Annotated in this window: 98 protein-coding genes (2 of these 98 cut by a window edge); 51 read left to right on the top strand and 47 right to left on the bottom strand. The window is 49.6% G+C overall.

Features of this window, described 5'->3' with window-relative positions; all coding sequences use genetic code 11:
- A protein-coding gene (locus tag B0475_RS05555; RefSeq protein WP_198538139.1) for a TonB-dependent receptor crosses the window boundary here: on the bottom strand, window positions 1–2116 show its 5' portion. 941 nt of this gene lie to the left of the window's left edge; the window shows 2116 of its 3057 coding nt (coding positions 1–2116); it begins with the start codon at window positions 2114–2116; the stop codon falls past the left edge of the window.
- 202 nt (window positions 2117–2318) lie between these two features.
- Between B0475_RS05555 and B0475_RS05550 the strand changes: the two genes are divergently transcribed.
- A complete protein-coding gene (locus B0475_RS05550) occupies window positions 2319–3659 on the top strand; it encodes an alkaline phosphatase D family protein (protein WP_077410773.1) in 1341 nt (446 codons plus the stop codon).
- Window positions 3660–3666: 7 nt separating this feature from the next.
- On the top strand, window positions 3667–5193 hold the full coding sequence (locus B0475_RS05545) for a histidine kinase dimerization/phospho-acceptor domain-containing protein (RefSeq protein WP_077410772.1): 1527 nt from the start codon (window positions 3667–3669) through the stop codon (window positions 5191–5193).
- 170 nt (window positions 5194–5363) lie between these two features.
- Here B0475_RS05545 and B0475_RS05540 read toward each other — a convergent pair whose 3' ends face one another.
- The 3 genes from B0475_RS05540 to B0475_RS05530 are packed head-to-tail and all read right to left on the bottom strand — an operon-like array spanning window position 5364 to window position 8238.
- The gene (locus tag B0475_RS05540; protein ID WP_077410771.1) at window positions 5364–6797 is read right to left on the bottom strand and encodes an NAD(P)(+) transhydrogenase (Re/Si-specific) subunit beta; all 1434 of its coding nucleotides are present in this window, start codon (window positions 6795–6797) and stop codon (window positions 5364–5366) included.
- Window positions 6794–7105, bottom strand: coding sequence for an NAD(P) transhydrogenase subunit alpha (locus B0475_RS05535; protein WP_077410770.1), 312 nt, complete (start codon window positions 7103–7105; stop codon window positions 6794–6796). The genes B0475_RS05540 and B0475_RS05535 overlap by 4 nt, the downstream gene beginning before the upstream one ends.
- Window positions 7102–8238: a Re/Si-specific NAD(P)(+) transhydrogenase subunit alpha gene (locus B0475_RS05530; RefSeq protein ID WP_077410930.1), complete on the bottom strand. Its 1137-nt coding sequence runs from the start codon at window positions 8236–8238 to the stop codon at window positions 7102–7104. Before B0475_RS05530 ends, B0475_RS05535 begins: the two co-directional genes overlap by 4 nt.
- 249 nt (window positions 8239–8487) lie before the next feature.
- Between B0475_RS05530 and B0475_RS05525 the strand changes: the two genes are divergently transcribed.
- The 4 genes from B0475_RS05525 to B0475_RS05510 all read left to right on the top strand — a co-directional run bounded on the left by B0475_RS05525 (window position 8488) and on the right by B0475_RS05510 (window position 14529).
- Window positions 8488–9561, top strand: a complete 1074-nt coding sequence (locus B0475_RS05525) for an efflux RND transporter periplasmic adaptor subunit (protein ID WP_077410769.1) — start codon at window positions 8488–8490, stop codon at window positions 9559–9561.
- 3 nt (window positions 9562–9564) lie between these two features.
- Window positions 9565–12663, top strand: coding sequence for an efflux RND transporter permease subunit (locus B0475_RS05520; RefSeq protein ID WP_077410768.1), 3099 nt, complete (start codon window positions 9565–9567; stop codon window positions 12661–12663).
- A gap of 163 nt (window positions 12664–12826) precedes the next feature.
- The gene (locus B0475_RS05515; protein ID WP_077410767.1) at window positions 12827–14017 is read left to right on the top strand and encodes a hypothetical protein; all 1191 of its coding nucleotides are present in this window, start codon (window positions 12827–12829) and stop codon (window positions 14015–14017) included.
- A 41-nt stretch (window positions 14018–14058) separates the two neighbouring features.
- The gene (locus B0475_RS05510) at window positions 14059–14529 is read left to right on the top strand and encodes a nucleoside deaminase (RefSeq protein WP_077410766.1); all 471 of its coding nucleotides are present in this window, start codon (window positions 14059–14061) and stop codon (window positions 14527–14529) included.
- 10 nt (window positions 14530–14539) lie between these two features.
- Here the strand turns inward: B0475_RS05510 and B0475_RS05505 are convergent, their stop codons facing one another.
- The 3 genes from B0475_RS05505 to B0475_RS05495 all read right to left on the bottom strand — a co-directional run bounded on the left by B0475_RS05505 (window position 14540) and on the right by B0475_RS05495 (window position 17362).
- Window positions 14540–16294, bottom strand: coding sequence for a DUF4253 domain-containing protein (locus tag B0475_RS05505; RefSeq protein WP_077410765.1), 1755 nt, complete (start codon window positions 16292–16294; stop codon window positions 14540–14542).
- 79 nt (window positions 16295–16373) lie between these two features.
- Entirely contained in the window at window positions 16374–16838 is a 465-nt protein-coding gene (locus B0475_RS05500; protein WP_157892729.1) for a DUF4124 domain-containing protein, read from the bottom strand.
- 74 nt (window positions 16839–16912) lie between these two features.
- Window positions 16913–17362, bottom strand: coding sequence for a GFA family protein (locus B0475_RS05495; RefSeq protein WP_077410763.1), 450 nt, complete (start codon window positions 17360–17362; stop codon window positions 16913–16915).
- A 156-nt stretch (window positions 17363–17518) separates the two neighbouring features.
- On the opposite strand from B0475_RS05495, the gene B0475_RS05490 reads away from it, so the two are divergent.
- From B0475_RS05490 to tsaD, 3 genes are all read left to right on the top strand, one after another.
- The gene (locus tag B0475_RS05490; protein WP_157892728.1) at window positions 17519–18187 is read left to right on the top strand and encodes a hypothetical protein; all 669 of its coding nucleotides are present in this window, start codon (window positions 17519–17521) and stop codon (window positions 18185–18187) included.
- A 72-nt stretch (window positions 18188–18259) separates the two neighbouring features.
- On the top strand, window positions 18260–18835 hold the full coding sequence (locus tag B0475_RS05485; protein ID WP_077410761.1) for a nitroreductase family protein: 576 nt from the start codon (window positions 18260–18262) through the stop codon (window positions 18833–18835).
- A complete protein-coding gene (gene tsaD / locus B0475_RS05480) occupies window positions 18832–19851 on the top strand; it encodes a tRNA (adenosine(37)-N6)-threonylcarbamoyltransferase complex transferase subunit TsaD (RefSeq protein ID WP_077410760.1) in 1020 nt (339 codons plus the stop codon). Before B0475_RS05485 ends, tsaD begins: the two co-directional genes overlap by 4 nt.
- Before the next feature lie 42 nt (window positions 19852–19893).
- Here tsaD and B0475_RS05475 read toward each other — a convergent pair whose 3' ends face one another.
- The 3 genes from B0475_RS05475 to B0475_RS05465 all read right to left on the bottom strand — a co-directional run bounded on the left by B0475_RS05475 (window position 19894) and on the right by B0475_RS05465 (window position 24891).
- On the bottom strand, window positions 19894–20658 hold the full coding sequence (locus B0475_RS05475) for a 3-hydroxybutyrate dehydrogenase (protein WP_077410759.1): 765 nt from the start codon (window positions 20656–20658) through the stop codon (window positions 19894–19896).
- Window positions 20655–22583 carry a 3-hydroxybutyrate oligomer hydrolase family protein gene (locus B0475_RS05470; RefSeq protein ID WP_077410758.1) on the bottom strand — a complete coding sequence of 643 codons (1929 nt, stop codon included), beginning with the start codon at window positions 22581–22583 and terminating at the stop codon, window positions 20655–20657. The genes B0475_RS05475 and B0475_RS05470 overlap by 4 nt, the downstream gene beginning before the upstream one ends.
- 85 nt (window positions 22584–22668) lie before the next feature.
- The gene (locus tag B0475_RS05465; protein WP_198538138.1) at window positions 22669–24891 is read right to left on the bottom strand and encodes a TonB-dependent receptor; all 2223 of its coding nucleotides are present in this window, start codon (window positions 24889–24891) and stop codon (window positions 22669–22671) included.
- Between the two features lie 151 nt (window positions 24892–25042).
- Here B0475_RS05465 and B0475_RS05460 point away from each other — a divergent pair, with 151 nt between their 5' ends.
- Both B0475_RS05460 and B0475_RS05455 read left to right on the top strand, forming a co-directional pair.
- Window positions 25043–25684: a TetR/AcrR family transcriptional regulator gene (locus tag B0475_RS05460; protein ID WP_077410756.1), complete on the top strand. Its 642-nt coding sequence runs from the start codon at window positions 25043–25045 to the stop codon at window positions 25682–25684.
- Window positions 25681–26184 carry a cupin domain-containing protein gene (locus tag B0475_RS05455; protein WP_198538137.1) on the top strand — a complete coding sequence of 168 codons (504 nt, stop codon included), beginning with the start codon at window positions 25681–25683 and terminating at the stop codon, window positions 26182–26184. The genes B0475_RS05460 and B0475_RS05455 overlap by 4 nt, the downstream gene beginning before the upstream one ends.
- Before the next feature lie 54 nt (window positions 26185–26238).
- Here B0475_RS05455 and B0475_RS05450 read toward each other — a convergent pair whose 3' ends face one another.
- From B0475_RS05450 to B0475_RS05440, 3 genes are all read right to left on the bottom strand, one after another.
- On the bottom strand, window positions 26239–27402 hold the full coding sequence (locus B0475_RS05450) for a M56 family metallopeptidase (protein WP_077410754.1): 1164 nt from the start codon (window positions 27400–27402) through the stop codon (window positions 26239–26241).
- Complete coding sequence (locus tag B0475_RS05445) at window positions 27399–27770, bottom strand: BlaI/MecI/CopY family transcriptional regulator (protein WP_077410753.1); 372 nt, start codon at window positions 27768–27770, stop codon at window positions 27399–27401. The genes B0475_RS05450 and B0475_RS05445 overlap by 4 nt, the downstream gene beginning before the upstream one ends.
- 131 nt (window positions 27771–27901) lie before the next feature.
- Complete coding sequence (locus B0475_RS05440) at window positions 27902–29986, bottom strand: CSLREA domain-containing protein (RefSeq protein WP_109862349.1); 2085 nt, start codon at window positions 29984–29986, stop codon at window positions 27902–27904.
- A gap of 201 nt (window positions 29987–30187) precedes the next feature.
- Here B0475_RS05440 and B0475_RS05435 point away from each other — a divergent pair, with 201 nt between their 5' ends.
- From B0475_RS05435 to B0475_RS05420, 4 genes are all read left to right on the top strand, one after another.
- A complete protein-coding gene (locus B0475_RS05435) occupies window positions 30188–30559 on the top strand; it encodes a PadR family transcriptional regulator (protein WP_198538136.1) in 372 nt (123 codons plus the stop codon).
- Window positions 30560–30566: 7 nt separating this feature from the next.
- Window positions 30567–31124: an HAAS signaling domain-containing protein gene (locus tag B0475_RS05430; RefSeq protein WP_077410750.1), complete on the top strand. Its 558-nt coding sequence runs from the start codon at window positions 30567–30569 to the stop codon at window positions 31122–31124.
- A gap of 75 nt (window positions 31125–31199) precedes the next feature.
- Window positions 31200–32369: a metallophosphoesterase gene (locus B0475_RS05425; RefSeq protein WP_077410749.1), complete on the top strand. Its 1170-nt coding sequence runs from the start codon at window positions 31200–31202 to the stop codon at window positions 32367–32369.
- 127 nt (window positions 32370–32496) lie between these two features.
- Window positions 32497–33225, top strand: coding sequence for a CPBP family intramembrane glutamic endopeptidase (locus B0475_RS05420; protein WP_077410748.1), 729 nt, complete (start codon window positions 32497–32499; stop codon window positions 33223–33225).
- A gap of 234 nt (window positions 33226–33459) precedes the next feature.
- On the opposite strand, the gene B0475_RS05415 is transcribed toward B0475_RS05420, so the two are convergent.
- Window positions 33460–33660 (bottom strand): hypothetical protein, encoded by a 201-nt coding sequence (locus B0475_RS05415; RefSeq protein WP_077410747.1) that lies wholly within the window; start codon window positions 33658–33660, stop codon window positions 33460–33462.
- 213 nt (window positions 33661–33873) lie between these two features.
- Here B0475_RS05415 and B0475_RS05410 point away from each other — a divergent pair, with 213 nt between their 5' ends.
- Window positions 33874–35460: a flavin-containing monooxygenase gene (locus B0475_RS05410; RefSeq protein ID WP_077410746.1), complete on the top strand. Its 1587-nt coding sequence runs from the start codon at window positions 33874–33876 to the stop codon at window positions 35458–35460.
- Between the two features lie 14 nt (window positions 35461–35474).
- Here B0475_RS05410 and B0475_RS05405 read toward each other — a convergent pair whose 3' ends face one another.
- Together B0475_RS05405 and B0475_RS05400 are read right to left on the bottom strand one after the other, a co-directional pair.
- The gene (locus B0475_RS05405) at window positions 35475–35825 is read right to left on the bottom strand and encodes a VOC family protein (protein ID WP_077410745.1); all 351 of its coding nucleotides are present in this window, start codon (window positions 35823–35825) and stop codon (window positions 35475–35477) included.
- A gap of 20 nt (window positions 35826–35845) precedes the next feature.
- Window positions 35846–36118, bottom strand: a complete 273-nt coding sequence (locus B0475_RS05400; protein WP_232781844.1) for a 1-deoxy-D-xylulose-5-phosphate synthase — start codon at window positions 36116–36118, stop codon at window positions 35846–35848.
- 160 nt (window positions 36119–36278) lie between these two features.
- On the opposite strand from B0475_RS05400, the gene B0475_RS05395 reads away from it, so the two are divergent.
- Window positions 36279–37952: a hypothetical protein gene (locus tag B0475_RS05395; protein ID WP_198538135.1), complete on the top strand. Its 1674-nt coding sequence runs from the start codon at window positions 36279–36281 to the stop codon at window positions 37950–37952.
- 83 nt (window positions 37953–38035) lie between these two features.
- On the opposite strand, the gene B0475_RS05390 is transcribed toward B0475_RS05395, so the two are convergent.
- From B0475_RS05390 to B0475_RS05380, 3 genes are all read right to left on the bottom strand, one after another.
- Window positions 38036–38965 (bottom strand): hypothetical protein, encoded by a 930-nt coding sequence (locus B0475_RS05390; protein WP_077410743.1) that lies wholly within the window; start codon window positions 38963–38965, stop codon window positions 38036–38038.
- A 345-nt stretch (window positions 38966–39310) separates the two neighbouring features.
- Window positions 39311–40390, bottom strand: coding sequence for an alpha/beta fold hydrolase (locus tag B0475_RS05385; protein WP_077410742.1), 1080 nt, complete (start codon window positions 40388–40390; stop codon window positions 39311–39313).
- 195 nt (window positions 40391–40585) lie between these two features.
- The gene (locus tag B0475_RS05380) at window positions 40586–40999 is read right to left on the bottom strand and encodes a hypothetical protein (protein WP_157892727.1); all 414 of its coding nucleotides are present in this window, start codon (window positions 40997–40999) and stop codon (window positions 40586–40588) included.
- Between the two features lie 138 nt (window positions 41000–41137).
- Between B0475_RS05380 and deoC the strand changes: the two genes are divergently transcribed.
- From deoC to B0475_RS05365, 3 genes are read left to right on the top strand one after another with little or no spacing between them, the layout of a single operon-like run.
- The gene (gene deoC / locus B0475_RS05375) at window positions 41138–42091 is read left to right on the top strand and encodes a deoxyribose-phosphate aldolase (protein ID WP_198538134.1); all 954 of its coding nucleotides are present in this window, start codon (window positions 41138–41140) and stop codon (window positions 42089–42091) included.
- 17 nt (window positions 42092–42108) lie between these two features.
- The gene (locus tag B0475_RS05370; RefSeq protein WP_077410739.1) at window positions 42109–44460 is read left to right on the top strand and encodes an aldehyde dehydrogenase family protein; all 2352 of its coding nucleotides are present in this window, start codon (window positions 42109–42111) and stop codon (window positions 44458–44460) included.
- Complete coding sequence (locus tag B0475_RS05365; RefSeq protein WP_198538133.1) at window positions 44450–45310, top strand: purine-nucleoside phosphorylase; 861 nt, start codon at window positions 44450–44452, stop codon at window positions 45308–45310. Before B0475_RS05370 ends, B0475_RS05365 begins: the two co-directional genes overlap by 11 nt.
- A 141-nt stretch (window positions 45311–45451) precedes the next feature.
- Here the strand turns inward: B0475_RS05365 and B0475_RS05360 are convergent, their stop codons facing one another.
- Window positions 45452–46255 (bottom strand): hypothetical protein, encoded by an 804-nt coding sequence (locus B0475_RS05360; RefSeq protein ID WP_077410738.1) that lies wholly within the window; start codon window positions 46253–46255, stop codon window positions 45452–45454.
- A gap of 223 nt (window positions 46256–46478) precedes the next feature.
- Between B0475_RS05360 and B0475_RS05355 the strand changes: the two genes are divergently transcribed.
- The 7 genes from B0475_RS05355 to eno all read left to right on the top strand — a co-directional run bounded on the left by B0475_RS05355 (window position 46479) and on the right by eno (window position 55075).
- Window positions 46479–47813, top strand: coding sequence for a HEAT repeat domain-containing protein (locus tag B0475_RS05355; RefSeq protein ID WP_077410737.1), 1335 nt, complete (start codon window positions 46479–46481; stop codon window positions 47811–47813).
- Window positions 47814–48123: 310 nt separating this feature from the next.
- On the top strand, window positions 48124–49434 hold the full coding sequence (gene deoA, locus B0475_RS05350; protein WP_077410736.1) for a thymidine phosphorylase: 1311 nt from the start codon (window positions 48124–48126) through the stop codon (window positions 49432–49434).
- Window positions 49435–49447: 13 nt separating this feature from the next.
- Window positions 49448–49756 (top strand): hypothetical protein, encoded by a 309-nt coding sequence (locus B0475_RS05345; RefSeq protein WP_077410735.1) that lies wholly within the window; start codon window positions 49448–49450, stop codon window positions 49754–49756.
- 109 nt (window positions 49757–49865) lie between these two features.
- A complete protein-coding gene (locus B0475_RS05340) occupies window positions 49866–51122 on the top strand; it encodes a cation:proton antiporter (RefSeq protein WP_077410734.1) in 1257 nt (418 codons plus the stop codon).
- A gap of 148 nt (window positions 51123–51270) precedes the next feature.
- On the top strand, window positions 51271–52914 hold the full coding sequence (locus B0475_RS05335) for a CTP synthase (RefSeq protein ID WP_077410733.1): 1644 nt from the start codon (window positions 51271–51273) through the stop codon (window positions 52912–52914).
- 42 nt (window positions 52915–52956) lie between these two features.
- Complete coding sequence (gene kdsA, locus B0475_RS05330; RefSeq protein ID WP_077410732.1) at window positions 52957–53799, top strand: 3-deoxy-8-phosphooctulonate synthase; 843 nt, start codon at window positions 52957–52959, stop codon at window positions 53797–53799.
- On the top strand, window positions 53786–55075 hold the full coding sequence (eno, locus tag B0475_RS05325; RefSeq protein ID WP_077410731.1) for a phosphopyruvate hydratase: 1290 nt from the start codon (window positions 53786–53788) through the stop codon (window positions 55073–55075). Before kdsA ends, eno begins: the two co-directional genes overlap by 14 nt.
- A 46-nt stretch (window positions 55076–55121) precedes the next feature.
- Here eno and B0475_RS05320 read toward each other — a convergent pair whose 3' ends face one another.
- The 5 genes from B0475_RS05320 to B0475_RS05300 all read right to left on the bottom strand — a co-directional run bounded on the left by B0475_RS05320 (window position 55122) and on the right by B0475_RS05300 (window position 61611).
- Window positions 55122–57695 carry an alpha/beta hydrolase family protein gene (locus B0475_RS05320; RefSeq protein WP_077410730.1) on the bottom strand — a complete coding sequence of 858 codons (2574 nt, stop codon included), beginning with the start codon at window positions 57693–57695 and terminating at the stop codon, window positions 55122–55124.
- A 76-nt stretch (window positions 57696–57771) separates the two neighbouring features.
- Window positions 57772–58851: a molybdenum ABC transporter ATP-binding protein gene (modC, locus tag B0475_RS05315; RefSeq protein WP_077410729.1), complete on the bottom strand. Its 1080-nt coding sequence runs from the start codon at window positions 58849–58851 to the stop codon at window positions 57772–57774.
- Window positions 58844–59503 carry a molybdate ABC transporter permease subunit gene (modB, locus tag B0475_RS05310; RefSeq protein WP_232781843.1) on the bottom strand — a complete coding sequence of 220 codons (660 nt, stop codon included), beginning with the start codon at window positions 59501–59503 and terminating at the stop codon, window positions 58844–58846. Before modB ends, modC begins: the two co-directional genes overlap by 8 nt.
- 10 nt (window positions 59504–59513) lie before the next feature.
- Complete coding sequence (gene modA, locus B0475_RS05305; RefSeq protein ID WP_077410727.1) at window positions 59514–60263, bottom strand: molybdate ABC transporter substrate-binding protein; 750 nt, start codon at window positions 60261–60263, stop codon at window positions 59514–59516.
- Window positions 60256–61611, bottom strand: a complete 1356-nt coding sequence (locus B0475_RS05300; protein WP_077410726.1) for a mechanosensitive ion channel family protein — start codon at window positions 61609–61611, stop codon at window positions 60256–60258. The genes modA and B0475_RS05300 overlap by 8 nt, the downstream gene beginning before the upstream one ends.
- Before the next feature lie 198 nt (window positions 61612–61809).
- Between B0475_RS05300 and glnA the strand changes: the two genes are divergently transcribed.
- From glnA to B0475_RS05275, 4 genes are all read left to right on the top strand, one after another.
- Window positions 61810–63213, top strand: coding sequence for a type I glutamate--ammonia ligase (glnA, locus tag B0475_RS05290; protein ID WP_077410724.1), 1404 nt, complete (start codon window positions 61810–61812; stop codon window positions 63211–63213).
- Between the two features lie 138 nt (window positions 63214–63351).
- Window positions 63352–63759: a large-conductance mechanosensitive channel protein MscL gene (gene mscL / locus B0475_RS05285; protein ID WP_077410723.1), complete on the top strand. Its 408-nt coding sequence runs from the start codon at window positions 63352–63354 to the stop codon at window positions 63757–63759.
- 140 nt (window positions 63760–63899) lie between these two features.
- The gene (locus tag B0475_RS05280) at window positions 63900–64355 is read left to right on the top strand and encodes a GAF domain-containing protein (protein WP_077410722.1); all 456 of its coding nucleotides are present in this window, start codon (window positions 63900–63902) and stop codon (window positions 64353–64355) included.
- A 339-nt stretch (window positions 64356–64694) separates the two neighbouring features.
- A complete protein-coding gene (locus B0475_RS05275; protein ID WP_077410721.1) occupies window positions 64695–65129 on the top strand; it encodes a hypothetical protein in 435 nt (144 codons plus the stop codon).
- On the opposite strand, the gene B0475_RS05270 is transcribed toward B0475_RS05275, so the two are convergent.
- On the bottom strand, window positions 65108–69436 hold the full coding sequence (locus B0475_RS05270; protein WP_198538132.1) for an ATP-binding protein: 4329 nt from the start codon (window positions 69434–69436) through the stop codon (window positions 65108–65110). The two genes, B0475_RS05275 and B0475_RS05270, sit on opposite strands and share 22 nt — an antisense overlap.
- A 189-nt stretch (window positions 69437–69625) precedes the next feature.
- Between B0475_RS05270 and B0475_RS05265 the strand changes: the two genes are divergently transcribed.
- From B0475_RS05265 to B0475_RS05255, 3 genes are read left to right on the top strand one after another with little or no spacing between them, the layout of a single operon-like run.
- Window positions 69626–70111 carry a DUF4442 domain-containing protein gene (locus tag B0475_RS05265; RefSeq protein WP_157892726.1) on the top strand — a complete coding sequence of 162 codons (486 nt, stop codon included), beginning with the start codon at window positions 69626–69628 and terminating at the stop codon, window positions 70109–70111.
- Window positions 70112–70127: 16 nt separating this feature from the next.
- The gene (paaZ, locus tag B0475_RS05260; RefSeq protein ID WP_077410718.1) at window positions 70128–72176 is read left to right on the top strand and encodes a phenylacetic acid degradation bifunctional protein PaaZ; all 2049 of its coding nucleotides are present in this window, start codon (window positions 70128–70130) and stop codon (window positions 72174–72176) included.
- A gap of 2 nt (window positions 72177–72178) precedes the next feature.
- Window positions 72179–72733, top strand: a complete 555-nt coding sequence (locus B0475_RS05255; RefSeq protein WP_077410717.1) for a lysophospholipid acyltransferase family protein — start codon at window positions 72179–72181, stop codon at window positions 72731–72733.
- Between the two features lie 43 nt (window positions 72734–72776).
- On the opposite strand, the gene B0475_RS05250 is transcribed toward B0475_RS05255, so the two are convergent.
- On the bottom strand, window positions 72777–73994 hold the full coding sequence (locus B0475_RS05250) for a DUF4785 domain-containing protein (protein WP_157892725.1): 1218 nt from the start codon (window positions 73992–73994) through the stop codon (window positions 72777–72779).
- 14 nt (window positions 73995–74008) lie between these two features.
- Window positions 74009–74863: a hypothetical protein gene (locus B0475_RS05245; protein WP_077410715.1), complete on the bottom strand. Its 855-nt coding sequence runs from the start codon at window positions 74861–74863 to the stop codon at window positions 74009–74011.
- Between the two features lie 289 nt (window positions 74864–75152).
- Here B0475_RS05245 and pal point away from each other — a divergent pair, with 289 nt between their 5' ends.
- From pal to B0475_RS05220, 5 genes are all read left to right on the top strand, one after another.
- Window positions 75153–75683: a peptidoglycan-associated lipoprotein Pal gene (gene pal, locus B0475_RS05240; protein WP_077410714.1), complete on the top strand. Its 531-nt coding sequence runs from the start codon at window positions 75153–75155 to the stop codon at window positions 75681–75683.
- An 85-nt stretch (window positions 75684–75768) separates the two neighbouring features.
- Window positions 75769–76635, top strand: a complete 867-nt coding sequence (gene ybgF / locus B0475_RS05235) for a tol-pal system protein YbgF (protein WP_077410713.1) — start codon at window positions 75769–75771, stop codon at window positions 76633–76635.
- Window positions 76632–77288, top strand: coding sequence for a 7-carboxy-7-deazaguanine synthase QueE (gene queE / locus B0475_RS05230; RefSeq protein ID WP_077410712.1), 657 nt, complete (start codon window positions 76632–76634; stop codon window positions 77286–77288). The genes ybgF and queE overlap by 4 nt, the downstream gene beginning before the upstream one ends.
- A 13-nt stretch (window positions 77289–77301) precedes the next feature.
- Entirely contained in the window at window positions 77302–77982 is a 681-nt protein-coding gene (gene queC / locus B0475_RS05225; protein ID WP_077410711.1) for a 7-cyano-7-deazaguanine synthase QueC, read from the top strand.
- A complete protein-coding gene (locus B0475_RS05220; protein ID WP_198538131.1) occupies window positions 77972–78778 on the top strand; it encodes an MOSC domain-containing protein in 807 nt (268 codons plus the stop codon). Before queC ends, B0475_RS05220 begins: the two co-directional genes overlap by 11 nt.
- On the opposite strand, the gene B0475_RS05215 is transcribed toward B0475_RS05220, so the two are convergent.
- Window positions 78758–79756, bottom strand: coding sequence for a YeiH family protein (locus B0475_RS05215; RefSeq protein WP_157892724.1), 999 nt, complete (start codon window positions 79754–79756; stop codon window positions 78758–78760). The two genes, B0475_RS05220 and B0475_RS05215, sit on opposite strands and share 21 nt — an antisense overlap.
- A gap of 16 nt (window positions 79757–79772) precedes the next feature.
- Between B0475_RS05215 and B0475_RS05210 the strand changes: the two genes are divergently transcribed.
- Complete coding sequence (locus B0475_RS05210; protein ID WP_077410708.1) at window positions 79773–82280, top strand: serine/threonine-protein kinase; 2508 nt, start codon at window positions 79773–79775, stop codon at window positions 82278–82280.
- Between the two features lie 89 nt (window positions 82281–82369).
- Here B0475_RS05210 and B0475_RS05205 read toward each other — a convergent pair whose 3' ends face one another.
- Window positions 82370–84418: an FG-GAP repeat protein gene (locus B0475_RS05205; protein WP_077410707.1), complete on the bottom strand. Its 2049-nt coding sequence runs from the start codon at window positions 84416–84418 to the stop codon at window positions 82370–82372.
- 247 nt (window positions 84419–84665) lie between these two features.
- Between B0475_RS05205 and nhaB the strand changes: the two genes are divergently transcribed.
- A complete protein-coding gene (gene nhaB / locus B0475_RS05200) occupies window positions 84666–86138 on the top strand; it encodes a sodium/proton antiporter NhaB (protein ID WP_077410706.1) in 1473 nt (490 codons plus the stop codon).
- A 100-nt stretch (window positions 86139–86238) separates the two neighbouring features.
- Window positions 86239–90726, top strand: a complete 4488-nt coding sequence (locus B0475_RS05195; RefSeq protein WP_077410705.1) for a WD40/YVTN/BNR-like repeat-containing protein — start codon at window positions 86239–86241, stop codon at window positions 90724–90726.
- A gap of 67 nt (window positions 90727–90793) precedes the next feature.
- On the opposite strand, the gene B0475_RS05190 is transcribed toward B0475_RS05195, so the two are convergent.
- Window positions 90794–92152, bottom strand: a complete 1359-nt coding sequence (locus tag B0475_RS05190; RefSeq protein ID WP_077410704.1) for a glutamate--cysteine ligase — start codon at window positions 92150–92152, stop codon at window positions 90794–90796.
- A gap of 110 nt (window positions 92153–92262) precedes the next feature.
- Here B0475_RS05190 and B0475_RS05185 point away from each other — a divergent pair, with 110 nt between their 5' ends.
- Window positions 92263–93756, top strand: coding sequence for a peptide ABC transporter substrate-binding protein (locus B0475_RS05185; RefSeq protein WP_157892722.1), 1494 nt, complete (start codon window positions 92263–92265; stop codon window positions 93754–93756).
- Here the strand turns inward: B0475_RS05185 and B0475_RS05180 are convergent, their stop codons facing one another.
- The 7 genes from B0475_RS05180 to B0475_RS05150 all read right to left on the bottom strand — a co-directional run bounded on the left by B0475_RS05180 (window position 93757) and on the right by B0475_RS05150 (window position 98387).
- Window positions 93757–94308 carry a hypothetical protein gene (locus B0475_RS05180; protein WP_077410702.1) on the bottom strand — a complete coding sequence of 184 codons (552 nt, stop codon included), beginning with the start codon at window positions 94306–94308 and terminating at the stop codon, window positions 93757–93759.
- Between the two features lie 112 nt (window positions 94309–94420).
- Window positions 94421–95116, bottom strand: a complete 696-nt coding sequence (locus B0475_RS05175; RefSeq protein WP_198538130.1) for a class I SAM-dependent methyltransferase — start codon at window positions 95114–95116, stop codon at window positions 94421–94423.
- 7 nt (window positions 95117–95123) lie between these two features.
- A complete protein-coding gene (locus B0475_RS05170) occupies window positions 95124–96413 on the bottom strand; it encodes a citrate synthase (RefSeq protein WP_077410700.1) in 1290 nt (429 codons plus the stop codon).
- A gap of 241 nt (window positions 96414–96654) precedes the next feature.
- A complete protein-coding gene (locus B0475_RS05165) occupies window positions 96655–96900 on the bottom strand; it encodes a type B 50S ribosomal protein L31 (RefSeq protein ID WP_077410699.1) in 246 nt (81 codons plus the stop codon).
- Between the two features lie 118 nt (window positions 96901–97018).
- Entirely contained in the window at window positions 97019–97534 is a 516-nt protein-coding gene (locus B0475_RS05160) for a DUF4252 domain-containing protein (RefSeq protein ID WP_077410698.1), read from the bottom strand.
- Window positions 97535–97546: 12 nt separating this feature from the next.
- Window positions 97547–97903 carry a hypothetical protein gene (locus tag B0475_RS05155; protein WP_077410697.1) on the bottom strand — a complete coding sequence of 119 codons (357 nt, stop codon included), beginning with the start codon at window positions 97901–97903 and terminating at the stop codon, window positions 97547–97549.
- On the bottom strand, window positions 97896–98387 hold the full coding sequence (locus B0475_RS05150) for an RNA polymerase sigma factor (protein WP_077410696.1): 492 nt from the start codon (window positions 98385–98387) through the stop codon (window positions 97896–97898). Before B0475_RS05150 ends, B0475_RS05155 begins: the two co-directional genes overlap by 8 nt.
- A 127-nt stretch (window positions 98388–98514) precedes the next feature.
- Between B0475_RS05150 and B0475_RS05145 the strand changes: the two genes are divergently transcribed.
- Window positions 98515–99207, top strand: coding sequence for a hypothetical protein (locus tag B0475_RS05145; protein ID WP_077410695.1), 693 nt, complete (start codon window positions 98515–98517; stop codon window positions 99205–99207).
- A gap of 3 nt (window positions 99208–99210) precedes the next feature.
- Here B0475_RS05145 and B0475_RS05140 read toward each other — a convergent pair whose 3' ends face one another.
- The 7 genes from B0475_RS05140 to B0475_RS05110 all read right to left on the bottom strand — a co-directional run bounded on the left by B0475_RS05140 (window position 99211) and on the right by B0475_RS05110 (window position 107478).
- Window positions 99211–101190, bottom strand: coding sequence for an ATP-dependent helicase (locus B0475_RS05140; RefSeq protein ID WP_077410694.1), 1980 nt, complete (start codon window positions 101188–101190; stop codon window positions 99211–99213).
- 101 nt (window positions 101191–101291) lie between these two features.
- Window positions 101292–104033, bottom strand: coding sequence for a bifunctional diguanylate cyclase/phosphodiesterase (locus tag B0475_RS05135; RefSeq protein ID WP_198538129.1), 2742 nt, complete (start codon window positions 104031–104033; stop codon window positions 101292–101294).
- Between the two features lie 197 nt (window positions 104034–104230).
- A complete protein-coding gene (mutM, locus tag B0475_RS05130) occupies window positions 104231–105046 on the bottom strand; it encodes a bifunctional DNA-formamidopyrimidine glycosylase/DNA-(apurinic or apyrimidinic site) lyase (RefSeq protein ID WP_077410692.1) in 816 nt (271 codons plus the stop codon).
- Between the two features lie 10 nt (window positions 105047–105056).
- On the bottom strand, window positions 105057–105941 hold the full coding sequence (gene nudC, locus B0475_RS05125) for an NAD(+) diphosphatase (RefSeq protein ID WP_077410691.1): 885 nt from the start codon (window positions 105939–105941) through the stop codon (window positions 105057–105059).
- On the bottom strand, window positions 105938–106273 hold the full coding sequence (erpA, locus tag B0475_RS05120; protein WP_077410690.1) for an iron-sulfur cluster insertion protein ErpA: 336 nt from the start codon (window positions 106271–106273) through the stop codon (window positions 105938–105940). The genes nudC and erpA overlap by 4 nt, the downstream gene beginning before the upstream one ends.
- Complete coding sequence (locus B0475_RS05115) at window positions 106263–106706, bottom strand: bactofilin family protein (RefSeq protein ID WP_077410689.1); 444 nt, start codon at window positions 106704–106706, stop codon at window positions 106263–106265. Before B0475_RS05115 ends, erpA begins: the two co-directional genes overlap by 11 nt.
- Window positions 106707–106722: 16 nt before the next feature.
- Complete coding sequence (locus tag B0475_RS05110) at window positions 106723–107478, bottom strand: DUF6776 family protein (protein WP_157892719.1); 756 nt, start codon at window positions 107476–107478, stop codon at window positions 106723–106725.
- Window positions 107479–107586: 108 nt separating this feature from the next.
- Here B0475_RS05110 and B0475_RS05105 point away from each other — a divergent pair, with 108 nt between their 5' ends.
- The 7 genes from B0475_RS05105 (at window position 107587) to B0475_RS05075 (ending at window position 113345) form a co-directional block, all read left to right on the top strand.
- A complete protein-coding gene (locus tag B0475_RS05105) occupies window positions 107587–108018 on the top strand; it encodes a CopD family protein (protein WP_077410927.1) in 432 nt (143 codons plus the stop codon).
- A gap of 73 nt (window positions 108019–108091) precedes the next feature.
- On the top strand, window positions 108092–109345 hold the full coding sequence (gene glyA / locus B0475_RS05100; RefSeq protein WP_077410687.1) for a serine hydroxymethyltransferase: 1254 nt from the start codon (window positions 108092–108094) through the stop codon (window positions 109343–109345).
- 20 nt (window positions 109346–109365) lie between these two features.
- Window positions 109366–109839: a transcription antitermination factor NusB gene (nusB, locus tag B0475_RS05095; protein ID WP_077410686.1), complete on the top strand. Its 474-nt coding sequence runs from the start codon at window positions 109366–109368 to the stop codon at window positions 109837–109839.
- Between the two features lie 44 nt (window positions 109840–109883).
- Entirely contained in the window at window positions 109884–110726 is an 843-nt protein-coding gene (gene thiL, locus B0475_RS05090; protein ID WP_232781842.1) for a thiamine-phosphate kinase, read from the top strand.
- Entirely contained in the window at window positions 110719–111201 is a 483-nt protein-coding gene (locus B0475_RS05085) for a phosphatidylglycerophosphatase A family protein (RefSeq protein WP_077410684.1), read from the top strand. The genes thiL and B0475_RS05085 overlap by 8 nt, the downstream gene beginning before the upstream one ends.
- The gene (locus tag B0475_RS05080; RefSeq protein WP_077410683.1) at window positions 111202–112287 is read left to right on the top strand and encodes a saccharopine dehydrogenase family protein; all 1086 of its coding nucleotides are present in this window, start codon (window positions 111202–111204) and stop codon (window positions 112285–112287) included.
- Entirely contained in the window at window positions 112284–113345 is a 1062-nt protein-coding gene (locus B0475_RS05075) for a mechanosensitive ion channel family protein (RefSeq protein WP_077410682.1), read from the top strand. Before B0475_RS05080 ends, B0475_RS05075 begins: the two co-directional genes overlap by 4 nt.
- 36 nt (window positions 113346–113381) lie before the next feature.
- Here the strand turns inward: B0475_RS05075 and B0475_RS05070 are convergent, their stop codons facing one another.
- The gene (locus tag B0475_RS05070; RefSeq protein WP_198538128.1) at window positions 113382–114452 is read right to left on the bottom strand and encodes a tetratricopeptide repeat protein; all 1071 of its coding nucleotides are present in this window, start codon (window positions 114450–114452) and stop codon (window positions 113382–113384) included.
- On the bottom strand, window positions 114434–115343 hold the 3' portion of the coding sequence (locus tag B0475_RS05065) for a DUF1624 domain-containing protein (RefSeq protein WP_157892718.1). 260 nt of this gene lie beyond the right edge of the window; 910 of the gene's 1170 nt are visible here — the last part of the coding sequence; the start codon falls outside the window, past its right edge; its stop codon occupies window positions 114434–114436. Before B0475_RS05065 ends, B0475_RS05070 begins: the two co-directional genes overlap by 19 nt.

Raw genomic sequence — 115343 nt, 5'->3', positions numbered from 1 at the left:
TGATGTATTCCAGCTCAACAGAACCGATCAGACCAAACCAAGGCAGTTCTGCATCCACAGCAATGTTGGATTTCAGCACAGTTGGGATTTTAAAGTCTGGGTCCAGAACGTCTACGTCCTGAGTTGAAGAGCCAGTAAAGATCGGCTGATTGTCTGGATCCGGAGTGAAAATACCTGGGGTACCAAAGTCACGGTATACAGCCACATCTCCACCGGTGTTGGTGAATGAATTAGACAACCAGACGTTTGGTGTACCGCCGGTGAAGATTCCCACACCACCACGCAGTTGCATCATGCGCTCATCAGACATGTCATAGTTAAAGCCGATGCGTGGTTGAATGGTACCTTCTGAAACCACACCATTGTTGGCAAAACCATAGGCATCAAAGAAATCCTGATTGAAACGTGGCTTGTCACCAGTGTCAGGTTTATCAAAACGCAAACCGTATACCAGAGTCAGGCGATCATTAACGGTCCACTTGTCCTGAATGAACAGGCCCAGGTTTTCCCAGGACCAGTCAGCTGCAGGCAATGGGTTGGCAGGATCTGAACCGATGCGCAACTGATAGAAATCGTGGATGCCATTGGCATAATCATCGATGCTTTCAAATACGTATTCACCCAATGAAGCAAACACAAAAACGTTGTTGATGTCTTGCTCTCTCCAGTCAACACCGAAGGTCAGATCATGGTCACCCATGAAGTAGTTACCTTCCAGGTAGATGTTGTCAGTAGCCACATTCAACTCATTGGCATGACGGAATAATTCAGTTCCCAAAAAGACTGATTGTCCATTACCCACTTCAATTTCAACTTGTGGCAAACGGGCATTCAAGCCTGGTACTTTGTCAAACTCAGAGTTAGAAATGCGCAGCTCAGTCGAGAAGTTTGCTGTCCAGTCACTGTACAGGTTCAGGTTGTATGATTTGTTTTCAAAATCATTGGTGTACCAATGTGAGCTCAAAGAAGCTTCGCCACCGCCAATACCGGCAAAAATGGGTTGTGAATCTTCGTTGTTTTGGTATTTGAAAGAAGCCCGGTGATTTTCATTGATGTTCCAATCCAATTTAACCACGATAGACTCTTCTTCGGTCACGGCATCTCTTGGCGGATTGAAATCACCTGCATCAAAGCCCCAAACGTTTTGAGAAATGTCAGCGATTTGCTGTACCAAATCAGGATCTACATTGGTGGTTGGTGCCAGACGGGTTTGCTCTTCTTTTTCATAAGCGAGGAAGAAAAACAGTTTGTCTTTGATGATCGGACCACCAGCGCTCAGTGAGTAGACTTCACGGGTAAAGTCACTGGAATCATCACGTTGCAGGTCTTCACTTGAGTAATAAACCGCTGCACGACCTGAAAACTCGTTGGTACCGGATTTGGTGATCGCGTTGATGTTGGCGCCAGTGAAGTTAGACAAGGTTACATCATAAGGAGACAACTGTACGTTCAGCTCCTGAATGGTGTCCAATGAGAATGGTTGAGACAGACCAGGTGAACCACCGGCTTCCAGACCGAACGGGTCGCCGATACCCACACCATCAATCGAGATGTTGTTGAAACGGTTGTTCACACCAGAAACAGAGATGCCTTCACCGAAGCTGCGGATGTTAACCCGTGAATCCAGACGTACGTAATCCTGAATGTTACGGTCAACAGTTGGCAGGTTGGTGATCTGATCTTCAGAGATACTTGAACCAGTACCCATGTTGTCCGGATCAAACGTAGCAGAAACCGGTGCAACGCCCACAGCAGTCACGGTATCCAGACTGATGGCATCAGCCACCAATACGGCATCAATGGCTCTGTCTTCACCCAGTTTGATGAAAATATTGCCCTCTTCAGCATCTGAGTAGCCACCGTTTCTGACTTCAATTTTATAAGGGCCACCAACCCGCAAACCACGGGCAGAATATCGACCGGCGTCATTGGTGGTCAGGGTTTTAACCTGTCCGGTGGGCTCGTGGGTTACGATTACCGTGGCACCGGACAACACATTACCTGACGAATCAACGATGGTTCCGTTGATCGAGGCAGACGTTTCCTGAGCCAATGTAACACCCCATGGTAAAACTGCGATCATGAGGACCGCAACCATCCATTTTACTTGTTTCATATTTCTCATTGCAAAAACCTATTTAAATAAACATAATGACTTTATATAGACGCAAAACAAACCCTCGAATTGAAACGAACGTTTGATGAAATTGCCGCTAAATTTAAGCCTCTCTGAAAAAATCCACTTCGTATTTTCTCACATGAAGGCGTATGGTAAAAGTGTTTTGTGAAGATTCCGTTAAAAACTGTCATACAAAATCATGAAGAACACAATCATCTTGTCCCTAATGCTCTGCAGCCAGTTACTGCTGGCCAAAACCATTCCTGCCGGACCCATGCTGGGCCATGTGGGCCTGAAAGGTGCCAATATCTGGCTGGTTTCTCCCGAATCCGGGTCGGTCACCATCAGCTACTGGCCCAAAAACGATCCACAAGCGGTGCGCCAACGCACAGAATCAGTGGACAGTGATTATGGTAACACCCACACTTTCCGGCTTAATGATCTGGAACCAGGCACCACCTATGAATACCGTTTGGCCGTCAATGGGGTGGCAGAAACTGATCAACCCACCTATCAACTGACCACCCAACAATTGTGGCAATGGCGCTTTGACCCACCAGATTTTTCAGTTCTGGCCGGTTCCTGTAGTTTTGAAAATGAAAAAGTGTATGACCGTCCCGGCCGCCCATATGGCAGTGATCATGAGATTTTTCAGCAAATGGCCACAGAAGATGCCGATGTGATGCTGTGGATTGGTGACAACTGGTATTACCGTGAAGTTGATTACACCATGGAACAGAACCTGATCTACCGGGTGTTGCGTGACCGCAGTCGTCCCCACCAACAGGCTGTGCTGCACAAGTTTGCCAATTACGGCACTTGGGATGATCATGATTTCGGGCCCAACAATTCCGGCCGGGAGTTCATCTACAAACATCAGGCTTTGGAGATTTTCAAACGGTTCTGGGCCAACCCAAGTTATGGCATGCCTGAACAACAAGGGGTGTTCACCAAAGTCAGCCACAATGACATTGACTTCTTTTTGATGGACAATCGTTTCAACAAATCACATGAAAACATGATCGACGGGCCAGACAAGATTTACTATGGCCAGGCTCAGTTGGATTGGCTGAAAAACAGCCTGTTGGCTTCATATGCTCCATTCAAGATCATTGTGGGCGGCGGACAAATGCTCAATGACCATCATGCCTATGAAGGCTGGGACAAATACCGTCATGAACGCGATCCTTTTATACAGTGGCTGCATGAGCAAAAAATCACCGGGGTGATGTTTCTCAGCGGCGACAAACATCACACAGAGATGCTGCGTGCCAATCGTGAAGGGGCCTATCCACTTTATGAAATGACCTGCTCACCGCTGACCGCCGGCACCCATTCAAGTAAATCCGGTGGCGATCTGGACAATCCACGTCTGGTCAAGGGCTCGCTGGTTAATGAACACAATTATTGTCGCTTCAGCTTTTCAGGCCCGCGCACCGATCGGCGACTGAAGATCGATGTCATCGGCAAAGAGGGCCAACAATACTGGAGCACTCAAATAAAAAGCAGTGTACTGAGCTACAACCAGGTGAACGACTGAAGGGCCCATGATCCGCAACAACGACCAGGAACAATTGTATCAGCTGGAAAAACGCAACCTGCGCTACCTGAACCTGTTCCGGTTGTTCATCAGTCTGTTTTTCTTTCTGTTGATCAACACCCAACAATTGCAGGACATGTTTCAGCCAGAACGGCACCACCTGTACCTGACTTTTGTCATCAACCTGTATCTGGCAGGCTCCATCCTCATCATGGTGATGACCTACCTCAGCAAACAAGTACACGCCATCAGCGCCAGTAAACTGATTCTGTTCATTGATTTACTGGTGATGATCTATCTGGCATATGCCACCAACGGCTTCTCCCAGGGTCTGGCCACTCTGCCGATACTGGCCATCGGTTCAGCCGCTGTGTTGTTCAGAAAGCCATTGAACATCATGCTGGCACCCTTAACGGCTTCAGCACTGTTGTGGTTGATGCCGGTTTGGATTGATTTTGGACCCGCTGTCAATGTCACTCAATCCAGCAAACTGCTGCATTTACTGGGCTATTTTGTCATTGCCCTGATCGGTATCAGGCAATCCATCTCCTACACCAGCACCCTGAACATGTATAAGAATCAGCGGCAAACCATCAGCGGGCTGGAAAACATGAATCAGATCATCATCGAAAAACTGACCAATGGGGTGATCATCTATCAGCAAGACCACGTGATCCTGCATGCCAATCAATCAGCCAAAAAACTGCTGGATATGGAAGACATCATTTTCTTTCCCGAAGAGATCCTGGGTTTTTTACTGAGTAACAATGATGGGATGGTATACCATACTGATCATGGCATGGACCTGTATCTTCGCAAAGCATCGGTGACTGAAGAAAAAAGTTTTGGGGTGTTGTTTATAGAAGATTCCAGTTACCTGAAAAAAGCCGCGCAACAACTCAATCTGGCATCCCTTGGCAAAATGTCCAGCTCCATTGCCCACGAAATCAGAAACCCGCTGGCCGCCATCAAAACCGCCGCTGAACTGCTGGTTGAATCACCAGACCTGCAAGGCCAGGACAAAGACATCAGTGAAATCATTGTCAATCAAACCACCCGGGCCAACCACATCATCGAAGACATCCTGCAGATGTCACGGCGAAAAACCGCCAACCCCCAGGATCTGATGCTGATGGATCAACTGGCTGAAGCCAAACAACAACTGGTAGATGAACTCGGGGTTGACCCACAACGCGTACAGATCATAGTACCCAGAGACACAGTGATTAATTTTGATCCTGAACACTTCAAACAAATCGCCTGGAACCTCGCATCCAATGCCATCAAACATGGTGAATCTGCGGAACTGCAAATGGTGGTTCACGGACAGGTTTTGGACTTCAAAAACCAGGGTGACGCATTTGACGAGAAAAAAATCCGCAATTTGTTCGAACCCTTTTTCACCACCCACAACCGGGGGACGGGACTGGGATTACACATTTGTCGTCAACTGTGCCATGACAACCACGCCGAGCTGAATTACCACTACATCAATGGCCAGCACGTGTTTCGCATTGAATTTAATCTGGGCTAAAGCCATTCACATGGACTTCAATCAAAACCGTTGTAGTAAATCAAATCCGGTTCAATCCGATACAATCCGATAAAAATATACCGCAGATCACAACAGTGCTTTACCATTTTGCAAACAAAAACCCCGGTGCCATAGACATCCGGGGCAGAAACATCCAGTTATCGTGTGGCTTATAAAGCTTTCAAACCCTGAATCAGGCGGGCAATGGCATCCTGGGCATCGCCGTAGAGCATCTTGTTGTTCTCGGCGAAGAACAGGGCATTCTGGATACCGGCAAAACCGGTGCCTTTGCCCCGTTTGATAACGATGGAATTTTTTGCTTCATCCACATTCAGCACCGGCATGCCATAAATCGGACTTTGCGGATCAGTTTTAGCCACCGGATTGACCACGTCATTGGCGCCGATCACCAGCGCCACATCGGTTTGTGAAAATTGTGAATTGATGTCTTCCATGTCTTCAATCAAATCATAAGGCACACCGGCTTCTGCCAACAACACATTCATGTGTCCGGGCATCCTGCCGGCCACCGGATGAATGGCAAATTTCACATCCACGCCCCTGTCCAGCAGGATTTGCGTCATTTCCCATAGTTTATGCTGTGCCTGAGCGACTGCCAGGCCATAGCCGGGGATCACAATCACCCGGTCAGCAAAGGCCATTTGAATGGCTGCGTCCTGGGCTTCAATCTCTTTCATTTCACCGTCAATGGCCGAGCCACCTGAGCCACCCATTGAACCAAATAACACCGAGCCAAGAGAGCGGTTCATGGCCTTGGCCATATGCTGGGTGAGCATGGTACCGGCGGCACCCACCAACATACCAGCGATGATCATCGCCTCGTTTTGCAGCACAAAACCCTCGAATGAAACTGCCAAACCAGTGAACGCATTGTACAAAGAAATCACCACAGGCATATCGGCACCACCAATGGGTAAAGTCATCAACAAACCCAAAAGCAAGGACAAGCCAAAGAAAATCCAAATGTAATCAGGATTTAAGTCCTGGGTCAGGTACAGGCCCAAAGCCAAAGTACCTACTCCAACCAAACCATTGAAGAAATTCTGTCCAGGAAAGGTAAAGCGTTTATCAATCCAACCCTGTAATTTGCCAAAGGCGACCAACGAACCACTTAAGGAGATGGCACCAATGTAAACACCGACGATGGCGAATATCATACTGACACCAGACAGGCAATCATGTGTGGTCGGTGTATCAATGATGGTACCGGCCTGACAACCACCGAGGTGATCCACTGCATTGAACAGCGCCATGGCGCCAATGAAAGCGGCCGAGCCACCACCCATGCCATTGTACAAAGCCACCATTTGCGGCATGTCGGTCATGGCCACTTTTTTGCCACTGATCCAGGCCAGGACTGTGGATGAAACCAGTGCCGCCAGGATCAACACCATGTTATGCATATCAGGCAGCAGAAAGGTGGCGATGGTAGCGATCAACATACCAACACCAGCCCAGACTATACCACCACGGGCAGTACCCGGAGCACTCATGCGGCGCAGGCCAGTGATGAACAAAATGGCTGCCAGAAAATAGGAAGCCTTGATCAGCGTTGGCAAGTATTCCTGAATGAATTCCATCATGAGCCTTCTCCATCATTGTCTGTTTTTTTGGCCCGGGGCTTGAACATTTCCAACATCCGCTCAGTCACCACATAACCTCCGGCTGCATTACCTGCGCCCAAAAAGACCGCAATGAAACCAAACACTTTTTCCAGTGTGGTATCAGCGTGACCCAGCGCAATCATGGCGCCCACCAGCACAATACCATGAATAAAATTGGACCCAGACATCAATGGCGTGTGTAAAACCACAGGCACTTTTCTGATGATTTCAAATCCCAGAATTGCTGCCAGGGCAAAAATGTACAGTGCAATAAAACCGTCAATCATGATTTGTCTCCTGCTTGTTCACCAGTCACCGCAGGATGAACCACGGCACCGGCTTTGGTTACGGCACAACCGGCCAAAATATCGTCTTCCCAATTGATCGCAAACCGGCCTTCTTCATGCATCAGGTTCAACAGGTTCCAGACATTGCGAGAATACATTTCGCTGGCATGTAATGGCACCGTGGCCGAGAGGTTTTTCGGGCCAATTACTTTGACGTTGTTAACCAGCTTGGTGACCCCCGCTTCGGTGGGCTCACAGTTTCCACCACCTTCGGCCCCCAGATCCACAATCACACTGCCCGGCTTCATGTCATTCACCATCTGGGTGGTGATGATCCGCGGTGCCGGTCTGCCTGGTACGGCAGCTGTGGTGATCAGCACGTCCACTGAGGTCAGGTGTTTGGCCAGATTTTCCTGCTGGGTTTGTTTTTCTTCGTCGGTAAGGGCGCGGGCATAGCCACCCTCTCCCACCGCTTCAACCCCCAGATCAAGGAATTTGGCACCCAGTGATTTGACCTGTTCCACGGTTTCAGGCCGGACGTCATAACCGGTGACATTGGCGCCCAGGCGGCGGGCAGTAGCCATGGCCTGCAAACCAGCCACACCAGCGCCAATGACCAGCACCGATGCGGGCCTGATGGTACCAGCGGCAGTGGTCAGCATCGGGAAAAATCTGGGGGCTTCACTGGCCGCCATCAGTACCGCTTTGTAACCAGCCACTGAGGCCTGAGAGGACAACACATCCATGGCCTGAGCCCGGGTGGTACGGGGAATCAATTCCATGGAGAACACGGTGATGTTCTTACCGGCGGCTGTTTCAAAGCGTTGCTGTTGTTGATATGGTGAAACCATACCCACCACCACTGCATCATTTTTCAGCGCAGCCAAATCATCCTCATTGAGCGCATCAACTCCCACCAGAATGTCGGCAGCATGAAACACGTCTTCTCGTTTTTTCGCCATTTGACACATATCCGGGTATGCATCATTGGGAAAACCAGCTGCTTCACCGGCATCAGGCTCAAACAAAACCTGCCATCCCAATTTGAGAATTTTCTCTGCGGTTTCCGGCACCAGTGCCACCCGCGACTCACCGTCTTTACGCTCTTTTACAAAGCCCACCGTTGTTGTCATAGTGTCCCACTTGTTTTGATTGGACATCAGTATAGCAAAAAACAGTGATTGTTGAACTTCATTCTGCCAGTTGCACTGACAGCCCTGCGTGTCAATTGGTTAACCACCCATCGCAGGGTACCAGATGTGGTGCATTCGGTTTTTTGCATCAAGCTTATCGAAAATTTGCATACATAAAGTAACCGTAAATTCACACCTTATCGATCCATCAAAACTATAATTAAGTTTTTTCTAAATAAGCTGATCAATATGAAAGCCAGAATTCTCCTGATGACATTGCTGTTCAATGCCAACTGGACCAGCGCTCAAAGTGAAGCTGTGCCAGTGATTACCTCTACTGCCAATATCGAAAATCATGCCAGTGTGGTGGAAGCATTGGGGACACTGCGCGCCAATGAGAGTGTGACCATCACCTCTACAGTCACTGAATTGGTGACCGACATTCACTTCACTGATGGACAACGGGTCCGCCAGGGAGACTTGTTGATCACCATGGACACCTCAGACGAACTGGCCCTGTTGGCTGAAGAACAAGCCCGGTTGGCAGAGGCTCAACGGCAGGTCAAAAGATTACAACCACTGGCCAGACAAAACACCGCATCCAAGAGCGCGCTGGACACCCAACAATCCTTGGTCAGCGTTTCCGAAGCACGCATAGAAGGCATCAATTCACAAATCAACAAACGCCGGATCACGGCTCCATTTGATGGTGTGGTTGGATTAAAAAACATCAGTGTGGGCGCCCTGGCTCAGCCTGGCAATGAATTGGCCACACTGGATGATGACACCACCATGAAAATGGATTTTTCCGTGCCTGAAAAGCACCTGTCCTACCTCATGGCCGGTCTGGAAATCACCGCTCAATCCCAGGCCTTTCCCGGCAAAATGTTCAATGGCACCATCAGCAGCATTGACAGCCGCATCAACCCCAACACCCGCGCTGTCCAGGTACGCGCCCTGATTGATAATCCAGAACAGTTACTTAAACCCGGCATCCTGATGCGCATCAAATTGCTCACCCAACAACGTGAATCACTGTTGATACCCGAAGGAGCGGTGACCTCATCTGGCACCAATCAATCGGTGTTTGTGATCAACCCGACTGATTCAACCGCTCAACAGGTCAGCATCAAAACCGGCAGCCGCTATGATGGCAAACTGGAAATACTCAGCGGCCTAGATGCGGGCGACCAAGTGGTCATTCATGGCAATTTACGCATTCAGAATGGCAGCCAGGTTGAAGTCATTGCCATCAAGCGCGGTGAAGAAACATTGTCAGAACTGCTGGCCCAGCGGCAGAATAAAAACCAGCAGGAGACCTAACCCATGGTGCTTTCAGATGTCTCGGTCAAAAGGCCGGTTTTTGCCTCGGTCATCTCGCTTTTACTGATTGCCTTTGGACTGGTGGCCTTCGACCGCCTGTCGCTGAGGGAGTATCCGGACATTGATCCGCCAGTGGTTACCGTGGAGGTGAATTATCCGGGCGCTCCGGCCAATGTCGTGGAAACCCGCGTCACTGAAATCATCGAAGAACGCATCTCTGGCATTGAGGGCATCGAGTTCATCGAATCTTCTTCTTCAGACGGTGAGTCCAATGTCACCATTGAGTTTAACATCAACCGTGACATTGATTCGGCAGCCAATGACGTACGCGATCGCATCGCCGGGGTTCAGGACAACCTGCCTGAGGAAGCTGAGCCGCCTGAGGTTCAAAAAGCCGACAGCAGTAATGATGTGGTGATTTGGCAAAACCTGGCCTCCAGCGAACTGTCAGTTCCAGAAATCACTGACTATGCAGAACGTTATCTGGTGGATCAGTATTCCACCCTCGATGGCGTCGCACGGGTCCGGGTAGGCGGTGGTTTGCGTTACGCCATGCGCATCTGGGTGGATCGCATGTCACTGGCCGCCAGAAACCTGAGCGTGGCTGACATTGAACAGGCCCTGCGGGCGGAAAACATCGAATTACCGGCAGGCAGTCTGGAATCTGAACAACGTTTATTCAAAGCCAGGGTCTCGCGAAATTTCAATCAACCTGAAGACTTCGCCAAACTGGTGTTGGCCGAGGGCGAAAATGGCTACCTGGTTCGTTTGGGAGACGTCGCACGCGTTGAGATGGGGCTGGAAGAAGACCGCACCATTTTCCGCGGTAACGGCATACCCATGGTCGGCATTGGTGTGATAAAACAATCCAACGCCAACACCATTGACGTGGCCAGGGCGGTCAAAAAACTGACCAAAAAACTCAATCAGGATCTGCCCGAAGGCATGTCCATCGAACAAAGTTACGATGCTTCGGTATTCATTGAGGAAGCCATTAAAGAAGTGTATTTTACGTTGTTTGTGGCCATTGGCTTTGTGGTATTGGTGATCTTTTTATTCCTGGGTAATGTCCGGGCCATGCTGATACCGGCGGTCACAGTTCCGGTCTCGATCATTGCCACCTTCATTGTTGTCAATGCACTGGGGTTTTCCATCAACCTGCTTACCTTGCTGGCCCTGGTACTGGCCATCGGATTGGTGGTGGATGATGCCATTGTGATGCTGGAAAACATTGTCAGGCGCATGCAGGAAAAAGGCGAAACCCCATTGGTGGCAGCCTATCGTGGCGCCCGTCAGGTGGCTTTCGCAGTGGTCGCCACCACACTGGTGCTCATTGCCGTGTTTGTACCAATCACCTTCCTCGATGGTGACATCGGCCGTTTGTTCACTGAATTCTCCCTGACCATTGCCGCCGCCGTGTCATTTTCATCTCTGGTGGCCCTGACGCTATCCCCGATGCTGGCTTCCAAACTGTTGAAGCCAAATGAAAATCCAGGTCGTTTGTTGCGCACCACCAACCGCCTGATTGGTGGCGTTCGAAAACGCTACCTGATTTCATTGGGTTACACCATGCGCAAGCCGCTGATCACGGTGATTGGCTTCATCGCATTGCTGGCAGGCACTTTGTTCATTTATCCAAAAATCGACCAGGAATTCTCTCCGAAAGAAGACCGGGGTGCATTTTTTGTCAGCGTCAATGGACCGGAAGGCGCCACTTTTGAATACATGGAAGAGTACATGACTGAAATTGAACAACGGATGATGAAATACGTCGATAGCGGCGAACTTAAACGCCTGTTGGTGCGCTCTCCTCGTTCGTTTGGCAGCATCGAGTCATTCAACAGCGGTATCATCATCGCCCTGATGGACACCTGGGGTCAACGCCGGTCGGCATTCACAGTGATGGATGAGGTCAGAAAAGAATTGTCTGATCTGCCCGGTGTGCGCGCATTTCCAGTCATGCGCCAGGGACTGGGTGGCGGGACTGGCAAACCGATTCAGTTTGTTCTGGGTGGGGCCAGTTATGAGGAGCTCACTGAGTGGCGTGACATTCTGTTTGACCGCATCAACCAAAACAACCCGGGCTTCAATGGCCTGGACAGCGGTTTCAAAGAAACCCGCCCGCAAATCGATTTCATCATCGATTATGACGCCGCAGCAGACCTAGGAGTTCGGGTCAATGAGATTGGTCGTACCCTGCAAACCATGCTCTCCGGGCGGAATGTAACCACCTTCATCGAAAACGGTGAAGAATATGATGTGATTCTGGAAGGCGAGCGCAGTCAACAGATGAACTTCACTGACATTGAAAACATCTATGTTCGCTCACAACGTTCAGGCGAGCTCATACCGTTATCGAATTTCATCAGCATCAAAGAATATGGTGCAGCTGATAACCTGTCACGCTACAACCGGATCCGCTCCATTACGCTTGAAGCCAATCTCGCCGAAGGCTTTTCATTGGGCGAAGCACTCAGCCACCTGGAATTTTTGGTGGATGAACATTTACCTGACTATGCCATCACTGATTACAAAGGACAAAGCCGTGACTTCATGGAGTCAGGCAGTTCCATCATGTTCGTCTTCATCCTCGGCCTGATCGTGGTGTTCCTGGTGCTGGCTGCTCAGTTCGAGAGTTATGTTCACCCCTGGGTGATCATGCTGACCGTACCACTGGCCATGGGCGGCGGTTTATTCGGTCTGTGGCTGATGGGCGGCTCAATCAACATTTATTCCCAAATTGGCCTGATCATACTGATTGGTCTGGCCACCAAAAATGGTATCTTGATAGTTGAATTTGCCAACCAGTTGCGCGACATGGACTACCGCTTCACCCGTGCCACCATGACCGCGGCCAAAGTCAGGTTCAGGCCCATTGTGATGACTGGCCTGACCACCATAGCCGGGTCCATCCCTTTGTTGCTGGCCTCCGGTGCAGGTGCCGAAACTCGCATTGTGATTGGTACTGTGATCCTGTTTGGGGTGATTGCCGCCACCTTGTTTACCCTTTATGCACTGCCTGTGGCTTACAGCCTGATGGCGAGAAACACCGGTTCTCCACTGAAAGTGACCAAACAATTGCACCGCGAATCAACCGATTGAATGCGGGCAATCAAACCCCATCAGTATACATTGTATTCTGATGGGGTGGACTTTGGGTGGTTGCATCATCTGGAGGTTGGACACTGATCAAACAGCGCAAAGAAAGTCAATGAAGCACCAGGCCGGTTGATTTATAATCTGCTCACTGACCACCTGGGAAGAGATGTCGTCCGGATTGTATAAATTTTTGTTGTTGCTGATTGGTGCAGTCGCCTGTTTATGGCTGGCACTACCGGATTTCGCAGTGGTGGATGAACAGTTCCATTTGGAGCAGATCAAACGCCTGGCCAACGGCGACCCGACACACCTGCCCAACATCACCACATTCATCTACTTACATCAGCTGTACGCCTGGTTGGGCCAATGGCTGCCGATCAGTGACCTTCTTGACTATCGGCTGATCAGCGCGATGTTTGCTGGCTTATGGGTGCTGTTGCTGATTCGAGTGGTGTCTGCAGGCAACATCCTTTTTGATTGGAAACTGGCTGGACAACTGTTGTTTTTGCCGGTGATTTTTCCTTATTTACCTTTGGTTTATACCGACCTTCCCGCGTTGAGTTGTTTGTTGCTCTGTGCCTGGTTGATGTACCAGAAACGGTTCATTACAGGCGCACTGACGGGTGCGCTGGCCACCTGGGTCAGGCAGCCCAGTCTGATCTGGCTGGGGCTATTGACCCTGTGGGCTGGCTACCGTTGCTACACGCAGCAAACGGATGCCTTCAGGGCTGTAAAAGTGATGCTTCCTGGGGTGGTTGTGATGTTGTTATTTGCCGGTTTTTTTGTCTTCAATGACAGCGTGGCACTGGGCGATAAAAGCCATCACCGGGTGAGCCTGAACCTGACCAATGGATATTTCATGCTCTTGATGGCGGCCGTGATATTCATGCCGCTGGTGGTCCGGCAAAGCAACGAAACCTGGCGATTGTTCATTACCTCCCGGTGGTTGTGGCTGGTGTTTCTCGCCGGCATGCCCCTTTATCTGAATACCTTTGAGGTCAGTCACCCATTCAATGGAACGCAACTGAACATGTTCCTCAGAAATCTGACCCTCAATACCCTGGTGACACATTGGGGTTGGTTATTGATCAGTTATGTGCTGCTGTTTTTCTGTACCCTGGCACTGATCAGTTGCCCGATGCGCCGCCCGGAATTCAGAGCACTTTGGCTGGCATTGCCCATGTCGGTGGTGATGATGCCACTGGTTGAACAACGGTACTACATGATGGGCTTCGTTTTGTGGCTGCTGTGCAGGCAACGTTTTACTGACACAGTTGAAGGGGTGCTGTTGCTGTGGATGGCGCTCATTTCCACCTCGCTGTATTGGGGCATCAGCCAACGCTGGTTTTATTTTTAACAGCAGATTACAATGGGCAGCCATCGATAACTGAATTGACAATGACACATCAGGATTTCATGCAACGGGCCATTGACCTGGCCAAATCAGGAATGGACAGCGGCGCCGGCGGACCATTTGGTGCCATCGTGGTGAAAGACAATCAAATCATCGCCGAAGGATGGAATAAAGTCACCTCCACCAATGACCCAACCGCTCATGCGGAAGTCACTGCCATCCGCCTGGCCTGTGAAAAGCTCGGCAGCTTTCAGCTCGAAGGTTGTGTGATATACACCTCCTGCGAACCCTGCCCGATGTGTCTGGGCGCGATCTATTGGGCCCGTCCTGAAAAAGTGTATTACGGCTGCGACCGGCATGATGCGGCCGGGATCGCTTTTGATGATCAGTTTATCTACGATGAAATTGATGCGCCGATCCACAACCGCCAGATTCCTTTTGAACAGTTGGGCTCAGATGCAGCCATCGCGGTGTTTCAGGCCTGGGCAGCCAAAGCCGATAAAACCGAATATTGACCGGACAAAATCAACAGGGACTTTCCCACAGACACCAGCGCTTACGACCCAACAGACTCAAGGCGTATTGCCACACATCAATGCCGGGTTGACCCAGCATACTGGGCGCCAGGGCGTCATGCAAGATGGCCAGTTGCAAAGCCTCTTTGAGGGTTTTGGGCGGTTTGCCCACATGCCATTCTATGGTGCAATTGTCGATCCCGATGATGATCGCCTGATGCCGCTCCTGCCAATGTCTGGCCAGTGCACAAAATGCCGCTGAACCCATGGTTTCAACCACCTCACTGTGGATCAGCGCCGGGACCTGCCAGGCGTGTTTCACCGGCAACAACACAATGGCCATATCTCCAGCTGTTGATGCTGGAAACTTGTCAGGACTGGTGACCCGGTAATCTGTCGACAAATCAGTTTTGCTGAACCGCATGGCAGCTTCCCGGTGATGCTTCAACACCCAATTCAACACCCAACCTTGCCAGGCACCGCTGTGTTTGATCCGGCCATCATGAACCATGTTGCGACAGTTATCAGCATCCGGCGCATCACCCAACTCAGTGAGCAGCCCTTCCAGGGCGTAACCAATCTCCTCCTGAAGCTCTGCTTTGTCAAGCGTCAACTGTTCCCGCAGCAGCTTGTTGACAGCCTGCTGATGATCGACTTGCTCACTGGCGGCCAGTACCGCCTGGGGATCCGCAGTCATGAAGCCGCAGTCATCGCTCATCTCCATTTCTACTTCATAGTTGTACCGACTCAACAATTCCAGATTTGCTACCCGCTCAGCCAGGTCATCGCCCTGAACAAATAATGGCGTAATCACCGGGACATACCGGTCACGCAGGCTGCGGTGCAGCTGCTGCCAATCCTGCATCATCCGGTTGGCTGCGGATGCCAGCACCCAGGCGGGTTGAGGGTGTTGATCAATGACGGTCCGGATCACATCAGAATCACTCAATCCCAATTGACTGATCACCGAAGACAACGCAGAATCATTCACTGAAGTGGCTATGGTGGTGTGCTCCAAAGGAGTTTGAACAACCGCTTCATCGGGGCTGGAGACCGAGGTCTTCTCACTGTATAACTGTTTGGCAAAAGCCAAGGCCGCGGCCCTTTTGTCCGGATCATGTTGGATGCTTTTGGGCAACTGTTCGATGGCCAGAAAATGATTGTTATGCAGATGCCGTTTTTTTTGCAGGTCCATCAATGCCTGCATGCTGAACACATCTTCCAGGCTGTTGATCGGCTTGATCGCACGGTCTGACTGTCCACTCAGGTGCTCAGTGACGTGCAATCTGTGCAACTCATAAAGCTCCTCAAAAGATTTGGCCTTCACGGCATGGGTTATGATCTCAGGTGGATGAAAAAGATCTCCCTGATCCCTGGCTAGGGTGGTCACCACACAGGTGTCATCATTGAACAGGGTTTCGCACTCAGCCACCTTCAGTGGCCCCATGCGAAACAGCACACTGAGTAACCGGACATGCCATTTTGGTTTAAAATGCCAGATCGCACAGCTGTGTTCACGGTTGGCATCAATCAACACCCTGATCGCGGTGCGAACGCCCTCGCGGGCATTGATGGTGGGGGACTCGATGTCAACCAGCCACTGAAAATCCCAGGCGCTGGCCTGTTCGGTCCATTTTTGATAAAAATTATGATCCAGGTGATTGAACTGCTCAAATTCAGTCACCTGAAAGGTATCAGGCCCTGCTGACTTTCGCACCGCTTCCGTGCTGAGCTTGATGACTTCCTTTTCCCGATCTGACAACATTTTGACCTGTTCCTATTGTTTCAACAGGTTGTAATTATACACAGGTCTGATCGGCCTGAGCCAAACAACCAGATAATTGTCAGCGTTCGCACAACTCCACTGCTTTGGCCGTGGTGGCGTTTTGCTGACACAACCAGATGGCCGCTTTGGCAGGGTCCTGCACCTCACGGTTACATTCGGCAATGGTGTCAATGATGAACTTGGGATCTGTTAATACATCCACAAACGGATTGTTGTTTCCACTGGAGCTGGCTTTGAGCTCCTCAACCATCAGTTGAGAACTGTTTCTGACTGCCTTTTCACAATCAACATCGATGGTAGAGGGTGAGGTAGTCCCATAAGTCACGACATTGCTGTTTGCGTAGGAATCGCGGTCTTTTTCGGATTTCATTCCTTTGACCTTGATTTCCTGAGCATCTGCAGCAGGCTTGGTTTGTGAGTAATGGGTTACGCCGTGTTCATCGACCCATTTATATACCTGGGCGGAAGCCGAAGTGGCACTAAAAGCACTGATCACAATCATCAACAAAACTGAATTACGCATGACAAACCGGCAAAAAACCTGACATTTTAAGCCATCCCCACCATCAAACTGAAGCACTTTTGTGGCAATGCGTTTCAGTGACCAAACCAAAGGTATTTAAAAAACGCCAGTTGACTGCGCAGAAAACCTTGTTTTTTGGGGAGTTGATCATCGGCATCGGTCAGGCGTTTTTCATAGAACATGTGGGCACTGGGTTTGGGCAAAGACTGCTGCACTGCAAACATGGCCGCCGGAACCATGGTCAGTTTAGGCATCAATGGCATATCGAAGAACTCAATGACCGGTTGCTGACAGTGCTGGCACACACCCCGGTTGACATTGGGCGGTGGTTTATAGGTTTTGAAATCAATGGATGATTTGTCCGGCACACTGACCTGCGCAGTTTTGAAGACCACCACATCAGCAAAAGGTGCCTGATTGAATTGTTGGCAAATGGTGCAATGACAGAGCATCCTGAGTTTGGGTTGTCCACTCACAGTGAATTGGGTTTGACCACACTGACAGGTACAGGTTTGGCTTGTCATTGGCTTGCTGATTGGTTGCACAGAAGGTTTTCATGATAGCATAATCCATGATTCTGATCATCTTCAAATCTTGGATCTCGGCCATTATTCAGCTTATATTCAGCCAACTTTTCATAACATCATTGTGCTTTCCATCACAATTTCAAGGGCCGGTTCATGTCGAAACTACATATTCTTATTTTGATTCTGGGCATGAACGCTGCCCTGGCCGGCGAGTCGGTACAATTCAATTCCAGGGGTCAGGTGATCCCACCTGATGAGTTGCACCTGACCAGAGGCCTAGATCATGAACGGGATGGCTTTCCTGACGCGGCCATTAAAAGTTTCATCAAATCCTCTGAATTTGGCAATGAACATGCGCGGTTTTTCGTGGCACTCTTGCACATGCAACAGAACAATTACATAGATGCCCTCGCCTGGTTATACCTGGTTAATGCGGAAAAAATCAATCGCGAGGAAAAGGTTCAACAACTCAAAGCCGCTGCGATGAATCAATTAACCGATGATCAGCTACTGGTTGCTGAAGAATTGCTGATCTCGCTGGAAGCCAGACACAATCCGGCACAGGCAAGGCTGAAACGAACACTCTGGCGCAATGGACTCACATTCACTGGCACCCACCTCAGGGGACATGTCGATCCTTCAGTTAAGGTCTATGCCAATGCACAGGTGGTTATCGGCCCTGATGGTCAGATCGAACACATGACAGCCACCCGGGTCAGTGCTCATCAACTGAAACGCGACCTGGAAGATTTCGTCATAAATTACCGATATGACCTGCCTCAGGGAAACGTAGAATTGCACGACATCGAAACCGAAGAGTAAGCCACCTACTGACTACAGAATTCGCCGGGATTACTTTATAATGTGGCTTTATTCGATGAGCCTTCTTCTGTCATGAGCCCACATCCATCAGTCATTGATTTCATGCTTAACCGCCGTTCTGTGCTGGTTAAAAACCTACAGGAACCAGGACCTTCAACCACCGAACTCGAAACCATTCTCACCATTGCCACCCGCGTGCCTGACCACCGTAAACTGGAACCCTGGCGCTTTTTGGTGTTGCAAGGTGAAGCCCGGCGACAGTATGGCGAGTTGTTGGCTGAGGTAAAGGCCAGAAAAGAAACAATGATGGGCATTCAGGTTGAGATCGAAAAAGATTGCTTCATGAGGGCACCGCTGGTGATTGCGGTGATAGCTTCTCCAGTGGAGCACAAAACCCCCAAAGAAGAACAGCTGTTATCAGCTGGTGCCGTTTGTCAGCACATCAACATCGCAGCCGGTGCGCTTGGCTACGCCAGTCAATGGATCACCGGTTGGTCTTGTCTGGATGAAACTGCTTGCCAGGCCATTGGCTTAAGCGAAGATGAGTTCATAGCTGGTTATCTGTACATTGGTAGCAGTGATGAACAACCACTTGACCGCCAACGACCCGACCTGGAAAAGGTGGTCACTCACTGGCAGGTGCGATGAGAATTCTGGGCATCGAATCTTCCTGCGACGAAACCGGGATTGCCATTTATGACACCGAGCAAGGTTTGATTGCAGACCAGCTGTACAGCCAGATTGAGTTACATGCACAGTATGGCGGAGTGGTACCGGAACTGGCGTCACGTGATCATGTGCGTAAGATCGTTCCATTGATCAGGCAAACCTGCGAAGAAGCCGGCCTGAGTCTCAGCGACCTGGACGGCGTGGCCTATACCGCTGGTCCTGGCCTGGTTGGTGCTTTGCTGGTGGGTTCCTGTGTGGGTAAGTCACTGGCCTGGGCCCTGGACCTACCTGCGGTTGAGGTACACCACATGGAAGGGCACCTGATGGCGCCACTGCTGGAAGCCGATCAGCCGGCATTTCCTTTTTTGTGTCTCCTGGTTTCCGGTGGGCATACTTTACTGGTCGATGTGCAGGGACTCGGGGATTACACCATTCTTGGAGACACCCTGGATGATGCCGCTGGCGAGGCTTTTGATAAAACTGCCAAGTTATTGGGACTGCCTTATCCGGGTGGTCGATACATCGCTGAACTGGCTGAAAAAGGCGACGCCACACGCTTTCAATTTCCCCGCCCAATGATGAACCGGCCAGGACTGGCATTCAGTTTTTCAGGGTTAAAAACCCACACCCGGGTGACCTGGGAACAGCATCAGGATGATCCTGACCGCGATCAATTAAAAGCCGATATCGCGGCTTGTTTTCAACTGGCAGTGATCGACACCCTCAGTAAAAAATGCCTGCGGGGCATCAAGCAAACCGGCCATACTTCACTGGTGATTTCAGGTGGCGTGAGTGCCAACACATCCTTGCGCCAACAACTGAATGCCATGGGTCGGAAACATCACTTTAAAACTTATTTCCCTTCATTGAAATATTGCACCGATAACGGGGCAATGATTGCGGTTGCCGGAGCCATGCGCTTGCAGCACAAAGACCCCGAACAACACACCCTGATCCGGGCCTTTCCCCGCTGGTCACTGGAACAGCTCAGCTGACAGGCCTGGAAAACCCTGAGGACTGCACCACAAGACCCCAGACTATTGAGCCGTCCAGCCACCATCCAGGGTAATCGCCTGAGCGGTGATGCTTCTGGCATAAGGACCGATCAGAAAAGCCACCGTACCAGCCAGTTCCTCGATGCTGACAAACTGTTTTTTGGGCATGTTTTTCAGCATGATTTTCTCCACCACTTCGGTTTCAGGAATACCATGTACTTCGGCTTGTTGTTTGATTTGATTGCGCACCATATCAGTGTCCACATACCCCGGACAAACGGTATTGATCGTGATGTCAGATGAGGCCACCTCCAAGGCCACAGTTTTGGCCAGACCCAACAGGCCGTGTTTGGCCGAAACATAAGCGCTTTTATAGGCAGAAGCCACCAGGGAGTGAACCGATCCGACATTAATGATGCGCCCAAAATTTCTTTTTTTCATGGCCGGTAAAACCGCCCGGGTGGTCATCGCCGGACCCACCAGCATCACATCAATCAATTGCTGAAATTTTTCCGGAGGAAAATCCTCGATGGCCTGGACATGCTGTATCCCGGCATTGTTGATCAATACATCAACGCCACCCTCATCTGCCAGAACCCGCAAGTCAGCAAGGTGTCCTGCATCACAAACATCAAATAACTGTGTCTTAACGGCAAGCCCTTCGTTGGCCAACTCTGCCTGGGCAGCCATCAAAGGTGCTTTGGCACAATCAGAAATGGTCACCTCATACTGCTGACCGAGTAAACGGGCAATGCCCAGACCAATGCCGCTGCTGGCTCCGGTGATGAATACATGTTGTTTATTCATGGTTGATGAACCTCCAGACGGTTTTTCTTCACCACCAAAGGATGCTTTGGGGTATTGGTAATGGGCGGTATATGCTGCCTGCTCAATGGCGGCACATTGCCATCGCTTAAGCCCCGCTGTTCGCTCTGCACCAATTGGCTGGGTAACAACGGCCCTTCAGCCATCAGGTGATGGTGCATCATATCCAGGGCCTGTTCAAAATATGGATGCATTGGCAGGAAACGCTCTACAAAGCCAGGGTATGCCAAAAACGCATCAAAATGTTGTACCCGCTCAATTTCGTAATACCGCATCAATGGGTTAGCTCCGATGGCTTGTTGATTACGGTGGTAGTAAGCCCGGCTAGAATGACCCACTGCCACTGTGCCATCGTCCTGCCCATGCAACAACAAAGTGGGCAGTTGGTTGCGCTCTGGTTGGGCAATGACGGTTTTGACTGACTGTTGCAGCTGCTGTGAATTGAGCAATTGACTGAAACAATGCTGGACCTGAAAACCGTACCCAGGCGATGCACTTAAGCGACCGGTGACCTGCTGGTCATCATTGGTGATGGCCAGTTCAATGCCATTGCCAGGCGCGATGCCATTGGACAAAGCAAACATGGTCCGCAGTTCTGTCTCGCTCATTGACCTGGGCTGTCCCTGATTATCGAAGGCACTCATCGCTGAATGACACAGGTTATCTGCCGGAGATTGTCTGAGGTAACTGTTGGTGTAGGTGTGATTGATGGCGGCCCACATATTGGCCAGGGTATTGATCTGAGCCAATTGCAATGCGCTCGGTTCAATACCCAGTTTTTTGATCATTTGCAGAGCCTGGCTGGCCTGGATTGCGGTTTGCTCACCCTGAATGATCCCGGCATCAGCCAGCATCTGACAACGTTGTTGCAAGCCCGGGATGATCAGCGCGGTGTTGAATTTAAATGGCGCCTGATCCAGTTCTTTGTCCAGTGCGGCGCACGGTTCCAGCAAAGCCAGCTGCATGGACAACTCCAACAGTGGCCTGGCATTGATTGCCCGGCTGCCGGTTAGTCCCTGCCAGTTGAATGCATGTCGCATGTTCACCTGAGGTTCTGCAGCAATTACCGCATCAAGCAGGCCATACTGATCCATTTCAGCCGCCCGCAATACCGCTCCTCCCCCATTGGAGACACTGGCCGCCATGACCTTGACCTGATCACGTTTAAACTGATGCTTCATGGAAATCACCTGCAAGCCAAACTGCGCAGCATCCAGTACAAAATGCCCCCAATGCTGTTCCGGATGAGCTTGTGAATAGGCATGTTTCTGGATGATTTGCAGCGCTGTACCAGATGGCAATGAAGTGGCTGCCGCCATGGCATCAGTTTGATCTGCAATCACCCCATCTATGCGGTATTGTCTGCCATCTTTGAGCGCCACTTCGGTGCCTGTGCCTTTGTCTGTATAAGCCACAGCACAACCCTTGATCAGAGCCCAGGCTCCACTTGTACCGACTGCCCCAAATACATTCCGTGATCCACTTGACGGCGCCACCACCAAACAGGCCTGCTCACCATTAAAGTCATCCGGAATTTGTAATACCACGGTATGATGAGCACCATCGGCAACCGTTCGTTGTGTCCAGTACTCCCAGCCGGCAATCGCTGCTTGTTGATCATGAATGCCAAATAACCGTCCATATCCGCCTGCCTCACTGACATCATTCAGAGCCCTGAACTGTTGGTAGTAGCTCAGTCGGCGCAGCTGCTGTGCCGTGGGTGTTACATCTGTTTTTGGCGGTAAGCCGCGCAAACCGGACAAACCAAGACCGGCCGTCAGCAAATCGTCTTCAACGCCAGAATAATACACTGACTTGAGGATCACAGGCGACGGCTTATCGACGGTTCTCTGCTGTTGAGCACACGCTCCAAGCAACACCAGCGGCAACAATAAAATCAATCTCATGTATATCTCTAAAAAGGGCCCACGTCACCAGGCATGCGGTGACGTGAAACCAATCCTCTATAACTCAGAGGAGGACAATCATTGCTTAAAAACGATAATTCAATGCCGCATACCAGGTACGTGGATCACCATAGTAGGCTGTCTGGATGTTGCCCACACTGGAAAACTCCTGGGCATCGACCTTATACACTTCATCAGTCAGGTTTTTCCCGCCAATGGACAATGACCAGGCAGGGTTGGCAAAATCATAAACCGCATAGGCATTAAACACCCAGTAATCATCCTGAGTCAGCACAGCCTGATTATCTACTGACAGGTGCATATCATCGGTGTAGTTCCCATTCACACCAAAGCGTATCATGGCACCGCTGTCCAGGTAAAACACATGGTTCATACCGATGCGGAACGTCCACTCAGGTGAAAAAGGCGGAATGTCATCTGAACGGTCCTGATCAGGTTGTCTGAAATCAAAGAATTTTTTGTAATCCGAATTCAGGTAACCCAGCGATGAATAAACCGATGTGGATGCACTCAATAGCCAAGTCAACTCCAATTCCGCACCAGAAATATCAAGTTCTGCGGCGTTGATCACGGGAAAGCTGGAAATGTCTTCTGCAACCCGGGCCTGAAAATCTTCATAATCCGAAGTGAAAACGGCATAATTCAAGCGCATGCGGTTATCCAGAAACTGCGATTTACCACCGATTTCATAGGTCCAGACGGTCTCCGGTTTGAATGAACTGACATCCGCAGCGCCATTGGCCCGGCCATTGAAGCCACCAGACTTGAAGCCTTTGGCCACACTGGCATACAACATGCTGTCATCACTCAACTGATAATCCACTGACACCATTGGGGTGACACTGTCCCAACTGTCCGAATCTGCAAAGGCAAATGTGCCTTCCAGAAATGGTCCCAACTGAGAGAACGTGGAGGTGGTGCGTGCATAATCTTTGTCGTCTTTGCTGTAACGAATACCAGCGGTCACTCCCCAAACGTCATTGAGCTGCCAGTTACCTTGTGCAAACAGTGCATAACTGGTGGTTTCTAAATCATCATCAATCGTCCTGAGGAAATCCAATGGGATGCCATCAAAGCGTAAAAAATCATCAGCATAGGCTTCCTGATGAGAAGGCACATCTTCCTGCAGATAATATGCGCCAATCACGGCATTGAATCCTTCACCGTTATCAAACAACCATTGGAATTCCTGGCTGAATTGCTGCTGATCCACACCAACAAACACATCACCCAGTTCAAATGCCGAGGCATCAATGTCAATGAAAGAATCAGACTCCAGATCGCGGTGAGCGGTGATGGATTTGAATTGCCAATGATCATTGATGATGTAATCAATGGTAAAACTTGCACCCAGGTGTTTGAGTTCCTGGTTTTCATCGTTGCTGAATGAGCTGCGGCCGCGAAAATCATATTCACCTGTGGGTGGCAATCCCAGCAAAACCGGTGATGTGAGGTCAGCAAAATCCAGGGCAATCAATGGTGCTTCCTGCCGTCCCAGCGTCAGGGCATTTTCCTGGTCTGTATAGTCCAGTGAAAAGTCCCAGGACAAGCGGTCATTGATGTCTGAATGCAACAGGAACCTCACTGATGTATTGTCACGGTCATTGTAATGTTGTCCGGTCACACGATCGGTGACGAAGCCATTGTCCATGCGATACAACGCAGAGACACTGGCACTGGTGCGGTCAGTAATGGCCCCTTTGTAATAAAAATTGGTCGCCAGTTTGCCATAATCTCCTGCCAGCAACTGCACTTCTCCGGCAGATTCCCCGTCAGGTCTGCGGGTCACCACATTGACCGCCCCACCGATGGTGTTTTTTCCATACAAGGTTCCCTGCGGTCCCCGGAGCACTTCGATGCGTTCCACATCATGCAAACTCATCAGAGCCCCCTGAATTCTGGACAGGTAAACCCCATCCACATAAACCCCGACACCAGGATCAAACGTTTGCAAAGCATCCGGCTGGCCAATCCCACGGATGTAAATATTGGCACTGCTGGCTGAACCCCTGCCCTGAACAAGGTTCATATTGGGCACAGCTCCATTGAGTGAGTCAAGGTTATCAGCCTGAGCGTCCTGCAGGTCTTCACGACTGAAAGAGGTCACCGCGATGGGCACATCCTGTACTGATTCAACGGTTTTTCTGGCCGTCACTTTGACGTCATCCAAGGCCAGTGTGTCTTCCTCATTTTCTGCTTGCGCCAATGCCACAGGTACCACGCTGATACCCAGCACTGACAGCAGCCAGGAGCGACGCATGGCAGCGCATAATTTATTCGATTTCATTAAGGTGTCCCCATATATAATTAAATGTCCATTTGAAATAATACATTACATAAATAAATTATTTCAACAACTGTTTAATTTATTTCATTCAACCCTCAATACCAGACATGATAGAATGACCAACGGATTGAATGACCTCTGATCACATAAGATGGATAAAACTAAAAGCACCAAAGACCTGATTCTTGACGCAGCAGAAAAATTGTTCGCCATTCGTGGTTTTTATGGCGTATCCATCCGCCAGATCACCACTGAAGCCGGCGTGGATCCGGCATTGGCCAGTTATCATTTTGGTAAAAAACAAGACATTTTTAACGCCGTGATGCTGCGCCGGGCCGAGATCCTGAACCGCGAACGCATTCAAATGCTGGATGATTGTATCCGCCGTGCCAAACCCAATCCTGCCCCATTGCATGAAATCATTGATGCCTTTACCCACGCCCTGCTCAATCGCTCCAACAAAGGCGGCGAGGGTTGGAAAAGTTATTTTGCCATCATTGCCCAAATCAATAACCACCCTGAACTGGGAGGGGTGATCATGACCCAATACTTTGACCCATTGGCAAAAAAGTTCATTGCGGCCATCCAAGCCACCATGCCGGGCAGTCAGGCCGAAGACCTGTATTGGTGTTATCATTTTTTATCAGGGGCTCTGACTTTAACATTCTCAGGCACAGAGCGCATCAGCAACCTGTCAGGTGGATTGTGCCACGCCAAAAACCTTGATGCTGTTCATGAACGTCTGGTGCCATTCATCACAGCTGGGTTTGAAGCATTCAAGAATCCATCATGAACGCCAAAGGCTGGATTGAACAGCTGCGACTGGAAGCCCATCCGGAAGGTGGGTACTTCAGAGAAACATATCGCTGTCAGGACATCATTCGGGCTGACAACTTACCTGAACGATTCAGCCAAGCTCATTGTTTTTCCACTGCCATATATTACCTGTTGGAAGCACCCGACTTCTCCGCATTTCACCGCATCAAACAGGATGAACTTTGGCATTTTTACCAGGGCAGCGGTTTAACCATTCATGTGATCACTGCTGCTGGTGAATACCAAACCATCAAGCTGGGCAATGATCCGGCACAAGGACAATCTTTTCAGGCGGTGGTCCATGCCGGTGATTGGTTTGCTGCCACCGTGGATGACCCTGACGGCTTTGCCCTGGTTGGCTGCACTGTGGCTCCTGGGTTTGAGTTTGCTGATTTTGAACTGGCTGAATCCAGTGCTTTGATTGCGGCATATCCTGATCAGCAAGACCTGATTCAAAAATTCAGCCGTTCATCATGAAACATGCCAACCTGATATCAAGCTGGCATGTGCTTTATCGAATGATACGCCCAATTAATCCAGATTAAATTTCAAAGTTTGTTGGGCCTTTTTGGCTTGATTGATGGGTTCAAATGTCCATTGACTGACTGCAGCGATGGCTGCCTGGTTGAACACAGCTCCCTGTGTAGATTCAACAACTTCAACATCCTCCACCTGCCCTTGCTGATTGACCATGAAGCTGACCACCACTTCACCGGTGAGCTTTTGTTGGTAAGCTTTGAGTGGATATTTGGGTGCCACGGTGTGCACCGGCACCAGCTTAAGCGCATCATGACCCTGGCTCCTGATATCAGCCAATGCCGGCACTGAGCCTGTCAAGAGTACCAGCAGAATGAACGTGCCGATCATGGGCCAGTGAATATGTGCTTGGTTGGTTACGTTTAGTTTCATAATTCTGTCCTTTAAATTAAATGAAGAAGAACACACCAGACCGGAATGGTTGGTGTCTGACAAGTGACTTAAGCCGAGCAGCAATTTGGCATACCCTGCCTTGTCATTTGTTTTTTGTACGACCAGTTCATCACAGGCATATTCCTGGTCTTCAATCAATGCAGATCCCATCAGGGTCCTGATCGGCAGGAACCAATACCAGGCACTCAATACCGCCATCAACAACCGCCAGGCAGGGTCATACCGGTCACAGTGAATTTGCTCGTGTAACAGCACCAGTTGCCATTGTTGTTGGTTCAAGGTATCCGCCAGATGTTCAGGCAACACCACAACCGGTCTGAACAAACCCATGGCCATGGGTGTTATGGCCAGTGAGCATTGATAAATCCCAGGCGCCATGCGCACTGAGTGCCGCCGGATCCGGCCAGTTAATCGCCGGTAGCCAACCACCAGCCGAATGGTTTTCACCCCGGCAATGAGGAACCACAAACTGAAGATTAACCAAGGCCAGTTGAGTGAGTGTCCACCTGCTGACTGATCAGTCATGTCCAGCGACACATTCAAGGTCAAAGGAGCTTCAATCAACTGCTGACTGATCAATTGGGCACTGCACAGCATTAAACACATTCCAGCCGGAATCGACCACCACAAATTGAGCACAACGCATCGGCTTTGCTGCCGGGTGATCAGCCAGTGGCGAACGCCTCTGAGCAACACCAGCAAACCACAAATCAACAAGCCACTGATGATGAGCCACTCCAGCACAGCCAAAGACGAGGGCATCATGATGAATGCTCCATGTCATCGATGATGTTTTTCAATTCCTCGATTTCTTTGCTGGACAACCGCTCCTGTTGGGTAAATGCCGCCAGCATATCACTCAACCTGCCATCATATAAATCATTCAGAAATGATTCATTTTGTGCTTCCAGATAAGCAGACTTTTCAATGACAGGTTGATAATAATAAGTGCGTCCCTGCTGTTCATAACTGATAAATCCTTTTTTTAACAATCGGTTGATCAATGTTTTTACCGTCGCCATGCGCCAGTTCTGGTCCCTGATCTGCTCATTGATTTGCACCGCCGACAAAGGCGACTGTGCCCACAACATCTTCATGATAACGAGTTCTGCCTGGCTGATGGTATGTTCCATTGTTTCCGATTACAGTTGTAAACCAGGTCTTATGTTTACACTTGTAATCATTAAAGTCAACTGTTTTTTTACATTCACCAAAGATCACCCACAAGAATGTAATGAATGGGTATGATTCATCCAGGATTAACTCACTGACAAATCACCCCATCAAAACCGTCCACAAACAAGTAATCCTCATCGGTCAGTTGTTCGATGGTGATCACTTCCTGACGGGTGATGGTGCCACCCTGGGCATCAAAGCTGCCCACCACTTCATTGAGGTAGACGCCTGGTGTCGCGGCAGTGTGCATGATGTCCACATCGAATGGCATCACTGCCTGGGTCCAGGTAATTTCATCACTGGGTACAAACAGACAGCTGCTGTCCGGGTGGGTGCAACTGAGTCCCACTTCATCAGCCCAGCCATTGACCGCTTCGGCTTCACAACCCACTGTGCAACTCAGTGAAGGGCTGGTGGTGATGCGGGTGTTGGGACAGGCGATGGAAAAATCCGGCTGACCTGCGAGCACAAAACCCGGTGAAAATTCAGAGGTCCGGCCACCACCCTCGGTGGCAGTGACCACAATCACATCATTCTCTGCCACAGCTGCAGCCGCTGTCATGGTGCGGGTGATGGGGTTACCGGCCAGGTATTGAGACTCGGTAAAGGTGGTGCTGGCTAGCCAGGTCTGGCCTTCCTGACCGTCACTGTCTGCTGCATAAACATCCAGAGTGATCGGGTAATCACTCGCCCCGTTGTGCGAATCCACCCAGAAATTCAGGTTGATGCGGTTACCATCCGGATCATGTTGCGCACTGTTGATGTCCGGGAAATTCTGCAGGCGGTTGGCTCCGGAATCAAAATCACCGGCATCATTTGGGGTGAATCGATCGGATTCCAGATCAATACCCTCATTTTCATTGTTGTAAATGCTGTTGTGACGTATTTCAATGACATTATTGGTGAATCCACTGACCGCAATCCCACACCCCCAATTGGGACCACACTGGTTATAAGCAATGACATTGCCCTCACCTGGCTTGCCTATAACTGTATCGATGGCAATGCCTGAGGAATATACCCCACCACCCAGATTTGGCAGGGGTGTTTGACCATCAGCGGCCACACCGATCAGGTTGCTGATGACTTGCACCCTTCTCAACGGACTCGGAGAAGAGGTTGAAACCGTCAGCCCAACACCAGAGTTACCGGAAATCACGTTTCCTTCAACGGTCATCTGACGACCGTAAGAAAGTACCACACCTTCACGGTTAGGCAAGGCTGACATGCCGGTGATGTCTGTGCCTATCAGATTTCCTGAGATACTGATGAGGTTTTCTTCATCAGTTGGCACCACAAGGACACCTGTGAGGTTGTTACCGGAAATTAAGTTTCCTAACCCAGGGAAATCAAAACCGATGATTATGTTGGCCTGTGCTTGGCTCCAGATGGTGACACCAGTCACATCATTGGGCACCGCAATTAAGCCACTGGGATCTGTGCCAATTTTGTTCCCCAACAAGGCAACCGCGCCACCGGATATCCAATACTCGAACTGCACACCGTACTGTAAATTTCCTGAAATGACATTACCTGCGGTATCCATGTTGCCACCAATGATGTTGTTGCTGCCATCATTGGTGGAGATCGTGATGCCGTATTTATTGGGTGCACTGGCTTGCCCGTAAGGCACATTCAATCCAAGCCATGAGGCGGTGACGGTGTTATTGAATCCAGCAGGGTCATCTGTATCCAGATAACCCATCCGGATCCCGGCATTGAACCAATTGATGATGGCCAGTCCGGTGACTTCACTGTTTTCCAGCAAGGTCAGGCCATCCAGGGTGTCCCAGGCACCGGGGTTTATATCACCAGCCAGGCTGCCATCCAGCACTATGGTTGGGTTGCCGGCCACCGATGAGCCGGCACTGGTGCCATCAATGGTGATGTCAAGCAAGGCTGGTAATTCGGAGGTTGGCTGGATCGACCAGTATTGAAAAGCCGTTTGGCCGCTGCCACCGGAAAAATAATTCTCATTCAGGGCATCGGCCGGAATATCAAATTCAATGACATCGGCCCCGCCTACGGCCAGAGCGGCATTGATGGCACCGCGCAGGGTGCAGGTCACGGCATCACAGACATCGGCATCGGCCGTGGTGTTCACGGTAAATGTGGCCGCCTGAATCCGGGTGTTCATCATCAGTATGGCCAACAACATAATCAGGTATCGCATGGTTTTTCCTCTTGGTGTTCATACCTTTAACCCCTGAACAAGCCATTGACTGACAAAAACATACGTAAAATATTCACTTTTTAATCAATCAGCAAAACCCCAAGACTGCTTAGAAAGATACTTTTTTATACCGTATACCTTGCATTACATAGTATATTGTTTTATATTATTACCCCTATATTGCATATTATGGGGTTTTGCATGATTAAAGACACAATCAAGCATGAAAAATGGGACAGCCAGTTACGCAAAGGCAGCCTTGAACTGGTGGTACTGGCCAGTCTGAATGGTCGCCAGGCCTATGGGCTGGAGCTGCTCAAAAGCCTGCAGCAACTGCCCACCATGCAACTCAGCGAAGGCACCCTTTATCCCTTACTGGACCGCCTGAAACGTGAAGGACTGATTGCCGCTGAATGGTATCAGGAAGGCGACTCCAGACCCCGCAAATACTTTCAGCTCACCGACGAGGGCCAAATCAAACTGGCGGCACTCACTGATCGCTGGCGCCAGTCGGTCGCCGATATTGAATACCTGCTGGACCATCCGGGTCCGGATCCACTGTTTGAAGAATGAGGTCAACATGTCTGTCAGAACACACATACGCAATTACCTGTCATCACTGAATAAATACCTGTCGCGGCTGGATAAAGCCGATGCCGGAGAAGTCATCAAAGAAATTGAAAGTCACATCCTGGATGCGGTCGATGCCCGCGAAGCGGCAGGGCAACCCGTAGATATCAAACAAATCCTGTCTGGTTTCGGCCCACCCAGAGACTTAGCCAGTCAATACGTTGATCATATACTCACCGGGACACCACCACCCAAAGGATTCAACGCCATAAAAAAAATAACCCGGGGGGTCACCAAAGGACTGTGGTTTTCGATGGCCGTTTTTGGCTACCTGATCGCCGCCATGCTGGGGGTTCTGGGATTGATCAAACTGTTCTTTCCACAAGACATCGGGTTGTGGACAGCGGCACAGGGCAATACCGTGGTGATCACCTTTACTGACGCCAATTTTCCCATGTCACGGGAAGTACTTGGCTGGTGGCTGGTACCTCTGGCCCTGATTGGCTGTACCCTGGTTTTACTTCTGACCCGCAAGGTACTCGCCGCACTCAAAAATGGCATGAACTGAAAGCCAAACTCAACCTGATTAATTCTGCCCCCTGAGCGAGGGGTCATTTCACCCAACCAATAACCGGAGGTCTTTATGGGACGCTTGATCCTGCATAACCTGAAACATTTTTTCATCACTTTTTTTATCCTGTTGTCACTGCTGATCGTTTTTGGCATTTACATCGGTGCCGATGCCCACCTCAACAAAGACCCGCTGGCTTACAAACTTGATGGTGAAGGGCCTCACCTTTTTTATGCTGATAACCAATGGCAAGCCCACATTCTGCGGGGCAATCGTGAACTGGGCTATCATTCCGAGCGCCACATATATGGCGTCGATGAGTCATTCAACCTGCCGGTGTATTTCCCCCTGGAAGATCAGTCCTTTGAGATCAACATAAACCCCAACATTGTAACTCCACCAGTCAGTTATGAGGATGATCAGCCAATCCTGGCCATCTCTGACATCGAGGGCAATTTCAAAACCTTCAGGGATTTTCTCATCACCCATCAGGTTATCAATGAACAATTGGACTGGATATTTGATCAAGGTCATCTGGTACTGGTTGGGGATTTTGTTGACCGCGGTGATTCGGTGACACAAGTATTGTGGCTGATTTACCACCTGGAACAACAAGCCACAAAATCAGGCGGTCAGGTGCATTACATCATCGGTAATCACGAGATCAAAAACCTGCAAGCCAATTTTCAATCAGCCAGTGAAAAATACCATTACATCGCAGCCATGTTGGGCAAAAGCCAGCAACAGCTGTATGACAATGACTCATTCATTGGTCGCTGGCTGGCCAGCAAAAACAGCATGGAACGGATCAATGGCGTGCTGTTCACCCACGGTGGCATTCATCCTGAAGTCGCTGATTACGGGCTCAACCTGGTTCAGATTAATCAGGTCATTCGGGATCAATACCGCATCCCCCATTTCACCCGCAGAAATCCGGGGACTCATGATTTCATCACCTCATCCAAAACCGGTCCTGCCTGGTACCGGGGCTATTTCAAGGATGAACTGACACAGGCTGAGGTGGAACAAGGCCTGGCCGCATTTCAGGCCGATGCGGTGGTGGTCGGGCACACCCTGCACTCTGAGGTCACAGATTCATACGATGGCAAAGTCTACGCCATAGACGTCAAACACCCCATGGACTACTACTTCAGCTTTCCGCTGCGCAGCTCAGAGGGTTTATTAATCAGTGATCAGCGATTTTACCGTTTACTGGACAATGGCAGTCAGGAGTTACTTTAAGCATGACACACCATGACATATGACCTTTTCGGACAAACCAGACCATGTGATAAAGTAACGCAATGATATCAATCATCGGCCAGCAAGCAGCACTGCATCAGTTGAACACCGACATCAGGTTAGCCTGATGTTGGGAGCGGTGGTCACGGTCCTGATTTCATGGGCATTGCTGCGTTGGCTCACCGGTGAATCACTGAACGCGCTGGGGCTGAGCCCAAGCAAACAAAGGCTCAAAGAACTCTTGTTCGGACTGCTGTTCATGGCAATGATCGCGGTGATCAATTTCACCTGGCAGGCACACTTCAAAACCATCAGCTATCAGCTCAATCCTGATTATGGACTGATGAAATTTCTGGGTGGTTCATTGTGGGTTTTCAACGCCGTTTTATTCGAAGAACTGGTGTTTCGGGGCTGTCTGTTACTCTTGCTGATCAGGTACCTGGGCATCATCCGGGCCTGCTTGCTCAGCTCGGTCGCATTTGGTATTTACCACTGGTTCAGTTATGAGCTGTTTGGCTCCCGGTTAATCCTGCTGATTTACATTTTTTTGGTCACCGGTGCCGGGGGCTGGATGTTTGCTTATGCATTTGCAAAAACCAAGTCACTGTATGCTCCAGTGGGGCTTCATCTTGGCTGGAACATGGTCACGGCGATGGTTTTTTCAGCAGGACCAATTGGTCACCAATTGTTGATTCCTCATGGTGAGACTGCCTATTCAAGTGAGTGGGTCACACTGTTGTTCTTTGCCCTGCAAACCATCGTTGCTCCGGGCCTGGTGACCTGGTATTTATACCGCATTTACCCGTCGGTTGAATCCCGGAACTCAAGCAGCTTACAACAAAGTACAAAGACCTGAAATCCAGTCATTGGAGATGGTGTAAAACAACAGACAGACACAAAAAAGGGCCGGATTTGAAAGGCCGGCCCTTTTTTGCGATACTCAAGTATGATCCTGGGACTTCACTCACTGTTGTTACTGCCAACAGTGAAAGCGGCCACGGCGATCATGTTATTTTATAAAGCGCACGACCCTCTGATTTAACTTTGCGCTACCAACCGGGTTGGCTGCTCGAGCTGAACATCAGCGCTCTCACGCATATTGAGCTTTGACTTTGTGCATGATACCTGCCAGTTTGGCCTGCATCTGCTCATCCACTTCTTCTGGTCTGATGCTCAGAATCAGTTTGGTCAGGTGACTGATTTGCTGGTGATCAATGGTCTCGGCCTGATCGGCCAGTTCAATGAGTTCACCCAAGTCTCCTGATGCCTCAATCGACGTGTTGGCTTTCATAACTACCCTCTTTTTGTTTTTTCTTATTGTGGGATCATGATACCAACCACACGCCCATCATTTTTCTGCGCTGCATCACAATTTTGAAAAAACCCCACCACTTGGGTTTACATCGTGATTTTGGCAAATTAATTAAATTATTTTCGACTGATTCTGTCCGTTCAGACGCTCAAACCAGCACATCCACAGCAAAAACCTGTTCAGGAATTTCCCATGAATCAAGCCAATGTCCCTCATCAATCACAGAAACCACAAACTTTTGAAACCCTGATCATCGGCACCGGCTTTTCCGGTTTAATGGCGGCCATTCGGCTCAGGAAAAAAGGCCTGGAGGACTTCGTCATGTTGGAACGCTCCGCAGAGATGGGAGGCACCTGGCGCGATAACAGTTACCCGGGTGCCGAAGTGGACATCCCCACAGGGCTGTATTCGTTGTCAAATGTACCCTACCCCTTCTCCAAACGGTATGCGCCGCAAAGTGAACTGCTGGATTACACCAACCACATCATTGAATTTCACCAACTCAAAGAAAAAACCCAAACCAACCGCACAGTGACCTGTCTGAACTGGGAAGAGAACCAACAACAATGGTTGGTCGACACAGCCTCCGGGGATCGCTATGTGGCCCGTTTTGTGATTGACACCAGTGGCGTGCTGGCCAATCCTCATACACCACAGATTGAGGGAGCCACTGATTTCACCGGTGCCCAATTCCACTCTGGTCAGTGGGACCATAATCAGTCATTGAACGGCAAACGGGTGGGGGTGATCGGTTCGGGCTGTTCGGCAGCACAGATTGTTCCGGCCATTGCCTCGCAAGTCAAACAACTGAACCTGTTCATGGGCAAAGCCCAATGGGTCATCCCCCGTTCAGACCGCACCTATTCAAAGCTGGAACAGCGACTGATGATGCTGCCGGTAATCCGGCAACTGAATCGTTTCATCATTTTTGCTTACCATGAAGTTCGATTTGTGGCCTTTAAACGCTTCAAATGGACCCAGGGCATCAGCCGCTTCATCAAAAAATTCTACACCAGAACGTTGCGCAAAAACCTGGAAAAACACATTGCCGATCCGACTCTGCGGGCACACATGATGCCGGATTATGAGCTGGGTTGCCGCCGGGTGATCCCCACCAACACCTACCTGCCCGCTTTGGGCAGGGACAACGTCAAGGTCGATATCAGTGGCATCAAGCGCATCACTGCCACCGGCATTGAAACCCATCCCGGTGAACAGGTGCCACTGGACATCATTGTTTATGCCACCGGTTTTTATGCCTATTCACACCCGGAAAAACTACTGACCTTTGATGTGTTCGGCCAACAAAACAGACACCTAAACAGCGAATGGCAAGAGGACATGGTGACCTACAAAGGCCTGATGGCAGAGGGCTTTCCAAACTACTTCAAAGTCAATGGCCCCAACACCGGCACCGGCCACAGCTCACAGATCAGCTACATGCAAACCATGACCAGTTACATCGTCAAAGCCATCTGCGCGGTGAAAAAACAGCCTGACATCAGCGCAATCATGCCCAAACCAGAACGTCAGCAGGCCTACATGGATCAACTGAAGCGCAACCTGCAAAAGACCGTCTGGCAAACCGGCGGCTGTTCAGCCTTCTACAAAAAGAACATGACCGGCATCGTCACCAGCCTGTCACCGGAATCGATGGTGCATTTCATCTTCAGCCGGCAACGGTTCAGGCTCAATGATTATCAATGTTTGACTGCCGAAGCACCACAGCCTTCAGCAAACAAAAAATCACAACCAGTTAATCAGGTTTCAATGTCCTGAAATTAATCGGTCGACTATTGACCTGACTTCAGTTGCGTCATATGCAACAACTCACCACTGGGCCCCCACAGATAAAACACCTGACCCCAGGGTTCATCAGTGATGGCGGAGATCTTTTGTTTGTGTTCCGTGCGTTCACACAACAGGTGGGCAGCCTGAATATCAGTGACGCATATTTGCAGCATCAGATTTTCCGCCAGTGAGCGATCATAGAAGCGTTGCAGAAAAAACTGACATTCACCATTGGAGAACAGGGTCAGGTGATCATTCACCGGATCGGCGACAAAACCAATTTCCTGATAAAAAAGTTGTGAAACCGCATAATCTTTACTCGGCATAAATATTTTAATGTCTTCTACCTGCACGGCTTTGCTCCTATTGGTGGTCAGGTGTTGATGTGTTGCAGGTATTCAGCCTGCACATCTTCATCCACTTCAACATGGCGATTTCCGCCATACAATCGGTCTTGTTGATCTTTCCTGGGGCCTGATATCCAGAATTCATCTCCGGTGGTTACTTCGAAATAATTGCTTTTGAATCCGGCACCTTTCAGACTTCTGAAAACCAGATCCCGGTAATACAGGGTTTTCCCTGATTTTGAAAAAAACACCCGACCGATGCGGGCGGACCCTTCAATACCGGATGATTTATCTTCCATATACATGATCCGGGAACGATCATGATTAAATTGTTCTGGCCGAAGATCGGCTTGATCTGTTGACTGTTGTCTATCACATGTATTCATTCAAATGCCCCAGTGCTTGATCTGACCCATGATTGTTTGGTTGGCCATTTTTTATTCATCCGTGCAAGTACTCATGTATGATAAACAGTTTTACCACCCAGGCCAACACATGTTCAAACCATTCTTACTGATCTCCGTTCTTGGTTGTTCCATCATCGCCAACGCTTCAACTGACTTTCATGAGCTTGAGCAGTTGTTCGAGGAATGGCGGACATTTGAAACGCCCCCACTGCATGAGGGGGCCCCTGATTACCGGGCAACCACGTTCGCTCTAAGAGAACCCCAGTGGGCGGCTTTCAAACGGCGGCTGCTGGCCATGGACCGCAATGGCTGGTCGGTACCGGAACAAGTGGACTGGTTTGTGGTGTTGGCTGAACTGAATGGTTTTGACTTTAATCACAATGTGCTCAAACCCTGGGCCCGCGATCCGGCCTTTTACAAACAGGTATGGACCTACCAAAGTGATGTGCCAGCACATGAAGGCCCCACCCCGCATTTTGTCACCGAGCTGTGGACCTATGACTTCCCCTTGAGCGAAGCCGAACAACATCGCCTGAACACAGACCTTTCACGCATCCCACCACTGCAACAACAGGCCAGGAAGAACCTCACCGGCAATGCCAGGGAATTGTGGGTGGCAGGTATCCGCGATCTCAGAACCCAGCATCAAGTACTCACCGGATTAACAGCAGTCATCCAGACCTCCAACAACCCGGCGCTGATCAATACGCTGCAACAGGCCATTGAATCCACTGCAGATTTCATCGTTTGGCTGGAACAACAAGCGGCCGGCAAAACCGGACCGTCCGGACTGGGTAAAACACAGTACAGCTGGTACCAAAAGCATGTCCATCTGGTACCCATGAGCTGGCAGGATGAAGTGCGCCTGCTGCAACGCGAGCTGGACCGCGCCTGGGCATCACTGAAACTGGAAGAACACCGCAACCGCAAGCTGCCACAACTGCCATCAGCAGCCAATGCAGCTGAATACGATGCCCTTGCCAAACGCTCAGCCGATTACTTTCTCAATTGGCTGAAAGACGAAGACATCCTCACTTACAAGGATTATTTCAAACCGGCCCTGTACCGGCACCTGGGCCAATTTGTACCGGCAGAAACCCGGCATTTTTTCTACATCGGTTCACACCTGGACCCAACCCCGCTTTACGCTCATTTTTACCATTGGTTTGAGTTGGCGATCATGGTGAATGATCCCAATCCACGACTGATCAGGCAAAAAGCCCTGCTCTACAACATCTTCGACAGCCGCAACGAAGGCACCGCCACAGCTGTAGAAGAAACTTTTCTGCATGCCGGGCTTTATGACCACAACCCGCGGGCCAAAGAAATTGTTTGGATCATGCTGGCCCAACGTGCAGCCAGGGGGCTGGGTTCACTGTATGCCCACGCCAACGACATGACCATGGAAGAAGCCGGCAACATCCACATGAACTGGACGCCCCGGGGCTGGATGAAAACGGAAAAAGAACTGCTGATTTTCGAACAGCACCTGTACCTCAGACAGCCTGGCTATGGTACCAGTTATGTGACTGGCAAAGCACTGTTGGAACGGGCCATGGCACAAAAAGCCAAAGAGGATGAAGCACAGGGCCACGAATTCACCCTCAAATCATTCTTTGATGAACTTAATGCCATCGGTGGCATCCCCATCGCGCTGGGCACCTGGGAACTGACCGGCATCAAACCGGCGTTTCTGGAAGAAGTGGAGGCTGAAGCCCGCCAATAGTAGATATTTTGCTGTCATCAACCAACAGAAAATCATCCCTCTTAAATAAAAAAAACTGGCCTTCCCTGGCCCGTTGTGAGGAATCAGTTGCCGCAGGTTTCGGGACTTTGATCAAAATTGTTGGCAAAAATGGAGGGTCCGCAGACCACAATGATGCCAGCCCCTTCGACGATCGGCGAGTTGATGTCCACATCCGGATTGTCAGCACTGCCCAACGTGCCATTCTCTGTAGTGATCACATCACCACTCAACACATCGATGAGGGAAAGCTTTTCGACCTGGATCCGGCTGTTTTCACCAATGATGATTGGTGACAGGTTGTTGTTATCCGGTTGCTCAGTAAAAACATGATAAATCAGGTGCCCAATGGTCAGTGTCACATCCGGACCCACTTGTAAACTGCCCCAGACTAACTCCAGGTCATTGATGGTCTGGTCCGCATTGATCTGAAAAAAACCATCGATGGTGTCACCATCCGGACCCCGGTCTTCATCGATGAACAGGCGTTTTATGGGGGTGATTCCCGGAGCATTAAGTTGCCATTTATCCTGATGTTTACTGATGGCTTCAATGACATCAATGGAAAAAGGTTGATTGAAGACCGCACCATGACGAATGGAACTCATCAGGTTGGCTGTGACAGGAACATTGAATACCACTTCAACCCCTCCCCCTCCATTGGCCTGGATGACATCAAAAAATAAACCATCATCCACATCTTCAGGCTGTCCGCCGGCACTGGCATCAACAAACACAATCTTGTCATTCAATAACAGACTGTCATTGAACTGTACCACTCCCAAACCTGCGTTATCTATGTTGACTTCCAGGGGCGGGTCGAAGATCTGACTGTCTGTGAACAAGACCCGGTCGCCAGGCAGAGGAACCTGATCCTGTACCCAATTGGTATTGTTAAACCAATCACCTGACATGTCTTCGACCCAGTTAATGTCTGCTGCATCAGCCTGATAAGTCAGGGCCTGCAGACACCATATGGTGTGTTTTGTGTTCATAATTTCTCTCCGCTTGATTCATTACATGGCAACGGGTCATCATTTGATGCAGGATTGACTCTCAGCTCAACCTCAGCCGGAGAAACGCCACATTGGGCAACAGCGTGCCATAAGACCCTTTTCATACCCGGTATTTAATCAGTTCCTTATGCAGGTGTCTTGAGGCCCTGGCCCCAGACCAATCCATGATTTGTGAGGTGTTGACAGAAATATTGAGCATGACCCGGGACACTGGTCCCAGAAGACGGAAAAGCGCTGTTGAATGGGCTCGCAGGAAGCAGGAAATGCTGACCATTTTTTCGATCAGTTTCGATCAGTGGCAGCCATACCCCAAGATCATCTCTGTTACGACTTGGGCGATTTGCCCATTCCTGCATCACGGGCCATGACAATGGCCTGGGCCCGGCTTTCAACAGCCAGCTTATCAAAAATGTGAGTGATGTGGTTTCTGACGGTCTTTTCCTGCAAACCCAGATGGGCTGAAATGCTGGCATTATCCAGCCCTCGGGCGATGTACTCAAGCACTTCAGTTTCCCGCGGAGTGAGGTATGCCAGCATCAGCGGCTGTGGCGCCTCAGCTGACGGCTCATTAATGAACGGCAACAGCCGCTGCATAAACACCTCCCACATGGGTTCATTCAGCAACACATGATTATCCGATTCCAGTGGCACAAAACGGGCGCCGGGAATCTGCGCTGCCAGCAAGCGCCCCTCATCAAAAGCCACCCTGAGGTCTCCTCGGGCATGCATCACCAGGGTTGGACACTGGACTTTGGCGGCCAGGTCCATGACATCGATTTGGTTGAATTCATCAAGAAAACGCGCGGCACTTTCGGCTGAACAGGAAATCCTTTGCAATTCATTGAAAGCCCGCAGCTGTTCCAGCGTGCCACCGGGCATGAACTGACTGGAAAACACCTGGCGAAAGGCATCGTGTTCGCGGCCCCAACCCAGCTTGATCAGGCTGCGCATGGTATCGGCTTCTTCATGGGACTGCGGCGATGGGTCCCTCACCAAACGCCCCCTGCCATAGGCGCCATACAAAATCAGATGACTCACCCGTTCAGGATGCCGAACGGCATAGGCGATGGCCACCGCACCACCCTGCGATACCCCCAACAATGGAAAACGGTCCACCCCAACCGCATCGACCACGGTTTCCAGGTCATCCACCCAGCTTTCGAACGACAAGTCACAGACATCACGATCTGACAAACCACAACCCCGTTCATCATAACGAATCAGTGTGGTATGGTCCGACAAGTCATTCAGCCAGTGTTGCCATACCGGACTATTCCAGTCATATTCAATGTGGCTTAACCAGTTGGCTGCTTTGACCAGCACCGGGCCGGTTCCGGTTACTGAATATGCAATTCTGACCTGGTCTTTGGATGCAGAAAAATGTATCTCTTGTTGGTGTTTCATACAAACAGGATAAACACAAAACAATGATTGTAATCAATATTTAAACAACTGTTGAAGGATTTCTCTGGTTGATACACAAAGTGATCACTGTTTCACTGATTTAGCAAGCCATGCCATCACAGAAACGCCAGCACATGACGGTATTGAGTGATCAATATGAATTTATGATACCTGCAGACAATGGTCAATGATGGATCAAAACCCACGCCACTGAGCAAACACTTCACTGGCCTGTGGATTTGAACTGCCCATGCCATTGACAAAAACCGCCGGAATGGTGTCATTCATGATGGCAAGGGCGTTGTCCATTTTTATCATTTGTTCTGGTGAAGGCTCATTGATGTTCAGTGAACCAGAACTGCTTCTGACCACTGCCACACCCTGACTTCTGAGTGCCAACTCCAGGGCATCGGCGCGTTTGCCAGCCTCTTTGGGGCAGTTTTTTGGCGCCAGTATATAGACCACACCGTCTCTGGCACCATTTGGCATCACCACCTCGGTGAAGCCATGTTGGTTTTTCTCCAATACATGGTTTGGTTCAGAGAAGTGCTCCCAGGCTTTGAACAGCACGAATACGATAAACACTGAAAATAATAAATCCTTCATCATTCAATCCATTGTGGTTGGGTATCAGGCTGTCATCTTAGCACAACACCGCCTCTTTGAGATCATCAACACAACTGTCAAATCAACCCACTTCAGGCATTGTCAATCACCTGATCAGGCTTTTGTTGTAAAATGACCGGCATGAATATTGAACGTAATCCAGGCATGGGCCTGAATCTGGACTGGATCGAGTCCATTCAGGTCAACAAGAGTGCCACAGAACGGCGCGCAGCCACTTTAGGAACCCGACGCAGTGTCAAAAAACAAAACCAGGTGGCCTGGTTGCTCAAAGCCATCACCCTGATCGATCTGACCACTCTGGCCGGTGATGACACTGAACAGCGGGTCAAGCGATTGTGCGCCAAAGCGAAAAACCCTTTGCGCCATGATTTGGTTGAAGCCCTGGCCATTGCTGACCTCAAACTGACCACCGGAGCGATTTGTGTTTACCATGACATGCTGAGCACCGCTGCCAGCTGCCTGAAAGGCACCGACATCCATTTGGCAGCGGTCTCTACCGGGTTCCCCGCAGGCCTGACACCCATGCATCTGAAGATCGAAGAAATCAAAGAATCGGTCAAAGCCGGTGCCGATGAAATCGACATCGTCATCACCCGCAAGCACGTGTTCGCGGAGAACTGGCAAGCCCTGTATGACGAAGTCAAAGCCTACCGCGAAGCCTGTGGTGAGGCACACATGAAAACCATCTTGTCTACGGGTGAAATTTCCACTTTAAGGAACGTCGCCAAAGCATCTATGGTGTGCATGATGGCTGGCGCTGATTTCATCAAAACATCGACCGGTAAAGAAGCCGTCAATGCCACCCTGCCGGTATCACTGACCATGATCCGGCAAATTCGTGAATACCATGAGCGCACGGGTTTCAAGGTGGGTTATAAACCCGCCGGTGGCATCAGCAAAGCCAAAGAGGCACTGGTGTATTTATCAATGATGAAAGAAGAACTTGGTAACGACTGGCTGGAGCCGGAATTGTTTCGTTTCGGGGCCTCCAGTTTGCTGGGCGACATCGAACGCCAACTCGAACACCAGGTCACCGGCCACTATTCAGCTGCCCATCGCCATGCGATCGGATAACCACAGGTATTTTATTCATGAACATCAAAGACATCTTTCACACCATGGACTACGGCAAAGCACCCGAATCAGCTGAGCTGGCCCTTGAATGGCTGGCCTCACACAATAACACCTTCGGCCATCACATCAATGGCAGCTGGGTCAAAGGCAAGGAACACTTTGCCAGCAACAACCCGGCCACTGGTCAGGAACTGGCTCAGGTGGCCCAGGCAGATGATAAAATCGTCCAAAAAGCGGTCAATGCAGCGAACAAAGCCCTGCCCGACTGGCAGGCTTTGTCTGGTCACCAACGTGGTCAATACCTGTACGCCATTGCCCGCCTGATTCAGAAAAATTCCCGCTTGTTCGCGGTGCTTGAAACCCTGGACAACGGCAAACCGATCCGCGAAAGCCGCGACATCGATGTCCCCCTGGCAGTGCGACATTTTTATCACCACGCCGGCTGGGCACAATTACTGGATACCGAGTTTCCTGATCATCAGGCCATTGGTGTGGTCGGCCAGATCATTCCATGGAATTTCCCATTGCTCATGTTGGCCTGGAAAATCGCGCCGGCATTGGCCACCGGTAACACCGTGGTCATCAAACCGGCTGAGTTCACTTCCCTGACCGCTTTGCTGTTCGCCGAAATCTGCGAACAAGCCGGGCTACCCAAAGGGGTACTCAATGTGGTCACCGGCGATGGCCGCACCGGTCAACACATCGTCAATCATCCCGAAATCAAAAAAATCGCTTTCACCGGTTCAACGGCTGTGGGTCGCTGGATTCGGCAGGCGACCGCCGGTAGCGGCAAGAAGCTGAGCCTGGAACTGGGGGGCAAATCGGCCTTCATCGTTTGTGCCGATGCCGATCTGGATGCCGCAGTAGAGGGCGTGGTGGATGCCATCTGGTTCAACCAGGGACAAGTCTGCTGTGCAGGCTCAAGACTGCTGGTACAAGAAGCCGTGGCTGATCGCTTTCATGACAAGCTGATCAGTCGAATGAATAAACTACGTGTTGGCGATCCGCTGGATAAATCGATCGACATGGGCGCCATCATTGACCCCAGACAACAACAAAAAATTGCCACTTTGGTGCAAGCTGGAGTGGATGCCGGAGCCAGTTTAAACCAGTCCTCAGTTGAACTGCCAGAAAACGGCTGTTTCTATCCACCCACGCTACTGACCGACGTTTCGCCATCCGATCAGGTTGTGCAGGATGAAATTTTTGGGCCGGTACTGGTTTCGATGACCTTCCGCACCCCGTCTGAAGCAGTTGCTTTGGCCAACAACTCCCGCTATGGCCTGGCAGCCAGCATCTGGAGTGAAAACATCAACCTGGCGATGCACCTGGCACCGCTGGTGCAGGCTGGTGTGGTATGGATCAACTGCACCAATCAATTCGATGCCGCAGCTGGGTTTGGCGGCGTCAAAGAATCAGGTTTTGGTCGCGAAGGTGGCAAAGAGGGTCTGTTTGAATACCTGAAAAACAAACCCGGTAAATCACCTGCCAAAGTCACCGCAAAATCAACAAAGTCCAAGCCAACCTCGGTCAACCTCAATGGTTTGGATAAAACCCCGAAAATGTACATCGGCGGCAAACAAACCAGGCCAGATGGTGGATATTCCTATGCCATCAATGACACTGCAGGTGATTTGATTTGTCATGTGGGTTTGGGTAACCGCAAAGACGTGCGCAATGCCGTGGAAGCGGCTGCAGGCAGCACAAACTGGTCTGGCATGAGTGGCTTTCAACGCCAGCAGGTGATGTATTTCATGGCAGAAAACCTGTCATACCGTGAGGAAGAATTCGCCGCCCGGCTGATGGCCCATGGGCACAGCAAAAAGGCTGCTGACGCTGAAGTTCAGGCCGCCATTGAACGGTTAAGTTATTACGCCGCCTGGTGTGATAAGTACGACGGACAGGTGCACAGCGTGCCGATGCGCGGGGTGGCCATGGCAATGCATGAACCGATCGGGGTGATTGGCATCCAGTGCCCTGATGAAGCACCCTTACTGAGTTTTGTCTCACTTTTGGCACCGGCCATGGCGATGGGCAACCGGGTGGTGATGACGGCCTCTGAACATTTTCCCTTACCTGCGCTGGACTTTTATCAGGTACTCAACACCTCTGATGTGCCGGCTGGCACAGTCAACATCATCTCCGGCGAACAGGCCGAATTGTGTAAACCACTGGCCGGCCACATGAATGTTGATGCCATCTGGTATTTTGGTGAAGACAGCGAAACCGTGGAACGCGAATCAGCAACCAACCTGAAACGCAGCTGGACAGTGACTGAAGTCCGCGACTGGCACAACAATGGCCAGGGCAGCGAATTCCTGCGCCAGGCTTCACAAGTGAAAAACATCTGGACCCCATATGGCGAATGACGACATGAGCAATGACACCCAACAATCATCGGTTGATTTCATCAACAACATCATTGGCTTGTTGCCTAAACCATTTCACGCCAAAGCAGCGATGATCCTGGGTTCCGGGCTCGGCACAGTGACTGAACAGGCTGAACTTTTGGCTGAAATTTCCTACCAGGACATCCCGGGTTTCCCGGAAACAGGGGTGGCTGGACATTCAGGATCCATGTTCCTGGCCCTGGTCAATGGTCATCCGATGATCATCCTCAACGGGAGAATCCATTTTTATGAACAAGCCGATGCCGGTGCCATGGCGCCGGTGATTGCCACCCTCAAAGCACTGGGCATTGAAACCCTGATCATCACCAATGCCGCCGGTTCGTTGCTCAATGCCGCGCCCGGTTCGGTGATGATGATCAAGGACTACATCAACTTCACCGGCCAGTCGCCGTTGTTCGGGGTGGCCGACAACAGCCGTTTTGTCAGCATGAGCAAAGCCTATGACTCACAATACCGCTACCGCCTCAGGCAAATTGCTGAGAAAAACGACATCCACCTGGCCCAGGGAGTTTACGCCTGGATGGCTGGCCCACAATTTGAAACTCCCGCAGAAATCCGTGCGATTCGCATGATGGGCGCTGATGCGGTGGGCATGTCCACCGTCCCGGAAACCATCCTTGCCCGCTACCACGGTATGAAAGTCGCCGCCCTGTCAATCATCACCAACTACGGTGCCGGCATGGACGATGTTCGTCTGAGCCACGAACAAACTCTGGAATACGCCCCCAAAGCCGCCGCCAAAGTACAAATCCTGATCAGCGGCTTTATGGATTTTTTATATGCAGAGAAACACGGTTCAAACAACTAAAGACTGAATCCCACATACAATTAAGCCAAAATCCTGAAATGTACTGATGCCTGTGGAGTGTCGAGTTCATTCGACTCAGTCCAAGAGGACTCTACCGGTTGATTGGGCATTGAGTGAACCCATCAATGGCGATCTTCACATCTATGGTTTTTTCTTCAAAACAGGAAATGATGATAAAGACTTCAAAAGTTGCTTTTTGCTGATTGTAGCCATATTCTTTTTTATTGTTTCTCGCCAGAGTAACTCGCCATTTTTATTATCAACCAACGCAAGATTAGTCACAGGTGTTCCATTTGGTGTTGTCACCAAGAACCCAGCACCACCTGTTGCTGCCAATGTCAAAGCACCAGTAAAACTACCCACCAATAATGTTTTCCCCATAGAGATTTCAGGCACAATTGTTCTTACATAAAAAATAAGTGAGTCTTCTGAAAACTTCGACGAGCCTGTTGTTGATAATTCCTTCAATGTGATGACTGGAAACCGACCAAAGTCATTTATGTTTTTGTATGCTTTATAATCAAACACATCCTGGGCAAACTTAAATCCATATACCAACTGACTTTTTAAAGACTCACTGATATTGGGCTCTATGATGATGAAAGGAGGATTTATGGTTCCCTCTTGCTCAACTCTGTTATTAACCAGTTGATAATTGTTTTCTGGATTAAAATCCAAACCACTGGACATGAACACATAGTGATGATCATCAAAACCATTGGATTTCAATAGATTACTGACCTGTGTTTTCAGTGAAGTGATTCTCTTCCGGTTAAGGTGGACGTCATAATTAAGTAATTTACCAATGTCATCTCTGAAATGCACATAATCAATCACCACATACACAGGTTTACTTAATTGTTGCGATTTCAACGGTTTTACATTAATGGGTTTTCCACATGCCACCAAACAACTGATCAACATTAACAACACTGTATTTTTCATCTTCCATAACCTGGTAAAATGGCCGAATCATAACATATGTTAAAGGATCGATGAGATCTCTGAGTTTACTCATCTGATTCAACGAATGCGGTTTTGTTCGTTACTTCAGTCTTCAATGAAGAAATTGATCCCTTAAGAATGGAGCCAGAATAAAACAAACGCGTTATGACTGTCCCAGTTCCTGAGGCATGTGATATATTGTAATTGTTTTGAACTTAAAGGGATGACCATAAAATTTAAGACGTACAAGGATGTATTGAACCTCATCACTGAACCTGAAGAACCACTTGATGACTTGAACCTAAGATTAGTTGAGGCTGTTGTCTGTGATTCAACAAGTTGGTCACAATTCCTTCAACAAAAAGGAGCGCGCGCTCACCAACAGGTACTCAGCGCCGCCATCCAACGTTTTATCCTGGCGAGAAGTGAATCATCCAGATCTTCAGAGTCCATTGTCATGTATCAAATGATTCAAGGGCTGAAAAAACTGGCCCACCTGATACCTGAGGACATCAATGACCTGATAGAGTCCGATGATGACTGGTTGTTTCAAACCGGCTATAAGCTGCTCAATCAATCTGAATCCCAACCGGACACATCAACTCTGAATCGAACTCTGAGCATCATGCGAGAAAAAGGTGTGGATCACATCCCTTATGCAGTGGGAGAGTCACTGGCCAGGTTCATAACCGCTGAGCCTGATTATTGTTATGTGCTGACTGACATGTTTGCCCATGAAACAAAGTCTTTTAAACTTGCCTTACTCCACAGCTTTGGGTTGTGTCCTCAGTTGCCGGTTGAAGCCGCAGCTTTTGTGCTCAGTCAGTGCCGGATCACAGAGGGCGATCTCAAGTCAAAAGCGCTGTTCGCCGCTTCAGCCTGTACAACACTGAGGGCTGAGGCCATCACATTGCTCAATAAAGAACTGTCCAGCCCTGTCTGGTACCTAAGGGCCACAGCGGCTTACTCTTTAGGCCGACTGGAGATCAGAGAGCATGCCATCATCAAACGCATCGCTGCTTTGTTGAATGACACCGAGGGACATGATTGGTCTGCTCGTGATGCCGCCATAGATGCCCTTGCGGACATCGGTCATGCAGCAGCTTTCACAATTCCAGATTTACTGGGTTTACTGGACACCGAATTGAACAGTACATATCGATTGGAAAACACCCTGGTCGCCGTGTGTGACGCCCTGACCAAACTTGATTCAGGTTCTACAGAAGTCATTGATGCCTTGGTCGAAGTATTCACCAGGTGTAGTACCGTCGCTGTTTCTGCCGCATTGATGGCACTTGGCCATTTTGGAAACCGTTCAACAGCGGTACTTGAGCATTTGAAACCATATGTATACGACAACAAATATATGGAAGGGTGTTACATCACTGAGGATGACACTGACGTGATCATATTGAAGAACTTACTCAAAATTGAAGGTCCAAATGGTGACATGTTCAAGAAATTTCTAGACACCCTGAAAAATGACCATCACCCGGAAACCAGGCGTATGGCTGCATCATTCGAAAAGAATCTGCTGCACAACAACCTGCGAGAATGACGACACTGGACCCCGGCTCAGTCATTGCGAGCCGCAGGCGCAGCAATCTCCATAAGCAGAGTGCAGATTGATCACAAAGCATGAACTGATTCATTATGAGATCTCCGGGTCAAGCCCGATGATGATGTATTGACAACAGACGTGGACTGAAGTCCACGCTCCAACGAGTTGGTGATTCCAGAGAGGCAACCGTTCATCATCCACATATGTTGCATCAACCATCTGCGAGGTTTTTCATAAAATTTCAGCGCAATCATCGTATAATGATCAATCCCTGTTGAACAACCAGTGAAGCTGACTGACGAATACCATGACATTTTTACCACAGGAAATCATCCGCAAAAAGCGCAATGGCTTTGAATTGAGCAACGAAGAATTGGCGTTCTTTGTGGAAGGCATCACCAAGCAAACCATCAGTGAAGGCCAGATTGCCGCGTTGACCATGGCGGTGTATTTTCAAAACATGAGTGTCGCCGAATGCCGCGCTTTGACCCGTGAAATGCAACACTCAGGTGACGTGCTTAATTGGCAGTCACTGAATCTGCCGGGACCGGTGGTCGACAAGCATTCGACCGGTGGTGTGGGCGATAAACTGTCACTGATGCTGGCACCCATTGTTGCTGCCTGTGGCGGTTATGTGCCAATGATTTCTGGTCGCGGGCTGGGCCATACCGGTGGTACGCTGGATAAACTCGAAGCCATCCCAGGTTACAACACCCAAATTGACACCAAACGTTTTCAACGCATTGTCAAAGAAGTGGGCTGCTCCATCATCGGCCAAACCGCAGATCTGGCGCCGGCCGATAAACGCATTTATGCCACCCGTGACATCACCGCAACGGTAGACAGCATACCACTGATTACCGCCTCTATTTTGTCAAAAAAACTGGCCGCCGGGCTGGATGCTTTGGTGATGGATGTCAAGTGTGGCAGCGGTGCATTCGCCAATGATTACACCATGGCCAAAGACCTGGCTGCCTCCATCGTTCAGGTTTCGACCATTCCCACCCGGGCATTGATCACCCACATGGATCAGGTCATTGGTCACACCGCCGGGCACAGCCTGGAAGTGGCCGAGGCCATTGACTACCTGAAACAACCACCCAGTGATGTGGCATTGAACGAACTGGTGGTGAATCTGGCCGCTGAGATGCTGTTGATGGGAAAATTGGCCGGCGACATCAATGATGCCCGCTTGCAGGTTTTTCAGGCCATTTCCAGTGGCCGGGCAGCCGAACAGTTTGCCCGCATGGTGGTTGCTCATGGCGGTCCGACTGACCTCATGGATCAACCAGCCAAATACCTGCCACAGGCCGATCTGGTGGAGCCGGTATTTGCCGCCCATTCAGGCTATGTCACGGCAATCGAATGCCGTGAGCTGGGATTGAGCATCATCGATTTGGGTGGTGGCAGAACCCACAGCGAGGGCACCATTGATTTGGCGGTGGGTTATTCAGAAATCAAAAAAATCGGTGATCAGGTGGATCCGCAGACGCCGTTGGCCATGGTTCACGCCAGCTCTCCTGAGGCGTTGTTGAAAGCGAAAACAAACCTGCGGGCCTGCTTTACCATTAAAGCAAAGAAGCCGAACGAGCCACAGATGATTCTGGACCGGGTCTGAAGCCCCGTAAGACATGAAGCTGGCATTTGAAAAAAGCTTGCTGTACAACATCAGGGGTTCACTGGTCACCAGCGTCATTTGTGTATTATTGATCGTCATTGGCAATTACCAGGTCTACACAGACCTCGCCAAAGAGCCCGTTGAACATTTATTTCAAACCGGCATCATGGTGTTTGCTAACCAGGAAGCGTTTTTGTATGCTGTCATACCTTTGGTGGTGCTGGTCGGTACAGTGATCAACATGTTCGACCGCATCAACGTTTACCGGGCTTATCACCAGGCTCAAAAGGCCAACAAGCCTGACTTGCCGGGGAAAGATTGACCCACGTCAAACATGGCTCAATTAGTCAGGCGAATCCACCCATCATACAACCGCAGCAAAAACCCAAAGGGTACAATCAAACAGACTGATTGAAAAGAGGGTTTGCATCATGCACCATGATTTACTGTTACTCGCCATCATCTGGGTGAGTGTCTTTTTCGCCGCCTGGCTGGCCCATGTATCACGCCTGACCCCAGTGCTTTGGTTTTTATTTTTCGGTACCCTGCTGGCCAACCTGGGCATTTTGCCCAAAGAATTGCCCAGCTTCATCATGGACCTGTCGGAACTGGGTATCATCATTATCATGTTTGCTTTGGGTTTTGAAGAAAACGTCAACACCTTTGTGACCAGCATCAAACGCTCCTGGGGGATTGCATTTTTTGGGGCCCTGGCACCATTTTGTATCGCCTACTTCCTGGCCTGGCAATACTGGGGCGATGCCAGCATCGCGCTGTTGTGTGGCCTGGCCATGACTGCCACCGCGGTGTCCCTGACCATGGTGTCACTCAAATCGGAAGGCCTGAACACCACGCCGGCTGCCACTGGCATCATGACTTCGGCCGTGCTGGATGACATCGCCTCATTGGCTTTGGTGGCCATTCTGGTGCCCATCGCAGCTGGAGAAGGCACACTCAGTGTCAGCGGCATTGTGCTGATCCTGGGCAAAGCCGTGCTGTTCTTCCTCACTGTGGTCATCATGGGTAAATGGTTGTTCCCAACCAGCACCGGCTGGGTCAGGCTCATTCCGATCATCGGTCACATCAATTTACGAAAAATCCTCTCCATGGGTAAAGGTGAATACACCATCCTGTCGCTGTTATTGATCGCTGTTTCGGTGGGCCTGCTGGCCCATGAATTTGGTTTCCATCCGGCCATCGGTGCCTACATGGCGGGGCTGGTCATTCGCAATGAATATTTTGATTTTCACCAGGAACATGAAAAAGACTATTACATGGAAGCCCGCAAAATCATCGACAACGTGGCATTCACCTGGATCGGTCCGGTATTTTTCGTCACCATGGGCACCCATCTTATTTTTGACGCACAGATGTTGCTGGATGTTTTACCGGAAGCCGTTCTGCTGTTTGCCGGCTTATTTGTGGGTCAAATCCTGTCAGCCGGAGTGGCGGCCCATTACACCGGCAAATTCAGCTGGCCAGACAGCTGGATGATCGGTTTTGGTATGCTGGGACGGGCTGAGTTGGCCTTTGTGGTAATGAACATTGCATTTGTGCAGTATCAGATCTTCACCCTCGAAGTGTTTTACACCCTGATGATCACTGCCTTTTTACTGAACATTTCGGTGCCCATCACCATCAAGTTCTGGAAGGTAAAATTTGCCAGTCAAATCAAAGAGCACCATTAAGCTGCGCATACCGGGAAACGGGTCAATCAACCAATGAACCTGAATTAATACTCAGGTTCAGGCCAGTATTGAGTGCTGAACAGTTGCCAAGCAAAACAGGCATCGGATATAATACACGTCCTTTCTGAGCATAACTATTTCACCCAACATGACTAAATTTGTTTTTGTCACTGGTGGTGTGGTTTCATCTCTTGGAAAGGGCATTGCGGCTGCTTCTCTGGCGTCGCTTCTCGAGGCACGCGGACTGCGTGTCACCATGATGAAATTAGACCCGTACATCAATGTCGATCCCGGCACCATGAGCCCCTTTCAGCACGGCGAGGTATTTGTCACCGAAGACGGTGCCGAAACTGATCTGGACCTGGGCCATTACGAACGTTTTGTGCGCACCAAAATGTCGCGCAATAACAACTACACTTCAGGCCAAATATACGAGAGTGTGATCCGCAAAGAACGTCGCGGCGATTACCTGGGCGGTACTGTTCAGGTGATTCCGCACATCACCGATGAAATCAAAGCAAAAGTCCGCAAAGCAGCTGAAGGATTTGATGTCATCATGGTGGAAATCGGTGGCACAGTGGGTGACATTGAGTCACTGCCTTTCATGGAAGCCATCCGACAAATGGGTGTCGAAGAAGGCCGTAACAACGCCATGTTTGTCCACCTGACGCTGGTACCTTTCATCAGCGCTGCTGGCGAATTGAAAACCAAACCCACTCAACACTCGGTGAAAGAACTGCGCTCCATTGGTATTCAGCCAGACATTCTGCTGTGCCGCGCCGAACACCCGATTCCTGAATCCGAACAACAAAAAATTGCGCTGTTCACCAATGTGGAGGCACGCGCTGTGATTCCGGTACTGGATTGTGGCAACATCTACCAGATTCCTGAAGAACTGAGCAAGGAAGGCTTTGATGAATTGGTGGTTGAACGTTTTGGACTGAATGTGGGGCCCACTGATTTATCTGAATGGCAACGGGTGGTCGCCGCTGAAGCCAACACACAACACACGGTAACTGTGGGCATGGTGGGTAAATACCTTGACCATTCAGATGCCTACAAGTCATTGAATGAAGCCCTCAGACATGCCGGTATCCCCAACCAGGCCAAAGTCAACATCAAGCACATTGATTCGGAAGAACTGGGAGATACCAGAGACGGTTCAGTGTTCAATGATGTCGATGCCATTCTGGTACCCGGTGGCTTTGGTAACCGTGGTTTTGAAGGCAAAATATTCGCCGTGGGTTACGCCCGCGAAAACCGCATTCCTTACCTCGGCATTTGTTACGGCATGCATGCCGCCGTGGTGGATTATGCGCGCAATGTCTGCGGTCTGACTGATGCCAACACCACAGAAAATCATGACAGCACCCCACATCCGGTGATTGGCTTGATCACTGAATGGATGGACCGGGCCGGTCAAAAAGAAATTCGTGATTCCCAGTCTGATCTGGGTGGCACCATGAGGCTGGGCGCACAGAATTCAAAACTGGATCCGGGCACCCTGGCCCATGAGGTGTATGGCAAAGATGTGATTTCAGAACGTCATCGCCACCGTTATGAATTCAACAACAATTATGAACAACCGTTGAGTGAAGCCGGACTGGTTTTCTCCGGCCATTCTGAAGACGGGAAACTGGTGGAAGTGGTTGAAATACCCGATCACCCCTGGTTCCTGGCCTGTCAGTTTCACCCGGAATTCAATTCAACACCAAGGGATGGACATCCCCTGTTTGCCCGCTACATCGCTGCCGCCCTGGCTCACCAGAGCGAACAGCAGAATGCCGCATAAAAAGGTACAATGAAGCCATCCACATCAGCAAGCGAGAACCCCATGAAATTATGTCATTTTGAAGCCGGCCTTGATCAACCCTTTTTCCTCATTGCCGGACCCTGTGTGATTGAATCACTGCAGCTGGCCATCGATACTGCCGGCCATTTAAAAGAAGTCACTGATCGATTGGGCATACCTTTTATCTTCAAATCATCCTTTGACAAAGCCAACCGCACTTCATTGCAGTCCTTTCGTGGACTGGGTATGGAAGCGGGGCTTAACATCCTGGCTGAAGTGCAAAAACAGCTTGGTGTTCCGGTGATCACCGATGTGCATGATGATTCGCCGATTGAAGAGGTTGCCGATGTGGTTGATGTATTACAAACCCCGGCTTTCCTCGCCCGACAAACCAACTTTATTTTGCGGGTGTGTCAGGCGGGTAAGCCGGTAAACATCAAAAAAGGCCAATTCATGGCCCCCTGGGACATGAAGAATGTGGTGGAAAAAGCTTTGTCCACCGGCAATCAACAAATCATGGTCTGTGAACGTGGTGCCAGTTTCGGCTACAACAACCTGGTCTCTGACATGCGCTCACTGGCTGTCATGCGAGAAACCGGATGCCCAGTGGTGTTTGACGCCACCCATTCAGTACAACTGCCTGGCGGGCAAGGTGGTACCTCAGGCGGACAACGGGAACATGTACCGGTGTTGGCCAGAGCCGCCACCGCAGTGGGTATTTCAGGCTTGTTCATGGAAACCCACCCGGATCCTGCCAACGCCAAAAGCGATGGCCCCAATGCAGTGAAACTTGACCAAATGGCCGGCTTACTGGAAACCCTGAAAACCATTGACCAAACCATCAAATCCAAACCCCTACAGGAACAAAGCAATGACTGGAATTAAACACATCCACGCCCGCGAAGTCCTCGACTCCCGCGGCAATCCGACCCTAGAAGCTGAAGTGACTTTGGAAAGCGGCGCATTCGGCCGTGCCATCGTTCCCTCAGGTGCTTCAACAGGTGCCCGTGAAGCCATCGAACTGCGTGACGGCGATGCCAACCGCTATCTTGGTAAAGGGGTACGCAAAGCAGTGCATAACGTCAACACCACCCTGGCCGACGCTTTGCAGGGTTTTGATGCTTTGGATCAGGCAGGTCTGGACAACAAGATGTTGACCCTGGATGGCACCAGCAATAAAGGCCAACTCGGCGCCAATGCGTTGTTGGGTGTTTCCCTGGCCAACGCCCATGCCGTGGCCAACGAAAAAAGAGTGCCACTTTACCAAAGCATTGCGACGGTGGATGAATTCGTGTTACCGGTTCCCATGATGAACATCATCAATGGTGGTGCCCATGCCGATAACAACGTGGATGTTCAGGAATTCATGGTACTGCCAACTGGTTTTGATTCTTTTTCTGAAGCCCTGCGTTGTGGTACCGAAGTGTTCCATGCACTGGCCAAAGTATTGAAAAGCAAGGGCCTGTCTACTGCAGTGGGTGATGAAGGTGGTTTTGCCCCCAACCTGCGTTCCAATGTGGAAGCGGTGGACACCATCTTAGAAGCGGTACACCAGGCCGGCTACACCATTGGTGAACAGGTGTATCTGGGGCTGGATGTGGCCTCATCGGAATTTCACAAAGATGGTCTGTATCACCTGAGCGGAGAAAACAAACAACTGACCTCAGCTCAATTCACTGACTTCCTGGCCTCATGGGTCGATCAATATCCGATCATCAGCATTGAGGATGGTCTGGACGAGGCCGACTGGGACGGCTGGAAACACCTGACCGAACAACTGGGGAAAAAAGTTCAGCTGGTGGGTGATGACCTGTTTGTCACCAACACCTCGATCTTCAAAGAGGGCATCGATAAAGACATCGCCAATTCAATACTCATCAAATTCAATCAGATCGGCACCCTGACTGAAACCCTGGATGCGATTGACCTGGCTTACCGTTCGGGTTACACCGCAGTGATCTCACACCGCTCCGGTGAAACAGAAGACAACACCATTGCAGATCTGGCAGTGGCCACCTCAGCCACCCAAATCAAAACCGGTTCCTTGTGTCGTTCTGACCGCATAGCCAAATACAATCAATTGCTCAGAATTGAAGAGCAACTGGGCGATCAAGCCAAATACGCCGGTCGTTCAGCCTTTGATTTGCTGAATATATTGTAAACCTGACTTCAGGCAAGTTCCCAGCCGGGGACTTGCCTGAGTTTGCTTATTTCAGGTTCATGTGTTTTTTAAGAAACTTCAGAGACCTGTCCAGATACAACAGTGGGGTATTTTTCTGACTGAACGAATGGCCTTCATTCTCAAACAACACCACTTCATGCGTCATTCCATACAAGGTCATCAACTGTTGCATCCGCACCGCATGTTCCACCCTCACCCGACTGTCTTTCATGCCCTGAAACAACATAAACGGACGCTTCATTTCCTTTAGCAAATAAACCGGTGATTTCTCTGTCAGGCGATTGATTTGGTTGATCGGATCCCCCACAATTTCAGTCAACTTTTCAGCCATCTCTGGATTTTTCGACAGGTCCCGCGAAGTGAACAACAAAGGCAGATCCATGACGCCGGCAAATGACACGGCGCACAAATAGGTTTCGGGATACAAATAAGTGAGCATCAGTGCAGAATAGCCACCATAGCTGCCACCCATGGCACAGGTTTTGCTGACATCCAGTGGGTGAGTGGCAAAAGCATGTTGGGTCATGCTGTGGATGTCTTGCTCAATTTTTTCACCCCACTGTTGGTTGCCCATCGACTGAAATTCTTTGCCGTATCCACCAGAACCCCGGTAATTGACCCGTAAAGTGGCAAAGCCCTGAGCCGCCAGAAAGTGTTGTACCTCATTGTTGTGCGCCATGTCCTGAACCCCGATCGGGCCACCATGAGGCATCACAATCAAGGGCGCTTTTTGCCCCTCCTCAAGTTGTGGCATCACCAGAAAACCCTCGAGCTCAACACCGTCATCGGTCTGGGTAAACAGTGTATGATGGATGCCCTTGGGCAACCGCTCATAGTTCGGACTGATGTCAAAAATCTTATCTGCCAGACCGGTTTCCTGATTGAGCATGTACCAGGCTCCCTTTGAGCTGGGGGTCAATCCAAACAACAGCAGGCGTTGCTGGGTTTTCAGTTGCTGTACCTGAAAAAGTTGCACATCCGGATTGTCCTGTCGTGCCCGCTCAAACCGCTCATCCAACTCCTTGAAATAATGGGCCTGTAACAAACCATTTTCCAGAAAGGTGTAACCTATGATTTCGTGGGTCGAGCGATCATACAACACATTCAGTATGTCATGATCCGGATCTTCATGAAACACTCCCATGTGTGAACCATCTGCTGTGGCATATTGGTGAATGGCATATTTGTCATTGAATTCATTGGTCAACACATAAAACGATTGTTCATCGGGGCTCAGCGACTTCAGCCAGATGAGGTTTTCAGAACCATGCACCGTCCTGATTTCCTGCCAATCATTACTGGTCGGGTCTTCCAGAAACCAGTAGTGCAGATCGGTCTGCTCTGCTTTCTTATCATAGCTGATCGCCAGCGCCGCCCTCACCACCCCCCGGGGATCAACCAGCCAATCGACCACGTCTTTTAACTTGCGGGTGGGCTGATGGGGTTTGTGGAAAGAGGCTTGGATGCTTTTATCATCGGTCACATCAACCCGGTACAAGGTGTTTTTGTGGTTCGATCTGACCGCTTGATCGGCCTGAAAAAAGAGGGTGTTTTCCACCGCTGGCAAGGCGGCCAACAATTCACCGGTGATTCTGAACCGGACAAACCGGGCATCAATCGAGTTGGCAGTTGAATCCATCGTCAGGTGCGCCACATAATTGTGCTCTTCACCCCTGTTGGACAAGGTCATGAAAAAACTGTCCCTGTCGACCCAACTGAGTTCACTGACCCGACTGTTTTCAGGTAGCTTTTGTTGATACAGCACATAGGTGTTGAAGTCCGCCACCCGGATCAAACCAACAGTGACCACTTCACCCAACACCGCACTGAACAGCAAGTGCTTCTCGTCAGGACTGACCGCACGAATGGTTTGCTCATCATAGTGAAAGTAGTCCCTGATGCGGGGGTATTTCATGTCCACCGATACAGTGGTGGTTAATTCAGTCAGAACCGTCATGGGCCAATCTGTCATCGGTTGATCAAGGAAATTAATGGATGACAAAGCAGCGGTGCCACCATGGTCCTTCAAAGCCTCATCCAGATAGGCGGTATAAGGGTCTTCAATGGCGCCCTGATACACAAACTTCAGGTCTTGTAACTGTTGACCGAATTGCTGTTTGAATTTCACCAGTTCCAAACTCAAAAAGTTATAACTGTCCAATCTCATTTGTGCCCTGAGGTTTTCCACCCACTCAGCCTCAAAATCCCAACTGCCGGGATAATTGACCACACCAGGTTTTACGGTAAAGCGGTGGTCATCGGCTTTCAGGTTTGAACGCACTGCACCAATGCCAACAAAGATGTTGATGTGTTCAATGTAGTACTCACCTGCTTTGACTTTAAGCAAAGCATGGTTGATGCCTTGTTTGACATCACTGAACCTGATTTTGTTGCCAAAGCCAATGCCATCAATGGTCAGCCTGGAAATGTCGGTGTTGGTTCTGAATGACAGGTACAGATAGCCTTCATCTTCTCCCAGTTGTAAACCTTTGCTGCTGTGGGTGATGACCTCAGCGGTATTGAATTCTTCGCTTTTTGCAGTAAAGCTGATGAGCATCAGCACCACAAAAATTGCGGACATGGATTGGAAAATGCGCATACATTCACTCCTTTGAAAGTAGGTAAAGTAAATACCCTATGTTAACAAAAACCTGATCTGTAAACCAGTTGCTGATTCACTCAAACGGATCAATCGCCTGGGTTTTAAATTGTGCAAATACCGACTGTCCGGCTCGGACATTGAGATTGGCCAAAGACCGCCCGGAAATTCTTGCCACCAGCTGATCCTGAGCAGAACAAACCGCGATCAGGTAATCAAAAGAGCCTGTCGGAATGACTTCAACCACGGTGGCCTGAATCACATTCAACACACTGCTCTGCTCCGGTGGTTTGAGTGATAAACTGACTTCATTGGCTGCAATGATCATTCTGATGGCCGTGCCAATGGCTTGTTCACCTTTGACCCACAGTGACAGGCCGCCCCGAGACTTGATTTGTACCAAACCATGTTCAAGATCCTGCCCCACCACTGCACCTGCCAACACCGTTCCAGCCTGGGGCAAGGTGGACAAGCCGGCAGCCTGATCAATCATCGCTGCATTCAGCTCACCATTGAACGCTGGCCGACCCTCACGAATAACCAACAGATCATCGACCACAGCCATCAGTTCATCCAGCTGGTGACTGACATACAACATGGGTAATCGGTAGCGCTGGTTAATCAACCGCAGATAGGGCAATAAACGGGCTTTGTTCTGATGGTCAAGCGATGCCATGGGTTCATCAAGTAACATCAGTCCGGGCTGACGCAACAACCCCCTGGCCAGCGCCACCCGTTGTTGTTCACCACCAGATAAATGACGAGGGTAGCGGTTCAACAATCCTGCCAGATCAAAAACCGCAATCGCTTCATCAACCGACACAATGTACCGATCGACCAGACGCCTTTGCCAGGCATATTCCAGATTTTTTCTGACGGTCAAATGCGGAAATAATTGTTGATCCTGAAAAACATAGGCCAGTGCCCGTTGTTCGGCTGGCAAAAACACCCTTTGACTCTGACACACCTGGTCACCAATTATGACCACCGAGCCCGGGTGTTTATCCAATCCGGCCAGGGTACGTAACAGACTGGTTTTGCCGCATCCGGATGGCCCCCAAACACCCAACACCCGGTCAACAGGCAGGCTCAGGTCGACCGCCAGATGAAATCCGCCGTGGTCAATGCGCACCTGACAATTACCCGGATCAGTCATGACGCGCGCTCCGATGATTGATGACGTACATCAACAAGATCAATGCAAAGGCCAGCAACAACAACAAAGCCGACAATACGTGGGCTTGTTGATAATTGAGCATTTCCACCTGATTATAAATTTCAATGGCGATGACTTTGGTTTCACCAGGGATGTTGCCGCCCACCATCAACACCACTCCGAACTCCCCCAATGTATGGGCAAACCCCAGCACCACCGCAGTCAAAATACCCCTTTTGGCCAGTGGCATGGTTATGGTCAAAAACACCTCAATAGGCCTGGCCCCCAGGGTGCGGGCAGCTTCCTGCATCCGGGGATTGATGGCAGCAAAACCATTTTGCAATGGCTGCACCACAAATGGGAGGCTATAAACCATGGAAGCGATCACCAGACCGGTGAATGAAAAAGTCAGGGCATTGCCTGTTAACTGCACCCAGAAGCCGCCCAACCAGCCTTCAGGCCCGAGCAGCAACAACAGATAAAAGCCCATCACCGTTGGCGGCAAAACGATGGGCAATGTCACCAGTGCTTCGATCCAGGGTTTGATTCCCAGCCGGGTTCGGGCCAGCCACCAGGCCAGCGGTGTACAGATGATCAGTAACAATACGGTGGTGATGGTTGCCAACTTGAAACTCAGCCAGAAGGCAGTCATATCAGGCCACTCAATCATCTTCAGCTGCCATCAGGTAACCATGATCAATCATCAATTCACGAGCCTGAGCCGACTGCATGAATACATAGAATTCATCAATCAAAGCCCGTCTTTCACTGCCTGTCATGGCCACCATGCCTTGCCGCACCGGGTGATGCTCTGCCGGCGGTATCAGCCAGGTACAGCTGGTCTCAGGCAAACGCACCTGATGTAACAAGGATGCCGCCAGCAGACCACCACGGGCATTACCACTGATCACCAGATGCGCTGCCTGAGCCACGTTTTCTCCCATCACCAGGCGACCACTGAAAGTTTTGTCAAGCTGTTGATTTACCAGGTATTTACGGGCTGCCAAACCATAAGGGGCCAGTTCAGGGTTGGCCAGGGCCAGGTATTCATCACCTGGTTGATTGAGCCAGTCAGCGCATTGTGCGGCCGGCTGGTGATTGACCAGCAGCACCAACTGCCCCCTGGCGTACACCCTCATATCTGTGGCCAATCCAGCAGTGACCAGGCGCTGCGGTCTGGTGGTGTCAGCAGCCATGAAGACATCATGAGGAGCACCTTGTCTGAGCTGGGCAAACAACTGCCCGGTTGAACCATGACTGATGCGTAAATCATGACCATGCTGTTGTTTGAACAGCAGCGCCAGTTGTTCCAGGGTTTTGGCAAAGTTACTGGCCACTGCCACCCTCAATTGACCGGCATCTGTCAGCGGTGTGAACAGCAGCAAAAGCAACAACCAGGTGATTTTAGCCATCTTTGATCAGGTTATCTTTGTCATCGCTGAGTTGATTGGCAGCTGACTGCTTGCGGATGTCATCAACTTCATTGGAAAGATCCTGTTCAATGACATTACTCTGAGGTTCGTGGGTTTTTTCAGCGATTGGTTTTGGTTCATTCGGCCGATCTTCCTGATACACCCTGACACCTTCGGGGAAGACCACTTCACGGGCTTCATCAGGCATCGATATCCGGGCCTCATCAAAAGCTCTTTTGACCAGCCGGATGACAGCTGATTTAACTTTGGCTGAACTGTTTTGTTGTCCATTGACCCAAAAATACACCACCAGATTCACCGTGGCCGGCCCCAGGTTTTCTACCAACACCTGCGGTTCAGGATCATCCATAACGGCGTCATGTTTCTGCAACACCTCCAGCGCAATGTGTTGGGCTTCACTGATGTTGTCATCATAACCAATACCAACGGTGAAGTTCTTTCTGATATTGGGATTGGCCGTGACATTGACGATGGTGTTTTTATAAATGATGGCGTTGGGAATGTGGATGTGGTTTCCATCCAGAGTCATGATCACGGTACCCCGCGTGGTCACACTTTGCACCACCCCTTCATGGCCATTGACCAGGATGTAATCACCGATCTTGAACGGCCGTTCAATGCTGATCAGGATACTGGCCAGAAAGTTTTCAGCGATGTCTTTGAAGGCAATCCCAATCACCAGACCCATCAGTCCGGTACCACCAATCACAGTCACGGCCAATTGTGTCAAACCAGTCAGTTGTAAAACCAGATAAATACCCACCACCAGCACAGGAATGGCAAACAGACGGGCCGTCATACGCAGCACAAACGGGTTGTGAACCTTATTTTTCATCGCCCGGACAGCCAAAGCTATGGTGAACTTCACCAACAACCAGGTGATCAGCAGTAACACCAGGGCGATGGTTATCTTGGGTAGGGCACGAATGATCTGTTCATACAAACCCACGGCTTCAGTGACCGCCGGTTGCAAATCCCATTGATCAATGTTGCGCAGTTCGATGTCATTGACAACTGCAATCACCCCTTCTGTGCGATTGGCCGCTGCTTCCACCCAGTCCCTGTTGGCCTCTTCCCGGGTCCAGCCTTCCAGCACCAACACCCCTTCGGTTACCTTTACCTGGGCTTCATTGATGCGCTGACTGACTTTGAGGATGCGTTCAAAGCGATCCTCAATCGCCTGATCGCTGACCGTTGGTTTGACTTTGATTTGTTGTTCGGTGTCTTTCCAATCAGCCTCACGAATGATTTGTTCCTCAGCCTGGTCCTGGGACCAGCAAGGACATATCGTTAACAACATCAACAAGGCAATCAAGGGTTTTCGCATGGAGCAAATCAGCCAATTTTTAAAATCAATACTCTACCATAAAAAAGCCCCTGGATGATCGGATTGACTGCCCTCACTGGCAGGACCAAAATACTGAGAATAATGGCTTGGCGATTGCAATCACGCAGAATTGCGTATGTTTTTTGGCTGCCATCATTCATAAAATACGCGCAACCAAACACAGACACAGGATTTTTCATGAGTGATAAGATTTTAGATTTAATCAAAGACGAGAACATCGACTTCGTTGATTTGCGTTTTTGTGACACCGCCGGCAAAGAACATCACGTGACCCTGCCGGTTTCACAGGTCAATGAGGACCTGTTTGAAGAAGGTAAAATGTTCGATGGTTCTTCGATTGCTGGCTGGAAAGGCATCAATGAATCTGACATGATCCTGATGCCGGAACCAGACACGGCTTTCATCGATCCATTCAGTCAATACCCCACTTTGGTGATCCGTTGTGACATCCTCGAACCGAACACCATGCAGGGTTATGAACGTGATCCAAGATCCATCGCCAAACGTGCCGAAGCTTTTCTGCAACAATCTGGTGTGGCAGACACCGCATTTTTTGGTCCTGAGCCAGAGTTTTTTGTGTTTGATGGTGTCAGCTGGAAAACCGATGCCAATGATTGCCGATATGAAATTTATTCCCAGGAAGGTGCCTGGGAATCAGGTTCTGATGCCACTGAAAATGCCGGTCACCGACCACGTGTCAAAGGGGGTTACTTCCCGGTTCCTCCAGTTGATTCCTTGAATGACCTGCGTTCGGCGATGTGTAAAGTGATGGAAGGCATGGGTCTGGAAATTGAAGTACATCACCACGAAGTGGGTACCGCCGGACAATGTGAAATTGGAGCCAGATTCAATACCCTGGTGAAGAAAGCCGATGAAGTATTGATGATGAAATATGCGGTGCATAATGTGGCCCACGATTATGGCTACACCGCGACTTTTATGCCCAAACCAGTGGTTGGTGACAACGGCAGTGGAATGCATGTGCATCAGTCACTGAGTAAATCAGGTGAAAACCTGTTTATGGGTGACGGCTATGGCGGTCTGTCTGAAACTGCGCTGCATTACATCGGCGGCATATTCAAACACGCCCGCGCTCTGAATGCCTTCGCCAATTCATCCACCAACTCTTACAAACGTTTGGTGCCAGGCTTTGAAGCTCCGGTCATGCTGGCCTATTCTGCCAGAAACCGTTCCGCTTCCATTCGGATTCCTTTTGTTAACAACCCCAAAGCGCGCCGCATCGAAGTCCGTTTTGGCGACCCAATGGGTAACCCATACCTGATGTTTGCCGCCATGATGATGGCTGGACTTGACGGTATCAAGAACAAAATTGATCCGGGCTCAGCCATGGACAAAGACCTGTATGACCTGCCACCTGAAGAAGCCAAGAGCATTCCAACGGTCTGTCATTCACTGGATCAGGCCCTGGAAGCACTGGACAATGACCGTGATTTCCTGAAAGCCGGCGGCGTATTCACTGATGACGTGATCGATGGCTTCATCGAGCTGAAACAAGCTGAAGTGGATCGCATCCGCATGAGCACGCACCCTGCTGAATTTGATATGTACTACTCATTATAATTAAACACATGTCATGTGAATGAAGAGGGCCAGTGGGTGATCCCACTGGCCTTTTTACATTGGTTCACAAAAAAATTCCCCTAACTGCCTGATTCAATTTACAATTATTCTACTTTTATAACATTAGAGGAGAATGACATGGGTATGATGTCGGAATTCAAGAAGTTTGCCGTCAAAGGCAATGTAATGGACATGGCAGTGGGTATCATCATCGGCGCGGCATTTGGCAAGATAGTTTCTGCTTTCGTCAATGGCGTACTGATGCCACCTTTGGGCTTGTTGATTGGTGGTGTTGATTTTTCAGACCTGGCGCTGGTACTCAAAGAAGCCACTGAAACCACTGAAGCAGTGACCCTGCAATGGGGGGCTTTTGTCCAGGTGACAATAGACTTCCTGATTGTGGCCTTTGCGGTGTTTATGGTGGTCAAAGTCATGAATAACCTGAAGAAAAAAGAAGAAGAAGCGCCGGCTGCGCCTCCAGAGCCTTCCAATGAAGAAAAGCTGCTGATGGAAATCAGAGACATGATGAAAGCGCACAATAAATAATCTGATACAGCATGATGGCGTCCCAGGTATCCTCCGATCCGCCATCATCCCTCAAACAGACATTCAATGGGGTTGTGTATTGGGCTTGAATTGCCCGGTCTCATCCCCATTTTGGTTTTTTTACCGTTGAACTGAAGCACATGAGCGAATCTTATCCTTTGCTGTTGAAACAACTGGAAGCCCTGTTGTCTGTAGAACACGACCTGCAGGCCAATGCCGCCAACCTGTCTTCATTTTTGTACCACAATCTGGAACAGGTCAATTGGCTGGGCTTTTATTATCAGCAGGGTGAAGAACTGGTGCTGGGCCCGTTCCATGGCCAGCCGGCTTGTACCCGCCTGCAAATCGGCCAGGGCGTATGTGGCACCGCTTTTGCCAACCAGGCCACCGAAGTGGTCGACGATGTGCATGCCTTTGCCGGTCACGTCGCTTGTGATGCAGCTTCTGAATCAGAAATTGTGGTGCCGTTTTACACTGAGCAGATCAATGGTGTTCTGGATGTCGACAGCCCGGTTAAAAACCGCTTTGGTACTGCCGAGAAAACCTTTTTCGAAGCCGCAGTTGAGGTGTTTTTAAAATCGCTGACCAAGGACTGATCAACATCTGACTGACTCAGACATGGAGAGTTGATGATCAGCTCGACCCGTTGCCCCGGTGAGGCAGAATAAGCAGTCATGGCGGTTTGACGCATTACAGGCGGAGTCACCGTATGAAGTCAATTGTCCATTGAATTAATCAATGATGAATGGCGGGTGATTAGCATACCAAGCCGCTTCCGCAAGGTGCAGCCAGCGCTCCATACCATTGCTGCAAACCCACACCTAACAAAGGTCAAACAAAGCAAGCAAGATACCAGTGATGATGACCTAAGGCCTATTCTCAAATGAGGCTGTTCTGATTTATAATCATTGTTACTCTTTACGCTCCTTACTGCCATGCAAGAAACCGAAGATCCAAACTCAAGAACTGAAGTGGTGCGCGACACCATCGTGCTGCAGCTGAAACTGATTGTTGATGGCCTGCGTGACCTGGCTTTGATGCCCTTGTGTTTATTTGCGGCCATTTTTGGCCTGATCAAACACTCAGAGCGACCAGGCCGGTATGTCTATCGACTGTTGAGTTACGGTAAACTGTCTGAGCGTTGGATTGGTTTGTTTGATGATGCCCGCAAAGATGAAATGGCACCACTCAAATACCAGGGTAAAAATTTTGACGACCTGTTGATCAAAACCCAGACGGCCTTTGAGTCGAAATACATCGATCCGGAAAAGAAGGACTTACTGGTGAAAAAAATGAACGAAGCGCTGAATGAGATCAATGGCAAACTGAACAGTAAAAACAAGCCTGATCAATCATCACAATCAGTCTGATCACGTTCTGTGATGGCCTTTAACTCGGCCATCTTAAACGGCTTGGTGATCATGTCTTCTATGCCATTTTCAACACACATCTGTTGCAGACTGTCGGACAGATCAGCAGTCATGATAACCGCTCTGGCATCAATGCCTTGCTGACGACAGGCCTTGATGAACTCGATGCCGGTCAAATCCGGCAAATGATAATCCACCAGCATCAGATCATAGCGGACATTGTTGATCCCAGCCAAAGCATGGTTGGCATCATCGAATATATCCACCAGATGGCCCTCCTTTTCCAGCAGTTCCAAAAGCAGCTGTTGATTGATTGGGTTGTCCTCAACCACCAGCAAGTGTAACTGAGTGGTGTTTGTGTGTGGTTTTACCAGGCCATACAAGTCGTCTGAACCGGTCTTGAACAATTGGCCAATGGTATCAAACGTAAAAGGCACATCCAGCACCCGGAACGTACCAGTCTGTCTCACCTCCTGACGGTATACCGGCTTGAACACATAGACCGGAATTAAATTGCGATTAGCGCTGGCTATCAGTTCCCTGTGATCAACCCCATCGTCATCAATCACCAGCAACACATCCCAGTTTTCCCCGGCATCTTCGGTGACTTCAACCCGGCAAATGGCCAAATGATCCCTGAGTGCCTGATACACACCTTGATGGTACCCAACCACCAACGCCTGATGACGGTCTTTGGATTTCCCACCTTCCTGCTCAATGACCGGCAATGGCACATGACAACTGATCCGGGTACCCTGACCAACCTCACTGCTGACCTCAATGTGTCCGCCCATGCGTTCAGTCAGCTGTTTAACTATGCTCAGTCCCAGACCCGTACCGCCAAATTTCCGGGTGATGGAACTGTCTGCCTGTGTAAAAGGCTCAAACAAATGATCTATCATTTGCTGTTCGATGCCAATTCCAGTGTCAGCAACAGTGATCACCATTACCTCAGGGTCTTCTCCAGCTTCCAGCTGCAGACTGACATTGCCTGAAGCGGTGAATTTAAATGCATTGCTCAACAGGTTCATGAGGATTTGTTTGAGCCGCACTGAATCAGCTTCACGATGGGTGGCCAGCTGCGGATCTACCTGGGTCCAGAACATGATTTGTTTACTTTTACTGGCTGAAACAAAAGCTTTGACCACTTCATCCAGCAGCGTGGTTAATTCCACAGGCCGCTTTTCCAGAACCAACTCACCAGCTTCAATTTTGGATAAATCAAGGATGTCGTTGATGATGTGTAATAAGTGTTCACCTGACTCTGCGACTGCAGATGCATACAAACGCTGCTCTTCATCCAATTGAGTGGTCAGTAACAATTCATTCATGCCCAGTATGCCGTTCATGGGTGTGCGCACTTCATGTGAGACCTGGGCCAGAAAATCACTTTTTGCCTGGTTGGAGGCATTGGCTTGTTCAGCCAGATGATTGACCTCTTCAAACAGCCTGGCATTTTCCAGTGCCAGTGATGATTGCGTGGCATAGGCTTTCGCCAGCGTGATGTCAGACCGATTGAATGCGCCCTGATGCCGATGCAATTGCACCAGACCCAGGCGATCTTCAGACTGACCAAACAGGACCCACAAACTCATTCCTTGTGCAGTCTTTTCAGTCAAATGGCCCAAATGATTGCTGAACATTTCAAGCGCCCTGGCTCCTAACTTATTTTTCTCGGCTGTGGTCAGTTCTGCATCACTGAATAACTGATAATTGTTCTGACTGTTCCAATAACACAGTTCAACCTGATCGGCTTTCACCTGGCCACCAATCTGGATCTTGATTTTTTCCAGCAACTGTTCGGTTTCCAGTGACGAAACCAGCGAAGTGGTGATCGACAACTGATGCTCTGCAAAAGCCTGTTTTTGTTTGGCCTGCACAATCCGCGCAGTGTACTGCCAACGTTTTCGGATCAAGAACAACACCATGGCCAACAAAACGACTCCTGTCAGCAGATAAATCAGGTATGCCAATTGACTTTTCCAGGGCGGAGGCAAGACCTCAAAATCATAACCCATGGGATCTGACCATTGACTGTCACTGACCCGTCCTCTGACCTCGAACCGGTAACTGCCAGGAGACAATTGATGAAAGGACTGTTGGGTTTCCTGGTTGGCTGCCAGCCACTCACCTTCGGTGTGCAGGCGGTACTGGTATTGATGAAACTGCGGGGCTGTGAATGACAACAATTGATACCGAATGGTCAGGCTGCCGTAATTATAGGCAAACTCAGCCAATTCACTGATGGTGTTGCCATTATGTAAAACTTCACTGAGTAACAGCCTGGGACTTGGCTTCACCTGCTTTTGAATCACTGTTTTGAAATGTGCCAGTCCGGATGAAGTAACCATCAGCAAACTGTTGTCATACAGGCGATGGATGTTTTGCAGCACATTACTGGGCAGGTTGTTGTCCACCGACAATTGCTCAATAACGGAGTTGGTTTGCCGGTCAATGACGATCAGGCCATTGTCTGATCCCAGCCATAATTCATCATCCCGAAGCTGAATGGTGTGTACCAAATACCTGGAAATGATGGCATTCAGCTGGGCCGTGTCTCTGGCCAGCAATTGTCCGTCTGTCACTGAGAAATTCATCAACTTGCCATTGTCTACCAACCACAAATCATCACCGGCTTCACTCAACCAGATGTCACTGATGCTTTCATCCGTTTGTAACAGAGACTGCCACTGAGCAAGGTTCTGATTGAAACGTTCCAGGCCTTGATTACCCACCAGCCAAACCTGACCCTGCTGATCTGTCACCGATTTGGATGTGATTTCATTCATCAGCTGCTGGTCTGACTGACTGACGGTGAGTCCGATCGGATCAATCTCATACAACTGCTGCTCCCCAAATACAGTGAAATACAGCTTTCTGCCTATCTCAAATACCTCGGTCACACCACCCTGAATCAACGGTGTCTCAAGCAAGACAAACCGCTGTGTCGCCTGATCAAAATAATACAAGCCGGTTTCAGAGCTCAGCCACAATCGATATGCCTGATCCTGATAGATGGTCAACACCTGCATTGGCAAACCATCGGCTTCTCCATAGCTGCGACTGAGGACAAACTGACCCCGTTGATAACGATAGACCAGCAAGGTCTGTTCTGCTTCGTTGATGATCCACAATGTGTCATCCAGGGTGCCATGGTCAACCATGGTGATGTTGATCGCGTGGTTGCTGCTGTCGAGGTTTTGAAAGGGCATGTAAATGTTGAATTGATCCCAGCCTTCATTGAGTTTAATCACACCGTTGGCATCGGTGGCCAGCCAGATGTTATTTTCGTGATCTTCAAACACCATTCTGATGTGAAACTGTCGCTGTTCCGGTCGACCTTTTTGCATAAAGCGAATGTGGGTCAGTTGATTGTCTTTCAACAACACCAGCCCTTTGCGGGTTGCCAGCCATAGATTACCTGCTGAATCAGCTGTCAAACTGCGCACCGTCACCGGTTCTCCCATGAGCTCGGCCATGTTCTGCGCAGTAATCAACGGCTGAAAACGGTCCTGTTGCTGATCAAAGCGATAAACCCCCTGATAGCCTGCAGCATAGACTTGCTGATCATCCGTCAGGCTCAGGGCATACATTCTTGCAGATTTGGGGTCTTCACCTGACTCGATCAAATGGGCGCGTGCGGTTCTGTCTGCCGGGTTGATTTGTAGCACCTGACCTTCCAGGGTGGCCACCCAGATGTGCCCTTTGGCGTCTGTTTTGGCATCAAAAAAGCGCACAGATGTCAGCCAATCGGTGTGCTCCGGGGTGTAGTGGGTGAATTGCCCTGTCTGACGCTCATAGACTGAAATACCGTGGTCAAACTGAAAAATCCAGACATTGTCATCGGCATCACTGGTGATGGCAAACACCACTGAATGTTCTATGCCAGCTGAGTTCCCCGGGGTTTCCGGAATTCGTTCAAACCGTTGACTCTGCATGTCAAAACGGGCCAGGCCTACCTCATTCAGGCTGATCCACATTTCTTCACCCACCACATGAAACAAGGTGATTTCATTGGCTGGTAATGCACTGGCATCGAGGGTGTCTTTGCGAAACTGGCTGAACTGCTGGCTGTCAAAACGGTTCAACCCGCTGTGCGTACCAAACCACAGGTAGCCCAATTCATCCTGAGCGATCTGCGTGACCTTGTTACCGGCCAGCCCGTCATATACATCATAATTGGTGATGTTGACATAGCGATCATTACCCAAGGTACTCAGGGCCGCGTGTGTACACAACAACAAACAACAGAACAAGGCGGTTCTGAAGCCATGGCTGATCTTGAAATATGACAGTTTATGGGTCAATTGATGTCGTCTGATTGATGATTCCGTTGTGTTTTTTTGGCTAATATCATAACGCAATTCAAGTGGGAGAACCAGTGAGCTGACAGGGTGACCCATTAGGTTGTTTACCGCTGGTCTGAAAAAACTGCTGTGCTGCAGCCACAGATTTATCCAAACCCGGGTTCAGCGAACACATGTTATAATTTCGACATGACTAAAAACTTAGATTCTGCCGGGCATCGATTGTTATCTGTCTGGCAAAAACTGCACAACAAACCCCTCGGAAAATGGCTGTTCAAAAAGATCATTGCCAGAAAAGTGCCATACACAGGCAGCATCAAAGCTGATGTCCGGGAACTGAAACCAGGCCACTGTGAAGTCATACTCAAGTACCGTCGCTCAAACACCAATCACCTCAATTGTGTGCACGCCCTGGCGTTGTCCAATCTGGGTGAACTGGCCGGCGGTTTGGCCATGATGACCGGTTTACCGCCACACATTCGTGGTATTGTGACCCACATAAACACCGAATACCTGAAAAAGGCCAGAGGCCAGTTACGGGCGGTGGCAAACGCAGACATCCCTGCCGTGACGGAGCCCAAAACCGTTCATCATGTCAGGGCAGATATTTTCGACCAGGACCAGGATCTGGTGACTCAGGTCACCGTCCAGTGGCTACTTTCACCCAAAGCATAACCCAACAACAAATCACATGAATACTTTGAAATCTTACGCACAAGGACAATGGCACACCGCCACTGATGGCTTTAAAACCTGTTACCACGCCATCAATGGTCAACCCATTGCTCATATTTCCAGTCAGGGGCTGAATTTTTCAGCCATGCTGGATTACGCCAAATCTGTTGGCAGCCCGGCACTGGCCAAAATGACTTTTCATGAACGGGCATTGATGCTCAAAGAACTGGCTTTGTATCTGCTGGATCGCAAAAAAAGCTTTTATGAATTATCCACCGCAACCGGAGCCACTAAACTGGACTCCTGGATTGACATTGATGGCGGTATTGGCACCCTGTTTGTTTATTCTGGTAAAGGCCGTCGGGAAATGCCTGATCATCACATCATGCTGGATGGCCCGCCAGAACACATTTCCAAACATGGTAGTTTCCTCGGTCAGCACATCTGTACTTCATTGCAGGGTGTGGCGGTCCACATCAATGCGTTTAACTTTCCCTGCTGGGGCATGCTGGAAAAACTGGCACCCACCCTGCTGGCTGGTGTACCTGCCATTGTAAAACCCGCATCAGACACCGCTTATCTGACCGAACTGATGTTTCAGGCCATGATTGAATCAGGCATCCTGCCAGCCGGATCGGTACAATTAATTTGTGGCTCAACCGGTGATTTACTGGATCAGCTGGATTGTCAGGACGTGGTGGCTTTTACCGGTTCTGCCAGTACCGGCATTTACCTCAAGTCCAGACCCAACATCACGGAAAAAGCGGTGCGCTTTACCATGGAAGCCGACTCTTTGAACTGTTCCATCCTGACCCCTGATGCCAGACCTGACACACCTGAATTCGATCTATATGTGAATGAGGTGGTCAAGGAAATGACCATCAAATGCGGTCAGAAATGTACTGCCATCAGACGCGCCATTGTGCCCCATGAGCTGACCGATGCAGTGGCTGAAGCAATCAGTGCCAGGCTCAGGGAACAGGTGATCGGCGACCCGGCTGACCCGGCAGTCAACATGGGCGCCCTGGCCAGCAAATCACAACAACAGGAAGTGCGCGGCCGGGTGGCTGAACTCAGGCACAGTTGTGAACTGATTTATGGCGACCCCGATCAGGTAGCCGTGGTCAATGGCGATGATGAAAACGGCGCATTCATCTCACCGGTTTTGCTGCTCAATCAACAACCACTGACTGATCACAGCGCGCATGACATCGAAGCCTTTGGGCCTGTTTCCACACTGATGCCTTACCGGTCACTGGATGAGGCCGCTCAACTGGCCAACCTGGGCCAGGGCTCCCTGGTGGGTTCCATATTTGGTCAGGATGATGATGCAGTTTGTGAATTGGTCAACCAAACCGCCTGTTTTCACGGCCGGATGGTGTTGATCAATCGGGATTCTGCCAAAGAATCTTCAGGTCATGGCTCACCGTTACCACACCTGATTCATGGTGGCCCGGGCCGCGCTGGTGGTGGCGAAGAAATGGGTGGCATCCGTGGCGTCAAACACTACATGCAACGCACTGCGATTCAGGGCTCGCCCACCACACTGACCCGGCTCACTGAAAAATACATGCCCAAAGCAAAAACCATTGCACCTCCGAAACATCCGTTCAAGTTGCACTACGAAGAATTGCTGGTGGGACAATCAATTACCACCGCAGCCCGGGAAATCACCCTGGCTGACATTGAACAGTTCGCTGATCTTTCCGGTGATCATTTCTATGCTCATATGGATGAAGACGCTGCTGCCCGCAACCCGTTTTTCGATGGACGGGTGGCTCATGGCTATTTTTTGGTCTCCATGGCAGCCGGTTTGTTTGTATATCCGGATGAAGGTCCGGTACTGGCCAATTATGGGCTGGATGATCTGCGCTTCACTGAGCCGGTCTATCCGGGCGATGTGATCACCATCCAACTGACCTGTAAACAAAAATCATATCGCCGTGGGAAAGGTTATGGTGAAGTGCGTTGGGATTTGCAGGCCAGCAATCAGGATGGTGAAGTGGTGGCCGCATATGACATCCTCACCATGGTGGCTTCTAACAGCGAACCCTTTGTGGAGTGATCATGTCCTGGATTTCCCGATTCATCCTGAAATTATTTGGCTGGAAAGTCATCAATGAACTGCCAGATGACAAAAAATACATTCTGATTGCCGCACCCCATACCAGTAACTGGGACTTCCCCCTGGGTTTGATGGTGAAGTTTTCCGAAAAAATCAAGCTGAACTATCTGGGCAAAGGAGCCTTATTCGACTCTCCGTTTGGCTGGTTGTTCCGCGCTTTGGGGGGAATACCGGTGTACCGCAAAAAACGCCTGAACATGGTTGATCAGATGGTTCAGGCTTTCAATGAGCGTGATGAACTGATTCTGGCCATGTCTCCTGAAGGCACCCGTTCTTATCTGGAACACTGGAAATCAGGCTTTTATCACATCGCCCACAAAGCCGGTGTACCCATCGCCATGGGCACCCTGGATTTTGGCAACAAAACAGTCCGGCTGGGCAACACGTTCATGCCCACTGGCGACATTCAGGAAGACATGAAAATCATCCGTGCTTTTTTTAGCGGTGTGAAAGGTAAAAAGCCCCGGAATCAGGGGCCTATAGAAGTCAAAAGCTGACCCCCAACCCCATGTTTAATGAGGCCGGGGGTCTGCAGTTGGTTCAGCGCATATCCTTTAATTCCTTCGTCAGGTCAGCCACCACAAAACCAGCAGCTACTGTCTGTACCGGCGCCAAAACGCTCTGATTTTTCAGCGACAGCTGTTCCACCACAAATGGCCCCTGCAAGCCGGATTCACTGACTAAATCTGCTGGCCATTCGAATGCCAATGACGCCTTACCGGCATCCAGCCACTGAGCTGACATAAGCAGCGCGATGGGTTGTTTCTCCCCGGCGCTGTTGTACCCGGCAAGCACTGCGCTGATGCCGTAACGGGCTGGCATGGCGTTATCGATACCCAGCCTGATGAGCTGTTGATCCATCTTCAGTTCACCATTGAACCGGGCGCTGGGCAAGTTGACGGCGAACGCCGTTGAGACATCACGCAACACCTTCTGGCCTTTGATCATGGCTTCACTGACACTGTGAATCTCCCACAGCCCATTGGCCAGTGACTGGCCTTGTAATCCACTGACCACTGCCTGGTACTGTCCGCTTTGATCGGCCTTGAAGTTGAGGTTGGCCACGGGCTCACCGTTGGGCTGGGTGATGTAACCCTGAATCTGCATGGGTTGATTTTTTTGCGTACCACTGAGGCTGGCTCGGACCACCACATCCTGACCACTGGCGAATGCCTTGTGGCTGGTGCTCAGGGTCATCACCTGCTCACTGTGCGGTTCCAGCACATGGATCACATAACCAGCTGATTGGCCAAGACCGGACATCTTCAGGTTCAACAGCCCCGGAATAACCGGCACTTTGAGGGCGACGGTCTGGTCGCTGGCCGGCATACCCGTTGCTTTGAGTTGTTCGCCGGTGACGAAGACCTCAGCCGCCACTGCTTTGCCAAGTTGTGACAATTGAACCTGACCGGGCGCAATGCTTTTTTGTTGGGCATTGCCAGCCAGCGGACTGATCCTGATCACAGCCAAATCTGCGGTCACCGGAAGTTCTACACCTTTGGCCAGTTCACCGGCATTGACATCCAGCCAGTATTCTTTCGATTCGGCCTGATGACCCTGGTTCCGATAGGTCGGCATGTCCTCACCCAGTAAGGATTGGTTGAACACCACAGGATCCTGAGACTTATTAATTAAAGTGGTTTTTTCTGTGTGGCTCATCAGCTCATGGGCTGCCGGGGTTTCCAGCCAGCGCAATTCAGCAGATGCCGTTAAACTCAGCAACAACATGGCTGAGACATGACATGTATGATTTTTCATCTGTAAACTCCGGTTCAAAGGTCGTTGCGTAAAATGGTGTCCAGACCGAAGCATTTGCGACGGCTTTGGTTGTGGCTCAATGGTTCACTACCGCGCATGCGGCTGGTGTCATAAAACCATACCTGCCCGGCTCCTGATTGAGACGAACATTCCAGAAATCCATCCGAACATGAGTTCAGCCAGGCCTGAGTGATTTCCAGACCCAGATTCAAATGATAACCACCACAGTAGGAATCACCATCAAAAATCGACGTTTCCACATCGGTTCCCACCACATTCCAGAAACCCTTGGGTAAAGCCGGACGGCCTGAGGTACCCAGCAAATAATTGCCATTGTAAAAATCCATCCATGAGGTTTGTTGCATCCTCACCGCATCACTCTGATACCCCAATAACCACCCCAGAGCGGCCTCAAACACATTACCCTGCATCACTGCATTGGCCAGTGGTGTGCCTTTGGATGATGGTGCAAGGGCATTGACCCAACGGATTTTGCTGATGATGTTCGGGTAGCGACTGTCATAAGTTGGATTAGACATGATCCAGCGCATCACATTTCCCCCATTTGAATGGGTGATGACCACCAGATCGGTGATGTTTTTGTTGTTGATGAAACTGGTCAACTGACCGGCCAGACAACCAGCCGCCCGTGAATCCCACATGTACTGCTCAAAATCACAATTGATCACAGTGTAGTTGCTTTGATCAGGCAACCCTTGCCGGATGGAGTTGATGTTATCCCATTGCCAGTAATCACTGGCGGCGTTGGTCTGCTTTCCGGTACCGTGGACAAAAGCCACGCCGGTATTGGCCAAGGCCAAGGCAGACGACATCAGCAGGCACAGAAGTACCCCACATTTTGATTTCATATTACTCACCTCTTTTGTTGTTATATGTATAATTATTCAGGTCGCCGATCACTCTTTTGATTGTTGATTTTGGGCTACCTTGCATTATTTTAGACCGCATTAAGGTGATTTTTCAAACGTTTGTTTGAATATTTTCAGATAAAACAAGTCCCACATCACGGTAATTTCATGCAGATCGGGGTTAAATTTCGGGGGTTTGGATTTAACCCCAAAAATTTATTTATTTATCAGGTAATTGTTGTAAACTACAACGTTGAATGATATTTCACAAAAACGCCTTGGAGTGACTATGAACAAAATAACAAAATTAGCTGCCGTATTGATCTTCGCCCTGGCGATGACTGCCTGTAAAAAGGAAGACACCAAACCAGACATGGATGACACCAGCAACAACAACCAAACCCCCGTGGTTGACACAACTCCGGTTGACAATGGTCCCATTTGCTGCAACCCAGCTGACCTGACCAATTCTGAAAGCCTGCTGTCACAACGTGTGGTTTATTTCGATTACGATATGGCCACCATACGTTCAGAATTCCGCGAAATGCTGGCCCTGCACGCCCGTTACCTGAGTGAAAACCCAGGCGCCCGCATGACCCTGGAAGGACACGCTGACGAGCGCGGTTCACGCGAATACAACCTGGCATTGGGCGAAAAACGTGGCAATGCTGTGGCCAATCTGCTCAAAGCACAAGGCGCCAACGCCAATCAAATCAATGTTGTCAGCTATGGTGAAGAACGACCTGAAGCCACTTGCAGCAGCGAGTCGTGCTGGTCTCAAAACCGTCGCGCGGTGATTGTATATACCGCCGCACAATAAACTTTCACTTCGTTTGAAGGTCTAAAACCCGGCTTAGGTCGGGTTTTTTGCTTATAAAAACAGCCAATCAATACCGGAGGTCATCATGAAACACATCACCTGGATCAGCTTGCTCACCCTCATCAGTTGCACTGCAACGGCACAGAAAATGTCCATTCAGGACCGCCTGCAAAAACTGGAACAACAAACCGGATCTGCTGCCAATGTGGGCGATTTGGTACTGCAAATACAACAATTACAACAACAGGTTTCACAACTGCAAGGCACCATCGAAGAACAAAATTTTCAGATCAATGAACTCAAAGAACGACAAAAAGTACTTTATGTAGATGTTGACAGCCGCCTGGCGGAATTGGAAAAAACGTCCCTGGCCCAAACCCCCAACAGCAATAATGAGCTGGTGGTAGACAGTGCCATTGATGACACGCAAGCAACTGCCGGAGCTCAAACACAGGCGGTGAAACTGGATGAATCGCTGGTGCGTGAATCGGTGGATGCCAGTTTATCAACCAACAGTCTGAACCAATCAACTGTCAGTGCCACCAGTGATGCCACAGACCCGGCGGTTGAACAACAATACCAGGCGGCATTTAGCCAGCTCAAAGCCGGGCGTTTCAATGAATCAGCCCGTTTATTCGAAGATTTTATCCAGCAATACCCTGACCATCAATTGACCGATAACTCATATTACTGGTTGGGTGAAAGTTATTATGTGACCCGCAACTACCCCCTGGCACTGGCTGCTTTTCAATCCCTGGAACAGAATTTCCCACTGAGCAGCAAGCTGTCTGATGCGCTGTTGAAGATTGGTTATACCTACCATGAACTGGAAGATTTCCAACAGGCCGAAGCGGCATTGAATAAAGTGGTGCGCTCTTTTCCCAATGAATCGGTGGCCCGGCTGGCTCAGAACCGCCTCAACTTGCTGCGCCGGGAAGGCAAGATCAAATGAAAACCAACCGCGACCGACAGCTGAAGATCTTTGAGATCTTCCATTCGCTGCAGGGTGAAAGTCACTTTGTGGGTCTGCCCACAGTTTTTGTACGCCTGACCGGTTGTCCATTGCGCTGCACTTGGTGTGACACCGAATATGCTTTTTTTGGCGGACAGTGGATGGATTTTGATGAAATCATCAATGAGGTAAAAAAACACAACACGCCCTATGTGTGTGTCACTGGAGGCGAACCACTGGCTCAAAAAAGGGTACTGCCATTGATGGATGAACTGGTTGCTGCCGGCTACACAGTGAGCCTGGAAACCGCTGGTTCCATCAGTGTGGCCGACGTCAATCCCGCGGTCCACAAAGTGGTTGACCTGAAAGCCCCTGGTTCTGGTGAAGTCAATAAAAACCTGTATACCAACCTGGCCCTGCTGACCGGTCATGACCAGGTTAAATTCGTGATCGCCGATGAGGTGGACTACCAATGGGCCAGAGACATCATCAATGAGCATCATCTGGCTCAGCAATGCCAGGTACTGATGTCACCAGTGGCTGATGTGTTGCCACCCAAGGTATTGGCGGACTGGATCCTCAGGGATCAGCTACCGGTGCGCTTTCAAATTCAATTGCACAAACACCTGTGGGGCGATACCCCGGGAACTTGAGGAGGCCAGTTTCATGAATAAAAAATGTGTGGTGTTACTCTCAGGCGGTCTTGACTCATCGACCTGTCTGGCGGTGGCCAAAGATCATGGCTACGACTGTTACACTTTATCAATCGACTATGGACAGCGCCACCGGGCTGAACTACGGGCATCGAAAAACATCGCCGAAGTGCTCTCTGACCATCCACACAAAGTGGTGCGCATCAACCTCACAGCCATCGGTGGTTCAGCACTGACAGACCCCGACATCGAAGTCCCCGATTATGATGCCGAAGCAGCAGACATTCCGGTGACCTATGTGCCAGCCAGAAACACCATTTTTCTGTCCACTGCACTGGCTTATGCTGAAGTGGTGGGTGCCGAGGCCATTTTTATTGGCGTTACCGCGGTTGACTATTCGGGTTACCCGGATTGCCGAGCCGAGTACATTGCGTCTTTTGAACACATGGCTAACCTGGCCACCAAAGCCGGCGTTGAAGGCCAGAGATTGAAAATCATCACCCCTTTGATTGATTTAAACAAAGCCCAGATCATCGAATTGGGCCATGCGCTGGGCTTTGATTACAGCCTGACCATCAGCTGTTACAACGCCGATCAGCATGGTGCAGCCTGCGGGCAATGTGATTCATGTCATTATCGCCGGGAGGGCTTTGCCCAGGCCGGAATTGCTGACCCCACCCGTTATGCAAGCTGAAATCACTCAACTGCTCAGTTATCCGATTAAGTCCTGCGGTGCCCTGAGCCATGAGCAGGCTGAGGTCACCTCACTGGGATTGAGTGCCGACCGGCAATGGATGCTGGTAGATTCCAATGGTTTGTTTATGAGCCAGAGAAAACACCCTTCGATGGCTTTGATTCAACCCCAACTGAATGGTGGCACATTGTTGCTCAATGCACCAGGCATGTCAGCCATCGAAGTGCCCAATGACTCATCTGAGGCCACCAAAGTCCAGGTATGGAATGACCATTTGTTAGCCAGTCTCAGTGATGCAGAGGTCAATCAATGGCTCAGTCAATACCTGCAAAATGATGTCAGATTGGTTCGCTTTGGGCAATACAGCCAGCGCTTGATCGATCCGGATTATGCCCAGGCTGCAGAACAGGTGGCATTTGCTGACGGTTATCCCATTTTGGTCACCCATGAAGCTTCCCTGCACACATTGAACCAACAACTTTCAACTGCAGTCAACATGAGTCGGTTCCGTCCCAATGTGGTGCTTCGTACTGAAGCAGCAGCCTGGGCAGAAAACAACTGGCTTCAATTGAGCCAAGCTGACCTGACGCTGGACCTGGTAAAACCTTGTGGACGGTGTGTAATGACCGGGGTGGAACAAAGCAGTGGCGTGCAAACAGGCAGTGAGGTGCTGAAGACCCTGAAATCACAATTTGCTCACCAGGGTAAGGCGGTATTTGGGATGAACGCCATCCCCAGAATCAAACAACAAAAGGTGTCTTTACAGGTGGGCCAGTCATTGCAGATAAACCAATAACATCAGACTGAAGGCAATCTGCACCACAAAAACCACCCCACCCAGTAACATCAGCGGCGCTCCATTGGCGCCAATCGTTTTCAGCCGAATACCCAGACCTATGGCCACCATTGCCATGACGAACAGGAAGTCGCTGAGCTGTTCAGTGACCGCCTGCACCTGAGCGCCTAACCAGCCCATTGATGAGGCCAAAGTGAGCAACAAAAATACCCAGATAAACCATGGCACCAACCGCCAATATGAAGGCTGTTCAACCGGTTCCTGTACATTGGCTGTGATCACCCTCGATTGCCAGAAAATCAACAGCAACAGCACCGGAATCAACATCAGTATACGGCCCATTTTGATCAGCACAGCCAGCTGACCGGTGTCGTCACTCAGGGTAAAACCAGCAGCCACCACATGACCCATGGATTGTAAGGTGTTGCCGATCAGGTGCCCTGCCAGCTGGTCATTTCCGTTGAACCATCCTCCGAGCAATGCTGGCAACAGAAAAATGCCAGCGAATCCAAGAAAATTTACCCAGGCCACCACCAGTGCCGCCTGGGCAGCTGGTGCCTGAACCACTTTCTGACTGGCCATTACCGCTGCGGTTCCACAAATACCTTGTCCGCTGGCCAGTAAACTTGCGGTGGAACGGTCTACACCCAATGGCTTGGCCAACAGCCAGGTGACCACAAAAGTCACCAACAAACCACCGGTAACCAGCAAAGCTGAAAAACCACTTAACTGAGCAAGTACCAGCACATTGAGTTGCGCACCAAGTAAAGCCACTGCCATTGATAACACATGACATTCAGTCCAGCTGACGCCATCCCGGAGTCCTTCGGGTAAACGCCACAGATTACCGATCACGAAACCCAGAATGATTGCAATCAGGGTTACGCTTAAGCTAACATATTTGGCAAGCCACAGGGCCACCAGGGCCAATAAGACCGTCAACAATATACCCGGGAAGTCCTTTACAGAAATAAGCATCAGCATATTTTAACCCATGCCAGACAATAATCAGAACAACCAACAAGCCTTTGCCCAACTCAACACCATTGCTGCAGCCGCAGATCACGAAAAAGCCGCCCTGGTGGCAGCTTTTAAAAATCAGTTCCCAGACCATACACACTGGCTTGAAATGATAGATCAGCAAGCTGCAGAAACACCTCATCAACAAATACTGCCAGACATTCCGGGCTACCAGATCAGTCGCATGATTGGCTCAGGGGCCAATGGCAGTGTGTGGCACGCGCACAATAAACAGGGCCAGGCTGTGGCCATCAAAACCCCTAATATCTGGTTAACCAATGAGCAAATCACCCGTTTCAAGCACGAGGCCAGGTTGCTTGCCCGGCTGGACCATCCACACATCGCCAAGGTCATTGACGTGGGTGAATACAACACCGCTCAAGGCTGCCTGCCTTACCTGGTACTGGAGTACATCGCCGGTCAGACCATTGATGTGTATGTGACAGAACAAGCTTTACCCGCCGGGCAGCGGGTTGAATTGTTTCTGCCCATCCTTCAGGCAATCCAGTATGCACACCAGAAAAGTGTCATTCATCGCGACATCAAACCCGAAAACATCATCGTCGATGCTCATGGTGTGGCCAAACTGCTGGATTTTGGCATTGCCACCCTGGATGCCGATGCCACCAGGGCCATGACACAGCTTACCCAGACCGGGGAAATCGTGGGAACCCTGGCCTATATGAGTCCTGAACAGATCACCGCTGGTGGTGACCTGGACTCACGCAGCGACATTTATGCCGCCGGTGTGGTCCTGTATGAACTGATCTGTGGACAACTGCCTTATCAGGTGGATGCCAGCCGGTTTTTTTCTGCCATTAATGTGATCCTCAACGAACCACCCAAAAAGATCACCCGTTGTCTGCCAGGCATAGATCCATCGCTGGCGGCGGTGATACATCATGCCATCGAGAAAAAGCCCGACCAGCGCTTCCAGACCGCTTTGGGTTTTGCCACAGATCTGCAAGCCTGGTTAAAAGGCGAACCAATTCGCTCACAACAATTGTCACAATGGTATTGGTTGAAACTGGCGGCTCGCAAACACAAAGCCCTGATGACCGGTGCTGCACTGGCCTTCATCGGCTTGGTCACAGGACTGGTTTTCGCCGTGTCATTTGCCCTCAAAGAACAACAGGCACGAGCCCTGGCCGACCAAAAAGCCGAGTCCAACAGACAGGTGGTCAGGTTCATCAACGACTTGTTTGTGAATGCCGACCCCACCCATAACCTGGGTGAACGCATCACGGTTAAACAGGTCATTGAAGGGGCCCAGTACAGCGTTGCTCAGGACCTTGCTGAAGAAGCCGATGTGGAAGCACAGATTCGTCTGGTGTTGGGCAATGTGTTTGATGCCATTGAGCTGTACCCCTCAGCCATCAGCCAATACAACAAAGGCCTGGAGCGATTGACTGATACCAACGATCTGTATTTTGAACTGGCCACCCGGCAACTCAGCAGTCTGACCAGTAACAGCGAATTCAGTGCTTTGCAGGAAGCCATTGATCAGCTGTCAGTTGAACTTCAGTCTGCGCCACTGAACAGCGTGGAAAAACAACGGTTCAATAACCGGATTCTATTTGAAAAAGCCACCTACCTGTCAATCAACAGTCAAACCGATGAGGCCCTTGCGGTACTGCAGCAATTACAAAAACAAGCCGATTTATCGTTCCAGGAACGAATGGACGTGGATAAAAACCTCGGTTACATTCACCGCGATCTCGGGGAACTGGAACAGGCCTTGAGTATCTTTGAGCGGTTGTTGAACCAGGCTGAAAAACAATACGGCAGCAACCATCCGATCACCCTCGATTTACTGCAGGAACAAGCATTGACCCTGAGACAACTGAACCGATTGGATGAAGCCCTGGCGATGTATCAGCAATTGGTTGAAGGCATGACCACCAATTACGGCCCCCACAGTTTGTCTACTCTGCTGGCAAGGATCAATCAGGCCACTGCACACATGTATGCCGGGGCTTTTGATAAAGCCGATGAAATGACCGCTGAATTGTTGCCATTGATGATTGAACATGTTGGTCCCATGCATCAGTATACCCTGACCCTGAGGAACATCCGCGGTGGCGCTTTGGATAATGTGGGAAAATGGGATGAAGCACTGGCCTTGTATGCCGAAACCCAGGATTTATTTTTGAATTCTGACTCAAAGGACAACATGAACACCATCAACATTCCTCACAATATGGCCGTCATTTATCACAAACAGGAAAAATACCAGCAGGCCGATGAGGTGTACCGTCAACACCGTCCCCGTTGTGAGCAACAATTGACCCTCAAACACCCGCTGTGTGTGATCATGGCCGATGCCCACGCAGCCATCAAAATTGCACTCAAAGAATATGACCAGGCTGCCGAGTTACTGGCTTATTCGAACCCGGCATTGATTGAAACTTTTGGCGAAAACCATCCCAGGGTGGCCGCCTCAAACAAACGCCTGGCTTTGCTGAAGGATCAACACCAGTAACACCAAAACGGCCATCCGGTATTCGATACCACATGGCCGTTCCCCCTTCATCAGACCTGAGCAGGGCTGCTCAGGTACAGATGTGCTGATTACTCATCCAGGTCGCCACAACTGGTGTTGTTGAGGTCATTGATCTGCGACAGCACCGAACCGCCCTGACCAAGCTGACCAGCGGTCAGGTCATAATCCATTCTTGCCAGACGACAGCCATCCCAACTCATTTGCAATGAACCCATGGTCTGCTCACTACCTATACCGCTCAAAAACTCAGCACCTGTGACCCTTTTCATGGCATCAATACTGATGGTTTGATCGGCCACCGGACCAACGCCCTGCAAAGTCATCTGCGCACCGGTCTCATCATAGGTATACCAGGTTACTTCAGCCTGTTGCACACCCGATTGTTCGAACACGTAAACGGTGAAACCCTCTCCGGACCGACCCGGATCAAACCAGGAACCGGATACTCCATTGGGCAGATTTTTGTTGCTGACACCACACTCATTGCCACTGATTTCATGGGTTTTGTCCAGCTTGATTTCGCCGGAACCAATCGCGCCCAGGTCAAACATTAAATCACCGGTATCACAGGCGGTTAAGCTGAAGATGGCAGTACCCACTTCAAGCAGTTGTACATCAGCTGAATCAAACGCCCCACCAAAACGGGCACCTGAAGTGGTATACAAATGTGCGACATCAATGTGGTTGTCATTGTATTGACCCAAACCCAATAACCACAGATCTTCACCCTGATGATTGGCCCGCACATACAACAATGCCTGGTTGTTATTGAGGATCTGAATACTCATCGATTGGTTGGCAACCCCATCGGCCATCCACACCCCTGATGTGGTGTTATCTACCTGTGACTGAACAGGGGGATTGGTGGTACCAGCCCGACTGAAGTGGGCAAATTCAGTTGATGCGCCATCCAGGGTACCACCACTGGTTTCATTGACCAGCAAATCGGTTTCATTGAAAATCAGATTGCCAGCAAACTGGTCATTGCCTTCGTTGGATTCCAACGACTCCAGCTTCTGTTGTTGAATAAACATGCCATCAACCTGTTTGACAAAATGATAAACTGCACCAACGTTGGCGCCGGAAGTTGTGCCTGAGTCAGTACCGCCAGTGGCACCAATCAGCAAATCATCACCCCTGATGCGTACCGCAATGCCAAACTGATCATTGAAATCAGCATCATCAGCCTGAATCAACTGTCGCTCCTGCCATTGGCCATTGTTGTTTTCAAACACCACAACCGAACCGATGCCACCCGCCTGTACAGCACCAACCGCCATCAAAGAACCATCAATCTCAATCTGATTACCCAGGTTTGAGTTTCTGCTGTCATTGATGGTCTGAGCTAGCTGCCAGTTACCTCCCTGGTTTTCATAGACATACACCCGGCCTGGTGCGGTGAGGGTTTGTTCACCCCAGGCTCCGACCACGATCTGGCCGTTTTCGGTGTCAAAATCCTGGCCAAACAAATGGAAGTTTTCAGTCAGTTTCTGGGTCTGATTGAATCCATTGCCGCTGTCTTCAAAGACATAGACGCCGGTACTGACTACAAAAGAAAAACCAAAAATACTGTCGTATTCATGGGCATGAACCAACAACAGATCACCCTCCATCACCAGCTGAAAACCCATTCCACGACCTCCACCCAGATCATCGGCCTGCAAGGTTTCATCCAACACCCACTGACCATTTTCAAAATGCGTGATGAACACCCGTGAATCAGCATCACTGCCACCACCAGACAGGTTCATTCCCGCACGAGTTCCCGCCGGCATGCCGATGGCCAGTCTGCCCTGGTCAAAAGCCAGGCCATACCCAAAGCCATCTCCCGGGACACACGATCCGGTGAGGTCTTCGGCTGTGGTGCTGGCGATACTCTGGTATTGGCCATTAACTTTTTCATAAGTGATGATCTCGCCACAGCCACTGGGCTGGGCTCCGGGAGCCAGTGCTTCCTCAAAAATCTTTGGCCAGCTGACCACCAGGTAATCGCCGGCAAATACCATATTCACGCCATAGTCTGACTGTTGAGCTTCAACGGGAGCCATGTCATTCACCAATGACCAATTCTGGGCAAAGACCGGAAAACTCAACATCAACAACACAAATCTTTTCATTTCTTACTCCAAATTTAATAATGCCTGCAGTGTAGACAATGACCAGCAGTTGGCAAACCCCCTGAATTGGGGGGTCGATACAGTAAAAATCTCCACCAACTCTTTCATGCTGCTTGTCTTCTCGTGGTAAAATGCGTGGCTTGTTTTTTTGGCCGTTGCTGTGATACATACAGCTAACGATTATTTTTTTGGATTGAATGTGGTCAGCTGACCAGTTCAATTGTGATTATCGAGAATTGGAGCAAACATGCTTAATACCTTTTATTCAGAATTCCTGGGTAACAGCCCCAGGTGGTTCAAAACCACCATTCTGGCGTTCCTGATTGCTTGCTACCCGCTGACCCTGCTGTTGGGTAAAACCATCATGGGCTGGGCATTCATCCTGATGTTTATCATGACTTTGGCATTGGCGCTTAAATGCTACCCTTTGCAATCTGGGGGCTTGCTGGCACTGGCGGTACTGGCCATCGGCCTGACATCACCGGAAACGGTATGGTATGAGATCCAGCAAAACCTGGGCGTCATCATGCTGCTGGTCTTTATGGTGAGTTTCATTTATTTCATGAAGCCTTTGCTGATTTACATATTTGGCAAAATTCTGATGAAAGTCAAAAACAAAGTTGTGTTGTCTTTGATGTTTTCACTGTCCGCCGCAGTGCTGTCTGCTTTCCTGGATGCTTTGACTGTGATGGCAGTACTGATCACAGTATTTGTGGCGTTGTATGGAGTTTATGAAAAAGTCCACTCCACCATGAACATCGACCTGGATGACAATGACATCAAAGACCGACAGCAACTCGGTGGTGACACCCTGGAAGGCTTTCGTGCTTTCCTGCGTTCGCTGGTGATGCATGGTGCCGTTGGTACCGCGCTGGGCGGCGTGTGCACCCAAGTGGGTGAGCCACAGAACCTGCTGATCAGTGAAAAGATGGATTGGACCTTTGTGCAGTTTGCTGCTGAAATGGCTCATGTGACCTTTCCGGTGGTGATTGCTGGTTTGCTCACCGTGATTGTTCTTGAACTGACCGGTAAATTTGGTTTTGGCGGCAAGCTTGATTCCGGAGTGCGCAAAATTCTGGAAACCTACCTCACCGAAGAAGATGAAAAGCGCACACCGCGTGAAACCTATGGCCTGATCGTACAGGGCATTTGCGGCCTGTTACTGATTGTTGGGCTGGCTTTACACATCATGGAAGTGGGCCTGATTGGTCTGTCTCTGCTGGTGGTGGTCACGGCACTGACCGGCATCAATGAGGAACACCGCATCGGTCACGCTTTTGAAGAATCACTGCCCTTTGTTTCCCTGTTGTGTATCTTCTTTGTGATTGTTGGTATGATTCATGACCTGCACCTGTTCACACCAGTCATCGACTGGGTATTGGCTTTGCCAATCGAAGCTCAGCCAAAGGCTTTCTTCCTGGCCAACGGTATTCTATCAGCCATCAGTGACAACGTGTTTGTTGCCACGGTCTACATCAACGAAGTGAAAGCCCAGTTTGATGCCGGTAATATCTCCAGAGAGCATTTCGAGTCTCTGGCAATCGCCATCAACACCGGCACCAATCTGCCCAGTGTAGCCACTCCAAATGGTCAGGCTGCATTCCTGTTCTTACTGACATCTGCATTGGCTCCGGCCATTCGCCTGGGTTACATGCAGATGGTCTGGATGGCACTGCCCTATACGGTGGTACTCACCATTGTGGGTTACATCTTCCAATAAAGCATTGCAAACCACGATGCAAAGCGGTCTGGAGCATATCCAAGCCGCTTTTTTTTTGCTACAATTTTTAGCCTGTTAATTAAAATGGCTGATAACCACCATGCGTTTACTCACATCTTGCCTCACCTTGTTGCTGTTTACCGGCATCGCTCATCATAATCAATCCCGGATAAGCCTCCCGGAACAGGCTTTCAAAGTGGCTGATAAAAACCTGATCAAAGAAATCAAACAACCCAAACAATACGACAAACCCAGTGAAGCAGCAGCCTGGCTGCACAGCATGCGTCAGACGCCCAAAGGGCTCACACCGGCGGCACTGAACCTGGCTTACCAGGAAAGTTTTGCACAACAGCGTCAAGCCAAAAGCAGCCAGAAAAGCAGCCAGGATCTGACCGCCTTGCGCTTTGAAGAAATCGGCCCGGGAATTTTTGGCGGACGCATCAGAGGCTTTGTCGCTCATCCTGACCGGGAAGGTCATTTGCTTGCAGGCGGCGTATCCGGTGGCATCTGGAAAACCACCGATGATGGCCAGAACTGGGAACCCAAAACCGACTTCCTTGCCAGCATTGCCATAGGCAGCATGTTGTTGGATCCGGACAATCCGGAAACCGTCTATGCGGGTACTGGTGAAGGATTTTTTAACTTTGATGCCGCTCAGGGGTTTGGCATTTTTGTTTCGCACGACTTTGGTGAAACCTGGAGCCGTTTTGGTACCACCGACAACAGCGATTTTTTCTATGTCAACCGCATGGCCCGGATTCCGGGCAGCAATGTGTTCCTGGCAGCCACCAGCGAAGGGATTTTCAAATCCACCAACAACGGCAACAGCTGGAGCGAAGTATCCGGCATCAACACCAGTGGCCGGGGCTTCACTGACCTGCAGATTGACCCAAGTAATTCCAGTCATCTGCTGGCATATCACTTTGGTGACCCCAATGCCGTACAAAACACCCTGAGCGTATCAACACCTGCTTCCCTGGCCGGCGATTACAGCTCGGTTCAGGCCTCCTTCGGGCCAGCCATCCCCAATGGTGGCATCAACGGTCAATTGATTCAGGTCAATGACGGCACCAACCCCACCAGCGACGGCTGTGAATCCATCAACAATGACATCAGTGGCCAGATTGCGCTCATTGAGCGCGGCAACTGCAACTTCACTGACAAAGTGATCAACGCGCAGAACGCCGGAGCCACTGCGGTGGTGGTTTTTCAGAATTCCACAGACGACCCTTTTGTGATGGGTGGTGAGAACAACAGTATTTCCATACCAGCAGTGATGATCTCCAGAGCCGATGGCAACAGTTTCCGCAACGCCGGCGGTGCCGCTGTGAACATCACCATTTCCGGCACCCAGGATGTTTTATTAAACCGCTACCTGGTACGCTCCACCAATGGTGGTGACAACTGGTCGGTGTTGAATGTCCCCGGACTGGATGAGCCTGATATGTTGCGCGCTGAAATTGGTTTCGGTTCAGATGGCACGGTTTATGTGGCCGCTGCCAAGGAAACCGAAGAATTTGACAATGGCAGCACCAATGGCACCATCGGTCTGTTCCGTTCCCCACCAGGCAATAACCTCAACCTGATCAAAACCGCTTCCAACACCAATTTCATTGAACGTCAGGGTTGGTATGACCTGGCCATCACCGTGAACCCGGCTGACTCCAATGAAGTATTTATGGGAGCAGTGGACATGTTCAGTACCACCAATGGTGGCACAACGATTTCCAAACGCAGCTTCTGGAACCCTTCTTTTGGCGCCGTTGACCGCTACATCCATGCCGATCATCACGGCTACTTTTTCAGCCCATTCAATAATGACCACCTGTACATCGTCAGTGACGGCGGGGTGACCAAATCTGAAGACGGCGGACAATCCTTTTTCAGTCTTAATAATGGCCTGAATATTTCGCAAAGCTATGGCATCGCGGTCAGCCCTGATGGACAAAGGGTCACCTCCGGCACCCAAGACAATGGTTCACAACTGTATTTTGGCGATCAACAGGACTGGCTGGAATGGCAGGGTGGCGATGGCGGCTACAGCGGTTGGGACCAACAACAGGGGGAATTCGTCTACGGTTCTTACGTCAATGGACAAATGTATGGGTCCAACAATGGTGGTTTCAGCGCCCAGGCCATGGAACTGCCGGACACCGAAGGTGCCCGTTTCATTCAACCTTTTGTATTGGATGAAAACAACGGCAACCGCATGCTGGTTGGTACCGACAATGTTTACTTCACCAACAACGCCCGCTTCCTGAGCAATGCCACCTGGCAAGACGTGACCGGCACCATCAATGGCGCCGGAGTCTCAGCAGTGGCATTCAATCCACACATCACCTCTGAAGCCTATGCCGGCATGGCAGCTTCACAGGCCAGTGGGGCCAGTCAAATCGTCAAAATCACCAACCTCGGCTCAAGCAATACCGTGGTTGATATTGGACCGGCACAATTTCTGGGTGTGGCTGATGATGTGGTCACAGACATCAGGGTTGACCTGTTTGATACTTCAGGACAAACCCTGTACGCCACTTTTGGCAGTTATAAGGACAACCGGGTGTTGCGTTCAACCAATGGTGGTAACAGCTGGAGTACCATCTCCAATAACCTGCCTGACATTCCGGTCTATCAGATCATCAACGATCCCCAGGATCCCAACCTGCTGTATCTGGGTACCGAACTGGGACTGTGGGTAGGACGCAAATCAGGCAATACCTATGTGTGGAACCAATTTGACTACGGTCCGGCAAATACCCGGGTTCTTGACCTGGTTTGGAACAATGGCCAGTTGTACCTGGGCACCCATGGCCGGGGCACCTATGTGGCTTCAAAACAAGCGGTTGATTTGGAATTGTTAAACTTCATAGCAACCAATTCAACCTGCGGTGATGACAACATCCTTGACCGTGGCGAATCAGGCAAGTTACTCATCAGGGTAACCAATCACTCAGCTAAAAACCTGTCTGGCATCAGCCTGACATTTGATGCACCTCAATTTGTTGACTTCACCCAGGCCAACCAAAACCTGTCACTGGATGGATTTGAAACGCGTATCATTGCGCTGCCAATCAGCTTGGATACCCAAGCCAGTTGTTTGGCTGAATTGACCATTCCAGTGACCATCAACACCACCAGTGGCACTTACAATGACCAACTGGCCATCACCACCGCAGCCAAAAAGTCCAATGACAAAGGTACCTGGACTGATGGTGCCGAAGACCCCAACAGCCTGATGACTTCTGTATTATCATTGGGTGATGACGGCTGGATTCAGGTCAATGACCGGGTCAATTCTGGCAGTCAAAGCTGGTTCACCACCAATGAAGGTCAGTATTCTGATAAGTCACTGGTCACCCCGTGGATGACCTTTGATGGTGGTGGCAACGTGTTGACCTTCTCACTGGCCTATGACACCGAAGGTTCACCCAGTCAGTACTGGGATGGCATGATCCTGGAAATGCGTCTGGCTGGCAGTGACCTGTGGTTTGATATTGGCCATCTGAGTTCAGTGGCCTATGATGGTCAACTTTACACCAACAACACCGCTCAGGCCCGCTTTGCCTGGTCAGGTACTGAACTGAACTGGCGTGAGGCGACCGTTGATCTGGGCAGTCAGTATGTCGGTCAGACCGGTCAGATTCGTTTCCGTATGGTCTCTGACATCAACACCGCTCAGGAAGGGGTGTGGATTGACGACATCAGCATAACCCGTGTAATCACCGATTCTGAGCTGTCATGTGATGTATGTGTCAGCGGCAACAACCCAATCCCCAACAAAGGACACTGGTATGATCCTGCCCGCGATGGTCACGGCTTCATCATTGAGTCCTATGGTGCACAGGATCTGTATTTCACCATGTTTTACACCTTTGATGATCTGGGTAACCCAGAGTGGCTGAGTTCCCTCACCAACCTGGAAAATGGCGTGCTCAACCAGGGCTTCGCACCCAACACCCTGAACAAAGCCGTTTACCAATATGACATTGACCCCAATGACGGCATTCCTTTCATCGATGATCCGGCATTGACGGACGGTCGGCTGAGCATCAACTTCAATACCGCAGAAATCCGTAACCACCCGGCTTGTCAGGATGGTACCAGTCGGAACCTGGATTTTGTGGCACTGGCTACCTGGCGCATCAACAATGTCACCGAAGAATGGTGCATTGAGCCTTTGATCGCTGATGAAACACGACCTGACCCAGACTTTGGTACCGGTTGGTGGGGAGGCCAGTCTGAAAATGGCTGGGGTTATTCACTGGCCCAGGCCAGAGACGTGATGATCGCTTATGTCTTCTATTTTGATGCAGCAGGTAATCCCCGCTGGGCTGCAGGCACGGCCGGTGGTTTTAAACCAGACACCGACATCACCGTACCCATGTTTGACATTTTTGGCTATGGCCGGACTGCACCTCTGGAAGAAACCACCATTGTGCCCTCAGGCACGGTGGTCCTTAACCTGTCCAACACCTTCAGGGATCTGGACACCGACGGCACCTCGTCAATTGACGTCACATATCAGGGAGCCGAAGGCGGTCGCTGGTTGCGGGAAAACATCAAGATCATGACCTTGTTGCAGGAACACTGAACAGCTGATCTCAAAGCAACAAAAACACCCGGGATCTACCCGGGTTTTTTTGTGACCGTGTTGATCTTCAGTATGCGTATACGTCAAATAATGGATCCATCTTTTTCTGCCACACTCCGTGGTATTTACCCCGCTTCCTTTCCGCAGGCGTGACCGCAGTATCAGCAATGATCTGCAAGGGTTCAAGGTAGATGCTTTCGTCTTTACCACAAGGTGATTTGATGGCCCGCTCTTCGAGCCCTTGACGTGAAAGACTGAGCATGTACAAAGCCAGATCACGTACCTTTTGATCTCTGAAGGTGGTGTCTAAGCCCAGGCGTGGCACCTCATTGCGCAGGTGTTGATGTTCAGCCAAGGTCCAGTCACTGATCCAGTCATAGGCTTTATCCAACTGTTGCTGATCGTACAACAAGCCAATCCATAAGGCCGGTAAGGCACAGATCCGACGCCAGGGTCCACCATCGGCACCACGCATTTCCAAAAACTTTTTCAAGCGAACTTCTGGAAAAGCGGTGGTCAGGTGGTCTTCCCAATCCTTGATGGTTGGGTATTCTCCGGGCAAAACTGACAACTTACCCTGCATAAAATCACGAAACGACAGTCCAGCTGCATTGATGTATTGGCCATTGCGGTAAACAAAATACATCGGCACATCCAGCATGTAATCCACATAACGCTCAAACCCCATTCCCGCTTCAAATACAAACGGTATAATGCCACAACGGTCCGCATCGGTGTCTGTCCAAATGTGCGAACGGTATGAGACAAAACCATTGTCCTGTCCTTCTGTGAATGGGGAATTGGCAAACAGCGCAGTGGCCAATGGTTGCAAAGCCAATGACACGCGGAATTTTTTCACCATGTCTGCCTCATCTGAAAAATCCAGATTGGCCTGAATGGTGCAGGTCCGCTTCATCATATCGAGTCCCAGGGTACCCACTTTGGGCATGTAGTTGCTCATGATGTCATAACGACCTTTGGGCATGAAGCGTATGTCCTCACGGGTGGCAGCCGGCTGAAAACCCATGCCCAGAAAGGCACTGCCCAACGGTTCCGCGATGGCCTTGACCTCTTTCAGATGAACCCCGGTTTCAGTGCAGGTCTGATGTACATCAGCCAGCGGTGCACCTGATAATTCCAGTTGCCCACCTGGCTCAAGTGTGATTGAACAACCGTCCCTTTGCAAGGCAATCAGGTGTTCACCTTCATAAACCGGTTGCCAATTAAACTGTTCCATGAGTCCCTGTAATATGTCTTTGATGCCACCAGGTTCGGCATAGTGCAAAGGACTGTTATCTTGCCGGTGAAAGCCGAATTTTTCATGCTCGGTGCCCACTTTCCAATCGGCTTTTGGTTTACAACCCGAAGCCAGGTAGTCAATCAGGTGTTGCTTAGTCAGTGTGGGGGTATGGTTGGCCATGCTCATTGGTGGTTTGCTGAGAACCATAAATCTTACCAAAATATCTCTGCTCTGCCACCAAGTTTATCCCGACTGGCGCATTTATTCTGTCTGCAGTATGTGTTTTAATGAAGGCCATGAAAATCCTCTTTTGCTACCTGCTCTGCCTGGGTACTCAAATCCTTTGGGCCGCAACCGAAACCCTGAATCGTGGCAATGGCGGTGAGCCTGATTCACTGGACATTCACCAGGCCCAGGGGATCAACAGCCACAACCTGTTGATGGACCTTTATGAAGGCCTGATGACCTTCGATGCCCATGGCCAGGTGGTGACTGGGGTGGCCAGTCAACACAGCGTATCGGCCGATCAGCTGACCTGGCACTTCACCCTGAAAAGCGATGCCAAATGGAGTGATGGTCAACCAGTCACTGCCCACGACTTCCTTTATGCCTGGCAACGGGCGACCGACCCCGCAGTAGCTGCACCTTACCGCCACTTGTTCGAGCCGCTCATGCAGGACAATCAACTGAATGTTAAGGTGCTCAACCCACACGAACTGGTCTTGACCCTTAGCCGGCCAGACAGCAGCCTGCTCAATCAACTGGTGTTACCGGTGTTTTATCCATTACCATCCCATCAGCCTGAAGGAAAAGTAAGCAATGGTGCCTATGTGCTGGCAGACTGGCGTTTACAGGAATACATCGAACTGCATAAGAATTCGTTTTTTCATGATGCACAGGACGTGTATTTTTCACATGTCAGGTATTGGGTCACCGAAAACCAGAACAGTGAATTGCTGCGATTCAGGGCTGGAGAACTGGACATCACAGAAACCATACCGGACAACCAAACCGCATGGTTGAAACAACACCTGGCAAATGAGTTACGACTGGCACCATACTTCGGCACTTTTTTTCTGGGTTTAAATTTGCAGGACGCACAACTTAAAAGTAAATCACTCCGGCAGGCTTTGAATCTGGCCATCGACCGACACATACTGGTTGATAAAGTGCTCAGGTCAGGCCAGTTACCTGCACAAAGCATCATCCCGCCTCAACAGGCGCAGCCAATGGGTAATTTTGACCCGGAAAAAGCCCGCAAATTACTTGCAGAAAGTGGCTTCAAAGCACAATCCGAACAACTCGAAATCATTTACAACAACAGTGACAACCAGAAAAAAGTGGCGTTGGCTGTGGCTGCCATGTGGCGACAAAACCTGAACATCAGAACCCGTTTACGAAGTCAGGAATGGAAAGTCTTCGTCAACACCCGTAAAGGCCCCAACAAACAGATATTCCGTTCAGGATGGATCGCAGACTACCTTGATCCGGTAGACTTCCTGAACCTGTTTCACTCAGCTTCCCGTTTCAATTTCTATGCTTTTAGCAACTCAGGCTATGATCAGATTTTGTCCACACTTAACCAGACCCAGGATTCTCTCGAACGGGTCAGGCTGATCAATGAGGCAGAAGACATCCTGGCAGAGGAATTGCCAGTCATCCCCCTGTATCATTACGTATCCAGACATCTGGTCAGTCAGGAAACAGGGGGCTTCCACGATAATCACATGGACAAACACCTCAGTCGCTACCTCTATCGGCAGAACCAAAGTAAATTCAGTCCAAATTGATTACAGCAAGTCTTCCACTGAGTCGATGACAGCTGAACTGATTTTTTCCATGCGCTTGGTGGCTTTGTCAATTTTCTTCTCTGCCACAACTGGTTTTTTCAGCTTGTAATGCGTTTCCACATCTTTCATGTAACCAAGACGCCAAAGCTCTGTGTAGATGGCTTTGGGTGTCAGGCTGCCATTGGCATGTTTCTGACAAATCGCTTCAAAAGAATCTTTGTGATCATTTTTGAGGATTTTTTTGGTGTTATTCTTTTCACAATAGGCCACCACATCAAGGAATACTTTCTGCACCTTAGTTGGTTTGAGCTTGATTTCATCGCTGTTCAGATAGGGCGCGATGAAACGCCGGTCAATACCAGTTCTGGCTGAAATTTCAACCACAGTGGATTTCTTCTTTTCTTTTTTGGCTTCACGCACCATGTGCATCTTATAGTATTCAACCAATTCTTTATAAGAAAAGTCGTTTTGCAAGGTGGCCTGAGCAAGAATTTTCGCGATCTGCGAGACGGCCTGACTCATCGGAGTCACGGTAACTTCGTTGTTTTTCATTTTTACACACTTTTTTATTCACACATTTACATTATATAAAATATACATATAAGTAATCATTAAATATTGTGAATTAACGTGTATTTTGTCTTGAATTCGACATAATGAGCTGTTAAAGCAGTTGATATGCATCAAAACGACAGCTTTTGCCACTGATTTGGAAAGTGGGTTTACGATTCACCAGCAATGGAGCTTTGGGTGGACGTTTGATCACCACCCGCTGACAATCTGCCTGTAGTGCCATGTTGAGTAAATCAACAGCATTGTCATCCTGTTGTTGATGAATGTGCTGAAACAGTTGCATGTCTTTTTTGACTTTGGCAGATTTACTTCTGGCTGGGAACATCGGATCCAGGTAGATCACATCAAACCCTGGTTGCTGCATTTGTTTTTCCGCACTCATCAGCTGCAATTCAAAGGCCTCACCACCAGCTTGCTGCAGACGCCGAAGACCATCTGTCAGCAATGCATGAACCAATGGATGTTGCTCACACGCAGTCACCTGAAAACCACTGCTGGCCAGCAAAAAACTGTCTTTACCCATGCCACAGGTGGCATCCAGGATGTGAGGTCGCTGTATGGACTTGATCTGGCAGGCTTTGATCAGGTGTTCACCACCCACATGGCCACTGGCCCGGTAGGCCAGTGAACCCTGCACAAAATCCACCGTCACCCGTGTTTTAGGCTGTTGCCGGTCCTGCAAAAACAAAACCCCATCCACCAGGGACAGGGTCATCGATGTGGGCACATGCCTGATGACTTCAGCAGCATCCAGACCCAACGAGGTCAGGTGCGTTGCCACAGTCACCGCAGCATCAACGCTTGTTGATTGACACGTAATCTCTGGTGGTCGCTCCACCATAGACCTGGCGGGGGCGGCCGATACGGGTATCTGGTGTCTCGTACTGTTCCAACCATTGCGAAGTCCAACCCACGGTTCTGGCGATGGCGAACATCACGGTAAACATCTGCACAGGGATGCCCAGGGCTTTGTAGATGATGCCTGAGTAAAAGTCCACATTGGGGTACAGTTTACGGGCCACAAAATATTCATCCTGCAAAGCAATTTCTTCCAGCTTCATGGCCAGCTCAAGCTGCGGATCCTGAATACCCAGGTCTTCCAGCACTTCATGACAGGCTTTTCTGATGATGGTGGCGCGGGGATCAAAGTTTTTATACACCCGATGCCCAAAACCCATCAAACGGAACGGATCATTCTTGTCTTTGGCCTTGGCCACGTATTTATCAATTTGACTGACGTCACCAATTTCATCAAGCATGTTCAGTACGGCTTCATTGGCCCCGCCATGCGCTGGTCCCCATAATGAAGCAATACCGGCTGAAATACAGGCAAACGGGTTGGCTCCGGTCGAACCCACCAGACGCACTGTTGATGTACTGGCGTTTTGTTCGTGATCGGCATGCAGGATAAACAGCAAATCGAGGGCTTTGGCGGCCACCGGATTGATTTCGTATGGTTCAGCAGGCACGCCATACATCATGTGTAACAGTCGCTCAGTGAAACCCAGTTTGTTTTTCGGGTACATGAATGGCTGTCCGACATAGTTCTTATAGACTGCGGCAGCCACTGTGGGCATTTTGGCAATCAGGCGGATGGCAGCCATGCGGCGGTCTTCCGGGTTATTGACATTCATACCGTCATGATAAAAAGCAGAGAAAGAACCAATCACACTCATCATCATGGCCATTGGATGGGCATCATACTGGAAGCCTTTCATGAATGAACGAATCTTTTCATGAACCATCGTGTGGCGGGTGATTTCCTGGTTGAAGGCATCATACTGCTCTTTGTTTGGCAACTCACCATTCATCAACAAGTAAGTGACTTCCATGAAGTTACTTTGTTCTGCCAGTTGTTCAATCGGGTAACCGCGGTACAACAACACACCTTTGCCACCATCAATGAATGTGATGTCACTTTTGCAGGCTCCGGTGGCTGCAAAACCTGAGTCATAGGTAAAGTATCCGGTTTGCTTATGCAGGGTTTTGACATCAAAGGTGGGTGGGCCCATGGCAGCCCGGATCACCGGCAATTCTGCGGTTTTACCTTCCGGGGTAATCACTTTAACGACATCTTCACTCATTTAGAACTCTCCAATTTCGGGTCTTTTTTATTATTTCATCAGGCGGGTCAATCTGGCGTGCAGGACCCGATTCATACAATCGTTCATTTTAACACCTTAACCACCTGAGACAAAGCAGTTTACCAATCATACCTTGGTCTAATGGTCAGCATGTCTGATGTTTGGTCTGTAAGTGTTGTCAAAATAGCAGACACAAAAAAGCCCGAAAACTTCGGGCTTTAATGCGAATGTATTGAGATGTTTACTTTCTTTGGTATCTGCGTTTGAATCGATCCACACGTCCACCGGAATCAGCCACTTTTTGCTTACCAGTGTAATATGGGTGTGATTTTGAAGAAATCTCGATTTTTACCAACGGATACTCATTGCCATCTTCCCATTGAATGGTGTCTTTGGTGTGGATGCAAGAACGGGTCAGGAAGGCAAAGTCAGCGCCTGCGTCCTGAAAGACCACTTCTCTGTATTCTGGATGAATATCTTTTTTCATAACTGTTTCCAATGTTCTGTTCAAACAAGACGGCGTATTTTAAAGACTAGTCCTGGTAAAGTAAAGCCCGCAATTGACTTTTTATGCGGGCTTTTCACTGATCTGGGGTTGCAGGATATTAATTGAGCTCCAAATCATCAAGATCGACATCAAAACGACCCATCAGACCAGCCAGGTCCTTGAGCATGATCTGACCACCGATTTTAATCACCACCAGCTCCGATTCATCATCCAATGACATCACTGACAGTCCCTGCATGCTTTCACCACCCATCTCAGCCATGATGAACACCGTTGAGTCATCTTCACGGATGGCCGCCAATTGCTCCATGCCCAAAGCTTTCATTTCACTGGCCGTGGCATTGATGAAAGACTTGATCTGCCCAAGGTCTCCTTTAAAATCTCCGTCATCCAGGCGATATACCCGAACTGAAATCTCAGTGAGGTTTTTCATCACATCAGATACTTGTTTTTCTTCACTGGTCATGCCACTGAGTAAACTGAGCATGGCCGGACCAAGGTTAATTTCAACCGATGGCTCAACCTGCATCAGGGTTTGCAATTTATCCAGCACATTCTGCGCACTGAGCGGCATGCTCAGCAATGCCAGTATAAAGATGATGGTTTTTTTCATTTTGTTACTCCACTAAATCTGTGCCATGGATTTAGAAACTGGTACGATGATCGCTGGCTTAATACCCAGCGTGTTGGTGTCTTCCAGGGTCTTTTCACTGATTTTTTGCATATAGTGCATGGCAATTTGCATGTCCCTTTCAGCCTGTGCCAACTGATCCTGATGATGGTTATTCCACACCAGGCCCAATGAACACAATGCCACAAAGGAAAAAGCCATGGCCGGTTTAAGCCACTGCACTGAATTATTCAGTCCCACCCGGTCATACAAACCTTGCTTCATTGAGGACGGACATTTAACCTGCCGTGCCTGTTCAAAATAATTGGTCAGTTCTTCTGACACCTGTTGTTCAATTGATTGCTCACGCATATGTTCTTTCCAAACTTTCTTTTAACTGTTTTCTGGCCCGGTGCAAATACACCTTTGTCTGAGATAAACTCAGGTCCAGGGAATCGGCCAATACCTGATAACTCAGGCCATTCACTTCCCGCATCACCACCAGTGATTTGTACGGTTCATCAAGCTGACTGATCGCGTCAGCAATTTCTCCGGACAATTCCTGATTGATGACTTCATCACTGGCAGAAGGCGATACATCACAGCCCACCGCCTGGGCGATCTGGTATTCCACGGCATGTTTTCTTCTGCGCAGTATGTCCAGACATTGATTCCTGGTGACTTTATACAACCAGGCCTTTTCAAATTTTCCGCCTTGTTCACGGCGCTCCCACAACTTAATGAAGGTGTCCTGAACCACATCTTCAGCTTCCAGCTGATTGCCCAACATCTGATACGCGAGGGCGTACAATCCATGCTGGTTCTTACTTACTTGTAACCGGTACCAAATACTCATTCTATCAGTTATGTGCGCTTTTCTATGTTTAAGACGGTTTATTTTTAAATTTGTTACAAATTTCAAAAAAAAATCACCCTTAATTACATTATGCTGTTCATTTGCAACTGTAAAGGGGTTTCTCAAGATGATTCAGCACGTAAAAACAGTGATGGCTGGTGTGGTTTTGGCGATACTGACCGGCTGTGGCAGTCAACCGGTAAAACCGCAAACAAATCATGATTCACTGATCGCGGCATTGATCGCTCAGGACAAAACACGCATCATCGCCCTGCGTGAACAGCTGAACATCGGCACCAAAAACAGCAACATCATTACTTTGTACACCTATGCCATGCAAGATCAACCTTATCAGCTGATCAATCATGCCCAGGTCTTACTGCCCAATATTCACCACTACAGTTTTTATCAGCAACTGCTGCTCAAGCCACTGCTGTTGTGGGCTTATGCGCATCCGATTTACCGCATGGAAACTGCCAAGCAGGTTCGAATTCTACAGCGCGAACAATTACTGGTGGCGCCCAGTCAAATCGATTTTGTCGCCTGTGAATCTCAACAACAGGGCTGTGCTTATCAGCTTCGCACCCAATTGGCACACATCATCAGTCCACAAGAACTGACTGAGGCATTAACGGACATGGCGGAAAATGATCCGTGCATCAACCTCACTGAAGAAAACCTGGCCGGCGATTTCGCCAATCAGTGTCTGGCCAGCCGCAAGGGTGATTTGAAAATTAATCTGTCCAGCGCTCCGCAATTTTTGTTCAACCAATGGGAAGCAGTCTTCACCGGCCAGCAGGCTTTTGACAACCAACCCTGACTTTCAGGAATCCAGCATCGCTTTAAGGGCGGCAAAATTTTTCTTGTTATTGGCTTTTTGTTCGGCTTCTGTGGGTGCGTTTTGCCGCTTACCAGCCAGCAATTCTTCAGGAATTTCATCCAAAAAACGACTGGGACCGAATACGTCTTCTGTACCTTCAGGCTGAAATTTCCGTTTGCGCTTCTTTACATAAGAAATTTTCAACTGTCGCATCGCCCGCGTAATTCCCACGTACATCAACCGGCGTTCCTCTTCAATGGCTTCGTTTTCATCATCGGCGTCGGCCATTGAATTCGCGTGTGGCAAAATGCCCTCTTCCACACCAATCAGGTAAACATGTTCAAACTCCAGACCTTTAGCGGCATGCAGGGTCATCAACCTGACTGCGTCACCCGCTTCTTCATCATCCTGACTGGTCTGCAATGACAGGTAATTGAGCAGATCCTCCATTGCCAGGTGCTCTTTACCACCAATGGCCTCAACCCACTTAAGAAAATCTTTTACCAATTTGCTTTTGTTGATCTTTGCCATTTTGTTATTGGCTGACAGATTGACCCAATTCAGGTAGTCAATCTCCCTGACCAGTGAAGCCACCACCTGTTCTGCACTGCGACTGAGTTGTTGGTGGTGTTTGATGATGCGCACAAATTCCTTGATCCTGAGTTGTGCCTGTGCGGGTAACGCAGACAATTTCTCCGGTTGGTTGCAAACTGCCAAAAAGCCCATGTTTTGTTGTTTGGCCAATTGCGAAATGTGTTTCACCGTCTGCATACCGATACCCCGTTTGGGGGTGTTGATCACCCTCAGGAAAGCAGCGTTGTCTTTGGGGTTACTCAACAGCCGGATATAGGCCATCAGGTCTTTGATTTCAGCGTAATCAAAAAAAGAACGGCCTCCCGACATTTGATAAGGTACGTTATTCACCCGCAATGCCTGTTCCATCAGTTTAGCCTGATGGTTCGAACGATAAAGAATGGCATAATCCTGATAGTTCTTATGATGTACCTTGCGTTGGAACATGATATCAGTGATCACCTGCTCAGCCTCTTCTTCAGCGCTTCGGTAGGGAGTGAGGTGGATCAGTTCACCCTGTCCCAGATCACTCCAGATCTTTTTTTCAAACGGATGTGGATTGTGTTTGATCACCGCATTGGCGGCATTCAGAATGGTGCTGCTGGAACGGTAATTTTGTTCAAGTTTGACCACTGCCAGCGTTGGAAAGTCTTTTTGCAGCAATGACAGATTTTCAATTTGCGCACCCCGCCAGCCATAAATGGATTGGTCATCATCACCCACACAAGTCAGGTGACTGCCCTGCCCCATCAACTGCCTGACCAGCTGATACTGACTGGTGTTGGTGTCCTGATATTCATCGACCATCAGATAGCCAATGTGTTGACGCCATCGATGCAGAACCTCTGGCTGGTTGTTCAACAACCACAAGGGCTGAAGAATCAGGTCATCAAAATCCATGGCATTGATGCTCAACATATAATCCAGATAATGCTGATAGATTTCAGCCGCCATGGGAACAGTGGTATCTACCTGATCAGGCCGCCAGCCTTTGTTTTTCCAGCCAGAAATTTGCCACTGCAACTGGTTTGCCAATTCTTTTTTTATGCCTCTGGGTAACAACTCCTGGATGACTTTCTGACACTCAGTTGCATCGAGGATGCTGAAGCCCCGCATAAAACTGGTGTGTGAAATTTCCTGCTGCATCAGTCTCAGACCAAGGGCATGAAAGGTGGAAATATTCAGGGCCTCGCCACCGGCTACCATCGACATCGCCCGCTGCTTCATTTCTTTGGCTGCTTTGTTGGTGAAGGTGATGGCAAACAGCCGCTGCGGCTCACATAAATCCAGATTCACCAGATATGCCATTTTTTCTGTGATTACCCGGGTTTTCCCGCAGCCGGCACCAGCCAGCACCAAAAGTGGTTGGTCGGTTTTTTCAACGGCTGCTTGTTGTTGCGGATTCAGCAAGGTGAATGGCGGTCTTTAGAAAAGCGGCCATCTTAGCCAATCATTGGGGTCATTGACAAGCCATTGATGCAGCAAAAAAGTTAGGGTTGTTCTTTAAATGGTCAACTCAAGGTTAACAAGTCACCCGGTTTACCAAACAGATAACCCTGAAAATAGTCACAACCAATGTCTTTGAGGATACTGAATTGTTGTTCCGTCTCCACCCCTTCGGCGACGGTTTGCAAGTTCAGGTGTTTGGCCATTGAGATGATGGTTTCAATGATCACCCGTGATGAATTGTCCTTGTCCAGATCGAACACAAAACTTTTGTCTATTTTCAGGTAATCAATCGGCAATTGCCTGAGGTACTCCAATGATGAATAACCAGTGCCAAAATCATCAATGGCGATCATCACACCCATTTCTTTGAGGCGATTGAATTTATATTGAATCTCATTAAAACTACCGACCACCACCCCTTCAGTCAACTCAATCACCAGGTTGTTTTTACCAATGTTAAAGCGTTTCATCATTTGATCGATGTACATGATGAAGCCCTGTTGGTGAAACTGCTTGGATGACACATTCACCGAGATGTTGTATTGACAGTCCATGATTTTCAAGCAAGCATGAGAAATCACCCAGCGACCCACTGACTGGATGAGGTCAGTGTCTTCTGCCACCGGAATGAACTCATCAGGGAACAAGGTTTCCTGCTCACTGAAAATCCGGATCAGGGACTCAAAAGCCACCACCTGACGATCCCCATCGACAATAGGCTGATACTTCAAGATAAAGTGATCATGGTTTACTGCATTGCGCAACACCTGTTCGACAAACAACATCTTGTCGTTGTCTTTTTTCATGCTTTCATGGTACATGGTCACCTGATTACGACCTTGTTCCTTGGAACGGTACATTGCCACGTCTGCCTGCCTGATCACATCGTTGACTGTGACATCTTGAAACGGATAAATGGCAATTCCCATGCTCACTGTGCAGATGTGATGGTGTCCGTTGATGTCATAAGGTTCAGCCAACTGATCAATGATTTGTTCCGCCAGTATAATGATCTGCACGCCGGCGTCATTGGCATTGCTGTATTCACAATCGGTGGCCATAACAAATTCATCACCACCAAACCGGGCAATGACTTTAAATTCGGCTTCAAAGGTTTCCAGCCGGGAAGCAATGTTCAGCAACAATTGATCACCGAAATGATGACCCAGGGCATCGTTGAGCACCTTGAAACGATCCATATCGAGGAACAACACCGCACCATAGGTTTTGTGCTGCTGACTTTTTTTCAACAGCGCCTTTAATTCGCTTTGAAATTTTTGTCGGTTAGGCAACTGTGTGAGGTAGTCATGAAAGGCCAGGTGATGTATTTTTTCGGTGTCATTTTTTTTGTCAGTGATGTCGACCAGCATGCCCATCACCTCCCTGGAGTCAGAGAAATCTTCAGGAATATGCAACACATCCCTGAACCATCGATACTGACCATCGGCATGTCGCAAACGGTATTCTATTTCAATATTGGCTTCCTGATCATGTTCCTGAAGCATGGCATCTTTAACCATGGAGAGGTCATTGGGGTGGATTTTCCGGGTGAAAAAATGTGGTTCACTGAGCCATTGGTTGACCGAGTAACCCAAAATCGCTTCTGCTTCCTGGCTGACAAAAGTCACCTGATCCAGACCGAGGTTTACCTTCCAGAAAATCACTGGCTGGGTGTCAATGATGCGCTGATAATCCAGGTTCCGAGCCTGCAATTCTTTATTGATTAAATTCAGTTGCAGGGTGCGTTCGGTGACTTCGCGTGCGGTCAGCACATGTCTGCCGGTTAAAGTCAGCATGCCCACACTGGCAAATCCGGCAAAGGTCAGGGCAATGAATAAACTGAGCCATAAACCTGACGACCCTTCTTCAGCAAAAAACTGATTGGTCGGGGTCATCGTCAGGCGATGGCGTTGACCTGTCATGTCGAATTCGCGTCGTATCACATGGTTTTCATAACGGGTGGTCACCACATCCTGACTGAGATACAGTTGCCGAAACGCGCCATCCTGCCAGACTTCAAGTTCTGTTTTATAACTGTCCAGATTCAACAAATCCTGTTCCTGTTGCAGGTAACTTTGAAGTTCACCGGCATCCATCTCATCAGAAATCACCACATTGACCAGGTAGTTTTGATGTGTTCTGATGATTTCATTGATGCGTTGTTCTTCATAGTTCTTAAAAGAATTGAACAGCATAAAGACCAATAAAAAACCGCCCAGGCTTGGCAAAGCCACGGTGATGATTCTGGGTTGCCAGATGGTTCTCGGACGGGCAAGTAATGACATCACGATGGGGGTGAAGATCATCACACTCAGCAAATCACCTGAGTACCACAAAAATCCTTTGGTGAAATAATCACCGGTGTTGTAATGCCCTGCAGCGGTTAGCAATATGGCAAATACAGTGGTGGTCAGCAAGCAAGGCAGGACACAGGCATACAGAAAAAATCTACTGATTTTCCTGAACTGAATCAGTCGTGGGTGGGGGCCCATCATACGCCTGGCCAGGAAACCAGCAAACAATGGCCTGAAAACATTATTCAGGTACAGCAAAAAATCATAAAATGTGGTTTTGTTCCAGCCAAAATCCACGTGCACCTGGTACAACACAAAACTGTTGATTAGCTCACCCAGCATGATCGCCGGGATGATCTTTCTGCCCCAAACCATGATCAGGCCCACACCAATCCCGGCAGCAGGCCAGATGGTCACTGACAAAGTGGGTCTGACCATGTATTTATGGGCGAGGATACAACAAGTGGTGAACACCAGTGCGGCCACCAGATTGATAGCTGTCCACTTCAACAATGACTGAACACCGTTTCTCACAATTCACCCGAAAACATCTTAATGATGATAACCAAAGCCCTGTGTTTATTCAAGCACAGATGAACCAGCACTCTGGTTAAATTTCATTGACTTACACTGGATTATTAGAAACAGCTTCAGTTATAGGTGATACGAAAAGCAGTGCCATTTAGCGCACCTTTTTTCATCTAAGATCAGGTTTGACAACCCGGGCAATAGTAACTGGCTCGCTGACCCAAGGTGATGTTGATGATGGTTTTACCACACTGTAGACACGATTGATCAGCCCGGCCATAAACATTCAGTTGTTGTTTGAAATACCCGGGTTGGCCGTCGGTACGACGGAAGTCCCGCAAGGTAGTTCCACCAGCCTGGATCGCCAGTTCCAGCACTTGTTTAATGGTTGCGGCCAGTTTTTGATACCGCTGTAAAGCTATTCTGCCAGCCTGTCTGTCGGGCCTGATACCTGCCAAAAAAAGGGCTTCTGAAGCATAAATATTGCCCACACCAACCACCACATGATTATTCATGATCAGGTTTTTAACTGCCACTGTGCGTTTTCCTGCGGCTTGTTTCAGCCATTGGCCGTCAAACCCAGCTGACAGCGGCTCAGGACCTAAAGATGCCAGCAATTGATGGGATTCAATGGGCTCATCAGTCCACAACACACAACCAAAACGACGGGGGTCATTGAGCCTGAGCGCATATCCGTTTTCCATGACCAACTCAAAATGATCATGTTTTTGGTATACCTCATCCGGACGCACCACACGCATCATGCCCGACATGCCCAGGTGCATGATCAGATGTGATTGATCAGACAATTCAAGCAACAGATATTTGGCCCTGCGCCACAAGCGCTTGATGCTCAGACCAGTCAGGTCATTGACTTCAGGCGGAATGGGCCAGCGTAAAGATGCATTGCGCACATTGACCGAATCAATGACCTGCTGATCAAGCCAGGGTTCGATTCCCCGGAGGGTGGTTTCAACTTCGGGTAACTCAGGCATCGGTGATCAATCAGATCCGTTTGCCAAGGAAATGACTGATCAGGTTATTGGCCACCGTGAAACGTGGTGATAAAATGATTGAGCCATCTTTGGCCCATTTAATCAGTTCATCTTTGTGGAACCAGCGAACATCTTCCATCTCATCGTCCAGACGGATGTCATCAGAGACCGCTTCGGCATTGAATGCCAACATCAGCGAAGAAGGAAAGGGCCAGGGCTGTGAACCGAAATAAGTGACGTTTTTGATCCGTACATTGGACTCTTCATAGATTTCCCGGTGGACGGCATCTTCGATTGACTCGCCAGCTTCTACAAAGCCAGCCAAAGTTGAATACACGTTCGGGGGCCAGGTGTGCTTACGACCCAGCAGGCACTGATCACCTTTGGAAACCAGCACAATCACCGCTGGCTCAATGTGCGGAAATTGTTCATGACCGTTTTCACAGACCATTTTATGACCTGAGCTTTCCAGGTGATTACGGGTGCCGCATTTGGAACAGAAATTTTTCTGCCGCTGCCACAAATCCAATCCTCTGGAATACAAGGCAATGTGGGCCATGTCATCATTCAGCGCCATGGCATATTGACGAATTGACTCAAACTGACATTCCAATTGAATTTCCAAAGCGACGGCTTCTTTTTCAGTCAACCCACATCCAAACCACAGTTCGTCGTTGAGGATACCCAGAAAACTTTGGTTGTCTGGTTTTCCCAGCGGCATCGGTGACACATAGAATTCCTCATCCGAGTCAGGATAAATGTGGTTACCCCGGTAAACCGGCACATAATGACAGGTTTTGAATTTTTTCAGCTGTTTGATGCGCTGCTTTTGTTCGCGCATATTGGCACAGCGATCCAGTTCGGTTCGGATGAAGTGAATCTGATCGGCTTTCATATGGCAAATGAACTGCCACAACCACAAGTGGATTTGGCATTGGGATTGGACACCACAAAACGGGAGCCCTGAAGATCCTCCAGATAGTCCACCGTGGAACCCATCAGGTAAGGGAAACTCATTGGATCAACCATCATTTGTACCCCGTGATCTTCAACCACCACATCGCCATCGGTGATGTCTTCCTCAAAGGCAAATCCGTATTGAAACCCTGAACAGCCTCCACCAATGATGTACACCCTGAATTTCAAATCAGGGTTCATCTCCTCGAGAACCAGCTGACTGATTTTACTGGCCGCTGATGATGACAAATGAATGGGGTTATTTTCCATCTTTTTCAGCTTTCTTGTTGCTGATCGGAGTTACATCGCCGCCCTGATAAATCAGTTTGCCATTCACCTGTGAACCGGTTTCCATTTCAATGTTGACATAGAAAATATTGCCGTTGATGCGGGCTTTGGAGTTGACTTCCATTTTACCGGTCACCGTGATGTCGCCTTCCACGGTGCCATTGATGTTCAGGTTACCCGTTTTCAGTGAACCATTAATGCGGCCTGAGTCACTGATGATCAGGGTGTCATTTTCAGTGGTTGAAACGATCGAACCTTCAACACTGCCCAACAGATGCATGTTGCCTGAAAAAGTCAGATCACCCTTGATGGTGGTGTTGGGTCCGATGATGGTATCAATGTCCTGATGAGGTTGGTTACTGGCCATAATTTTTCCTGTCTCTTTGTTGTTTTTTTGTTGCTTGCTGTTAAACATGTGATTTCAGCCTGTGTTAGTCGGTTTGCGATGCAGCTGACAGAGCCTGTTCCAGCGCTTTTTCACGCCAGATTTCACTCCAGTCAAAGGTTTCTGTGATCGCAGACTGCCGTTTATTGTTGCTTTGTAATTCTACTAAAAGCGTGGTGGGAATAAAACCTTTGGGTAAACTGATTGTGTATTTCTTGATTTGAAAATATTTGAATGAATAGGCATCATCCAGTTTGAATTGATCGACCAGATCCAACACCTGTCCCTGACCCTCAACAATGCCGGTCAATTGTAATCCAATCACGCCTTCAACGACTTGAGCCCGCTGCAGTTTTTGTGCCAGCACCAACTTAATTGAAAGCATGTCTGTATCGCCGGAGGCTTCCAGATCAAAGACCCTGAGTGACTTGATGTCATCTTTGTGACTCAGCAGATTCTCATAAAAAGCCAGATCAACCCTCAGTGTGTCTTTTTCTTCGGTCAACAGCATCAGATTACGCTGCAACTCAGCGATGGCCTGTTCTTTGACTTTTACCTCGGTTTGCAGACGACTGATGGTTTTCAGCTGTTGTTCATTGGTCAGCGCCAACTCCTGATTAACCTCTTCCCAGGTTTCTTTCTGCCCTTTAAAGGCATTCAATACATCAATGTTGCTGTATCGACCAATCACGAAAGCCATGGCCGCCAGTCCCAACAAAGAAAACAGCAACCAATGCTGACGGATAAAGGATGGTTTTTCCTCAGCCTGGGTAAGCACATATTTTGGGGTTTTGACAGTCACTGCACTTGTCGATTGTTCAAAAAAAACGGCATTATAACACCGGCTTGGTAATCTCAGGTTAAAATGCCCCAACACCCACAGAATCACATCATCAGCGAGGAATCAATCATGCTCTGGATCAAAACTTTTCACGTTTTCTTTGTGGTCAGTTGGTTTGCCTGTCTGTTTTACCTGCCCAGACTGTATGTCAACCATGCCCAAACCACCGAAAAGCCCTTGTGTGAGATGTTGCTGGGAATGGAGCACCGGCTGATCAAAATGATGTGGTTCACCTTTTGGGGCACCTTGATATCTGCCCTCCTGCTGGTATACAGCATCGCCGGCAGTTTCTGGCTGGACTACATCAAACAAGGCTGGTTTATTGCCAAAGTGGCGCTGGTTGCCGGGCTGGTGTTTTATCATTTCTGGTGTATCCGCATCCACCACCATTTCCGGGCCGGCACTGAACAACACAGCCACGTTTGGTTCAGGGTCTTCAATGAAGTACCGGCCCTGGCATTGCTGGTGGTGGTTTACCTGGTGATTGCCAAGCCTTTTTGATTAACGGCTTTTGGTGACAGGCCTGGTTGGACAGGTTAAAATACCGCCTTTTTAAAGCACCACTGACACGCCCATGTTTGACAAATCACTGAAACTGGCCCAGGCCGATGCGGAATTGTACGCTGCCATAGAAGCAGAAAACCAACGTCAGGAAGATCACATCGAGTTGATCGCCTCAGAAAATTATTGTTCACCAGCGGTGATGGAAGCCCAGGGCTGCCAGATGACCAACAAATACGCAGAAGGCTATCCCGGCAAACGCTATTACGGTGGTTGTGAACACGTAGATGTGGCAGAAAACCTGGCGATTGCACGGGTCAAAGAACTGTTCGGCGCAGCCTATGCCAACGTCCAGCCACACTCTGGATCACAGGCCAACCAGGCCGTGTTTCTGGCCCTGTTACAACCAGGTGACACCATTCTGGGCATGTCACTGGCCCATGGCGGCCACCTGACCCACGGTGCCAAAGTGAATGTCTCAGGCAAACTGTTCAATGCCATTCAGTATGGCATTGATGAAACCACCGGTGAAATTGATTTCGACGAAGTCCGTGCTCTGGCCAAAGAACATCAGCCCAAGTTAATCATTGGCGGCTTTTCGGCTTATTCCAAACGCATCGACTGGCAACGCTTCAGGGACATTGCTGATGAAGTGGGTGCTTACTTTATGGTTGACATGGCCCACGTCGCTGGCCTGATTGCGGCCGATGTCTATCCATCACCAGTCAACATCGCTGATGTCACCACTTCCACCACCCACAAAACCTTGCGAGGACCAAGGGGTGGCATCATCCTGGCCAAAGCCAACACTGAAATCGAGAAAAAGCTCAACTCACTGGTGTTCCCGGGCATTCAGGGCGGTCCACTGATGCACGTCATCGCCGCCAAAGCCACGGCTTTTAAAGAAGCCCTGCAACCCGAATTCAAAACCTACCAGCAACAGGTGGTGAACAATGCTCAGGTGATGGCTCAGGTGTTCATTGATCGCGGTTACAATGTGGTTTCAGGCGGCACGGAAAACCACTTATTCCTGTTGGACCTGGTTGACAAGGACATCACCGGCAAAGACGCTGAAGCGCGGCTGGGTGAAGCCCACATCACCGTCAATAAGAATTCCGTTCCCAATGACCCAAGATCACCGTTCGTCACCAGCGGTTTACGACTGGGCACCCCGGCAGGCACCACCCGTGGTTTCGGTGAAGCGGAGTTTTCTCAAATGACCCATTGGATGTGTGATATCCTAGATGACATGGACAACGATGAAGTTGTCACCAGGGTGCGTGAACAGGTATCACAACTGTGTCAGCAATTTCCGGTTTACGGATAAACCAGGCAGCAGGAACAAACATGGTCAACAAAAAACACAAACGACTCCCTGAGCCATTGGCACGTAAACACCGTGCCCGCAAGCGACTGGTACAGGCGCTGTATCAGATGCATTACAACGACATGACGGCCCGCGTGGTGATCGAACAATTCCTTGAAGAGCAGGATTTCAACAAAGTAGACACCGAGTTTTTCAAAGCCGCATTGCGTTACATTGAAGCCAATCGAGCAGAAGTCGAATCATACATAGACCCCCATCTGGGGCGGGAAAAATCCGCTTTGGGTGCCGTCGAGTATGCCGTGTTGACCATGGCCACATATGAACTGCTCAAACACCCGGAGACCCCGTTTAAAGTGGTGATCAATGAGGCCATTCTGATGGCCACTGAATTTGGTGCCGAAGGCGGTCACACCTTCGTCAACGGCGTACTGACCAAAGTGGCAGCAGCCACCCGATCGATTGAAATGGGTGCCGCATCAAAGAATTCGAACTGATTCAATACCTCCAGTCACAATGTACCAGCACCAACAAAGACACGGTGCTGGGCATTGGCGATGACGCTGCCATCCTCAAACCTGCTGCAAACCGGCATTGGGTGATTGCTACCGACACCCTGGTCAGTGGGGTCCATTTCAAACCAGATGACCCGGCCTCAACCATAGGTCACAAATCATTGGCCGTCAATTTCAGTGACATGGCTGCGATGGGTGCCCAGCCCAAATGGGTACTACTCAACCTGACGTTACCTGCGGTTAACGAATCTTGGATCAAAGCATTTGTCCAGGGTTTCAGCCAGTTGCTCAACCAGTACGATGTCCAATTGATCGGAGGTGACACCACCCGTGGCCCGCTGAGTATTGGCGTCACCGTGCTGGGTGACTGCGAGCAACCAGTCAGAAGGGACACGGCCAGTGCCGGTGAAGCTGTTGTGGTCAGTGGTCAGCTGGGATCGGCGGCATTCGCCTTGCATCATCCCAAAGCCGACGACGCCTGTCTGGCACAACTGCATACCCCACAACCGCGACTGGAACTGGCCGCCAGCATCAAAACAATGGCCACCGCCATGATCGATGTGTCTGATGGTTTGCTGGCAGACCTGGGCCACATCTGTGAACAAAGTGGAGTCGGTGCAACCATTGAACTGGAACGCATTCCCATCAAACCGGTGATTCAAACCAGTGACGACTGGATCACGCATGTGCTGGCTGGCGGAGATGATTATCAGCTTTGCTTCACCATCAAAGCCTGTGATCAACACCGACTGCCGGCGGATTGTCAGGTCATTGGTCGCTTGACTGAAGACCGCGGAATCACCGTGACCCATCACCAAAAACCCATCCACACCGGATTGACCGGTTATCAGCATTTTGCCCATGAATAATCCCATGACAACCCGCCAGGTGGCCCTGCAAACCCCGGCTGGCCTGCTGGCCTTTGGCTTTGGCAGCGGCCTGGCCCCCAAGGCGCCCGGGACCTTCGGTACGCTGGCCGCCATCCCACTGTACCTGCTGCTGACCCCATTGAACCACTGGCTGTATCTGGCTGTTGTGGTGCTGGCCTTTGTGCTCGGCATTTACCTGTGCGACAAAGCCAGCCGTGATTTGGGGGTGCATGACCACGGCGGTATCGTCTGGGATGAATTTGTCGGCCTGTGGCTGACCTTGTGGCTGGTGCCGGTGACCTGGGAGTGGGTGCTGGCTGGATTCGTGCTGTTCAGGTTTTTTGATATCATCAAGCCATTTCCGATAAAATGGCTTGATCAGCACGTTGGCGGTGGCTTTGGTATCATGATCGATGATGTGATTGCCGGCCTGTATGCCTGGTTGTTATTAATGTTAACCATGAGATCTATCTAAATGAAAAAAGTTTTGGTCCTTGGTGGCGGGCGCATCGGCGCAGCCATTGCCAAAAACCTCAGTGTGGATCACGAGGTCACCCTTTCCGACATCAGCACCGACCACCTGGGTTGGCTGAGTACATCCTGCCAATTGGTGACCACCGATGCCTGTGATGATCAGGCTTTGGCCGAACTGGTTGAACCGTTTGATGTGGTGGTGGGCGCGCTGCCCAGCCTGCTCGGCTTTGACCGCCTGCAAGCGCTGCTGAAACTGGGCAAAAACATCGTCGACATTTCTTTTTTTGCCGAAGACGCCCTGGCGCTGGATCAATTGGCCAAAGAACAAGGCGTCACCGCACTGGTCGATTTCGGCCTGGCTCCGGGTATTTCCAATTTATACGCCGGTCATTTCATTGAACGCTTTGATCAGGTCGATGAATTCGCCTGTAAAGTGGGCGGCGTGCCAGTAGAACGACTCAAACCATTTGAATACAAAGCCCCGTTTGCACCGCTGGACGTGATCGAAGAATACACCCGCCCGGCCCGCATGCGTCGCGACGGCAAAGACATTGTGCTGCCAGCAATGAGTGAAATCGAAACCCTGTATTTCAAAGGTGTGGGCCACATGGAAGCCTTCAACACCGACGGCCTGCGCTCGCTGCTGCAAACCGTGGACATCCCCACCATGGCTGAAAAAACAGTGCGCTACAACGGCCACGCCGGCTTCATTCAACAACTGCTTGATGCCGGTTTCTTCAAAGACAAACACCGTGATGCCACCGCCAAAGTGTTGCTGGAACAATGGCAGTTCGCTGACAACGAACCGGACCTGACGGTGATGGAGATCACCGCTTCGGGGACATTGGATGGCCAACCGATCAGTGAGCGGTTTCAGTTGATTGATCATTATGATCACACCAACAACATTTCATCGATGGCCCGCACCACTGGTTTCACCTGTGCCGCCGGCGTGCGATTGATGCTGGCGCATGATGACTTGCCCAAAGGGGTAATACCACCTGAAATCATCGGGCAGAACCGTCAGTGGTTTGACGAACTGTTTGCCGAATTGGCTGGTCACAACATCAACCTGAACGCCTCATGATCACCTCCATCACAGCCTATTTTCTGACCCTCTCGGTGTTTGGTAAGACGGCTGTGGTGTTGAACATCAGTTTGTTCATCATTGCCGGCTTTTTGTTTCGCCAGGTGGTACCCTCAGGTTCTCCGGAACAGGACAAAAAACGCAGCCGGAAACTGCGCCTGATCAATGTTGTTTTGCTGTCCATATACCTGTTTGACTGGTTATGGAATTATTACTTCAGTGATCAGACCGGGCACACTGAATTTTTCAAACGCATCTCGCAAACCGGTCTGGTGCTGCTACTCGGTTACTTGTTCACCCAGTTCTCCCATTCGTGGACCATCCGGAAATACGGCAAACAACGCACCATTGAAGGCAAAGAAAGCAAGACCCGCACCTATCAGTCAGAAATGGGCTACATCATCATCCTGCTGATCACCATCGCGGTTTCCTTGTTGTTGCTGATCAACATCTGGCAAGTGACTTCCTGGTTACAGGCCACTGGAGTGATTGGTGGCATTTTGGTGATCCTGTTTGGCACCAAAGAAGCCTGGGCCCATGATGCGGTCAGCGGCCTGATCATGTTACACCAGGGCGAAATTGCCCCCGGCGTGGTGTGCCGCATTCCATCGATGGGCATCCTTGCCGTTGTGCGCCGCATGTCACTGACCGAAACCACATTTCACGATGTGATCCAAAAACACAACATCATCGTCGCCAACAACAAGCTCAGGGCGGTCCCCGTGGAAGTATTGAACCGAACTGACAGTGCTTTTTGGAACGACTACGTGGAATTCAACATTGGCTATGACACCCCGTCTGAGCAGGTAGAAAGCTTCATCCAGGCGGTCTGGACACGCGCCTGCGAACTGGAAAAACACCTGGACCCGGAAAAAACCCCGCGCCTGGTGCTGGTCAACCCCGGTGACCATGCCATTCAGTGGCGCATGAACTACCGTGTCGAATCGGTCTACCGCATCAAACAAGCCCGCTTTGCCATCAACCGCGCCGCCTTCGATTTACAAACCGAACACGGCCTGTCCCTGGCCACCCCGATCACGCATCAGTCGGTCGGTTAAGAACAGAAAATCGATTATTCGAATGATCAACAACAGTTATTTGTTGGCTTGACGACTTTCAATTAGATTTATTTTATTCATTATCTGCTGAGCTTTTTCATGCTCATCATTTTTCAAGTGATAATGGTATTTAATTGACAGGATGGTGTGGTTTTCTGGGTAAAGTTGTATTGTGTCATCTGCCAATTTCCAAGCTTTTTCAAAAGCCTCCATTTCAAGGTAATATGAACCCAATAATTCAATCAAATTATGGTTTCTATTGCTGATCGAATATGCTTTCTCAAGAGAAAACAATGCTTCTTGTTTTTGCTTTAGTTTGTGAAAAACAAGCCCCCTGATAAACCAACCTTCAAACGAACCTGGTCTCAATTTAACAAAATTATCAATTGGTGGAATGGATTCTTTGAGTTTATTCTTCTCGAAAAGGTAGACAACCTGATAGTACCAGGCTTTGCTGTTTAATGGATCTAATTCACTTACTTTTCTGTATGCCTCATAAGCACCTGACTCATCATCAAATTCCTCATACAAAGTTGCCAGAGATAACCATGAATTCAGATAGTTTGAATCAAGAGATGTAACTGTTTTGTGAACACTTAAAGACTCTGTTTTTTTATTCATCAAATACAGAACCACTGCTTTATTGTAATTTGATTCAACTGATGATGGATCAATATCCAGAGCTTCGTTGCATGTTCTTAAAGCCGATGTATACCATTTTAATTTCATTAACGTGTTACATTTACTTGTTAATGATCTGTTGATTATTTCTTTGTTTTGACCACTTAATTTAATTGCTTTTTCATAAGCATGTAATGCTTTTTTATACTCGCCCAAATTGTCCAAAGCATGCCCTTTGTTGTACCACGCATAGGCATTTGATGGATCAAATTTAATCGCAGCTTCATATGCATCCAATGCATTTATATGCAAACTTCGTTCAGAATATTCATGTCCAATTTGGTTCATTTCTCTTGATTTTTCCAAACTAAAGTCCTTATCAACTGAACTTTGCACATTTGAACAACCAGAAAGTATAAACATCGTTGTTACAATAAAATTGACTACATAAAAAATTTTCATAAACTTCACAAATACTTTAGCCACCACTGTTTGTGGGTGGATTTATAACGGTCGAACCAACGACACAGGTAATAGAAAAACACCACGGTCAGCGCCCAGGCCAGGTATAAACGCCACAGGGAGGGTTGATAATACTCCGGCCAGTTCTGCGGGTTTTGCGTGTTGGCCAGATCAAACCACTCACCGTGCACCAGTTTGAAATACAGCATCGAGGTGAAGTGAATGACGATGAAGTGCAGCACATAGAAGAAAAACGGCACCCGGCCAAACACCCGAAGGAAATCAAACCAGCGATGATCCCTGGCTTCAAACCACCGGAGCAACCAAAAAGCCGGCCCCAGGGTCATCAGCAGGTAAAGCATCGATGGCGGGTATTTCTGGGTGTTGATGAAGGACATCAGGGTATAAAGCGCACTGTCCTGGCTGCTCCAGGGCGCGGTGTCACCGTACCAGTTGGTCCAGCGCAAGACGATGAACAACAACACACTGCCGGCTCCCAGCCACAGTAACCAGCGAAAACGCCCTTCGCGACTCAGCAGCATCACCCGGCCAAACACATAGCCAGCAGCGATCACCCCGATCCAGGGCAGGATCGGATAGGCAAAAAACACCCCCCATGGGCCGGACAAGGGCTGCCAGCCACCGTCGTGCAACAGCTTCCACAACCAACCCAGGTTACCAAAGTCAGCCGGTGTCAGGAAATTGAGTAGGTTATGTCCAAACATCAGCAACAAGGCCACCAGCAGAATCATCACATCGGACAGCCAGATCAGTACGGCCAAAGCCAACATGGCCACCCCGATGGCCCAGATCACCTGCAGGAAAAAGCCCCATTCAAACCAGAAAAAGCCCAACGTCCAGCTGGCATTGATGACCACCACCTCGATAAAGATCAGCCACAGGCCACGGACAAGG

This window comes from Marinicella sediminis (genome assembly GCF_002000055.1).
Taxonomy (GTDB): domain Bacteria; phylum Pseudomonadota; class Gammaproteobacteria; order Xanthomonadales; family Marinicellaceae; genus Marinicella; species Marinicella sediminis.
This window is presented reverse-complemented; position numbering and strand designations above follow the sequence as displayed.

Excerpts from the sequence above, each read along its gene's own strand:
- B0475_RS05470 (WP_077410758.1), bottom strand. The coding sequence starts at position 22,583 with ATGAGATTGATTTTATTGTTGCCGCTGGTGTTGCTTGGAGCGTGTGCT.
- B0475_RS05195 (WP_077410705.1), top strand. The coding sequence starts at position 86,239 with ATGCGTTTACTCACATCTTGCCTCACCTTGTTGCTGTTTACCGGCATC.
- glyA (WP_077410687.1), top strand. The coding sequence starts at position 108,092 with ATGTTTGACAAATCACTGAAACTGGCCCAGGCCGATGCGGAATTGTAC.
- B0475_RS05180 (WP_077410702.1), bottom strand. The coding sequence starts at position 94,308 with ATGAAAAACAACGAAGTTACCGTGACTCCGATGAGTCAGGCCGTCTCG.
- B0475_RS05155 (WP_077410697.1), bottom strand. The coding sequence starts at position 97,903 with ATGCGTGAGCAATCAATTGAACAACAGGTGTCAGAAGAACTGACCAAT.
- B0475_RS05265 (WP_157892726.1), top strand. The coding sequence starts at position 69,626 with ATGACTAAAAACTTAGATTCTGCCGGGCATCGATTGTTATCTGTCTGG.
- deoA (WP_077410736.1), top strand. The coding sequence starts at position 48,124 with ATGACATTTTTACCACAGGAAATCATCCGCAAAAAGCGCAATGGCTTT.
- nhaB (WP_077410706.1), top strand. The coding sequence starts at position 84,666 with ATGCTTAATACCTTTTATTCAGAATTCCTGGGTAACAGCCCCAGGTGG.
- B0475_RS05450 (WP_077410754.1), bottom strand. The coding sequence starts at position 27,402 with ATGATGCCCTCGTCTTTGGCTGTGCTGGAGTGGCTCATCATCAGTGGC.
- B0475_RS05395 (WP_198538135.1), top strand. The coding sequence starts at position 36,279 with ATGTATGATAAACAGTTTTACCACCCAGGCCAACACATGTTCAAACCA.
- B0475_RS05455 (WP_198538137.1), top strand. The coding sequence starts at position 25,681 with ATGAACGCCAAAGGCTGGATTGAACAGCTGCGACTGGAAGCCCATCCG.
- B0475_RS05145 (WP_077410695.1), top strand. The coding sequence starts at position 98,515 with ATGATTCAGCACGTAAAAACAGTGATGGCTGGTGTGGTTTTGGCGATA.
- B0475_RS05300 (WP_077410726.1), bottom strand. The coding sequence starts at position 61,611 with ATGCGAAAACCCTTGATTGCCTTGTTGATGTTGTTAACGATATGTCCT.
- B0475_RS05275 (WP_077410721.1), top strand. The coding sequence starts at position 64,695 with ATGCAAGAAACCGAAGATCCAAACTCAAGAACTGAAGTGGTGCGCGAC.
- B0475_RS05435 (WP_198538136.1), top strand. The coding sequence starts at position 30,188 with ATGATTAAAGACACAATCAAGCATGAAAAATGGGACAGCCAGTTACGC.
- tsaD (WP_077410760.1), top strand. The coding sequence starts at position 18,832 with ATGAGAATTCTGGGCATCGAATCTTCCTGCGACGAAACCGGGATTGCC.
- B0475_RS05540 (WP_077410771.1), bottom strand. The coding sequence starts at position 6,797 with ATGATGGAATTCATTCAGGAATACTTGCCAACGCTGATCAAGGCTTCC.
- B0475_RS05255 (WP_077410717.1), top strand. The coding sequence starts at position 72,179 with ATGTCCTGGATTTCCCGATTCATCCTGAAATTATTTGGCTGGAAAGTC.
- B0475_RS05525 (WP_077410769.1), top strand. The coding sequence starts at position 8,488 with ATGAAAGCCAGAATTCTCCTGATGACATTGCTGTTCAATGCCAACTGG.
- B0475_RS05080 (WP_077410683.1), top strand. The coding sequence starts at position 111,202 with ATGAAAAAAGTTTTGGTCCTTGGTGGCGGGCGCATCGGCGCAGCCATT.
- B0475_RS05105 (WP_077410927.1), top strand. The coding sequence starts at position 107,587 with ATGCTCTGGATCAAAACTTTTCACGTTTTCTTTGTGGTCAGTTGGTTT.
- B0475_RS05390 (WP_077410743.1), bottom strand. The coding sequence starts at position 38,965 with ATGAACACAAAACACACCATATGGTGTCTGCAGGCCCTGACTTATCAG.
- B0475_RS05085 (WP_077410684.1), top strand. The coding sequence starts at position 110,719 with ATGAATAATCCCATGACAACCCGCCAGGTGGCCCTGCAAACCCCGGCT.
- B0475_RS05340 (WP_077410734.1), top strand. The coding sequence starts at position 49,866 with ATGCACCATGATTTACTGTTACTCGCCATCATCTGGGTGAGTGTCTTT.
- B0475_RS05345 (WP_077410735.1), top strand. The coding sequence starts at position 49,448 with ATGAAGCTGGCATTTGAAAAAAGCTTGCTGTACAACATCAGGGGTTCA.
- eno (WP_077410731.1), top strand. The coding sequence starts at position 53,786 with ATGACTGGAATTAAACACATCCACGCCCGCGAAGTCCTCGACTCCCGC.
- B0475_RS05160 (WP_077410698.1), bottom strand. The coding sequence starts at position 97,534 with ATGAAAAAAACCATCATCTTTATACTGGCATTGCTGAGCATGCCGCTC.
- B0475_RS05440 (WP_109862349.1), bottom strand. The coding sequence starts at position 29,986 with ATGCGATACCTGATTATGTTGTTGGCCATACTGATGATGAACACCCGG.
- B0475_RS05220 (WP_198538131.1), top strand. The coding sequence starts at position 77,972 with ATGCAAGCTGAAATCACTCAACTGCTCAGTTATCCGATTAAGTCCTGC.
- B0475_RS05115 (WP_077410689.1), bottom strand. The coding sequence starts at position 106,706 with ATGTTTAACAGCAAGCAACAAAAAAACAACAAAGAGACAGGAAAAATT.
- B0475_RS05550 (WP_077410773.1), top strand. The coding sequence starts at position 2,319 with ATGAAGAACACAATCATCTTGTCCCTAATGCTCTGCAGCCAGTTACTG.
- glnA (WP_077410724.1), top strand. The coding sequence starts at position 61,810 with ATGAGTGATAAGATTTTAGATTTAATCAAAGACGAGAACATCGACTTC.
- deoC (WP_198538134.1), top strand. The coding sequence starts at position 41,138 with ATGAATATTGAACGTAATCCAGGCATGGGCCTGAATCTGGACTGGATC.
- mscL (WP_077410723.1), top strand. The coding sequence starts at position 63,352 with ATGGGTATGATGTCGGAATTCAAGAAGTTTGCCGTCAAAGGCAATGTA.
- B0475_RS05490 (WP_157892728.1), top strand. The coding sequence starts at position 17,519 with ATGTCGAAACTACATATTCTTATTTTGATTCTGGGCATGAACGCTGCC.
- B0475_RS05530 (WP_077410930.1), bottom strand. The coding sequence starts at position 8,238 with ATGACAACAACGGTGGGCTTTGTAAAAGAGCGTAAAGACGGTGAGTCG.
- B0475_RS05475 (WP_077410759.1), bottom strand. The coding sequence starts at position 20,658 with ATGAATAAACAACATGTATTCATCACCGGAGCCAGCAGCGGCATTGGT.
- modB (WP_232781843.1), bottom strand. The coding sequence starts at position 59,503 with ATGACTGCCTTCTGGCTGAGTTTCAAGTTGGCAACCATCACCACCGTA.
- modC (WP_077410729.1), bottom strand. The coding sequence starts at position 58,851 with ATGACTGATCCGGGTAATTGTCAGGTGCGCATTGACCACGGCGGATTT.
- B0475_RS05335 (WP_077410733.1), top strand. The coding sequence starts at position 51,271 with ATGACTAAATTTGTTTTTGTCACTGGTGGTGTGGTTTCATCTCTTGGA.
- B0475_RS05500 (WP_157892729.1), bottom strand. The coding sequence starts at position 16,838 with ATGCGTAATTCAGTTTTGTTGATGATTGTGATCAGTGCTTTTAGTGCC.
- B0475_RS05460 (WP_077410756.1), top strand. The coding sequence starts at position 25,043 with ATGGATAAAACTAAAAGCACCAAAGACCTGATTCTTGACGCAGCAGAA.
- queC (WP_077410711.1), top strand. The coding sequence starts at position 77,302 with ATGAATAAAAAATGTGTGGTGTTACTCTCAGGCGGTCTTGACTCATCG.
- B0475_RS05165 (WP_077410699.1), bottom strand. The coding sequence starts at position 96,900 with ATGAAAAAAGATATTCATCCAGAATACAGAGAAGTGGTCTTTCAGGAC.
- B0475_RS05465 (WP_198538138.1), bottom strand. The coding sequence starts at position 24,891 with ATGAAATCGAATAAATTATGCGCTGCCATGCGTCGCTCCTGGCTGCTG.
- nudC (WP_077410691.1), bottom strand. The coding sequence starts at position 105,941 with ATGAAAGCCGATCAGATTCACTTCATCCGAACCGAACTGGATCGCTGT.
- mutM (WP_077410692.1), bottom strand. The coding sequence starts at position 105,046 with ATGCCTGAGTTACCCGAAGTTGAAACCACCCTCCGGGGAATCGAACCC.
- B0475_RS05150 (WP_077410696.1), bottom strand. The coding sequence starts at position 98,387 with ATGAGTATTTGGTACCGGTTACAAGTAAGTAAGAACCAGCATGGATTG.
- B0475_RS05215 (WP_157892724.1), bottom strand. The coding sequence starts at position 79,756 with ATGCTTATTTCTGTAAAGGACTTCCCGGGTATATTGTTGACGGTCTTA.
- B0475_RS05430 (WP_077410750.1), top strand. The coding sequence starts at position 30,567 with ATGTCTGTCAGAACACACATACGCAATTACCTGTCATCACTGAATAAA.
- B0475_RS05360 (WP_077410738.1), bottom strand. The coding sequence starts at position 46,255 with ATGAAAAATACAGTGTTGTTAATGTTGATCAGTTGTTTGGTGGCATGT.
- B0475_RS05515 (WP_077410767.1), top strand. The coding sequence starts at position 12,827 with ATGTCGTCCGGATTGTATAAATTTTTGTTGTTGCTGATTGGTGCAGTC.
- paaZ (WP_077410718.1), top strand. The coding sequence starts at position 70,128 with ATGAATACTTTGAAATCTTACGCACAAGGACAATGGCACACCGCCACT.
- B0475_RS05250 (WP_157892725.1), bottom strand. The coding sequence starts at position 73,994 with ATGAAAAATCATACATGTCATGTCTCAGCCATGTTGTTGCTGAGTTTA.
- B0475_RS05075 (WP_077410682.1), top strand. The coding sequence starts at position 112,284 with ATGATCACCTCCATCACAGCCTATTTTCTGACCCTCTCGGTGTTTGGT.
- B0475_RS05510 (WP_077410766.1), top strand. The coding sequence starts at position 14,059 with ATGACACATCAGGATTTCATGCAACGGGCCATTGACCTGGCCAAATCA.
- B0475_RS05385 (WP_077410742.1), bottom strand. The coding sequence starts at position 40,390 with ATGAAACACCAACAAGAGATACATTTTTCTGCATCCAAAGACCAGGTC.
- B0475_RS05505 (WP_077410765.1), bottom strand. The coding sequence starts at position 16,294 with ATGTTGTCAGATCGGGAAAAGGAAGTCATCAAGCTCAGCACGGAAGCG.
- B0475_RS05410 (WP_077410746.1), top strand. The coding sequence starts at position 33,874 with ATGAATCAAGCCAATGTCCCTCATCAATCACAGAAACCACAAACTTTT.
- B0475_RS05190 (WP_077410704.1), bottom strand. The coding sequence starts at position 92,152 with ATGAGCATGGCCAACCATACCCCCACACTGACTAAGCAACACCTGATT.
- B0475_RS05380 (WP_157892727.1), bottom strand. The coding sequence starts at position 40,999 with ATGATGAAGGATTTATTATTTTCAGTGTTTATCGTATTCGTGCTGTTC.
- pal (WP_077410714.1), top strand. The coding sequence starts at position 75,153 with ATGAACAAAATAACAAAATTAGCTGCCGTATTGATCTTCGCCCTGGCG.
- B0475_RS05370 (WP_077410739.1), top strand. The coding sequence starts at position 42,109 with ATGAACATCAAAGACATCTTTCACACCATGGACTACGGCAAAGCACCC.
- B0475_RS05320 (WP_077410730.1), bottom strand. The coding sequence starts at position 57,695 with ATGCGCATTTTCCAATCCATGTCCGCAATTTTTGTGGTGCTGATGCTC.
- B0475_RS05400 (WP_232781844.1), bottom strand. The coding sequence starts at position 36,118 with ATGGAAGATAAATCATCCGGTATTGAAGGGTCCGCCCGCATCGGTCGG.
- B0475_RS05205 (WP_077410707.1), bottom strand. The coding sequence starts at position 84,418 with ATGAAAAGATTTGTGTTGTTGATGTTGAGTTTTCCGGTCTTTGCCCAG.
- B0475_RS05520 (WP_077410768.1), top strand. The coding sequence starts at position 9,565 with ATGGTGCTTTCAGATGTCTCGGTCAAAAGGCCGGTTTTTGCCTCGGTC.
- B0475_RS05185 (WP_157892722.1), top strand. The coding sequence starts at position 92,263 with ATGAAAATCCTCTTTTGCTACCTGCTCTGCCTGGGTACTCAAATCCTT.
- ybgF (WP_077410713.1), top strand. The coding sequence starts at position 75,769 with ATGAAACACATCACCTGGATCAGCTTGCTCACCCTCATCAGTTGCACT.
- nusB (WP_077410686.1), top strand. The coding sequence starts at position 109,366 with ATGGTCAACAAAAAACACAAACGACTCCCTGAGCCATTGGCACGTAAA.
- modA (WP_077410727.1), bottom strand. The coding sequence starts at position 60,263 with ATGGCTAAAATCACCTGGTTGTTGCTTTTGCTGCTGTTCACACCGCTG.
- B0475_RS05365 (WP_198538133.1), top strand. The coding sequence starts at position 44,450 with ATGGCGAATGACGACATGAGCAATGACACCCAACAATCATCGGTTGAT.
- B0475_RS05545 (WP_077410772.1), top strand. The coding sequence starts at position 3,667 with ATGATCCGCAACAACGACCAGGAACAATTGTATCAGCTGGAAAAACGC.
- B0475_RS05420 (WP_077410748.1), top strand. The coding sequence starts at position 32,497 with ATGTTGGGAGCGGTGGTCACGGTCCTGATTTCATGGGCATTGCTGCGT.
- B0475_RS05445 (WP_077410753.1), bottom strand. The coding sequence starts at position 27,770 with ATGGAACATACCATCAGCCAGGCAGAACTCGTTATCATGAAGATGTTG.
- B0475_RS05170 (WP_077410700.1), bottom strand. The coding sequence starts at position 96,413 with ATGAGTGAAGATGTCGTTAAAGTGATTACCCCGGAAGGTAAAACCGCA.
- B0475_RS05245 (WP_077410715.1), bottom strand. The coding sequence starts at position 74,863 with ATGAAATCAAAATGTGGGGTACTTCTGTGCCTGCTGATGTCGTCTGCC.
- B0475_RS05415 (WP_077410747.1), bottom strand. The coding sequence starts at position 33,660 with ATGAAAGCCAACACGTCGATTGAGGCATCAGGAGACTTGGGTGAACTC.
- B0475_RS05355 (WP_077410737.1), top strand. The coding sequence starts at position 46,479 with ATGACCATAAAATTTAAGACGTACAAGGATGTATTGAACCTCATCACT.
- B0475_RS05280 (WP_077410722.1), top strand. The coding sequence starts at position 63,900 with ATGAGCGAATCTTATCCTTTGCTGTTGAAACAACTGGAAGCCCTGTTG.
- B0475_RS05495 (WP_077410763.1), bottom strand. The coding sequence starts at position 17,362 with ATGACAAGCCAAACCTGTACCTGTCAGTGTGGTCAAACCCAATTCACT.
- queE (WP_077410712.1), top strand. The coding sequence starts at position 76,632 with ATGAAAACCAACCGCGACCGACAGCTGAAGATCTTTGAGATCTTCCAT.
- B0475_RS05425 (WP_077410749.1), top strand. The coding sequence starts at position 31,200 with ATGGGACGCTTGATCCTGCATAACCTGAAACATTTTTTCATCACTTTT.
- B0475_RS05485 (WP_077410761.1), top strand. The coding sequence starts at position 18,260 with ATGAGCCCACATCCATCAGTCATTGATTTCATGCTTAACCGCCGTTCT.
- B0475_RS05210 (WP_077410708.1), top strand. The coding sequence starts at position 79,773 with ATGCCAGACAATAATCAGAACAACCAACAAGCCTTTGCCCAACTCAAC.
- B0475_RS05535 (WP_077410770.1), bottom strand. The coding sequence starts at position 7,105 with ATGATTGACGGTTTTATTGCACTGTACATTTTTGCCCTGGCAGCAATT.
- erpA (WP_077410690.1), bottom strand. The coding sequence starts at position 106,273 with ATGGAAAATAACCCCATTCATTTGTCATCATCAGCGGCCAGTAAAATC.
- kdsA (WP_077410732.1), top strand. The coding sequence starts at position 52,957 with ATGAAATTATGTCATTTTGAAGCCGGCCTTGATCAACCCTTTTTCCTC.